At 60.4% G+C, this 111,731-nt stretch carries 116 protein-coding genes and 1 pseudogene (2 of these 117 cut by a window edge); 78 read left to right on the top strand and 39 right to left on the bottom strand.

The window, feature by feature from the left end:
* The 29 genes from rplC to bfr form a co-directional block, all read left to right on the top strand.
* A protein-coding gene (gene rplC, locus KSS91_RS25940) for a 50S ribosomal protein L3 (protein WP_003186059.1) crosses the window boundary here: on the top strand, positions 1 to 136 show its end. It extends 500 nt beyond the left edge of the window; only the last 136 of its 636 coding nucleotides appear in the window; its start codon lies off the left edge, out of view; its stop codon occupies positions 134 to 136.
* A gap of 12 nt (positions 137 to 148) precedes the next feature.
* A complete protein-coding gene (rplD, locus tag KSS91_RS25935) occupies positions 149 to 751 on the top strand; it encodes a 50S ribosomal protein L4 (protein ID WP_003228735.1) in 603 nt (200 codons plus the stop codon).
* Complete coding sequence (rplW, locus tag KSS91_RS25930; RefSeq protein ID WP_002555488.1) at positions 748 to 1,047, top strand: 50S ribosomal protein L23; 300 nt, start codon at positions 748 to 750, stop codon at positions 1,045 to 1,047. The genes rplD and rplW overlap by 4 nt, the downstream gene beginning before the upstream one ends.
* 14 nt (positions 1,048 to 1,061) lie before the next feature.
* Entirely contained in the window at positions 1,062 to 1,886 is an 825-nt protein-coding gene (gene rplB / locus KSS91_RS25925) for a 50S ribosomal protein L2 (protein WP_003228734.1), read from the top strand.
* Positions 1,887 to 1,902: 16 nt separating this feature from the next.
* The gene (gene rpsS, locus KSS91_RS25920; protein WP_002555486.1) at positions 1,903 to 2,178 is read left to right on the top strand and encodes a 30S ribosomal protein S19; all 276 of its coding nucleotides are present in this window, start codon (positions 1,903 to 1,905) and stop codon (positions 2,176 to 2,178) included.
* 11 nt (positions 2,179 to 2,189) lie between these two features.
* Positions 2,190 to 2,522, top strand: a complete 333-nt coding sequence (gene rplV, locus KSS91_RS25915) for a 50S ribosomal protein L22 (protein ID WP_003103908.1) — start codon at positions 2,190 to 2,192, stop codon at positions 2,520 to 2,522.
* 13 nt (positions 2,523 to 2,535) lie between these two features.
* A complete protein-coding gene (rpsC, locus tag KSS91_RS25910; protein WP_007970424.1) occupies positions 2,536 to 3,222 on the top strand; it encodes a 30S ribosomal protein S3 in 687 nt (228 codons plus the stop codon).
* A 12-nt stretch (positions 3,223 to 3,234) separates the two neighbouring features.
* Positions 3,235 to 3,648, top strand: a complete 414-nt coding sequence (rplP, locus tag KSS91_RS25905) for a 50S ribosomal protein L16 (protein WP_003228729.1) — start codon at positions 3,235 to 3,237, stop codon at positions 3,646 to 3,648.
* On the top strand, positions 3,648 to 3,839 hold the full coding sequence (gene rpmC / locus KSS91_RS25900; RefSeq protein ID WP_002555481.1) for a 50S ribosomal protein L29: 192 nt from the start codon (positions 3,648 to 3,650) through the stop codon (positions 3,837 to 3,839). Before rplP ends, rpmC begins: the two co-directional genes overlap by 1 nt.
* A 2-nt stretch (positions 3,840 to 3,841) precedes the next feature.
* On the top strand, positions 3,842 to 4,108 hold the full coding sequence (gene rpsQ / locus KSS91_RS25895) for a 30S ribosomal protein S17 (protein WP_003176419.1): 267 nt from the start codon (positions 3,842 to 3,844) through the stop codon (positions 4,106 to 4,108).
* Between the two features lie 23 nt (positions 4,109 to 4,131).
* Positions 4,132 to 4,500: a 50S ribosomal protein L14 gene (gene rplN / locus KSS91_RS25890; RefSeq protein WP_002555479.1), complete on the top strand. Its 369-nt coding sequence runs from the start codon at positions 4,132 to 4,134 to the stop codon at positions 4,498 to 4,500.
* 11 nt (positions 4,501 to 4,511) lie between these two features.
* Positions 4,512 to 4,826 carry a 50S ribosomal protein L24 gene (gene rplX / locus KSS91_RS25885; RefSeq protein WP_003186046.1) on the top strand — a complete coding sequence of 105 codons (315 nt, stop codon included), beginning with the start codon at positions 4,512 to 4,514 and terminating at the stop codon, positions 4,824 to 4,826.
* Between the two features lie 20 nt (positions 4,827 to 4,846).
* The gene (gene rplE / locus KSS91_RS25880) at positions 4,847 to 5,386 is read left to right on the top strand and encodes a 50S ribosomal protein L5 (protein ID WP_003210069.1); all 540 of its coding nucleotides are present in this window, start codon (positions 4,847 to 4,849) and stop codon (positions 5,384 to 5,386) included.
* A 13-nt stretch (positions 5,387 to 5,399) separates the two neighbouring features.
* Positions 5,400 to 5,705, top strand: coding sequence for a 30S ribosomal protein S14 (rpsN, locus tag KSS91_RS25875; RefSeq protein WP_003176414.1), 306 nt, complete (start codon positions 5,400 to 5,402; stop codon positions 5,703 to 5,705).
* A 209-nt stretch (positions 5,706 to 5,914) separates the two neighbouring features.
* Entirely contained in the window at positions 5,915 to 6,307 is a 393-nt protein-coding gene (gene rpsH, locus KSS91_RS25870) for a 30S ribosomal protein S8 (RefSeq protein ID WP_003186040.1), read from the top strand.
* A gap of 12 nt (positions 6,308 to 6,319) precedes the next feature.
* Positions 6,320 to 6,853 (top strand): 50S ribosomal protein L6, encoded by a 534-nt coding sequence (gene rplF / locus KSS91_RS25865; protein WP_003176412.1) that lies wholly within the window; start codon positions 6,320 to 6,322, stop codon positions 6,851 to 6,853.
* A gap of 10 nt (positions 6,854 to 6,863) precedes the next feature.
* Entirely contained in the window at positions 6,864 to 7,214 is a 351-nt protein-coding gene (gene rplR / locus KSS91_RS25860) for a 50S ribosomal protein L18 (RefSeq protein WP_003186037.1), read from the top strand.
* A 3-nt stretch (positions 7,215 to 7,217) separates the two neighbouring features.
* The gene (gene rpsE, locus KSS91_RS25855; protein WP_003186035.1) at positions 7,218 to 7,718 is read left to right on the top strand and encodes a 30S ribosomal protein S5; all 501 of its coding nucleotides are present in this window, start codon (positions 7,218 to 7,220) and stop codon (positions 7,716 to 7,718) included.
* A 2-nt stretch (positions 7,719 to 7,720) separates the two neighbouring features.
* Positions 7,721 to 7,897: a 50S ribosomal protein L30 gene (gene rpmD, locus KSS91_RS25850; RefSeq protein WP_003176408.1), complete on the top strand. Its 177-nt coding sequence runs from the start codon at positions 7,721 to 7,723 to the stop codon at positions 7,895 to 7,897.
* A gap of 3 nt (positions 7,898 to 7,900) precedes the next feature.
* Entirely contained in the window at positions 7,901 to 8,338 is a 438-nt protein-coding gene (gene rplO / locus KSS91_RS25845) for a 50S ribosomal protein L15 (protein WP_003228720.1), read from the top strand.
* Positions 8,339 to 9,667, top strand: a complete 1,329-nt coding sequence (gene secY, locus KSS91_RS25840; protein WP_015097035.1) for a preprotein translocase subunit SecY — start codon at positions 8,339 to 8,341, stop codon at positions 9,665 to 9,667.
* Between the two features lie 24 nt (positions 9,668 to 9,691).
* On the top strand, positions 9,692 to 9,808 hold the full coding sequence (rpmJ, locus tag KSS91_RS25835; RefSeq protein WP_002555468.1) for a 50S ribosomal protein L36: 117 nt from the start codon (positions 9,692 to 9,694) through the stop codon (positions 9,806 to 9,808).
* Between the two features lie 130 nt (positions 9,809 to 9,938).
* The gene (gene rpsM, locus KSS91_RS25830) at positions 9,939 to 10,295 is read left to right on the top strand and encodes a 30S ribosomal protein S13 (RefSeq protein ID WP_009045849.1); all 357 of its coding nucleotides are present in this window, start codon (positions 9,939 to 9,941) and stop codon (positions 10,293 to 10,295) included.
* Positions 10,296 to 10,325: 30 nt separating this feature from the next.
* Positions 10,326 to 10,715, top strand: a complete 390-nt coding sequence (rpsK, locus tag KSS91_RS25825) for a 30S ribosomal protein S11 (protein WP_002555466.1) — start codon at positions 10,326 to 10,328, stop codon at positions 10,713 to 10,715.
* Positions 10,716 to 10,733: 18 nt separating this feature from the next.
* Positions 10,734 to 11,354 (top strand): 30S ribosomal protein S4, encoded by a 621-nt coding sequence (gene rpsD, locus KSS91_RS25820; RefSeq protein ID WP_003176404.1) that lies wholly within the window; start codon positions 10,734 to 10,736, stop codon positions 11,352 to 11,354.
* Between the two features lie 22 nt (positions 11,355 to 11,376).
* Positions 11,377 to 12,378 (top strand): DNA-directed RNA polymerase subunit alpha, encoded by a 1,002-nt coding sequence (locus KSS91_RS25815; protein ID WP_007970428.1) that lies wholly within the window; start codon positions 11,377 to 11,379, stop codon positions 12,376 to 12,378.
* Between the two features lie 42 nt (positions 12,379 to 12,420).
* On the top strand, positions 12,421 to 12,807 hold the full coding sequence (gene rplQ / locus KSS91_RS25810) for a 50S ribosomal protein L17 (RefSeq protein ID WP_007970429.1): 387 nt from the start codon (positions 12,421 to 12,423) through the stop codon (positions 12,805 to 12,807).
* A 237-nt stretch (positions 12,808 to 13,044) separates the two neighbouring features.
* Positions 13,045 to 14,499, top strand: a complete 1,455-nt coding sequence (locus tag KSS91_RS25805; RefSeq protein ID WP_217836497.1) for a catalase — start codon at positions 13,045 to 13,047, stop codon at positions 14,497 to 14,499.
* 148 nt (positions 14,500 to 14,647) lie between these two features.
* Positions 14,648 to 15,112, top strand: a complete 465-nt coding sequence (gene bfr, locus KSS91_RS25800; RefSeq protein WP_007970123.1) for a bacterioferritin — start codon at positions 14,648 to 14,650, stop codon at positions 15,110 to 15,112.
* 64 nt (positions 15,113 to 15,176) lie between these two features.
* On the opposite strand, the gene uvrA is transcribed toward bfr, so the two are convergent.
* Positions 15,177 to 18,011: an excinuclease ABC subunit UvrA gene (gene uvrA, locus KSS91_RS25795; protein ID WP_217836496.1), complete on the bottom strand. Its 2,835-nt coding sequence runs from the start codon at positions 18,009 to 18,011 to the stop codon at positions 15,177 to 15,179.
* Between the two features lie 191 nt (positions 18,012 to 18,202).
* On the opposite strand from uvrA, the gene KSS91_RS25790 reads away from it, so the two are divergent.
* Together KSS91_RS25790 and KSS91_RS25785 are read left to right on the top strand one after the other, a co-directional pair.
* Complete coding sequence (locus tag KSS91_RS25790) at positions 18,203 to 19,600, top strand: MFS transporter (protein ID WP_217836495.1); 1,398 nt, start codon at positions 18,203 to 18,205, stop codon at positions 19,598 to 19,600.
* 9 nt (positions 19,601 to 19,609) lie between these two features.
* Positions 19,610 to 20,122, top strand: a complete 513-nt coding sequence (locus KSS91_RS25785; RefSeq protein ID WP_095965774.1) for a single-stranded DNA-binding protein — start codon at positions 19,610 to 19,612, stop codon at positions 20,120 to 20,122.
* 103 nt (positions 20,123 to 20,225) lie between these two features.
* On the opposite strand, the gene KSS91_RS25780 is transcribed toward KSS91_RS25785, so the two are convergent.
* Positions 20,226 to 20,774: a cysteine hydrolase family protein gene (locus KSS91_RS25780; protein ID WP_015097030.1), complete on the bottom strand. Its 549-nt coding sequence runs from the start codon at positions 20,772 to 20,774 to the stop codon at positions 20,226 to 20,228.
* 101 nt (positions 20,775 to 20,875) lie between these two features.
* On the opposite strand from KSS91_RS25780, the gene KSS91_RS25775 reads away from it, so the two are divergent.
* From KSS91_RS25775 to KSS91_RS25765, 3 genes are all read left to right on the top strand, one after another.
* Entirely contained in the window at positions 20,876 to 21,868 is a 993-nt protein-coding gene (locus tag KSS91_RS25775; RefSeq protein WP_217836494.1) for a GlxA family transcriptional regulator, read from the top strand.
* 301 nt (positions 21,869 to 22,169) lie between these two features.
* Positions 22,170 to 23,279, top strand: coding sequence for a DUF3182 family protein (locus KSS91_RS25770; protein ID WP_217836493.1), 1,110 nt, complete (start codon positions 22,170 to 22,172; stop codon positions 23,277 to 23,279).
* Positions 23,269 to 24,027 (top strand): alpha/beta hydrolase family protein, encoded by a 759-nt coding sequence (locus tag KSS91_RS25765; RefSeq protein WP_007970134.1) that lies wholly within the window; start codon positions 23,269 to 23,271, stop codon positions 24,025 to 24,027. The genes KSS91_RS25770 and KSS91_RS25765 overlap by 11 nt, the downstream gene beginning before the upstream one ends.
* 138 nt (positions 24,028 to 24,165) lie before the next feature.
* Here the strand turns inward: KSS91_RS25765 and KSS91_RS25760 are convergent, their stop codons facing one another.
* The 4 genes from KSS91_RS25760 to KSS91_RS25745 form a co-directional block, all read right to left on the bottom strand.
* On the bottom strand, positions 24,166 to 25,152 hold the full coding sequence (locus tag KSS91_RS25760; RefSeq protein ID WP_217836492.1) for a lysylphosphatidylglycerol synthase domain-containing protein: 987 nt from the start codon (positions 25,150 to 25,152) through the stop codon (positions 24,166 to 24,168).
* Positions 25,139 to 26,431 (bottom strand): cardiolipin synthase ClsB, encoded by a 1,293-nt coding sequence (gene clsB / locus KSS91_RS25755; RefSeq protein WP_217836491.1) that lies wholly within the window; start codon positions 26,429 to 26,431, stop codon positions 25,139 to 25,141. The genes KSS91_RS25760 and clsB overlap by 14 nt, the downstream gene beginning before the upstream one ends.
* On the bottom strand, positions 26,428 to 27,192 hold the full coding sequence (locus tag KSS91_RS25750; protein ID WP_225923777.1) for an endonuclease/exonuclease/phosphatase family protein: 765 nt from the start codon (positions 27,190 to 27,192) through the stop codon (positions 26,428 to 26,430). The genes clsB and KSS91_RS25750 overlap by 4 nt, the downstream gene beginning before the upstream one ends.
* Before the next feature lie 264 nt (positions 27,193 to 27,456).
* Entirely contained in the window at positions 27,457 to 28,668 is a 1,212-nt protein-coding gene (locus tag KSS91_RS25745) for an MFS transporter (protein WP_217836489.1), read from the bottom strand.
* A 353-nt stretch (positions 28,669 to 29,021) separates the two neighbouring features.
* Between KSS91_RS25745 and KSS91_RS25740 the strand changes: the two genes are divergently transcribed.
* The gene (locus tag KSS91_RS25740) at positions 29,022 to 31,145 is read left to right on the top strand and encodes a mechanosensitive ion channel family protein (protein ID WP_217836488.1); all 2,124 of its coding nucleotides are present in this window, start codon (positions 29,022 to 29,024) and stop codon (positions 31,143 to 31,145) included.
* A 166-nt stretch (positions 31,146 to 31,311) separates the two neighbouring features.
* On the opposite strand, the gene KSS91_RS25735 is transcribed toward KSS91_RS25740, so the two are convergent.
* Positions 31,312 to 35,628 (bottom strand): Lhr family helicase, encoded by a 4,317-nt coding sequence (locus KSS91_RS25735; protein ID WP_217836487.1) that lies wholly within the window; start codon positions 35,626 to 35,628, stop codon positions 31,312 to 31,314.
* Positions 35,629 to 35,953: 325 nt separating this feature from the next.
* Between KSS91_RS25735 and KSS91_RS25730 the strand changes: the two genes are divergently transcribed.
* Together KSS91_RS25730 and KSS91_RS25725 are read left to right on the top strand one after the other, a co-directional pair.
* Complete coding sequence (locus KSS91_RS25730) at positions 35,954 to 36,838, top strand: sugar nucleotide-binding protein (RefSeq protein WP_015097021.1); 885 nt, start codon at positions 35,954 to 35,956, stop codon at positions 36,836 to 36,838.
* Positions 36,831 to 37,760, top strand: a complete 930-nt coding sequence (locus KSS91_RS25725; protein WP_015097020.1) for an NAD-dependent epimerase/dehydratase family protein — start codon at positions 36,831 to 36,833, stop codon at positions 37,758 to 37,760. The genes KSS91_RS25730 and KSS91_RS25725 overlap by 8 nt, the downstream gene beginning before the upstream one ends.
* A 214-nt stretch (positions 37,761 to 37,974) precedes the next feature.
* On the opposite strand, the gene KSS91_RS25720 is transcribed toward KSS91_RS25725, so the two are convergent.
* The 5 genes from KSS91_RS25720 to KSS91_RS25700 form a co-directional block, all read right to left on the bottom strand.
* A complete protein-coding gene (locus tag KSS91_RS25720) occupies positions 37,975 to 38,673 on the bottom strand; it encodes an OmpW/AlkL family protein (RefSeq protein WP_217836486.1) in 699 nt (232 codons plus the stop codon).
* Between the two features lie 248 nt (positions 38,674 to 38,921).
* Positions 38,922 to 39,440: a DUF3299 domain-containing protein gene (locus KSS91_RS25715; protein ID WP_015097018.1), complete on the bottom strand. Its 519-nt coding sequence runs from the start codon at positions 39,438 to 39,440 to the stop codon at positions 38,922 to 38,924.
* 11 nt (positions 39,441 to 39,451) lie between these two features.
* Complete coding sequence (locus tag KSS91_RS25710; protein WP_015097017.1) at positions 39,452 to 40,717, bottom strand: ABC transporter permease; 1,266 nt, start codon at positions 40,715 to 40,717, stop codon at positions 39,452 to 39,454.
* Position 40,718: 1 nt separating this feature from the next.
* Positions 40,719 to 41,429 (bottom strand): ABC transporter ATP-binding protein, encoded by a 711-nt coding sequence (locus tag KSS91_RS25705; RefSeq protein WP_217836485.1) that lies wholly within the window; start codon positions 41,427 to 41,429, stop codon positions 40,719 to 40,721.
* 135 nt (positions 41,430 to 41,564) lie between these two features.
* Positions 41,565 to 42,143, bottom strand: a complete 579-nt coding sequence (locus tag KSS91_RS25700; RefSeq protein ID WP_217836484.1) for a DUF2796 domain-containing protein — start codon at positions 42,141 to 42,143, stop codon at positions 41,565 to 41,567.
* Positions 42,144 to 42,278: 135 nt separating this feature from the next.
* On the opposite strand from KSS91_RS25700, the gene KSS91_RS25695 reads away from it, so the two are divergent.
* Entirely contained in the window at positions 42,279 to 42,617 is a 339-nt protein-coding gene (locus KSS91_RS25695) for a hypothetical protein (RefSeq protein ID WP_217836483.1), read from the top strand.
* A 103-nt stretch (positions 42,618 to 42,720) separates the two neighbouring features.
* Here the strand turns inward: KSS91_RS25695 and trxA are convergent, their stop codons facing one another.
* The 3 genes from trxA to KSS91_RS25680 all read right to left on the bottom strand — a co-directional run bounded on the left by trxA (position 42,721) and on the right by KSS91_RS25680 (position 44,905).
* Positions 42,721 to 43,593, bottom strand: coding sequence for a thioredoxin (gene trxA / locus KSS91_RS25690; protein WP_007970158.1), 873 nt, complete (start codon positions 43,591 to 43,593; stop codon positions 42,721 to 42,723).
* 197 nt (positions 43,594 to 43,790) lie between these two features.
* Positions 43,791 to 44,444, bottom strand: coding sequence for a class I SAM-dependent methyltransferase (locus KSS91_RS25685; RefSeq protein WP_217836482.1), 654 nt, complete (start codon positions 44,442 to 44,444; stop codon positions 43,791 to 43,793).
* Positions 44,441 to 44,905 carry a YbaY family lipoprotein gene (locus KSS91_RS25680; protein ID WP_126047787.1) on the bottom strand — a complete coding sequence of 155 codons (465 nt, stop codon included), beginning with the start codon at positions 44,903 to 44,905 and terminating at the stop codon, positions 44,441 to 44,443. Before KSS91_RS25680 ends, KSS91_RS25685 begins: the two co-directional genes overlap by 4 nt.
* A 127-nt stretch (positions 44,906 to 45,032) precedes the next feature.
* On the opposite strand from KSS91_RS25680, the gene nrdR reads away from it, so the two are divergent.
* The 12 genes and pseudogenes from nrdR (at position 45,033) to KSS91_RS25620 (ending at position 53,451) form a co-directional block, all read left to right on the top strand.
* Positions 45,033 to 45,497: a transcriptional regulator NrdR gene (nrdR, locus tag KSS91_RS25675; protein ID WP_003228656.1), complete on the top strand. Its 465-nt coding sequence runs from the start codon at positions 45,033 to 45,035 to the stop codon at positions 45,495 to 45,497.
* A complete protein-coding gene (gene ribD, locus KSS91_RS25670; RefSeq protein ID WP_102673681.1) occupies positions 45,494 to 46,627 on the top strand; it encodes a bifunctional diaminohydroxyphosphoribosylaminopyrimidine deaminase/5-amino-6-(5-phosphoribosylamino)uracil reductase RibD in 1,134 nt (377 codons plus the stop codon). The genes nrdR and ribD overlap by 4 nt, the downstream gene beginning before the upstream one ends.
* A 47-nt stretch (positions 46,628 to 46,674) precedes the next feature.
* A complete protein-coding gene (locus KSS91_RS25665) occupies positions 46,675 to 47,340 on the top strand; it encodes a riboflavin synthase (RefSeq protein ID WP_008018158.1) in 666 nt (221 codons plus the stop codon).
* 16 nt (positions 47,341 to 47,356) lie between these two features.
* Positions 47,357 to 48,448, top strand: coding sequence for a bifunctional 3,4-dihydroxy-2-butanone-4-phosphate synthase/GTP cyclohydrolase II (gene ribBA / locus KSS91_RS25660; RefSeq protein ID WP_007970163.1), 1,092 nt, complete (start codon positions 47,357 to 47,359; stop codon positions 48,446 to 48,448).
* 91 nt (positions 48,449 to 48,539) lie between these two features.
* Positions 48,540 to 49,016 carry a 6,7-dimethyl-8-ribityllumazine synthase gene (ribH, locus tag KSS91_RS25655; protein ID WP_003228649.1) on the top strand — a complete coding sequence of 159 codons (477 nt, stop codon included), beginning with the start codon at positions 48,540 to 48,542 and terminating at the stop codon, positions 49,014 to 49,016.
* Positions 49,013 to 49,513 carry a transcription antitermination factor NusB gene (gene nusB, locus KSS91_RS25650; protein ID WP_007970164.1) on the top strand — a complete coding sequence of 167 codons (501 nt, stop codon included), beginning with the start codon at positions 49,013 to 49,015 and terminating at the stop codon, positions 49,511 to 49,513. Before ribH ends, nusB begins: the two co-directional genes overlap by 4 nt.
* A gap of 28 nt (positions 49,514 to 49,541) precedes the next feature.
* Positions 49,542 to 50,507: a thiamine-phosphate kinase gene (gene thiL, locus KSS91_RS25645; RefSeq protein WP_217836481.1), complete on the top strand. Its 966-nt coding sequence runs from the start codon at positions 49,542 to 49,544 to the stop codon at positions 50,505 to 50,507.
* On the top strand, positions 50,504 to 51,007 hold the full coding sequence (locus tag KSS91_RS25640) for a phosphatidylglycerophosphatase A family protein (RefSeq protein ID WP_007970166.1): 504 nt from the start codon (positions 50,504 to 50,506) through the stop codon (positions 51,005 to 51,007). Before thiL ends, KSS91_RS25640 begins: the two co-directional genes overlap by 4 nt.
* Positions 51,008 to 51,042: 35 nt before the next feature.
* Positions 51,043 to 51,475: pseudogene (locus KSS91_RS25635) on the top strand (hypothetical protein).
* A 142-nt stretch (positions 51,476 to 51,617) separates the two neighbouring features.
* The gene (gene ribA, locus KSS91_RS25630) at positions 51,618 to 52,235 is read left to right on the top strand and encodes a GTP cyclohydrolase II (RefSeq protein ID WP_007970170.1); all 618 of its coding nucleotides are present in this window, start codon (positions 51,618 to 51,620) and stop codon (positions 52,233 to 52,235) included.
* Positions 52,232 to 52,651 (top strand): hypothetical protein, encoded by a 420-nt coding sequence (locus KSS91_RS25625; RefSeq protein WP_015097009.1) that lies wholly within the window; start codon positions 52,232 to 52,234, stop codon positions 52,649 to 52,651. Before ribA ends, KSS91_RS25625 begins: the two co-directional genes overlap by 4 nt.
* Positions 52,651 to 53,451 (top strand): cobalamin-binding protein, encoded by an 801-nt coding sequence (locus tag KSS91_RS25620; protein WP_217836480.1) that lies wholly within the window; start codon positions 52,651 to 52,653, stop codon positions 53,449 to 53,451. Before KSS91_RS25625 ends, KSS91_RS25620 begins: the two co-directional genes overlap by 1 nt.
* A gap of 136 nt (positions 53,452 to 53,587) precedes the next feature.
* Here the strand turns inward: KSS91_RS25620 and KSS91_RS25615 are convergent, their stop codons facing one another.
* The 4 genes from KSS91_RS25615 to KSS91_RS25600 form a co-directional block, all read right to left on the bottom strand.
* Entirely contained in the window at positions 53,588 to 55,471 is a 1,884-nt protein-coding gene (locus KSS91_RS25615) for a TonB-dependent receptor domain-containing protein (protein WP_217836479.1), read from the bottom strand.
* Positions 55,472 to 55,611: 140 nt separating this feature from the next.
* The gene (dxs, locus tag KSS91_RS25610) at positions 55,612 to 57,510 is read right to left on the bottom strand and encodes a 1-deoxy-D-xylulose-5-phosphate synthase (RefSeq protein WP_217836478.1); all 1,899 of its coding nucleotides are present in this window, start codon (positions 57,508 to 57,510) and stop codon (positions 55,612 to 55,614) included.
* A 91-nt stretch (positions 57,511 to 57,601) separates the two neighbouring features.
* On the bottom strand, positions 57,602 to 58,489 hold the full coding sequence (ispA, locus tag KSS91_RS25605; protein WP_095965746.1) for a (2E,6E)-farnesyl diphosphate synthase: 888 nt from the start codon (positions 58,487 to 58,489) through the stop codon (positions 57,602 to 57,604).
* On the bottom strand, positions 58,486 to 58,728 hold the full coding sequence (locus KSS91_RS25600) for an exodeoxyribonuclease VII small subunit (RefSeq protein ID WP_007970180.1): 243 nt from the start codon (positions 58,726 to 58,728) through the stop codon (positions 58,486 to 58,488). Before KSS91_RS25600 ends, ispA begins: the two co-directional genes overlap by 4 nt.
* Before the next feature lie 282 nt (positions 58,729 to 59,010).
* On the opposite strand from KSS91_RS25600, the gene KSS91_RS25595 reads away from it, so the two are divergent.
* Genes KSS91_RS25595 through KSS91_RS25570 form a run of 6 tightly spaced genes read left to right on the top strand, consistent with a single transcriptional unit; the run spans position 59,011 to position 69,181 of the window.
* Positions 59,011 to 59,802 (top strand): YfaP family protein, encoded by a 792-nt coding sequence (locus KSS91_RS25595; RefSeq protein ID WP_217836477.1) that lies wholly within the window; start codon positions 59,011 to 59,013, stop codon positions 59,800 to 59,802.
* Between the two features lie 38 nt (positions 59,803 to 59,840).
* Positions 59,841 to 61,553: a DUF2138 domain-containing protein gene (locus KSS91_RS25590; RefSeq protein WP_217836476.1), complete on the top strand. Its 1,713-nt coding sequence runs from the start codon at positions 59,841 to 59,843 to the stop codon at positions 61,551 to 61,553.
* Entirely contained in the window at positions 61,550 to 62,188 is a 639-nt protein-coding gene (locus tag KSS91_RS25585) for a DUF1175 domain-containing protein (RefSeq protein ID WP_007970183.1), read from the top strand. The genes KSS91_RS25590 and KSS91_RS25585 overlap by 4 nt, the downstream gene beginning before the upstream one ends.
* Complete coding sequence (locus KSS91_RS25580) at positions 62,185 to 66,744, top strand: alpha-2-macroglobulin family protein (protein ID WP_217836475.1); 4,560 nt, start codon at positions 62,185 to 62,187, stop codon at positions 66,742 to 66,744. The genes KSS91_RS25585 and KSS91_RS25580 overlap by 4 nt, the downstream gene beginning before the upstream one ends.
* A 10-nt stretch (positions 66,745 to 66,754) precedes the next feature.
* Positions 66,755 to 68,365 carry a DUF2300 domain-containing protein gene (locus KSS91_RS25575; RefSeq protein ID WP_437179765.1) on the top strand — a complete coding sequence of 537 codons (1,611 nt, stop codon included), beginning with the start codon at positions 66,755 to 66,757 and terminating at the stop codon, positions 68,363 to 68,365.
* Between the two features lie 3 nt (positions 68,366 to 68,368).
* Positions 68,369 to 69,181, top strand: a complete 813-nt coding sequence (locus KSS91_RS25570) for a YfaP family protein (RefSeq protein WP_217836473.1) — start codon at positions 68,369 to 68,371, stop codon at positions 69,179 to 69,181.
* Here the strand turns inward: KSS91_RS25570 and KSS91_RS25565 are convergent.
* Entirely contained in the window at positions 69,168 to 69,446 is a 279-nt protein-coding gene (locus KSS91_RS25565) for a diguanylate cyclase (protein WP_225923715.1), read from the bottom strand. The genes KSS91_RS25570 and KSS91_RS25565 overlap by 14 nt on opposite strands.
* A 452-nt stretch (positions 69,447 to 69,898) precedes the next feature.
* Between KSS91_RS25565 and KSS91_RS28605 the strand changes: the two genes are divergently transcribed.
* A complete protein-coding gene (locus KSS91_RS28605) occupies positions 69,899 to 72,124 on the top strand; it encodes a calcium-binding protein (protein ID WP_217836471.1) in 2,226 nt (741 codons plus the stop codon).
* A 569-nt stretch (positions 72,125 to 72,693) separates the two neighbouring features.
* Here the strand turns inward: KSS91_RS28605 and KSS91_RS25555 are convergent.
* From KSS91_RS25555 to exaC, 9 genes are all read right to left on the bottom strand, one after another.
* Positions 72,694 to 73,440 carry a LexA family transcriptional regulator gene (locus tag KSS91_RS25555; RefSeq protein ID WP_217836470.1) on the bottom strand — a complete coding sequence of 249 codons (747 nt, stop codon included), beginning with the start codon at positions 73,438 to 73,440 and terminating at the stop codon, positions 72,694 to 72,696.
* A 230-nt stretch (positions 73,441 to 73,670) separates the two neighbouring features.
* Complete coding sequence (gene ppa, locus KSS91_RS25550) at positions 73,671 to 74,198, bottom strand: inorganic diphosphatase (RefSeq protein WP_007894323.1); 528 nt, start codon at positions 74,196 to 74,198, stop codon at positions 73,671 to 73,673.
* 113 nt (positions 74,199 to 74,311) lie between these two features.
* On the bottom strand, positions 74,312 to 75,124 hold the full coding sequence (locus tag KSS91_RS25545; protein WP_015096996.1) for a M90 family metallopeptidase: 813 nt from the start codon (positions 75,122 to 75,124) through the stop codon (positions 74,312 to 74,314).
* A 4-nt stretch (positions 75,125 to 75,128) separates the two neighbouring features.
* On the bottom strand, positions 75,129 to 75,785 hold the full coding sequence (locus tag KSS91_RS25540; RefSeq protein ID WP_095965734.1) for a DedA family protein: 657 nt from the start codon (positions 75,783 to 75,785) through the stop codon (positions 75,129 to 75,131).
* Positions 75,786 to 76,015: 230 nt separating this feature from the next.
* Positions 76,016 to 76,477: a GNAT family N-acetyltransferase gene (locus tag KSS91_RS25535; RefSeq protein WP_217836469.1), complete on the bottom strand. Its 462-nt coding sequence runs from the start codon at positions 76,475 to 76,477 to the stop codon at positions 76,016 to 76,018.
* Between the two features lie 114 nt (positions 76,478 to 76,591).
* Positions 76,592 to 77,428: an ethanolamine ammonia-lyase subunit EutC gene (eutC, locus tag KSS91_RS25530; protein ID WP_437179717.1), complete on the bottom strand. Its 837-nt coding sequence runs from the start codon at positions 77,426 to 77,428 to the stop codon at positions 76,592 to 76,594.
* Positions 77,425 to 78,819, bottom strand: coding sequence for an ethanolamine ammonia-lyase subunit EutB (locus KSS91_RS25525; RefSeq protein ID WP_217836467.1), 1,395 nt, complete (start codon positions 78,817 to 78,819; stop codon positions 77,425 to 77,427). Before KSS91_RS25525 ends, eutC begins: the two co-directional genes overlap by 4 nt.
* 102 nt (positions 78,820 to 78,921) lie before the next feature.
* Positions 78,922 to 80,295, bottom strand: coding sequence for an ethanolamine permease (gene eat / locus KSS91_RS25520; RefSeq protein WP_015096992.1), 1,374 nt, complete (start codon positions 80,293 to 80,295; stop codon positions 78,922 to 78,924).
* A gap of 272 nt (positions 80,296 to 80,567) precedes the next feature.
* Positions 80,568 to 82,088 (bottom strand): acetaldehyde dehydrogenase ExaC, encoded by a 1,521-nt coding sequence (exaC, locus tag KSS91_RS25515; RefSeq protein ID WP_034148108.1) that lies wholly within the window; start codon positions 82,086 to 82,088, stop codon positions 80,568 to 80,570.
* A 323-nt stretch (positions 82,089 to 82,411) separates the two neighbouring features.
* Here exaC and KSS91_RS25510 point away from each other — a divergent pair, with 323 nt between their 5' ends.
* From KSS91_RS25510 to KSS91_RS25495, 4 genes are all read left to right on the top strand, one after another.
* Complete coding sequence (locus tag KSS91_RS25510) at positions 82,412 to 84,328, top strand: sigma-54-dependent Fis family transcriptional regulator (protein WP_217836466.1); 1,917 nt, start codon at positions 82,412 to 82,414, stop codon at positions 84,326 to 84,328.
* A gap of 188 nt (positions 84,329 to 84,516) precedes the next feature.
* Positions 84,517 to 85,866 carry a UDP-N-acetylmuramate:L-alanyl-gamma-D-glutamyl-meso-diaminopimelate ligase gene (gene mpl, locus KSS91_RS25505; protein WP_015096989.1) on the top strand — a complete coding sequence of 450 codons (1,350 nt, stop codon included), beginning with the start codon at positions 84,517 to 84,519 and terminating at the stop codon, positions 85,864 to 85,866.
* Positions 85,863 to 86,495 (top strand): flavin prenyltransferase UbiX, encoded by a 633-nt coding sequence (gene ubiX, locus KSS91_RS25500; protein ID WP_217836465.1) that lies wholly within the window; start codon positions 85,863 to 85,865, stop codon positions 86,493 to 86,495. Before mpl ends, ubiX begins: the two co-directional genes overlap by 4 nt.
* Positions 86,488 to 86,772, top strand: coding sequence for a YceK/YidQ family lipoprotein (locus KSS91_RS25495; protein WP_217836464.1), 285 nt, complete (start codon positions 86,488 to 86,490; stop codon positions 86,770 to 86,772). The genes ubiX and KSS91_RS25495 overlap by 8 nt, the downstream gene beginning before the upstream one ends.
* 151 nt (positions 86,773 to 86,923) lie before the next feature.
* Here KSS91_RS25495 and KSS91_RS25490 read toward each other — a convergent pair whose 3' ends face one another.
* From KSS91_RS25490 to KSS91_RS25480, 3 genes are all read right to left on the bottom strand, one after another.
* Positions 86,924 to 87,565: an oxidoreductase gene (locus KSS91_RS25490; RefSeq protein WP_015096986.1), complete on the bottom strand. Its 642-nt coding sequence runs from the start codon at positions 87,563 to 87,565 to the stop codon at positions 86,924 to 86,926.
* A 27-nt stretch (positions 87,566 to 87,592) separates the two neighbouring features.
* Positions 87,593 to 89,311: a C13 family peptidase gene (locus KSS91_RS25485; RefSeq protein WP_217836463.1), complete on the bottom strand. Its 1,719-nt coding sequence runs from the start codon at positions 89,309 to 89,311 to the stop codon at positions 87,593 to 87,595.
* A gap of 114 nt (positions 89,312 to 89,425) precedes the next feature.
* Positions 89,426 to 89,881 (bottom strand): MaoC family dehydratase, encoded by a 456-nt coding sequence (locus KSS91_RS25480; RefSeq protein WP_008001099.1) that lies wholly within the window; start codon positions 89,879 to 89,881, stop codon positions 89,426 to 89,428.
* A gap of 193 nt (positions 89,882 to 90,074) precedes the next feature.
* Between KSS91_RS25480 and KSS91_RS25475 the strand changes: the two genes are divergently transcribed.
* The 4 genes from KSS91_RS25475 to KSS91_RS25460 all read left to right on the top strand — a co-directional run bounded on the left by KSS91_RS25475 (position 90,075) and on the right by KSS91_RS25460 (position 92,117).
* Complete coding sequence (locus KSS91_RS25475; RefSeq protein ID WP_126047748.1) at positions 90,075 to 90,437, top strand: CidA/LrgA family protein; 363 nt, start codon at positions 90,075 to 90,077, stop codon at positions 90,435 to 90,437.
* Positions 90,434 to 91,150: an LrgB family protein gene (locus tag KSS91_RS25470; RefSeq protein ID WP_126047746.1), complete on the top strand. Its 717-nt coding sequence runs from the start codon at positions 90,434 to 90,436 to the stop codon at positions 91,148 to 91,150. The genes KSS91_RS25475 and KSS91_RS25470 overlap by 4 nt, the downstream gene beginning before the upstream one ends.
* A gap of 10 nt (positions 91,151 to 91,160) precedes the next feature.
* The gene (locus KSS91_RS25465; protein ID WP_007998442.1) at positions 91,161 to 91,751 is read left to right on the top strand and encodes an LON peptidase substrate-binding domain-containing protein; all 591 of its coding nucleotides are present in this window, start codon (positions 91,161 to 91,163) and stop codon (positions 91,749 to 91,751) included.
* 111 nt (positions 91,752 to 91,862) lie between these two features.
* Positions 91,863 to 92,117 (top strand): hypothetical protein, encoded by a 255-nt coding sequence (locus KSS91_RS25460; protein ID WP_217836462.1) that lies wholly within the window; start codon positions 91,863 to 91,865, stop codon positions 92,115 to 92,117.
* 135 nt (positions 92,118 to 92,252) lie between these two features.
* On the opposite strand, the gene KSS91_RS25455 is transcribed toward KSS91_RS25460, so the two are convergent.
* Positions 92,253 to 93,569, bottom strand: a complete 1,317-nt coding sequence (locus KSS91_RS25455) for a bifunctional DedA family/phosphatase PAP2 family protein (protein WP_015096982.1) — start codon at positions 93,567 to 93,569, stop codon at positions 92,253 to 92,255.
* A gap of 194 nt (positions 93,570 to 93,763) precedes the next feature.
* Positions 93,764 to 94,474, bottom strand: a complete 711-nt coding sequence (locus KSS91_RS25450; RefSeq protein ID WP_217836461.1) for a DNA-3-methyladenine glycosylase — start codon at positions 94,472 to 94,474, stop codon at positions 93,764 to 93,766.
* 177 nt (positions 94,475 to 94,651) lie between these two features.
* On the opposite strand from KSS91_RS25450, the gene KSS91_RS25445 reads away from it, so the two are divergent.
* The 13 genes from KSS91_RS25445 to KSS91_RS25385 all read left to right on the top strand — a co-directional run bounded on the left by KSS91_RS25445 (position 94,652) and on the right by KSS91_RS25385 (position 107,239).
* Positions 94,652 to 95,923, top strand: a complete 1,272-nt coding sequence (locus KSS91_RS25445; protein WP_217836460.1) for a glutamate-5-semialdehyde dehydrogenase — start codon at positions 94,652 to 94,654, stop codon at positions 95,921 to 95,923.
* 1 nt (position 95,924) lies between these two features.
* On the top strand, positions 95,925 to 96,614 hold the full coding sequence (gene nadD / locus KSS91_RS25440; protein WP_095965721.1) for a nicotinate-nucleotide adenylyltransferase: 690 nt from the start codon (positions 95,925 to 95,927) through the stop codon (positions 96,612 to 96,614).
* 73 nt (positions 96,615 to 96,687) lie between these two features.
* Entirely contained in the window at positions 96,688 to 97,182 is a 495-nt protein-coding gene (gene rsfS, locus KSS91_RS25435) for a ribosome silencing factor (RefSeq protein WP_007975896.1), read from the top strand.
* A gap of 9 nt (positions 97,183 to 97,191) precedes the next feature.
* On the top strand, positions 97,192 to 97,659 hold the full coding sequence (rlmH, locus tag KSS91_RS25430) for a 23S rRNA (pseudouridine(1915)-N(3))-methyltransferase RlmH (RefSeq protein ID WP_007937439.1): 468 nt from the start codon (positions 97,192 to 97,194) through the stop codon (positions 97,657 to 97,659).
* 12 nt (positions 97,660 to 97,671) lie between these two features.
* Complete coding sequence (gene mrdA, locus KSS91_RS25425) at positions 97,672 to 99,567, top strand: penicillin-binding protein 2 (RefSeq protein WP_015096978.1); 1,896 nt, start codon at positions 97,672 to 97,674, stop codon at positions 99,565 to 99,567.
* 31 nt (positions 99,568 to 99,598) lie between these two features.
* Entirely contained in the window at positions 99,599 to 100,702 is a 1,104-nt protein-coding gene (gene rodA / locus KSS91_RS25420; protein WP_049810841.1) for a rod shape-determining protein RodA, read from the top strand.
* A gap of 17 nt (positions 100,703 to 100,719) precedes the next feature.
* Positions 100,720 to 101,730: a lytic murein transglycosylase B gene (mltB, locus tag KSS91_RS25415; RefSeq protein ID WP_095965719.1), complete on the top strand. Its 1,011-nt coding sequence runs from the start codon at positions 100,720 to 100,722 to the stop codon at positions 101,728 to 101,730.
* Positions 101,730 to 102,740 carry a septal ring lytic transglycosylase RlpA family protein gene (locus KSS91_RS25410; protein WP_015096975.1) on the top strand — a complete coding sequence of 337 codons (1,011 nt, stop codon included), beginning with the start codon at positions 101,730 to 101,732 and terminating at the stop codon, positions 102,738 to 102,740. Before mltB ends, KSS91_RS25410 begins: the two co-directional genes overlap by 1 nt.
* A 185-nt stretch (positions 102,741 to 102,925) precedes the next feature.
* Positions 102,926 to 104,083, top strand: a complete 1,158-nt coding sequence (locus KSS91_RS25405; RefSeq protein ID WP_046815843.1) for a D-alanyl-D-alanine carboxypeptidase family protein — start codon at positions 102,926 to 102,928, stop codon at positions 104,081 to 104,083.
* Positions 104,084 to 104,166: 83 nt separating this feature from the next.
* Positions 104,167 to 104,442: a DUF493 domain-containing protein gene (locus KSS91_RS25400; protein ID WP_007975882.1), complete on the top strand. Its 276-nt coding sequence runs from the start codon at positions 104,167 to 104,169 to the stop codon at positions 104,440 to 104,442.
* Complete coding sequence (gene lipB / locus KSS91_RS25395; RefSeq protein ID WP_007975880.1) at positions 104,442 to 105,089, top strand: lipoyl(octanoyl) transferase LipB; 648 nt, start codon at positions 104,442 to 104,444, stop codon at positions 105,087 to 105,089. Before KSS91_RS25400 ends, lipB begins: the two co-directional genes overlap by 1 nt.
* Positions 105,090 to 105,114: 25 nt before the next feature.
* Positions 105,115 to 106,113, top strand: a complete 999-nt coding sequence (lipA, locus tag KSS91_RS25390) for a lipoyl synthase (RefSeq protein ID WP_162130289.1) — start codon at positions 105,115 to 105,117, stop codon at positions 106,111 to 106,113.
* A 175-nt stretch (positions 106,114 to 106,288) separates the two neighbouring features.
* Entirely contained in the window at positions 106,289 to 107,239 is a 951-nt protein-coding gene (locus KSS91_RS25385) for a S66 peptidase family protein (RefSeq protein ID WP_217836459.1), read from the top strand.
* A gap of 103 nt (positions 107,240 to 107,342) precedes the next feature.
* On the opposite strand, the gene KSS91_RS25380 is transcribed toward KSS91_RS25385, so the two are convergent.
* The 5 genes from KSS91_RS25380 to leuS form a co-directional block, all read right to left on the bottom strand.
* On the bottom strand, positions 107,343 to 108,665 hold the full coding sequence (locus tag KSS91_RS25380; protein ID WP_217836458.1) for a lytic murein transglycosylase: 1,323 nt from the start codon (positions 108,663 to 108,665) through the stop codon (positions 107,343 to 107,345).
* Positions 108,666 to 108,726: 61 nt separating this feature from the next.
* Entirely contained in the window at positions 108,727 to 108,891 is a 165-nt protein-coding gene (gene arfA / locus KSS91_RS25375) for an alternative ribosome rescue factor ArfA (RefSeq protein WP_015096971.1), read from the bottom strand.
* Positions 108,892 to 109,099: 208 nt separating this feature from the next.
* The gene (gene holA, locus KSS91_RS25370) at positions 109,100 to 110,137 is read right to left on the bottom strand and encodes a DNA polymerase III subunit delta (RefSeq protein WP_217836457.1); all 1,038 of its coding nucleotides are present in this window, start codon (positions 110,135 to 110,137) and stop codon (positions 109,100 to 109,102) included.
* Between the two features lie 39 nt (positions 110,138 to 110,176).
* Positions 110,177 to 110,782: an LPS-assembly lipoprotein LptE gene (locus tag KSS91_RS25365; protein ID WP_217836456.1), complete on the bottom strand. Its 606-nt coding sequence runs from the start codon at positions 110,780 to 110,782 to the stop codon at positions 110,177 to 110,179.
* Positions 110,783 to 110,869: 87 nt separating this feature from the next.
* Positions 110,870 to 111,731: the 3' end of a leucine--tRNA ligase gene (gene leuS, locus KSS91_RS25360; RefSeq protein ID WP_217836455.1), read on the bottom strand. 1,745 nt of this gene lie beyond the right edge of the window; only the last 862 of its 2,607 coding nucleotides appear in the window; the start codon falls outside the window, past its right edge; it ends in the stop codon at positions 110,870 to 110,872.

The following is a 111,731-nucleotide window of genomic DNA, read 5'->3' as shown; positions in this document are numbered from 1 at the left end:
TGAGCGCGTGACCGTGCAGTCCCTCGAAGTAGTGCGCGTGGACGCTGAACGCAATCTGTTGTTGGTCAAGGGCGCTGTTCCTGGCGCTACTGGCGGCAACTTGGTTGTACGTCCAGCAGCCAAGGCTCGCGGTTAAGGGGAAGCTGACATGCAATTAAATGTAAATGACGCTCAAGCGATCGAAGTTTCCGAACTGACATTTGGCGGCGAATTCAACGAGACGCTGGTTCACCAAGCAGTCGTGGCCTACATGGCCGGCGGCCGTCAGGGTTCCAAGCAGCAAAAGACCCGTTCCGACGTTCGTGGTGGCGGCAAGCGCCCATGGCGTCAGAAAGGTACTGGCCGTGCTCGTGCCGGTACTATCCGTAGCCCAATCTGGCGTGGCGGCGGTACCACTTTCGCAGCTCGTCCACAGGATCACTCCCAGAAGCTGAACAAGAAGATGTATCGCGCAGCAATGCGCTCCATCCTTGCTGAGCTGGTGCGTACTGATCGTCTGGTCGTGGTTCAGGATTTCGCCGTTGAAACGCCGAAAACCAAAGACCTGCTGGGCAAGCTGAACAACATGAGCCTGACCGACGTTCTGATCGTGTCGGACGCTGTTGATCAGAACCTGTACCTGGCTGCTCGTAACCTGCCACACGTAGATGTACGTGATGTGCAAGGTTCCGATCCAGTTAGTCTGATCGCATACGACAAGGTGTTGATCACCGTGTCGGCCGTGAAGAAATTCGAGGAGCTGCTGGGATGAACCAGGAACGCGTATTTAAAGTTCTGCTTGGCCCGCACGTTTCCGAGAAGGCTACGGTTCTGGCAGACAAGAAAGGCCAGTTCGTTTTCAAGGTTGCTACTGACGCAACCAAGCTGGAAATCAAGAAGGCCGTCGAAAGCCTGTTCAGCGTGAAAGTAGAGCGTGTAACTACCCTGAATGTTCTGGGTAAGAGCAAGCGCACTGCTCGCGGTCTGGGCAAGCGTAATGACTGGAAGAAGGCAGTTATCTCCCTTCAGCCAGGCCAAGATCTCGATTTCAGCAGCAGTGCTGAGTAAGGAAGGGGTGCATCATGGCAATCGTTAAATGCAAACCGACTTCCCCTGGCCGCCGTTTTGTGGTCAAGGTGGTCAACCAGGAGCTGCATAAAGGCGCTCCTCACGCACCGCTGCTCGAGAAGAAATCGAAGACTGGTGGTCGTAACAACAATGGCCGTATTACCACTCGTCACATCGGTGGTGGTCATAAGCAGCATTACCGTATGGTCGATTTCCGTCGCAACGACAAAGATGGCATCGTCGCCACTGTCGAGCGTATCGAATACGATCCAAACCGTACTGCTCACATCGCACTGCTCTGCTACGCAGACGGCGAGCGCCGCTACATCATCGCCCCTAAAGGCGTGAGTGCTGGCGACCAGCTGATCGCAGGCGCTCTGGCTCCAATCAAGCCAGGCAACGCTCTGCAACTGCGCAACATTCCAGTCGGTTCTACCGTACACGGCATCGAACTGAAGCCAGGTAAAGGCGCACAGATCGCTCGTTCCGCTGGTGCTTCGGCTCAGCTGATCGCTCGTGAAGGCGTGTACGTTACCCTGCGTCTGCGTTCCGGTGAAATGCGTAAAGTCCTGGCTGAATGCCGTGCGACCCTGGGCGAAGTCTCGAACTCCGAGCACAGCCTGCGTTCGCTGGGTAAAGCCGGTGCCAAACGCTGGCGTGGCGTTCGCCCAACCGTTCGTGGTGTTGCCATGAACCCGGTTGACCACCCACATGGTGGTGGTGAAGGTCGTACCTCTGGTGGTCGTCATCCGGTATCGCCATGGGGCTTCCCGACTAAGGGCGCGAAGACTCGTGGTAATAAGCGTACCGACAAAATGATCGTCCGTCGTCGCAAGTAAATAGAGGGATACGACAGTGCCACGTTCTCTGAAAAAAGGTCCTTTTATCGATCTTCACCTACTGAAGAAGATCGAAGTGGCGGCGGAAAAGAACGATCGCAAACCGGTGAAAACCTGGTCGCGTCGTTCGATGATCCTGCCACAAATGGTCGGTCTGACCATCGCAGTACACAACGGTCGTCAGCACGTCCCAGTTCTCGTGAACGAAGACATGGTCGGCCACAAACTGGGCGAGTTCGCCGGTACCCGCACTTATCGCGGGCACGTGGCAGACAAGAAAGCCAAGCGTTAAGGGGTTAGGAAATGGAAGTAGCCGCTAAGTTGTCGGGCGCTCGAATCTCCGCCCAGAAAGCCCGCTTGGTCGCCGACCAGATCCGCGGGAAGAAGGTGGGCGAAGCGCTCAACCTGTTGGCTTTCAGCAGTAAGAAAGCCGCCGAGATCATGAAGAAAGTGCTGGAGTCGGCCGTAGCCAACGCCGAGCATAACGAAGGCGCAGACGTTGATGACCTGAAGGTCAGCACCGTTTTCGTCAACGAAGGGCGTTCGCTGAAGCGCATCATGCCACGTGCCAAAGGCCGTGCTGATCGCATCGTCAAGCGGTCTTGCCATATCACTGTCAAGGTTGCTGACAAGTAACGGAGTCGAAGAGATGGGTCAGAAAGTACATCCCATTGGCATTCGCCTGGGAATCGTCAAGGAGCACACCTCCGTCTGGTACGCAGACGGTCGGACTTATGCGGACTATTTGCTCGCAGATCTGAATGTGCGTGAGTACCTCCAAGACAAACTAAAAAGCGCGTCCGTAAGCCGTATCGATATCCATCGTCCGGCCCAAACTGCACGCATCACCATCCACACCGCTCGTCCAGGTATCGTTATCGGGAAGAAAGGTGAAGATGTTGAGAAACTGCGTCAGGACCTGACCAAGCAAATGGGTGTGCCTGTGCACATCAATATCGAAGAGATCCGCAAGCCGGAGCTCGACGGTATGCTGGTTGCGCAGAGCGTAGCTCAGCAGCTGGAGCGTCGCGTAATGTTCCGTCGTGCTATGAAGCGCGCCGTACAGAACGCCATGCGCATTGGTGCCAAAGGCATCAAAATCCAAGTGAGCGGTCGTCTCGGCGGTGCTGAAATCGCACGTACTGAATGGTATCGCGAAGGTCGTGTGCCATTGCACACCCTGCGTGCCGACATCGACTATGCCAACTACGAAGCTCACACCACTTACGGTGTGATCGGTGTAAAGGTTTGGATCTTCAAAGGCGAAGTAATTGGTGGTCGCCAAGAAGAACTGAAACCACAAGCACCAGCGCCTCGTAAAAAAGCTGCTAAGTAAGGGGTACGCCAAATGTTGCAACCAAAGCGTACGAAGTTCCGCAAGCAAATGACTGGTCACAACCGTGGCCTGGCATTGCGCGGTAGCAAAGTCAGCTTCGGCGAGTTCGCGCTGAAGTCTGTTGCTCGTGGTCGTCTCACCGCTCGTCAGATCGAGTCAGCGCGTCGTGCTCTGACCCGTCACGTAAAACGTGGCGGCAAGATCTGGATCCGTGTATTCCCGGACAAGCCGATCTCCAAAAAACCTCTCGAGGTTCGGATGGGTAAAGGTAAGGGTAACGTGGAATACTGGGTTGCCCAGATTCAGCCAGGCAAAGTCCTGTATGAAATCGAGGGTGTTTCTGAAGAGCTGGCGCGTGAGGCTTTCGCCCTGGCTGCTGCAAAGCTGCCGCTCGCCACCTCCTTTGTTAAACGGACGGTGATGTGATGAAAGCGAATGAACTTCGTGAAAAATCCGCACAGCAGCTGAACGAGCAACTGCTCGGCCTGCTGCGCGACCAGTTCAATCTGCGTATGCAGAAAGCAACTGGCCAGTTGGGGCAGTCTCATCTGCTCTCGCAAGTTAAGCGTGACATCGCTCGCGTGAAGACTGTGCTCAACCAGCAGGCAGGTAAGTAATCATGGCTGAAGCCGAAAAAACTGTCCGTACGCTGACTGGCCGTGTTGTCAGCGACAAGATGGACAAAACCATCACCGTTCTGATCGAGCGTCGCGTTAAGCACCCGATCTACGGTAAATACGTTAAGCGTTCGACTAAGCTGCACGCGCACGACGAAACCAATCAGTGCCACATCGGCGACAAAGTCACTATTCGTGAAACTCGTCCTTTGGCCAAGACCAAGTCTTGGGCGCTGGTTGATGTTCTCGAACGCGCTGTGGAAGTCTAAGGACTAGGGGTCGGAGAAATTATATGATTCAGACTCAATCCATGCTCGATGTGGCCGATAACAGCGGCGCTCGCCGCGTTATGTGCATCAAGGTGCTGGGTGGCTCCCATCGTCGTTACGCTGGTATCGGTGACATCATCAAAGTTACCGTCAAGGAAGCAATTCCTCGCGGTAAAGTGAAAAAAGGCCAAGTGATGACTGCTGTTGTAGTCCGCACTCGTCACGGCGTACGTCGTGCTGATGGCTCCATTATCCGCTTTGATGGCAACGCTGCTGTTCTGTTGAACAACAAGCAAGAGCCGATCGGCACCCGTATCTTTGGGCCAGTGACCCGTGAACTTCGTACTGAGAAGTTCATGAAGATCGTCTCGCTCGCCCCAGAAGTGCTGTAAGGAGATCCGACATGCAAAAGATTCGTCGTGACGACGAGATCATCGTGATCGCCGGCAAAGACAAAGGTAAGCGCGGTAAGGTGCTGAAGGTTCTTGCTGACAACCGTCTGGTTGTTGGTGGTCTGAACCTGGTCAAGCGTCATACCAAGCCTAACCCGATGTCGGGCGTACAGGGCGGTATCGTCGAGAAAGAAGCGCCACTGCACGCTTCCAACGTCGCCATCTTCAACGGCGAAACCAACAAGGCTGACCGCGTTGGTTTCAAAGTAGAAGACGGTAAGAAAATTCGTGTCTTCAAGTCGACCCAAAAAGCGGTTGATGCTTGAACACTGCTAGGTAGAAGACCATGGCACGACTAAAAGAGATTTACCGGAAGGAAATCGCTCCGAAACTTAAGGAAGAACTTAAGCTTTCGAACGTGATGGAAGTTCCGCGCGTTACCAAAATCACCCTGAACATGGGTCTGGGCGAAGCGATCGGCGACAAAAAAGTCATCGAACACGCTGTTGCTGACCTGGAAAAGATCACCGGCCAGAAAGTCGTTGTGACCTACGCTCGCAAATCCATCGCTGGCTTTAAAGTCCGTGAAGGTTGGCCGATCGGCGTCAAAGTGACCCTGCGCCGTGAGCGTATGTACGAGTTCCTGGATCGTCTACTGTCGATCTCCCTGCCTCGGGTTCGCGACTTCCGCGGCCTGAATGCCAAGTCCTTCGATGGTCGTGGCAACTACAGCATGGGCGTGAAAGAGCAGATCATCTTCCCGGAAATCGACTACGACAAGATCGATGCTCTCCGCGGTCTGGACATCACCCTGACCACCACTGCCAAGAACGATGATGAAGGCCGCGCTCTGCTGCGTGCGTTCAAATTCCCGTTCCGCAACTGATTGGAGTAGGACCATGGCCAAGATGAGCATGAAAAACCGCGAGCTGAAGCGTCAGCTCACGGTTGCCAAGTACGCCAAGAAGCGTGCAGCACTGAAAGCTATCATCGTTGATCTGAACGCAAGTCCAGAAGCGCGTTGGGAAGCTACAGTAGCCCTGCAGAAGCAGCCACGTGACGCAAGCGCTTCGCGCATGCGTAACCGCTGCCGCCTGACCGGTCGTCCACACGGCGTTTACCGCAAGTTCGGCCTCGGCCGTAACAAGCTGCGTGAAGCTGCCATGCGTGGTGACGTACCGGGTCTGGTTAAAGCCAGCTGGTAAGTACTGTCAAAGTCTCGGTGTCCAGGATCGCAAGATCCTGACCACCGGTGGCCTTGAATCTGGATCAAGCCCCTTTTGGGGCTTGATTCATTTCTGGGGTGTGTCTAGAATACCCGGCTCGCCTGAGCCCGTGTTTTTCATGCCCGGAGATTCTCGGCGACACGTAATAGCCGCAAGGCTAATTTTTTTGTATTAGGAGCGTCTAGCCCATGAGTATGCAGGACCCGTTAGCGGACATGCTAACTCGTATCCGTAATGCCCAGATGGCTGAAAAGTCCGTCGTAAGCATGCCATCTTCCACGTTGAAGGTAGCTGTTGCCAAAGTCCTGAAGGACGAAGGTTACATTGCGGGTTATCAGATCAGCAGCGAAATCAAACCACTGCTGTCCATCGAGCTGAAGTACTTCGAAGGCCGTCCGGTTATCGAAGAAGTGAAGCGCGTTAGCCGTCCAGGCCTGCGTCAGTACAAGTCCGTCGATGATCTGCCAAAAGTTCGTGGCGGTCTCGGTGTGTCTATCGTCTCCACCAACAAGGGTGTGATGACTGATCGTGCTGCGCGCGCTGCCGGTGTCGGCGGCGAAGTTCTTTGCACTGTGTTCTAAGGGGGGATAAGCATGTCTCGCGTCGCTAAGAACCCCGTTAAGCTGCCAGCCGGTGTCGAAGTAAAATTCGCAGGCCAACAGCTTTCGGTGAAGGGTGCCAAGGGCACTCTCGAACTGAACATCCATTCGTCCGTTGAGATCGTTGAAGAAGCTGGTGAGCTGCGTTTCGCTGCTCGCAATGGCGATCAACAGACTCGCGCAATGGCTGGTACCACTCGTGCGTTGGTAAACAACATGGTCCAAGGCGTAAGCCAAGGCTTCGAGCGCAAGCTCCAGCTGGTCGGTGTTGGTTACAAAGCGCAAGCAAAAGGCACAGTGCTGAACCTGGCTCTTGGCTTCTCGCACCCAGTGGATTACGAACTGCCGGAAGGCATCACCGCTGAGACTCCTAGCCAGACCGATATCCTGATCAAGGGCATCGACAAGCAGCTGGTAGGTCAAGTGGCCGCCGAGATCCGCGACTTCCGTCCACCAGAGCCGTACAAAGGCAAAGGTGTGCGCTACGCGGACGAAGTCGTCCGTCGTAAAGAAGCCAAGAAGAAGTAGGGCATAGCAAATGACCGACAAAAAAGTTACTCGACTGCGTCGCGCTCGCAAAGCACGCCTGAAAATGCACGAACTCGAAGTCGTGCGTCTCTGCGTGTTCCGCTCTTCGCAGCACATCTACGCCCAGGTCATTTCGGCCGACGGCAACAAAGTCCTGGCAAGCGCCTCGACTTTGGATAAAGAACTGCGTGATGGTGCCACCGGCAACATCGACGCGGCCACTAAGGTTGGCCAGCTGGTCGCTACGCGTGCTAAGGCCGCTGGCGTCTCGCAGGTGGCTTTCGACCGCTCTGGCTTCAAGTACCACGGCCGCGTTAAAGCGCTGGCTGATGCTGCTCGTGAAGCTGGGCTGGAGTTCTAAGTTATGTCAAATAACGACCAAAAGCGCGACGAAGGCTACATCGAGAAGCTGGTTCAAGTTAACCGCGTAGCCAAAACCGTTAAAGGCGGCCGTATCTTCACTTTCACTGCGTTGACCGTGGTTGGTGATGGTAAGGGCCGTGTTGGCTTCGGCCGTGGCAAGTCGCGTGAAGTGCCTGCTGCGATCCAGAAGGCAATGGAAGCTGCTCGCCGCAACATGATCCAGGTTGATCTGAACGGCACCACCCTGCAGTACGCAATGAAGTCCGCTCACGGCGCTTCGAAGGTGTACATGCAGCCTGCTTCTGAAGGTACCGGTATCATCGCTGGCGGCGCTATGCGTGCTGTCCTCGAAGTTGCTGGCGTTCAGAACGTTCTGGCCAAGTGCTACGGCTCGACTAACCCGGTAAACGTGGTTCACGCCACTTTCAAGGGTTTGAAAGCAATGCAGTCTCCTGAATCCATTGCCGCCAAGCGTGGCAAAAGCGTCAAGGAGATCTTCTGATCATGGCTACCGTTAAAGTTACGCTGATCAAAAGCATGACCGGCCGCATCCCTAACCACAAACTGTGCGTTAAGGGTCTGGGTCTGCGTCGCATCGGTCACACTGTAGAAGTCCAGGATACTCCCGAGAATCGCGGGATGATCAACAAGGCTTACTACATGCTGCGTGTCGAGGGTTAATCGATGAAACTCAATGATCTGAGTCCAGCGCCGGGTTCCCGTCGCGAAAAGCATCGTCCGGGCCGTGGTATCGGTAGCGGTTTGGGTAAGACTGGTGGCCGTGGTCACAAAGGTCAGACCTCTCGCTCCGGTGGCACCATTGCTCCAGGCTTTGAAGGCGGTCAACAGCCGCTGCATCGTCGCCTGCCGAAGTTCGGTTTCGTTTCCCTGAAAGCCATGGATCGCGCAGAAGTGCGTCTGTCCGAGCTGGCTAAAGTGGAAGGCGACATCGTCACCGTGCAGTCCCTGAAAGATGCCAACGTGATCAACGTCAACGTACAGCGTGTGAAAATCATGCTGTCCGGTGAAGTGACTCGCGCTGTCACTATCGGCAAGGGAATCGGCGCCACCAAAGGTGCGCGTGCGGCTATCGAAGCAGCTGGCGGCAAGTTCGAGGAATAAATGGCTAAGCAAGGTGCTCTCTCTGCGCTCGGCAAAGGCGGTATGTCTGAACTCTGGGCTCGTCTGCGTTTTCTGTTCCTGGCGATTATCGTCTACCGAATAGGCGCACACATCCCGGTTCCAGGTATCAACCCGGACCGACTCGCGGACCTGTTTCGACAGAATGAGGGGACCATTCTTAGCTTGTTCAACATGTTTTCCGGCGGCGCGCTGGAACGGATGAGCATCTTTGCACTGGGGATCATGCCGTACATCTCGGCATCGATCATCATGCAACTGATGACCGCCGTCAGTCCGCAACTGGAGCAGTTGAAGAAGGAAGGTGAAGCTGGCCGTCGCAAGATAAGCCAGTACACCCGCTACGGCACTGTCGTCCTCGCTCTCGTCCAGGCCATTGGCATGTCCATTGGTCTGGCGGGGCAGGGCGTTTCGTTCACTGCTGACTTCAGCTTTCATTTCGTTGCGGTAACCACATTTGTGGCAGGCGCGATGTTCATGATGTGGCTGGGTGAGCAGATCACTGAGCGTGGTGTAGGCAACGGTATCTCGATGTTGATCTTCGCAGGTATCGTCGCCGGTCTTCCGAGAGCGATCGGGCAGTCTTTCGAGTCTGCGCGTCAGGGTGATATCAACATCTTCGCCCTGGTTGCCATCGGTTTGCTGGCAGTAGCGATTATCGGTTTCGTGGTGTTCATTGAGCGTGGTCAGCGTCGTATTGCTGTTCACTACGCCAAGCGTCAGCAGGGCCGCAAGGTCTTCGCTGCGCAGACCAGCCACTTGCCGCTGAAGGTGAACATGGCCGGTGTTATTCCGGCTATTTTCGCGAGCAGCATTTTGCTGTTCCCGGCTTCGTTGGGTGCCTGGTTCGGTCAGTCTGAAGGTATGGGCTGGTTGCAGGACATCTCGCAGTCGATCGCTCCTGGTCAGCCGTTGAATATTCTGCTGTTTAGTGCAGGGATTATTTTCTTCTGCTTCTTCTATACGGCGTTGATGTTCAATCCGAAAGACGTAGCGGAAAACCTGAAGAAGTCCGGTGCCTTTATTCCGGGTATCCGTCCAGGTGAGCAGTCTGCGCGCTACATTGATGGCGTTCTGACTCGCTTGACCATGTTCGGTGCTCTTTACATGACGGCCGTCTGCCTGTTGCCCCAGTTCCTGGTGGTTGCAGCGAACGTACCGTTCTACCTTGGCGGGACCTCGTTGCTGATCGTCGTCGTGGTTGTGATGGACTTCATGTCCCAAGTACAATCGCACCTCGTTTCGCACCAGTACGAATCCCTGATGAAGAAAGCCAACCTGAAGGGTTACGGCAGCGGCATGCTGCGCTGACCCATAAGGTTCGAGGAGTTGGTGATGAAAGTTCGTGCATCGGTGAAAAAGCTGTGCCGTAACTGCAAGATTATTCGCCGCGAAGGTGTTGTTCGAGTAATTTGCAGCGCGGAACCGCGTCACAAACAGCGCCAAGGCTGAGTGTGATTGTGCTTCAAGCCCGGCAGCTAGTGCGCTGCCGGGTTGATTATTTGTTATTACAGCGATATTATCTCGCGCCCTATTTCTTGGCTTCCGGGGCGTAGGTAGCTGTCAATTGGAGTCCCACTGAATGGCCCGTATTGCAGGCGTTAACATTCCAGATAACAAGCATACTGTTATCTCGCTGACCTACATCTATGGTGTTGGTCGCACTACTGCACAGAAAATTTGTGCAGAGACTGGGGTAAACCCAGCAGCAAAGATCAAAGATCTGAGCGACGAGCAGATTGAACAGCTGCGTGGCGAAGTGGCGAAGTTCACCACTGAAGGTGACCTGCGTCGCGAAATCAACATGAAAATCAAGCGCTTGATGGACCTCGGTTGCTATCGCGGTCTGCGTCATCGTCGCGGTCTTCCAGTGCGCGGTCAGCGTACCAAGACCAACGCGCGTACCCGTAAAGGTCCGCGTAAGCCGATCCGCAAGTAATCGCCCCAGCGAATCGACAGGAATTTAATCATGGCAAAACCTGCTGCTCGTCCTCGTAAAAAAGTTAAAAAGACAGTGGTTGATGGCATCGCCCACATCCATGCATCTTTTAACAACACCATCGTGACCATCACCGACCGTCAAGGTAACGCTCTTTCCTGGGCTACCTCCGGTGGTTCGGGTTTCCGCGGTTCCCGCAAGTCCACCCCGTTTGCTGCTCAGGTAGCTGCTGAACGTGCTGGTCAAGCTGCGCTGGAATACGGCCTGAAAAACCTCGACGTCAACGTCAAAGGTCCAGGTCCGGGTCGTGAATCCGCAGTCCGCGCTTTGAACGGCTGTGGCTACAAGATCGCCAGCATCACCGACGTGACGCCAATCCCGCACAACGGGTGCCGTCCGCCGAAGAAGCGCCGCGTGTAATCCAGGAGATTGTAAAGAATGGCTCGTTACATTGGTCCAAAATGCAAACTCGCTCGTCGCGAAGGCACCGATCTCTTCCTGAAGAGCGGCGTGCGCGCGATCGAATCGAAGTGCAACATTGAAGCAGCACCTGGTATCCACGGCCAACGCCGCGGTCGCCAGTCCGACTACGGCACCCAACTGCGTGAAAAGCAGAAGGTCCGTCGTATCTACGGCGTTCTCGAGCGTCAATTCAGCGGCTACTACAAAGAAGCTGCTGGCAAGAAAGGTGCAACCGGTGAGAACCTGCTGCAACTGCTCGAATGCCGTCTGGACAACGTTGTATACCGTATGGGCTTTGGTTCGACTCGTGCCGAATCCCGTCAGCTGGTATCGCACAAGTCGATCAGCGTAAACGGTCAGACCGTTAACGTACCGTCCTACCAGGTTCGTGCTGGTGACGTGGTTGCTGTTCGCGAGAAAGCAAAAAATCAACTTCGCATTGTCCAAGCTCTCGATCTGTGTGCCCAACGTGGCCGCGTAGAATGGGTAGAAGTAGACACTGAGAAGAAGTCGGGCGTTTTCAAGAACGTTCCAGCTCGCAGTGATCTGTCCGCCGACATCAACGAAAGCCTGATTGTCGAGCTCTACTCCAAGTAAGGGCTAGAAAATAGGTGCATCCATGCAGATTTCGGTAAATGAGTTCCTGACACCCCGCCACATTGATGTGCAGGTTGTCAGTCCAACCCGCGCCAAGATCACTCTCGAGCCTCTCGAGCGTGGTTTCGGCCATACCCTGGGCAACGCGCTGCGCCGCATCCTGTTGTCCTCAATGCCCGGCTGTGCAGTAGTCGAGGCCGAGATTGACGGTGTGCTCCACGAGTACAGCGCCATCGAAGGTGTACAGGAAGACGTCATTGAAATCCTGTTGAACCTTAAAGGTCTGGCTATCAAGCTGCACGGTCGTGACGAAGTTACGCTGACCTTGTCGAAGAAGGGTTCGGGGGTGGTTACCGCTGCCGATATTCAGCTGGATCATGATGTCGAGATCGTTAATCCCGATCACGTAATCGCTAACCTGGCGTCTAACGGCGCCCTGAACATGAAGCTCGTAGTAGCTCGTGGTCGTGGTTATGAACCGGCAGACTCGCGTCAGAGCGATGAAGACGAAAGCCGCAGCATCGGTCGCTTGCAGCTTGACTCTTCGTTCAGCCCGGTTCGCCGTATCGCATACGTGGTGGAAAACGCCCGTGTCGAGCAGCGTACTAACCTGGACAAGCTGGTTATTGATCTGGAAACCAACGGTACTCTGGATCCTGAAGAGGCTATTCGCCGCGCTGCAACCATCCTGCAACAGCAGTTGGCTGCGTTCGTCGACCTCAAAGGTGACAGTGAGCCAGTGGTTGTCGAGCAGGAAGACGAGATCGATCCGATCCTGCTTCGCCCGGTTGACGATCTGGAACTGACTGTACGTTCGGCTAACTGCCTTAAGGCGGAAAACATTTACTACATCGGTGACCTGATTCAGCGTACCGAAGTGGAACTGTTGAAGACTCCGAACCTGGGCAAGAAATCCTTGACTGAAATCAAGGACGTTCTGGCCTCCCGCGGTCTGTCCCTCGGCATGCGCCTCGACAACTGGCCGCCTGCAAGTCTTAAGAAGGACGACAAGGCGACTGCCTGATCGTCGTAATCACCGAACGTAGTGTTTGGTAAGGAATGAACCATGCGTCATCGTAAAAGTGGTCGTCACCTGAGCCGCACCAGCTCGCACCGCAAGGCCATGTTCCAAAACATGGCGGTGTCGCTGTTCGAGCACGAGCTGATCAAAACGACTCTGCCAAAAGCCAAAGAACTGCGCCGCGTTGCCGAGCCGCTGATCACTCTGGCCAAGACAGACAGCGTTGCTAACCGTCGTCTGGCTTTCGACCGTACTCGTTCGAAAGCTATCGTTGGTAAGCTCTTCAACGACCTGGGCAAGCGTTACGCTACCCGTGAGGGTGGCTACCTGCGCATCCTCAAGTGCGGTTTCCGCGCTGGCGACAACGCGCCTATGGCGTACGTCGAGTTGGTTGATCGTGCTACTGCTGGCGAAGCTGTATCCGCCGAGTAAGACGTCAGTCTGAAACAAGGAACCGGGCCTAGTGCCCGGTTTTTTGTGCCTGTAAGAAACGCACCGTTTGTACAAGCCTCTCCTTCGTCCACATCGTCATTATGTGATGGGGATGGTCATTAGTTTTTCTCTATCGATGCCTGCAAGTTAATTAATTTGTAGCTGTCATATTGATGATTAATACTCCTTCTCAGCCGATAGCCGGCAGTTCAAGACCGACAGAGGAAGGAAGATCGCATGAGCCAAAACAAAACGCTTACCACCGCCAGTGGCGCTCCTGTTGCCGATAACCAGAATTCCCGTTCCGCCGGCCCTCGTGGCCCGCTGCTGCTCGACGACTTTCATCTGATCGAGAAGCTTGCCCATTTCAACCGTGAAAACATCCCTGAGCGCCGTGTGCACGCCAAAGGCTCGGGTGCTTACGGTACGTTCACCGTGACGCGCGATATCACTCAATACACCAGTGCGAAGCTGTTTGAGGCAGTCGGCAAGCAGACCCCGACTTTCCTGCGGTTTTCCACCGTGGGCGGTGAGCGCGGTTCGGCCGATACCGAGCGTGATCCACGCGGGTTTGCCTTGAAGTTCTACACCGAGGAAGGCAACTGGGACATTGTCGGCAATAACACGCCAGTGTTCTTCATTCGTGATCCATTGAAGTTTCCGGACTTTATCCACACCCAGAAGCGTTTGCCGCAAAGCAACCTGAAAAGTGCCCAGGCGATGTGGGACTTCTGGTCGCATTCGCCCGAGGCGTTGCACCAGGTCACCATCCTGTTCTCCGACCGGGGTATCCCTGACGGGTACCGCCACATGCACGGCTTTGGCAGCCACACGTACAGCCTCATCAACGCTCAAGGCGAGCACCACTGGGTGAAGTGGCACTACAAGACCCGGCAGGGGATCAAGAACCTTGCTCCAGCGGAGGCTGCGCGCCTGGCGGGTACAGATCCGGATTACGCCCAGCGCGACTTGTTCAATGCCATCGAGCAGGGTGATTTCCCGAAATGGCGTGTGTGCATTCAGATCATGAGCGAGTCTCAGGCGGCAGCGCACTACGAGAACCCGTTTGATGTCACCAAAACCTGGTCGCAAAAAGAGTTTCCACTGATTGAAGTCGGAGAGCTGGAGCTCAATCGCAATCCGCAGAACTACTTCGCGGAAGTCGAGCAGGCGGCGTTCGGTCCCAGCAACATGGTTCCAGGCGTTGGTTTGTCGCCGGATCGTATGCTGCAGGGGCGCGTGTTCGCCTACGCGGATGCTCACCGCTACCGCGTCGGCACCAACCACCAACAGTTGCCAGTCAACGCTCCGCGCAGTCCGGTCAACACCTATCAGCGCGATGGATCGATGGCCTTTGGCAGCAATGGCGGTGCGGCGCCGAACTACGAGCCAAACAGCTACGTAGAATCGCCGAAGCAGGCACCTCGTTACGCAGAGCCGGCATTGGCCCTCAGTGGTGCCGCCGATCGTTACGACCACCGCGAAGACACTGATTACTACAGTCACGCCGGCGCGTTGTTCCGCTTGATGTCTGAAGAGCAGAAATCACTGCTGGTCAGCAACATCGCCGGTGCGATGGCGGGGGTGACGAGTGATGTGGTTGATCGCCAGCTGCAACATTTCTACAAAGCTGACCCGGCGTATGGAGAAGCAATCGCAAAACTGCTCAACGTACAGCTTAACGAAGTCTAAATGAGAAGCAGAACCGCCCTTGTTTGGGCGGTTTTTGCGTTATTTCAGCTGGTTTTCTCAGAATATCTTCGCTTTTATTGCGTCTTGCGAGTGACGATAAGGGCATGTTGGTTCAAACTACAACTTTCAAGCAGGGAGATGTAGGGCGATGCAAGGCCACCCAGATGTGATCGATTACCTCAACACGTTGCTGACCGGCGAACTGGCCGCGCGTGATCAATATTTCGTCCATTCGCGGATGTATGAGGACTGGGGTTTCACCAAGCTCTACGAACGAATCAACCACGAGATGGAAGAGGAAGCAGGGCACGCTGATGCCCTGATGCGCCGGATCCTGATGCTCGAAGGTACTCCGCGCATGCGTCCGGACGATCTCGATGTCGGCACCACGGTGACCGAGATGCTCGAGGCGGATTTGCGCCTGGAATACAAGGTGCGGGCTGCGCTGTGCAAAGGCATCAAGCTCTGCGAGCAGCACAAGGACTACGTCAGCCGCGAAATGCTGCGGGTTCAATTGCATGACACCGAAGAAGATCACACTTACTGGCTCGAAAAGCAGCTGGGTCTGATCAAGTTGATCGGGCTTGAGAACTACCTGCAATCCCACGCCTGATTCAGCGAATACAAAAAAGCCCCTGCCACCGATGAAGTGACAGGGGCTTTTTCATGGCGCCCGGTTAAGCCCGGTCCCGCTCCAGCAGCGGCTTGAGGTAGTAGCCGGTATGGGATTGCTTCATCTCTGACACTTCCTCCGGTGTACCGACGGCGATGATCTGACCGCCCTTGGAACCACCTTCCGGACCGAGGTCCACCAGCCAGTCGGCGGTCTTGATCACGTCCAGGTTGTGCTCGATGACCACCACGGTGTTGCCGTGGTCGCGCAGGCGATGCAGCACGTCCAGCAGTTGCTGGATATCCGCGAAGTGCAGCCCGGTGGTCGGTTCATCGAGGATATACAGGGTCTTGCCTGTATCACGCTTGGACAATTCGCGAGACAGCTTCACCCGCTGGGCTTCACCTCCGGAGAGCGTGGTCGCCGATTGCCCCAGCTTGATGTACGAAAGGCCGACGTCCATCAACGTTTGCAGCTTGCGCGCCAGGGCCGGTACGGCATCGAAGAACACCCGCGCTTCCTCGATGGTCATCTCGAGGGTTTCGTGGATGCTCTTGCCCTTGTACTTGATCTCCAGGGTTTCACGGTTGTAGCGCTTGCTCTTGCACACGTCGCACGGCACGTAGATGTCCGGCAGGAAGTGCATTTCGACCTTGATCAGGCCGTCGCCCTGGCAGGCTTCGCAACGCCCGCCCTTGACGTTGAAGGAGAAGCGCCCCGGGCCGTAGCCCCGGGAGCGGGACTCCGGCACGCCGGCGAACAACTCGCGGATCGGCGTGAACAGTCCGGTATAGGTCGCCGGGTTGGAGCGCGGTGTGCGGCCGATCGGGCTCTGGTCGATGTCGACGACCTTGTCCAGGTGCTCCAGGCCCTTGATGCTGTCGTGGGCGGCCGCCTCAAGCGTCGTTGCGCCGTTCAGCGCGGTGGCGCTCAACGGGAACAGCGTGTTGTTGATCAGCGTCGATTTACCCGAGCCGGATACGCCGGTCACACAGGTCAGCAGGCCGATCGGAATCTCCAGGTCGACATTGCGCAGGTTGTTGCCGCGCGCGCCCTTGAGCGACAGCGTCAGCTTCTTGTTGCGCGGCGTACGTTTGGCCGGGACTTCGATTTTCACCCGGCCCGACAGGTATTTGCCCGTCAGCGAGTCCGGATGCGCCATGACCTCGGCCGGTGTGCCTTCGGCGACGATATGCCCGCCGTGCACGCCGGCGCCCGGGCCGATGTCGACCACGTAGTCGGCCAGGCGGATCGCGTCTTCGTCGTGCTCGACCACGATCACAGTGTTGCCGATATCGCGCAGATGCTTGAGGGTGCCCAGCAGCCGGTCGTTATCGCGTTGATGGAGGCCGATGGAAGGTTCGTCAAGGATGTACAGGACGCCCACCAGGCCGGCGCCAATCTGGCTGGCCAGGCGAATGCGCTGGGCCTCGCCACCGGACAAGGTGTCGGCACTGCGGTCCAGCGACAGATAGTCGAGGCCGACGTTGACCAGGAACTGCAGGCGTTCGCGGATTTCCTTGAGGATCTTGTCGGCAATTTCGCCACGCCGACCGGTGAGCTTGAGCCCGCCAAAATATTCGGACGCATCGCCGATCGGCAGGTTGGTCACCGCCGGCAGGGTTTTCTCGCCGACCCAGACGTGCCGCGCTTCACGCCGCAGACGGGTGCCACGGCAATCCGGGCACGACTGGGTGCTGAGGAATTTGGCCAGCTCCTCGCGCACCGATGCCGATTCGGTTTCGCGGTAACGGCGCTCCAGGTTCGGCACGATGCCTTCGAACGGGTGCGAGCGTTTGACGATGTCGCCGCGGTCGTTCAGGTATTTGAAATCGACGTTTTGCGAACCGCTGCCATGCAGGATGAATTTCTGCTGGTCGGCGGGCAGTTCGTTGAACGGTACTTCCAGGCTGAACTTGTAGTGCGCGGCCAGTGATCCGAGCATCTGGAAGTAATAGACGTTACGCCGGTCCCAGCCACGAATCGCCCCTTCGGCCAGGGTCAGTTCGCCGTTGACCAGGCGCTTGATGTCGAAGAACTGCTTTACCCCCAGACCATCACAGGTCGGGCAGGCGCCGGCCGGGTTGTTGAAGGAGAACAGCTTGGGTTCAAGCTCGCTGATGGCGTGACCGCAGATCGGGCAGGCGAAGCGTGCGGAGAAGATCATCTCTTCACCCGGTTCGTCGTCCATCGGCGCTACCAGGGCGATGCCGTCCGCCAGTTTCAGCGCGGTTTCGAAGGATTCGGCCAGGCGTTGTTGCAGGTCGGCGCGAACCTTGAAACGGTCCACCACGACATCGATGGTGTGTTTTTTCTGCTTGTCGAGCTTGGGGGCTTCGTCCAGCTCGTAAAGCTTGCCGTTGATTCGGGCGCGGACAAAACCCTGTGCGCGCAGTTCTTCGAAAACCGACAGGTGCTCGCCTTTGCGCTCGCGGATGACCGGGGCCAACAGCATCAGTTTGCTGCCCTCCGGTTCGGCGAGGACCAGGTCGACCATCTGGCTGACGGTCTGCGCTTCCAGCGGAATGTCGTGGTCCGGGCAACGGGGGATGCCCACGCGGGCATACAGCAGGCGCAGGTAATCGTAGATTTCGGTAATGGTGCCGACCGTCGAACGCGGGTTGTGCGAGGTGGACTTCTGTTCGATGGAGATCGCTGGCGACAGGCCTTCGATGGTGTCGACGTCAGGCTTTTCCATCATCGACAGGAACTGCCGGGCATAAGCCGACAGCGATTCGACGTAGCGGCGCTGGCCTTCGGCGTACAAGGTGTCGAAAGCCAGGGACGACTTGCCGGAGCCGGACAGGCCGGTGATGACGATCAGCTTGTCCCGTGGCAGGGTCAGGTCGATGTTCTTCAGGTTGTGGGTTCGAGCCCCACGAATCAGGATCTTGTCCAAGGTGGCCTCGCTCGGCGGGCGTCGAAAACGTAGGAGTATACGGCCAAACACTGGATGGATGCACACTATCAAACGAGAGGGTTACTGTCTTACATGAAGAGTGTGTCAGCAATGCGCGTCAAAGCGTCGCGATATACCCCGCCAATCGATCGGACTGGTAGAATCGCCGCCGGTTCACATGAGGTTTTTCCATGCACGATCCCCACAGCGAGCGCATGAGTGGTAGCGAGACCCGCGCGGCAAGCGGTCTGGCCCTGGTGTTCGCCTTCCGTATGCTTGGCATGTTCATGGTGTTGCCGGTACTGGCGACCTATGGGATGGATCTGGCCGGAGCCACGCCGGCCCTGATCGGTCTGGCGATTGGTGCTTATGGCCTGACCCAGGCAGTTTTCCAGATTCCGTTCGGTTTCATTTCCGACCGCATCGGCCGTCGCCCGGTGATTTACCTGGGCTTGATCGTCTTTGCCCTCGGCAGTCTGCTCGCCGCCAATGCCGATTCGATCTGGGGCGTGATCGCCGGGCGAATCCTGCAGGGTGCCGGGGCGATTTCCGCCGCGGTCATGGCCTTGCTGTCCGACCTGACCCGCGAACAGCACCGGACCAAGGCCATGGCCATGATCGGCATGACCATCGGCCTGTCGTTTGCGGTGGCCATGGTGGCCGGCCCGCTGTTGACCCGCGCCTTCGGGTTGTCCGGGCTGTTCCTCGCCACGGGCGGCATGGCGCTGTTCGGCATCGTGATCGTGATGTTCATGGTGCCGCGCTCCACCGGCCCGTTGCAGCACCGTGAGTCCGGTGTCGCGCGCCAGGCGTTGATGCCGACCCTCAAGCATCCGGACCTGCTGCGCCTGGACCTGGGCATTTTTGTCTTGCACGCGATGTTGATGTCCAGCTTCGTCGCCTTGCCCCTGGCACTGGTCGAGAAAGCCGGGTTGCCCAAAGAGCAGCACTGGTGGGTGTACCTGACCGCGCTGCTGATTTCTTTCTTCGCCATGATTCCGTTCATTATCTACGGCGAGAAGAAACGCAAAATGAAACGAGTTTTACTCGGCGCCGTCGTGACGTTGATGCTCACTGAGCTATTCTTCTGGCAGTTCGGTGACAGCTTGCGGTCTCTGGTGATCGGTACGGTGGTGTTCTTCACCGCGTTCAATCTGCTGGAGGCTTCATTGCCGTCGCTGATCAGCAAGGTTTCACCGGCAGGTGGCAAGGGCACGGCGATGGGGGTTTATTCCACCAGCCAGTTCCTCGGCTCGGCACTGGGGGGAATCCTCGGTGGCTGGCTGTTCCAGCATGGCGGTCTGTCGGTTGTATTCCTCGGATGCGCCGGTCTGGCTGCCCTCTGGCTGGCCTTTGCTGTTACCATGCGCGAACCTCCCTACGTCACAAGCCTGCGCTTGCCGTTGTCGCCCGAGGCGATCCGCGAAGCGGGTCTGGTCGAGCGCCTGAAGGCGGTCGTAGGGGTAACAGATGCAGTCATCGTCGCGGAAGAGGCGGCGATTTACATCAAACTGGACACCGAACTATTGGATCGCACCACCCTTGAGCGCCTGGTGAACAACCCGGCCGGGGCAGCGTGCGCAGCCTAGGAGAACGTTATGGCCCGTGGGGTTAACAAAGTCATATTGGTCGGCACTTGCGGCCAGGATCCCGAAGTTCGCTACTTGCCTAACGGTAACGCCGTGACCAACCTGAGTCTGGCGACCAGCGAACAGTGGACCGACAAGCAAACCGGCCAGAAAGTCGAAAAGACCGAATGGCACCGTGTATCGATGTTCGGCAAAGTGGCAGAAATCGCCGGCGAATACCTGCGTAAAGGTTCGCAGGTTTACATCGAAGGCAAGCTGCAGACCCGCGAGTGGGAAAAAGACGGTATCAAGCGTTACACCACCGAAATCGTGGTCGACATGCAAGGCACCATGCAACTGCTGGGTGGCCGTCCACAGGGCGACCAGCAGGGCCAGGGCGGCGGCAACTACCAGCAATCCGCTCCGCGCCAGCAGGCTCAACGTCCTGCTCCGCAACAGCAGCCACAGCGTCCGGCCCCTCAACAGGCCGCACCGCAACCGGCTCCGGATTTCGACAGCTTTGATGACGATATTCCGTTCTAAGGCAGCTGCAAGCCTCAAGCTACAAGCAGCAAGCTGATAAAACAAAACCCGCACTTCGGTCTGAAGTGCGGGTTTTTTATGGGCAGTGAAATTTGGTGCAGACTCAGGCCGCGAGAAACTCGTCGGTCGACACCACGCTGGCATAGGCAAACGCCAGGGCCGCCATGAACGCCGCATGAACCTGGGCCGCCGGAACCGACACGCCATTGAATTCCAGGTCACGGGTGGCGCAGGCGTCGTGGATCACGGTCACCGTGTAGCCGAAGTCCGCCGCCGCACGGGTGATGCCATCGACGCACATATGGCTCATGCTGCCCACAACCACCAGTTCCGTGATGCCTTGCTCGTCGAGGATCGATTTCAGCTCGGTTTCGCGGAACGAGTTGACGAAGTGCTTGAGCACCACCGGTTCGTCAGCGCGGTTGATCACTTTGGGGTGCAGCTTCGCGCCTTCGGAGTTCGGGGTGAAGAACGGTGCCTCTGCGGAGGTGAATTCGTGGCGGATATGCACCACCGGATCACCGGCATCACGGAAGGCCTTGATCAGGCGGACGGCGTTGTCGGCGGCGGCGTCGGCGCCGACCAGTGGCCACTTGCCTTGGGGGAAGTAGTCGTTCTGGATATCGACTACGATGAGCGCTTGCTTGGCCATGACTGTTTCCTCGAAGTGTGTGTGGGTGTGGAATGAAGTATTGGCGCTGGCAGGCGGTCCGGGGATTGGCCGCACCGACAATAAGAGGGGGAAAACTGACAATGGACGCAGAAAGGGCAATCGCCGAGCTCGGTGTGCTGATCTATCCTGGCGCGCAGATGGCGGCGGTGCATGGCTTGACGGACTTGTTCGGGGTGGCGAACCGGATCGCCGCCGAGCATCAGGCTGCGCAGCTGCCCCTGCTGCGGGTCAGCCATTGGCAGGTCGAGGGTGATCAGCCGCCGCTCCGGGTCTTCGACAGCCATCCCGGCCCGGAGCGTGCCCTGGTGGCCGTGTTGATCCCGCCATCGATTGCCGGCTTTTCCGAGGGCCAGGCGCCACAGGGTTTGATCCGCTGGTTGCGCGAGCAACATGCCAGCGGCGCGACACTGGGCGGGGTTTGCGTGGGCTCGATCCTGTTGGCTGAAAGCGGCCTGCTCGATGGTCGTAGCGCTACCACCCACTGGACCTCGGCCAAGACCTTTGCCGAACGTTATCCGGCGATACGGCTCAAGGCCGATACGCCGATTGTCGATGACGGCGATCTGATCACCACCGCGGGACTGATGGCGTGGTCTGAACTGGGTTTGCGCCTGGTCAACCGTCTGCTGGGACCGAGCATTGCCAGCAATACCGCGCGTTTTCTAGTGGTGGAACACAGCGATAGCGCCAGCGAGTGCGGCAGCAATTTTGCGCCGATCCTCAGTCATGGCGATGCGGCGATCCTCAAGGTGCAGCACTGGTTGCAAAGCACCGGGGCGACCGATGTGTCGCTGGCGGCGATGGCCGAAAAGGCAGGGCTGGAAGAGCGCACCTTCCTGCGACGCTTCCGCACGGCCACCGGGCTCAAACCTACCGAATACTGTCAGCATCTGCGAGTCGGCAAGGCCCGGGAAATGCTTGAGTTCACCAACGGCACCATCGATCACATCGCCTGGACGGTGGGTTATCAGGACCCCGGCGCGTTTCGCGCGACGTTCAAGAAAATTACCGGGCTGGCGCCGAGTGATTATCGGATGCGGTTTGGGGTGAGCCCTGGATCGGTTGCACGGTAGTCGCATCACCCCCGATCTCCTGTGGGAGCGGGCTTGCTCGCGATGAGGGCATGACATTCAACATTGATGTGTCTGGAACACCGCTATCGCGAGCAAGCTCGCTCCCACAGGGTCGGGTGTGTGGGCTGGAGTCGTGCAAAATGCCGGAGTATCAAAGGGCGTCGTGCAGAATAAAACAGGCCCCATGCCATCACTTTCTACGCAACGGGCTGATTTAAAACCCCTCTTTGCGTAACGGGCCTTGGCCTGATCCCTGCACCCCTTCAACTACATTCATCAAGCGTTGATTGAAGGGGGATGCATGACCCCAACAAACCGCAAGAAACTGGTGGTTGCCCATTCGGTACTCGCCGACGCGCCGCTGCACGAAGTCGAGACCAACCGTGCGCTGGCGCGCTGGCTGGCGCAGATAATGGGACTCAAGTACGGCGGCAGTTACGATCCGCAATTGCACGACGGTCGGGATCTCTACCTGTTGCCGACCCAGACGCTGGTGGGCGCTGAGGCTGCCCGGCAACTGGGGGTCAAGGGACCACAGGATTTGTGGGGTGGTTATGTCGACCATGATTTCATCTGCACCAAAGCCATCAGTCATGGGCTGCTCAACCACCATGCCCATGCGCCGCCAGGCTGGGCTCCTTTGTTTTCCCAGCGGGTACGCAGCGTCGTACTCGACGGTCTCAGCGTGTTCTGCCTGAAGGATGCTCGCCCGGCGGCGGAACATCTGTTGTACACCGGGCCGATCCGCCTGAAGCCGATACACGCTTGTGCCGGACGTGGTCAGGAAGTGATCCGGAGCCTCGACGAGTTCGATGAAATTCTGGCCAGGCCCGAGGCTGACGCGACCTTCACCGAAGGTGTGGTGCTGGAGCAGGATCTTGATCAGGTGATTACCCACAGCGTCGGCCAGAGCTTCATCGGCGACAAGGTGCTGAGTTACTGCGGTGATCAATACTTGACCAAAGACGCTGAGGGCGAGGAGGTGTATGGCGGCTCGAACCTGTTGGTGGTACAGGGCAGCTACGACGATTTGTTGAAGCTGGACATTGCCGATGACGTGCGGGTGGCTATCAAGCAGGCGCAGGTGTTCGACAGCGCCGCGGATGAAGCCTATCCGCGTTTCTATGCGTCACGGCGCAACTACGACATCGCTCAGGGCATCGATAGCGACGGCAAACAGCGCAGCGGCGTGCTCGAACAATCCTGGCGCATGGGCGGTGCCAGCAGTGCCGAGGTGGCGGCTTTGCAGAGTTTCGTCAACGATCCGGGGATGCGCGCGATTCGTGTGTCTTCGGTGGAAACCTACATTGATCAGCCGCTGCCGACAGATGCCATCGAGGTGTATCGCGGGCCGGCGCAAAGCAGTGAATTTCTCCTCAAGTACGTAACGGTTAAATCCTATGACGGCTAGAAGCGAATCCATTCAGATCGATATCGATAATGAACAGATGAGCGGGACTTTTCTGAGCCCCAAATCGAAAGTCCCCGGCGTACTTTTTGTGCACGGTTGGGGCGGCAGTCAGGAGCGGGACCTGGAACGCGCCAAAGGCATTGCCGGTTTGGGGTGTGTATGCCTGACCTTTGACCTGCGCGGGCACACCGGTGGCACCGGCATTCCATTGTCCCGGGTAACCCGGGAGGACAATCTGCGCGACCTGCTGGCAGCCTATGACCGCTTGCTCGCGCATCCGGCCCTCGATACCTCGGCGATTGCCGTGGTCGGCACCAGTTATGGCGGTTATCTGGCCTCGATTCTGACTTCGCTGCGGCCGGTGCGCTGGCTGGCGCTGCGGGTGCCGGCGCTGTACCGCGACGAGCAATGGCACACGCCGAAACGTGACCTGGACAAGCTGGATCTGCGTGATTACCGAGGCACCCTGGTGCGTGCCGACAGCAACCGGGCCTTGCATGCCTGCTCGCAATTTCGCGGGGATGTCCTGCTGGTGCAGTCCGAGACCGACGACTATGTGCCCCACGCGACGATCATGAGCTACCGGGCGGCCTGCCAACAGACTCACTCAATGACCCACCGCATCATCGACGGTGCCGACCACGCCTTGAGCGACCCGGTTTCCCAGCAGGCCTATACCTCGATCCTTGTCGACTGGATTACCGAGATGGTGGTCGGGGAGCGGTTGAGCATTATTCAATCCCAGTGATTTGCGGTGTGCCTGCGCACGCCTTCGCGGGCAAGCCCGCTCCCACAATGTCTGCAGGTGTTCACAAAGAATGTGTTCATAACCGATCAACTGTGGGAGCGGGCTTGCTCGCGAAGGCGTGCGCAAGCACACCCCAAATCATTTGGGTTTCCTGGCAATCCGCAACGACTTGGCCTTGGCCTCCACCAACAGGTACATCACCAGGGCAATCAACAACGGCAGGATGAAATAAATCGCCCGATAGGCCAGCAGCCCGGCCACCAGGCTACCCCGCGAAACCTCGTGTTGCAGCAGCGCCACGAACACCGCTTCGAGCACGCCGAGCCCGGCCGGGATGTGAGTGATGACCCCGGCGATGGCGCTGATCAACAGCACGCCCAGTACCAGTGGATAGTCCAGTTTGCTCGGCAGCAAGGTGAAGATCACCGCCGCCATCAGCGACCAGTTCAGCGCACCGAGGGTCAGTTGCAGCACCGCCATGCGCAAGGACGGGAGGTCGATTTCGATACCGCGAATCACCCACTCACGACGTTTGGCAAACTGGCACGCTACCAGGTAGCCGGCGCTCAACAGCAACAACAAGACCCCCACGCCTTGCAGCGCGCTGCTGCTGAGCTTCCAGCCCGGCGGCATGCGCACCAGCCCGCTGCTGAACACGGCGCCGGCAATGACCATGTAGCCGAACCAGTTGGTCGCCAGGCTCAGGCCAAGGATCTTCGCGATGTTGCTCTTGCTGACCCCGAGCCGCGAATACAACCGGTAACGCATGGCGATGCCGCCGACCCAGGCGCTCAGGTTCAGGTTGAAGGCGTAGCTGATGATCCCCACGGGCAGTATCTGTTTCCACGTCAGGTTCTGGCGGATGTAGGTGCGGCCGATCAGGTCGAAGCAGGCGTACACCAGAAAACTCACCAGGGTCAGCCCCGACGCAATGATCAGCGTGCGCACCTTGAAATCGGCCAGGTTATCGAACACTTCGTTCCACTCCAGGCGCTGGGCGAGCATCGTGAACAGCACGATCAGCATCAGGAAAAACAGCATCGTCAGCGGTCGTTTCCAGCGGCTCCAGTGCGACTTGCCCGGGCTTTTGGCGTCAGTTGCCATGTGAGGCTCAGCGCGGTTCATGGTCAGCGCTCCCGGTCGGAGGGGGGATGGGTTTCAGGCGAGGTTTATGCGCCGGCAACCAACCGGCCCAAGCCGGGAAATGCCGCAGGAAGTGAAACACCAGAAAACCTATGGTCATGTGCCAGACACGCCCGCGTGGCGTGATGGCGTGAGACATGGCCTTGCAATGGTTGTCGCTGAGGTCTTCCAGGCGATCGAACAGAACTCGATTGAAGCCACGGTCGCGGATCAGCACGTTGGCTTCCAGATTCATCGACAGGCTCAACGGGTCGAGGTTACTGGAGCCGACGGTGCTCCAGTCTTCATCCACCAATGCAACCTTGCCATGCAACGGGCGGTCGCAATATTCGTAGATCTTCACCCCGGACCTGAGCAGGTAATCGTAGGTCATGCGTGCGGCGAGTTTGGCCACCAGCATGTCCGGTTGCCCTTGCAGGATCAGCCGCACATCCACACCCCGGCGGGCCGCGTTGCGGATATCGCGCAGCAGGCGCAAGCCGGGAAAGAAGTAGGCATTGGCGATCACCACCCGGCGCTTGGCCTGGCGTAACACTTGGCGGTAAACCTCTTCAATGTCGGTCGGGTGCTCACCGTTGTCGCGGTACACCAGACGTACCTGGCCATCGTGATCGCTGAGGGCCAGCTCCGAACGCCGCTGCCGACGGCGTTGCCACCAGTATTTGGCGTGCGCCGGGCGACCGCATTGCAGCAGAGTGAAGTGATGAATGTCGGCCACCGCCGGGCCTTGCACCTCCACGGAATAGTCCTGCTTGGCCTCGGGCCCGAAGTCGGCAAGGTGATCGGCAGAAAAGTTGATCCCGCCGATGAAGGCAATGCTGCCGTCCACTACCACTATCTTGCGGTGCAGGCGTCGGAACCAGTTGGTGCGGATGCCCAGGCGTTTTGGTGCCGGATCGAACATTTGCAGGTGCACGCCGGCGGCGGTCAGGGCGGTAAGGAACTCGGTACTCAATTCGCCGCAGCCAAAGCCGTCGAGGCTGACGGTGGTGCGTACACCGCGCTGGGCAGCTTCGATCAGGATCTGTTGCAGCTCATTGCCAACCTTGTCCTCGAACACAATGAAGGTTTCCAGCAGGATTTCACTTTGCGCCCGGCGAAGGGCGTCAAATACCCGGGGAAAATACGCTTCACCGTTTTCCAGCAACTCGACGCGATTGCTGCCTTGCCAGCCGTATTCGACGTCGACCGCTGTCGGCTCACGGATCGGCGGAGCGGGGATGTTATCCAGTGTGGTTTTTTCCATCGACTGGCTGCTCATAACTCGATCTCCACCGACAGCGGGACGTGGTCGGAAAGGTGCGACCAGGGGCGGGTGGTCAGCACTTGCGGATGGCTGGCCTTGAGGTTGCGCAGGTAGATGCGGTCCAGACGCAATGCCGGCAGGCGCGCGGGGAAACTGCGCGCCGGTTTGCCGTGGTGCGCGGCGAAGGCTTCGCGCAGTCCGCAGGGTTTGAGCAACGCATCGGCGCGCTGACGCCAGTCGTTGAAGTCCCCGGCGACGATCACCGGGGCATCGGCGGGCAGGGCGTCCAGACGCTGGGCGAGCAGCTTCAATTGCGCCGTGCGGTGACTTTCGCGCAGCCCCAGATGCACGCAAATGGCATGCACTTCCTGGGCGTCGCCTGGCAGGCGCAACACACAATGCAGGATCCCGCGGTTCTCGTGACCGCTGATGGACACATCGAGATTGTCGTGGCGGATGATCTGGAATTTCGACAACAGCGCGTTGCCGTGATCACCCGCCGGGTACACCGCATTGCGGCCATAGGCGAACTGCGGCCACAGGGTGTCGGCGAGGAATTCGTATTGCGGCATCGCCGGCCAGTTGGTGTAGCGCTTGGGGTGGTGCTCGTGGGTGCCGTGGACTTCCTGCAAAAACACCACATCGGCAGACACGCTGCGCACCGCTTCACGCAGTTCCGGCAGGATGAAACGCCGGTTGAGCGCGGTGAAACCTTTATGGGTGTTGACCGTCAGCACCTTGAAGCGATAAGTCACGGACGGATCCTGTACCCGCATGTCGGTTGCATTTGAGTGTGCGGGAATATCGGTGTGATTCGCTGTCATGTCGCCTCCCGCCTGACGGCTCGTATTTTGGGATGACTCTGGGGCGACGGCGAAAGTTTCGATGGGGCTACGGACGGTACTCGACTTGAACTCACATCCATCCAATGTGGGAGCGGCGGTGCGGCGATCCGACTTGCTCGCGAAAGCGGTGTGTCAGTCACCTCATTGTTGAGTGTGCCGACGCCTTCGCGAGCAAGCCCGCTCCCACAGTGTTTATCAATGGCCGGCGATAATGCGGGCAGAACCGCCGGCCGGCTCGGCATAGGCCGGGCCAAGGCGATCAAGACGTCCGCTCCACGCAGTCAATGCCAGCGCCACCAGCACCACCAGGCCACCGATCCACGCGGTATGGATCAAACCCATGTGGGCGACGATCAGGCCACCGCCCCAGGCGCCACCGGCAATGCCGAGGTTGAACGCGGCGATGTTCAGGCCGGATGCCACGTCCACGGCATGGGGCGTGTGATGTTCGGCCTGGCGCACCACATACACCTGCAACCCCGGCACGTTGCCGAATGCCACGGCACCCCAGACCAGAACGGTAGCCAGTGCCAGCCAGGGATTGCCGGCCGTGAAGGTCAGCGCGAACAACACGGCGGCGAGCAGGGCAAAAATGATTTTCAGGGCGCTGATCGGACCGCGTTTGTCCGCCAGTTTGCCGCCCCAGATATTGCCGACGGCCACGGAGATGCCGTAGACCAGCAACACCAGGCTGACGGCGCTGGCGCTGAAGCCGGAGAGGTCCTGAAGTATTGGCGCGAGGAAGGTAAAGGCGGTGAACGTGCCGCCGTAGCCGACGGCCGTCATCGCATACACCAGCAACAGGCGAGGTTGCTTGAGCACCTGCAATTGCTGCAAGAACGACGCGGGTTTGCTGTGGGCGATATTTTTCGGCACGTAGATCAGGCTGCCGATGAAGGCGATGACGCCCAGTGTCGAAACGGCGAGGAAGGTTTCACGCCAGCCGAAATGCTGGCCGATGAATGTCCCCAGCGGCACGCCGGTGACCAGCGCCACGGTCAGGCCGGTGAACATGATGGCAATCGCGCTGGCGGCTTTTTCCTTCGGCACTAGACTGGTGGCGATGGTCGAACCGATCGAGAAAAACACCCCGTGGGCCAGGCCGGTGACGATCCGGGCGAGGATCAGCGACTCGTAGCCCGGTGCTTGCCAGGCCAGCAGGTTGCCGAGGGTAAACAGCACCATCAGCGACAACAGCAACAACTTGCGCGGAACCTTGCCGGTGAGGGCGGTGAGCACCGGGGCGCCGACGGCAACGCCAAGGGCATACAGGCTGACCAGCAGGCCGGCGGACGGCAGGCTGACGCCGAGGTCGGCGCCAATAGTGGGTAACAGGCCAACGATGACGAACTCTGTCGTCCCGATGGCAAAGGCGCTGAGGGTCAGCGCGAGCAAGGCAATGGGCATGGCTGCAACTCCGGAGGATGATTCGATGGAGCGCAGTGTCGGGGTTCGGGTTGTGCGGAAAAATACAGGGACGAGCATTTGATATTTGCGTACAGATCAAATATCGCGAAGGCGGGTGCATACTTGTGGCGAGGGGGCTTGCCCCCGTTCGGCTGCGCAGCAGTCGTAAATCCCTGGTATGCGGTGTGTCAGATGTATCCGAACGTTAGGTATTGGGGGCGCTTCGCACCCCAACGGGGGCAAGCCCCCTCGCCACAGATGGCGTCGCTGTCCTGCTATCCACTAGCAATGCCCGAACTTGCCCGGCATTTTTCGATCAGTTCCTTACCGACACAGCCAAAGGAGCGGGTGTTTTGATCAGGCTCAAGACCGCGATACTGCTGGGGGCGTTGCTGTTTGTGGGCAGCGAGCAACTGGAAGCCGCCGCGATACCGGGGCTGCCGGCCACCGCGACCGCTGCGACGCCGCCGGCCCACCCCGAACCGCTGGTGCAAGGCGGATTACTGGGGGCCATCAGTTCAAGCATCGACGAGGTCCAGACCAGGCTTGATCTCAATCAAAACCTGCTCGACGCCTGGCGCCTGCGTGCCGACCGCGCGGCCGATGAAGTGGATCATTTGGTCAATCAGCCTTCGGCCCGCTCGCCCTTGAGCGTCGTTGTCGATTTCATGATACTGACCTGCGTGTGGGCCGCCGTGTTTGCCTGTCTTTGGCTACTTGGGCGATTGTTGGCCAAACGCCTGTGCGCGCATCGCCTGCTGCTCAGTCGTGAACGGGGCCAGGCGTTGCTCGGTTACGTGCTGCCCTACACCTTTGCGGCGGTGATCAGCCTGCCGCTGACGATATATGCCAGCCAGTTCTTGCCGGTTTCGGTGGGCCGGGCGCTGGCGCTGTGCCTGGCTTATGCCACCAGCGCGGGGATCTTTGCCGCGTCATTGGTGATGTCGCTGATGGTGGTGTTCAGTGCCGGCCACAAGCGCCGGGCGGTGCAGATCATCCGCGAGAAGAGCCCCCGGCCGTTATTCGTTATCGGCTTTCTGGTGGCCTTGAGCGATGCCCTGACCAGCCAGCAGATCTCCCATCTATTGGGTAGCAATCTCACCAGCAGCATTGCGGTGTTCACCGGGATGGCGGCCTCGCTTTCCTTTGGCTTGCTGGTGATCCGCATGCGTCGCCCGGTCGCTCACGTGATCCGCATCCTGCCGCTGGCCCAGCGCCAAAGTCAGCCGGCATTGCGTGAAACCCTGCGGATTTTTTCCGGGCTCTGGTATTGGCCGATCCTGTTGATGGTGCTGGTCTCGATCATCAACCTGATCGGCGTTGGCGCGGACAACCAGATGGTGCTGCGCAGCGCCTTGTTCACCACGGTATTGCTGATTGCCACGGTGTTTCTCAGCACCACGCTGCACCATCTGTTCAAGGCGCGCAGCGAAGCGGACCTGCGCCGCAGCAGCGCCTACAAGGAGCGTTTTCTCAACTTATCCCACGCTTTGCTGCGCATCGGCATGGCCATCGTGTTCATCGATATCCTCGGGCGGATCTGGGGCGTGTCGCTGTTAGAATTCGCGGTGAGCAATGCCGTGGGCCGGGCGATCAGTGATTCCCTGAGCCACATCGGTTTGATCCTCCTGGTGACCTGGATGGTCTGGGTGGTGCTCGACACGGCGATCCAGGAGGCCCTGAAACCGCCGGCCAACAAGCGCTCGGCACGCCAGCCGAGTACGCGGGTGAAAACCATCCTGCCGCTGCTGCGCAATGCGATCAAAATCATCCTGGTGGTGATCTGCGCGATCACCACCATGGCCAACCTGGGCATCAACGTGGCGCCATTCCTGGCCGGTGCCGGGGTCATCGGCCTGGCAATCGGTTTCGGTTCCCAGCAATTGGTGCAGGATGTGATCACCGGGCTGTTCATCATCATCGAGGACACCCTGTCCATCGGTGATTGGGTGGTGCTTGATTCCGGGCATGCCGGCACGGTCGAAGGCCTGACCATCCGCACCTTGCGCCTGCGCGACGGCAAGGGCTTCGTGCACTCGGTACCGTTCGGGCAGATCAAGGCCGTGACCAATCAGTCGCGGCAATTCGCCTATGCGTTTTTCTCGGTGCAATTCACCTACGACACCGACGTCGACAAGGCCATCGAACTGATCCGCGAGGCCGGGCATTCCATCAGCAACGACCCGTTCCTGCGCTACAACCTGCAAGGGCCGCTGGATGTGTTTGGCGTCGACAGGATGGACCTCAACGGTGTGGTGCTGACGGCGCAATTTCGCACGGTGAGCGGTGGCCAATATGCGGTGAGCCGGGCCTTTAACCAGCGATTGAAAAAGCTTGTGGATAACTGCCCGTGGGTGAACTTCGCGCAAACTTATCCACAGCAGGCACTGGTGCCGCGGCATCCGGTCGAAGCGCCACCGGAGGCTGAGCCGGAACATGCTGCGGTGTTGATGCCGGATCGGCCGCGGTCTCAATAGCCGGTTTTGTACTTGAGGCTTTCAGTGGCTGGTCTGGCCCCATCGTCGGAACGCCGCCCGGAGCAAGCTCGCTCCCACAGTGATCTCTGTTGTGCCAAAAATTTGTATTCACAGAAAATCCCCTGTGGGAGCGAGCTTGCTCGCGATGGGGCCGGTCCAGACGACATTAATGCCGGATCAGTTTGTTGCGCACCTCGGCACTCGCCTGCTGATCCAGCTCCAACCAAAAAAGCGGCTTGCCGGCAATCTCGGCAGCAACCGGTAAACCATCGCGATACACCAGCCGATTGCTCGCCAGCGCCGGGACTTTCGCACCAGGTAATAGCGTGCCGGCGAGGTTCAGCGGATCGACCCCGCACACCGCGACCAAACTCCCGTCATGAGGCCGACGTCGCACCTCCCGCAGCAATGGAATCGCCTCGGGCAGGGCGAATTGCTCGCCCGCCAGGCCGCTGACAAACCGCCCCCCGCGAATCTCGCCGCGTGCTTCCAGGCGATGGAAGGTGCGCAGCAGTTCGCGCCAGCTCGGCAGCCAGTCCGCCTCACGTTCCAGCAAGCGCCAGAACACCACGCCGTAACGACGCAGCAAGGTCATGGCGATGTGCTCCAGGGTATCGCCCGGCGTCGATGCGGGACGCTGGTTTCCCGCCACAGGAGCAGTTGGCGCGCGTCGCAACAAGGCCCAGCGCCCGGCGTCGTCCATGCCGCCGATGAATGCGCCGCGTCCACGCCGACTGTTGCGCGACTGGCGCTTGCTCGCCGGGGTGATCAGCGCGCGTAAACCGGCAAAGCTGTCGGCGTTCACCAGCCCCGCGCCTACCAGTTCCTGCAGGGCGATTTCCAGCTCCGAACGCAGCAGGTGCGCCTCATGGATCAGCTCGTCGAAAAACAGCGCGCCATGTTGGCTGAGGGCGGCGTGGACCTTTTGCGTTTTCGGCGACAGTTCGCTCACCGGTGTCTGTTCGGTCAAGCCGCTCCAGAGGCCGACCCGGTTGCGCGGCAGCAACACAATCGGTGTGCTGCGCAGCGCGGTGCCGGTGCTTTTGTTGTGCGCCGAAAGGCGCGTCCACACCAGTCTGCCGCTGCGGCACAGTTCATCCAGCCAGGTCGCCGAGTAGTCCTTGATCCGTGCGGGCAGAATGTCGCTGTCCCAGGCGGAAGCGGCGGCGGGGTAGCCTTCGAATTGCCCGACGATGGCTGGCAACACCGCCGCGCCCTGGCCCTGGCTTGCAGTCGACACATGCTGCCAATCGAACAGGAATCGCATGAAATCCTGAAGCGCCACCGGTTCGATCTCCCGGCGCAGGCGCTTGACCGTATAGCGGTGAATCCGCGCCAGCAAATGCCGCTCGCACCATTCTTCTTCGGCGATGCCCGGGGTGAAGCGACCGCGCAGTACGTAGCCTTCGCGTTCCAGTTGCGCCAGGGCCAGGGTCACTTGTGCGGAGGGCAAGGCGAGTGGTTCGGCGATGCGCTCGAGCGCAAGCGGGCCGAAGGCGCTGAGCCGTGCGCGGATCAGTTCGAGGACGGCTTCGTCGGGTGTCCAGGTTTCATCGAAGTCCGGCAGCGCTTGCAGCGGTGGCGTTAATTGGGCCTGTGGATAAATGGCCCGCAGGCAGGTCAGGCGCTCCAGCGCCAGCCACAACGATTGCCCGGCGTTGATCTGTAAACGGCTCGCGCGTCCGCTGTCGGCCAGGGTCTTGAGCCAGCCGAGCCATTGCGGGTTGGCGCCGGCCTCGGCATCGGTGATGCACGCCAGGCTCATCAAGGCCTCGTGCATTTCATCGACACTGCAAGGCACCGGCCAGGCTTCGTCGCGCACGGCGGCAATTGCATCGGCGTCCAGCGCTCCGAGGTCGTCGGTGGATTGCGGATCGCTCCAGCGCCGATTGAGTACCGCTTGGGTGCGGCGCTCTTCAAGCGGTGCATCGTCGAGAAAGGTGTAGGGGCGGGCGCTGAGAATCTCCGCCGCCAGCGGCGAGGGCGCTGGCAAGTCGCGGCTGATCAGGCGAATGTCACCGCGTTCCATGCGCCGCAACAAGGCCAGCCAGCCTTCAGTGTCCATGGCTTCGTGCAGGCAATCGTCGAGGGTCTGTTCCACCAGCGGATGGTCGGGAATCTCCCGTTCGCCGGCGAGGTTTTCCAAGCAGGCAATCTGATCGGGAAACACGCTGGCGATCAGGTCTTCGCTTTTCATCCGCTGGATCTGCGGCGGGACTTTGCGCCCGCCGCTGTAGCGCGGCAGCGCCAGGGCCACACCGGCATTCCAGCGCCAGTGCACGCCGAACAGCGGCGCGTCGAGCACGGCCTGGATCAGGATGTGCTCGGCGTTGTTGCTGTGCAGGTAGCGCCAGACATCGTCCAGTTCAAAGCTGTGGCTGGTGGACAGCGACAGCACGATGGCGTCTTCGCTGGCGGCGGCTTGCAGTTCGAAGTTGAAGGTGTGACAGAAACGTTTGCGCAGGGCCAGGCCCCAGGCGCGGTTGATGCGGCTGCCGAACGGCGTATGAATGACCAGTTGGGTGCCGCCGGACTCGTCGAAAAAACGCTCCATCAGCAGCGTGTCTTGCGATGGCAGGGCACCCAGCGTCTGTCGTGCGCGGGCCAGGTAGTCCACCAGTTGTTCGGCGCTGGCGAGGTTCAGGCCCAGGGTCCCAGTCAGCCAGTCGAGCGCTGGCTGCAAGTTGCCAGGCTCGGTACCCAGCAGGTCGTCGAGTTTTGCCTGCAAGCGCGCCACCGCCGAGGACAATTCGGTGCTACGCCCCGGTGCTTCACCGAGCCAGAACGGAATGGTCGGCGGCTGACCCTGGGCATCCTCGACCCGCACCTTGCCGGTTTCCACGCGCAGGATTCGATAGGAGGTATTGCCCAGCTGGAAGATATCGCCAGCGATGCTTTCCACCGCGAAGTCTTCGTTGATGGTGCCTATATTCAGCCCTTGAGGCTCCAGCAGCACGGCGTAGTCGGCGTTGTCCGGAATGGTCCCGCCACTGGTCACTGCGGTCAGTTTTGCGCCACGGCGCCCGCGCAGCGTGCGGCTTACGGCGTCGCGGTGCAGGTAGGCGCTGCGCAGACCCTGACGCCCGTTGTAGCCCTCGGCGAGCATGTGCAGCAGCGCCTGGTAGTGTTTTTCGTCGAGTCCGGAGTAGGGCGAGGCGCGGCGCAGCATCTCCAGCAGCGCTTGCTCGGGCCACTCCTGGCAACTGACTTCAGCGATGATCTGCTGCGCCAGCACATCCAGCGGCGCCTGCGGTATCAACAAGGTATCGAGTTCGCCCCGGCGCACGCAGTCGAGCAGCGCGGCGCATTCGATCAGGTCGTCGCGGGTGGTGGCGAACAAGCGGCCCTTGGGCGTGCCGCCGACCTGGTGCCCGGAGCGACCGACCCGTTGCAGAAACCCGGCAATCGAACGCGGTGAGGCGATCTGGCACACCAGGTCGACGTCGCCGATGTCGATCCCCAGTTCCAGCGACGCCGTGGCGATCAGCACTTGCAGGTCGCCGCGCTTGAGCCGCTGCTCGGCGTCCAGGCGAAATTCCTTGGCCAGGCTGCCGTGGTGGGCCGCTACGGCGTCCTTGCCCAGGCGTTCGCTCAGGTGACGGCTAAGGCGTTCGGCCAAACGCCGGGTGTTGACGAAAATCAGCGTGGTCCGGTGTTCCCGGGCGAGGGCGGCGAGGCGGTCGTAGACCAACTCCCAGACATCGTTGGCCATCACGGCCGACAGCGGCACGGGCGGCACTTCGATGTCCAGGTCACGGGGGCGGGCGTGGCCGATGTCGACGATCTCGCACGGGCGGTCGCGACCGACCAGGAAACGCGATACTGCTTCGATGGGTTTTTGCGTGGCCGACAGACCGATGCGCAGCAGCGGTTCGGGGCAGAGGGCCTGCAGGCGTTCAAGGCTCAGGGCCAGATGGCTGCCGCGCTTGCTGGCGGCCATGGCATGGATTTCGTCGATGATCACCGTTTGTGTCGTACCGAGCATCTGCCGACCGGAGTCGGAGCCCAGCAGCACGTACAGGGATTCCGGTGTGGTCACCAGAATGTGCGGCGCCGTCTTGCGCATCGCCGAGCGGTCTTTTTGCGGTGTATCGCCGGTGCGCACGGCAGTGCTGATCTGCAGTTCGGGCAACCCCATCACACGCAATTGCTCGGTAATGCCGGCCAACGGGGTTTGCAGGTTGATCCGGATGTCGTTGGACAGCGCCTTGAGTGGCGAGACGTAGACCACCAGCGTGGCGTCGGGCAAGCCTTCGGGGCTTTCCAGGCCCCGGTGCACCAGGTCGTCGATGACCGCGAGAAACGCGGTGAGGGTTTTGCCGGAGCCGGTGGGCGCGGCGACCAGGGTCGAGCGCCGCTGGCGGATCAACGGCCACGCCCGGGCCTGGGCGGCGGTGACCGCTGCGAACGTGTGGCTGAACCAGGCACTGACGGCGGGGTGGAAGCCGCTCAGGGCACTGTCTGCGGGGATGGGCAGGTTCATGCAGCAAGTTATGCGGGTGGGGGGCGCAAGATGCAAGTACCACTTGGGGATCTCTATTGGCCTTCAGGGCCTCTTCGCGGGCAAGCCCGCTCCCACAGTGTCCGTGTCGTTCACAAATTACATATTCACAGAAATTCCCTGTGGGAGCGGGCTTGCCCGCGAAGGGGTCATCAAAGCTGACACTAATCCCGGACATCTACACTTTACGGATGACGGTTGCGCACTAAACCCGCAAAATGCAACGATTCCGGCAATTATCAACGACATCGCCTGGGGGTGATGTCGATATAGCCATCGTTCCAATCAGACTGGGCCTGCTGACTCTATGCGAATGCGCCTTATGTTACTGGGCGGCGGAAATGCCCTTGGGCAGGCGCTGATTCGCCTCGGTGCGGAGGAAGACATCGGTTTCCTCGCCCCCCGCCCACCGCAAGACGGCTGGGATGCCGCGAGCCTGACACAACTGCTCGACGACACCCGTCCCGATGCATTGATCAACCTTGCCTACTACTTCGACTGGTTTCAGGCCGAAGCGGTCAGCGAACAGCGTCTGGCCGGCCAGGAGCGCGCGATCGAGCGTCTGGCGGAGCTGTGCCAGCACCACAACATCGTCCTGCTGCAACCTTCCAGCTACCGCGTGTTCGACGGTTCCCGCGCAACGGCCTACAGCGAAAAAGACGAACCGGTGCCCTTGGGCTTGCGGGGGCAGGCGTTGTGGCGGATCGAGCAAAGCGTTCGCGCCACCTGCCCGCAACACGTGCTGCTGCGTTTCGGCTGGCTGCTGGACGACAGCCCGGATGGCGCCCTTGGCCGCTTCCTCGCCCGTGCCGAACAACCCGAGGAACTGCTGATGGCCGACGACCGGCGCGGCAATCCGACGCCGGTCGACGATGCCGCCCGCGTGATCATTTCAGTGCTCAAGCAACTCGATTGCGCAGCGCCACTGTGGGGCACCTACCACTACGCCGGGCATGAGGCGACCACACCGCTGGCGCTGGGGCAGGCGATTCTGGCCGAAGCCCGCAGCCTGCATCCGCTGGCCATCGAAGCTCCGACCGCACAGGCTCACGCCGCGCGTCCGGATGCTGCGGAAGAGCCGCAACACGCGGTATTGGCCTGCAAAAAAATTCTGCACACCTTCGGGATCAAACCACGCGCCTGGCGTGCGGCGCTTCCCGGTCTACTGGACAGGTTCTATCGCCATGGCTGACGGCCCCGTTTTGATCACCGGTGGTGCCGGTTTCATTGGTTCACACCTGACTGACGCGCTGCTCGCCAAGGGCCATGCGGTGCGGATTCTCGATGACCTGTCCACCGGCAAGCGCAGCAATCTGCCACTGGATAATCCCAAGGTCGAACTGATCGTCGGCGACGTGGCCGATGCGGCTGTGGTCGCCCAGGCGATGGCTGGTTGCAGCGCCGTGGCGCACCTGGCCGCCGTGGCGTCGGTGCAGGCCTCGGTGGACGATCCGGTGCGCACGCACCAGAGCAACTTCATCGGCACACTGAACGTCTGCGAAGCCATGCGCCAGGCCGGTGTCAAGCGCGTGCTGTTCGCCTCCAGCGCGGCGGTGTATGGCAACAATGGCGAGGGCGAGTCGATCGACGAAGACACGCCAAAGGCGCCGCTGACGCCGTATGCGGTGGACAAACTGGCCAGCGAGCAGTACTTCGATTTCTACCGTCGCCAGCATGCACTGGAGCCGGTGATTTTCCGCTTCTTCAACATATTCGGCCCGCGTCAGGATCCGTCCTCGCCGTATTCCGGGGTGATCAGCATTTTCAGCGAGCGCGCACTGAAGGGCTTGCCGATCACGGTGTTCGGCGATGGTGAGCAGACCCGGGATTTTGTCTACGTCGAAGACCTGGTCGACTTGCTGGTGCAGGCCATCGAGAAGCCCGGGGCCGAAGTCGGTGCGGTCAACGTTGGCTGGAACCAGGCGACAACCCTCAAGCAAATGCTCGAAGCGCTTGAAGCCGTGGTCGGCCAGCTGCCGCCGGTAAGTTATGGCCCGGCGCGCTCCGGTGACATTCGTCATTCCCGGGCGAACAACCGGCGTCTGCTGGAGCGCTTCACTACCACGGAGCAGACGCCGATGCGCGTGGGGCTGGCGCGGTTGCTGGGGCGATAGATCGCTTACCCGCGGACATGAAAAAGGCGCCTTTTTACAGGCGCCTTTTTCACGGCCGGAATTTACGTTAAAGCGTGTGCAATTCCTGTGGCGCAATCCAAGCAATGCGGTTTGTCTGAGTCACCGCTTCTGCCGAATCTGGGGCTGCTTCGCAACCCAACGGGGGCAAGCCCCCTCGCCACACAAGCCTCATTCACCACCACGTGAACGTTCTTCAGAACTTGTAACCCAGGCCAACCATGTAGATGAACGGGTCTACATCGACGTCCACACGTGCCCGGGTACCTGGGGCAATCGAGTTGTTCTCGACAGTGGCGCGGGTATCGATGTCGATGTAGCGCACCTGGGCATTGATCATGATGTTGTCGGTCAGCATGTAGTCCGCACCGACCTGCCACGCCAGGCCCCAGGAGTTTTCCGCCTTGAAGTTGCTGAAACCGGCAGACTGCGCTTGGCTGCCAACGTGTTCGTCGTAGATATAGGTGTAGTTGATGCCGCCGCCGACGTACGGCTGGAAGGCCGACTTCGGATCCAGCGGGTAGTACACCAGGCTCAAGGTCGGCGGCAGGTGCTTGAGGGTGCCGAGTTTGCCGTTGGCTGCGCTCAGGGCCGTGCCCTTGAGTTTCACGTCATGCTCGAACGGTGTGGCCGCCAGCAGCTCGATACCCAGGTGGTTGGTGAGCATGTAGGCGAAGTTCAAGCCCAGTTGCGTGTCGCTGCTCAGGGTCGCCTTGCCACCCAGGTCGGCACCTGCGAGCGGGCCTTGATCAACCTTGACGCTGGAGCTGTCAGCTTCCGGGTTGACGGTGATTGCGCCGGCGCGAATGAGGATGTCACCGGCTTCGAAAGCATTGGCGAGCGGGGCTGCGAGCGCGAGGGCAACCAGCGAAGCGCTGAGCAAGGACTTGTTCATGGGGGCTCCAGAGGACGTTAAAAATGTTCGATGTCCAATGGTAAGGCGCCTAACGATTCGGTCTTTTGATGCAGCTCAATGAAAGTGGGAAGGGCTTGATTTTTGTGGTGTTGCTGATGGCCTCATCGCGAGCAAGCTCGCTCCCACAAGGAGTTGCGCAATGCTGAAGATTTTTGTTTCAACATCGAATCTGTGGGAGCGGGCTTGCCCGCGATGGCGATTGTGTTGGCGACAAGGAAACTCCGGACTCACTCCGGCAATTCATACAGATAAATCTTGTCCGCCTCCATCTGATACCCGGCATCCGCCAGTTCGCTGGTGGACGCCTTGACCTGCAATGCGCCCTCGATCCAGTACGGCTGATACAACTCGTCGAGCTTCACGCCGACTTCGCTCTTGACGTGCACGATCTGGTTCGAAGGCGGTGGCGGTACGTGTATGCAAGCGCCGAAATAGGGCACCAGCAGAAACTCCGTGGTGCGTCCTTCCTCGCTCACTTCCAGCGGCACGATGTAGCCCGGCAGTCGAATGCTCTGGCCATCGAGGGTCTTGACCACCGGTGCGTTGGGCAAGTCTTGCCTGGCGGCGGGCGCGGACTCGGCTGACAGTGCGTTGCTCATCTGCGACAGATCGTGCAGCGGCGTCATGTTCGGCACTTCTTTCGGCGCATCCGGCGGAATCATCTCCGACCAGGTCAGGTCTCGCGGCTGAGCTGCCCACAGGGGCAGGGCGACCAGCATCAACAGCGCAAGTACAGCGCGGGGCATTTTCAGCGTCCTCATAAACGGATCGACAGGCCATCGGCCAGGGATTGGCGATAGGCGCGCCAGGCCGGCACGCTGCCCATCAGCAACGCGGCGATCAGGATGCCACCGAGCAGCGTCCATTCATACTCGCTCGGCCAGGACAGCGGCAGATACAGACCATAGTTGGCCTGCACATATCCCTGGGCCGCCGCGATGCACACATACAGCAACGCCACACCGGCGATCACGCCTGACAGCGCCAGGGCAAAGGCTTCGAGCACCAGCAGTGTCGCGATGTGCCAGGGTCGTGCGCCCACCGAACGCAGAATCGCCATTTCCCGGCGGCGTTCGTTGAGACTGGTGAGAATGGCCGTGAGCATGCCGATCAACCCGGTCAGCACCACAAACAGCGAGACCACGAACAAGGCTTTTTCCGCCGTGCCCATCAGGCTCCACAGCTCCTGCAGCGCCACGCCCGGCAGGATCGCCAGCATTGGCTCACCACGGAATTCATTGATTTCCCGTTGCAGGGCAAAGGTCGAAATCTTGTTGTTCAGACCGAGCATGAACGCGGTAATCGCTTGCGGCGTGAGGTCCATGTTGCGCGCCTGATCGGCCGTGATTCGGCCCTCGCCCCGGGCCGGCACGCCGTTATGCCAGTCGATGTGAATTGCTTCCATACCGCCAAGGCTGATGTGCAGCGTGCGGTCCACCGGCGTGCCGGTGCGTTTGAGAATGCCGACCACGGTGAACGGCTTGTCGTCGTGCTTGACCAGGCTGATCGCCGCCACGCCGTGGGCCAGCACCAGTTTGTCACCGAGTTTGTAGTGCAGTGCCTCGGCCACTTCGGCACCGAGCACCACTTCGAACGGGTCGCTCGCAAACGCCCGGCCATCGGCCAGCTCCAGGTGTTGCTGGCGGCCGTACTGGTAATGCTCGAAGTAGGCTTCGGTGGTACCCATCACCCGATAGCCGCGATGGGAATCGCCGAGGGACATCGGGATCGCCCACTTCACTTTCGGGTTGTTGGCGAAGTGCTCGAAGCTGTCCCAGCGGATGTTGTTGGTGGCGTTACCGATGCGGAATACCGAGTACAGCAACAGGTTCACCGAACCTGAGCGGGCGCCGACGATCAGGTCGGTGCCGCTGATGGTGCTGGCGAAACTGGCCTTGGCTTCGGTGCGCACGCGCTCCACCGCCAGCAGCAGGCACACCGACAGGGCGATGGCGAACGCCGTGAGGATCGCGGTGAAGCGACGGTTAGCCAGGCTGGCCATGGCTAGACGAAACAGATACATCTCAGACCTCGGACGGGGTGGCGGCTCGATTGAGTTCGGCCAGCGACAGGTTGTGGTCGAACAGCGGCGCCAGGCTCTGGTCGTGGCTGACGAACAGCAGGCTCGAACCGGCTTCGCGGCACTCGGCGAACAGCAGGCGAATGAAGTTCTCACGGGCGTCGTAATCGAGGGCCGAGGTCGGCTCGTCGGCGATCACCAGTTCCGGTTGACCGATCAGTGCGCGTGCGGCGGCGACCCGTTGCTGCTGGCCGATGGACAACGAATCGGCGCGGCGAGCGAGGATGTTTGCATCCTTCAGCCCCAGGTGGGCGAGCAGCGTCGCGGCCGCTTTGTCGACGCTGCCGTGACGCTGTTTCGCTCGTTCGGCACGCAGCTTCGAGAAGTGGCAGGGCAGCTCGACGTTTTCACGCACCGACAGAAACGGCAGCAGGTTGAACTGCTGGAAGATGTAGCCGGTGTGATCGACGCGGAAGTGGTCACGGGCGCCGGCCGACAGTTGCGTCAGCTCCTGGCCGAGCAGGCGAATGCTGCCGCGATCGGGCTTTTGCACGCCGCCGAGCAGGCCGAGCAGGGTGGTCTTGCCACTGCCGCTGGGACCTTTGAGAAACAGGGTTTCACCGCGCTCCAGGCGAAACGTCGGGATGTCCAGCAGCGGCGGGTGACCGGGCCAGCTGAAGCGCAGGTCGGACAGTTCGATGAGTGCTTGGGTCATGTGAAACCGGTCAGGTTGGTGGTGAACCCCTGTGGGAGCGGGCTTGCTCGCGAATGCGGTGTGTCAGAGACATTGATGCAAACTGATACGGCGCCTTCGCGAGCAAGCCCGCTCCCACATTTGATTTGCGGTGGATCAGAACTTCAGCGCAGCAGCCTTGGCCGTCAGATCAACGCCTTGCTGTCCGCTCGGGCCGATCAGTTGTACCTGAATCGTCCGAGTGGCCGGGAACGAATTGAAAATGTTCGCCAGGTCCAGGGTCTTCAATGCGTCCGGTGTGGCGCAGGTGAACTGATAGTGAGCGTGGATTTCGCTGTGGTCGTGATGATGTTCGTCCTTGGCGTCTTTGTCATGGTCATCGTCGGCATCGGGTGTGTCTGCGAACAACGGGCTTTCCAGTTCCTGGTTTTCCACCACGCAGCCGGCGGCTTTCGGCAGGTTGAACAGGGCCAGCGGTTGCTCAAGCAGAGCGCGGGCGGCGGCGACTTTGGCTTTGTCGGCATCGCTGGTGGCGGCGTGTTCGAAACCCACCAGGTTCATGGCCGGGCTTTGCAGTTCCAGCGCCAGGGTCTTGCCGTCCAGCGCTGCGTCCAGGCGTCCAACGCCATGTTCGTGGGCGCCCAGGCTGCCATGCTCATGATCGTGTTCGTCGCCGGCATGGGCGACAGCCAGCGGCAAGATGGCAAACGGCAGAGCGAGAAGCAGACGACGCATGGCGAGTCTCCGAAAAGTAAAATGAAGAAAATGTTATGTAATCTTATAACGTATTTGTGCAGAGTTTGACTGCCTGCTTGGCGTTGCACAAGTCCCATGGGAGCATGCTGGGAAGAAAAGTTCGGGAGCAGACTTATGTTGCGAATTCGCGGAAGCATTGGCGACTGGCCGGTGGATTTGACCCTGGAGATGGACGATGCGGACTGGGCGCGGCTAGGGGCGCAGTTGCAGGTGGAAAAATCCGAGGTCAGCGCGCCAGCGGCGAAACCGCTGAATCAGGATGATGCGCTGTGGCAGATCGCCCGGGATTTGCTGCGTAAGGCCGGACAGTTGAGTGGACCGGATTTGCTCGATCAATTGGAAGGCCTGACCGGCAGTGCGGCGGCGGGCAAGCGCCTGCTGGTGCGCTTGCGCCATTGTGCGGATGTGAAAGTGGAAAGCGGCGGCGATACACCGTTGTACCGCTGGTTGTAGGAGCGAGCTTGCTCGCGAAGAGCCTCAGGGCACCGCGGTCATACCGGTAGCCCTCATTATCGTTGACGCCCATCGCGAGCAAGCTCGCTCCTACAAGGGCAATTCAATACAGCGCGGCAAACAATTTGCGGCGGTACGTGCTCACCAGCGGATGATCATTACCCAGCAACTCGAACACCTGCAGCAAGGTCTTGTGCGGTAAGCCTTCGCTGTAGCTGCGGTTGCGGATGAACAACTTCAGCAATGCATCCAGCGCAGCGTCGTACTGCTGACGGGCCAGTTGCTGGATCGCCAGTTGATAGACCGCTTCATCGTCCAGCGGGTCTTTCGCCAGCCGTGCCTTCAGGTCGGCGGCGTCCGGCAGGTCCTTGGCCAAACCGAGAAACTTGATCTGCGCCTTGGCGCCGGCCAGCGCAGCCTTGTGCTCGTCGCTCTTGACCGCATCCAGCACGGCTTGCGCCTCGCCCAGTTCACCGCGCTCGGTCAGGCAGCGGGCGTACAGGATCAGCGCCTTGGCGTTGGTATTGTCTTCACCCAGGATCACCTTGAGCAGTGCTTCGGCGTCGGCAAAGCGGCTGTCGTCGAACAACGCCTGGGCCTGCTCGAACGGATCGGCGGCGGCCGGTGGCGGCATCTGCACATGGGGTTCGAGCAGGGCGCGCACGGCGGATTCGGGCTGGGCACCGGCAAAGCCGTCGACAGGCTGGCCGTCCTTGAACAGCACCACGGTCGGCAGGCTGCGGATGCCGAAGCGGGCGACAATGTCTTGCTCGAGGTCGCAGTTGACCTTGGCCAGCAGCAACTCACCCTGGTAGCTCTCGGCAATGCTCTGCAACATCGGCATCAGCACTTTGCAGGGCGCGCACCATTCGGCCCAGAAATCTACCAGCACCGGCTTGTGGAAAGAGTTCTCGATCACCGACTGGTCGAAGTCGGCAGTCGTGGCGTCGAAGATGTACGGCGTTTCCTGACTCATGGGCAATCTCTTGGAAGCGTGAATGGGGCAACTATACGGCTTGGTGGGGGGCGGCCGGAAGCGGTTGGCCGTGAGAGGTGTGTTGCCTGACCGGGCGCCTTCGCGGGCAAGCCCGCTCCCACAGGGATTGAAGTCGCCACAAGATGTGTGGTTCACACCAACCATTGTGGGAGCGGGCTTGCCCGCGAAGCTTTTAACTAGCGCTGCGCGTGGTAGAGGCTCACATGCCGAAACTCGTGGGGCTCGGCCAGATCTGGCAGGGTCATCGCCTCCAGCATCTCTATGCGCCGGTACAACGGATGGCGAAAATCCCGTACCCGGGAATCCGCCACCAGCGCCTCTCGGCCGCGACTGAGGAACTGGTCGAGCAGCGGCAGGTTCGCCCGGTCGTACAGCACGTCCGCCACCAGGATCAGATCGAAGCGATCAGCCTCGGCGAAAAAATCCGTCGAGTAGTTGAGCTGCACGTCGTTGAGCTCGGCATTCGCCTGACACGCGACAATCGCCAGTGGGTCGAGGTCGCAGGCCAGTACTTCCAGTGCGCCGGCCCTGGCGGCGGCGATCCCCGCCACTCCGGAGCCAGCGCCGAAATCCAGGACCCGCTTGCCTTCGACCCAGTGCGGATTTGCGTCCAGATAGCGGGCCACGGCCAGGCCGCTGGCCCAGCAGAAACTCCAGTACGGTGGCTCATGCAGGATGCGCCGGGTTTCTTCGGGGCTGAAGGCGCGGTCCATGTTGTCGCCGTCGATCAGCCACAGCTTCAAATCGGTTTCCGGCAACGGGCAGGCCACCAGTTGTGCATCACCCAGCAGTTCAACCAAGGCCCGTTGCAGCTCGAGCGGTGCACTCATGGGGCTTTGACGAATTGCAATTGGCCCAGGGCCTGGGTGGTCGGCTGGGTAATCAGTTGCGATGGCAAGTGCAGGATCAACTGGCCGGACTGGCTGGCGCGGCCTCGCAGTTCCACACGGGCGCCGGTCGGGAAGGACTCCGGATTGAAGCGCAGGTGAAACGGCAATACCTGGTTGTTGCCGATCAGGCTGGAACTGGCGAGCAATTGTTGCGGGCGGTCTTTTTCGTCGATCACCAGCAATGCCAGCTCGACTTCAGCACCGGCCGGCACGCCTTGCAGGGTGCCGCTCAGCTCACGCTGATAGGCAGGCAAGGGGCCGAGGGCGGCGGCCTCCCGGGCTTTCTTCTGCGCTTGCTGCGGCGCCGGGCCAGGTGTTGGCGGCTGGGGTTTGGGGGCATCGCTGCTGCAAGCCACCAGCAGGCTGAAAACACTGAGCAAAATGAGCGGACGTAACGACATTGGTGGCTCCATAAAGCTGAATTCCATGGATCAAGTGATCATCCCGTCTGTATACCGCAAACCCTATGGCTTGTCTTGCCACCGGGATGCGCTACCATGGCCCTCCCTTTTTTTGTTGCCTGCCACCATGCACTGTCCCTTCTGCGGTGCCAACGACACCAAGGTCATCGACTCGCGTCTGGTCGCCGAGGGCGAACAGGTGCGCCGCCGGCGTGAATGCCTGGCCTGCGGCGAGCGTTTCACGACGTTCGAGACGGCTGAACTGGTGTTGCCGCGCCTGATAAAAACCGACGGCAGCCGCCAGCCGTTCGACGAAGAAAAACTCCGCGCCGGCATGCAGCGCGCGCTGGAAAAGCGCCCGGTGAGCGTCGAGCGCCTCGAATCGTCGCTGGTGCACATCAAACACAAACTGCGTGCCACGGGCGAACGCGAGGTCAAATCCCTCGTGGTCGGCGAACTGGTGATGGCCGAGCTGCAGAAGCTCGATGAAGTCGCCTACATCCGCTTTGCCTCGGTGTATCGTCGCTTCCAGGACCTCAATGAGTTCCGCGAAGAGATCGATCGCCTGGCCCGTGAACCGGTGAAAGAATGACCACGCCCGCAGAGCTTGCCATCCTCGACGCCCATTTCATGGCCCGTGCCCTGGAACTGGCGCGCAAGGGGCATTACACAACGCACCCCAACCCACGTGTAGGTTGCGTGATCGTGCAGGGTGGGCAGATTGTCGGCGAAGGCTGGCACGAGCGCGCCGGCGAGCCTCACGCGGAGGTTCACGCCTTGCGCGCGGCCGGTGAGCAGGCGCGTGGCGCGACCGCTTATGTGACGCTTGAGCCTTGCAGCCACCACGGCCGCACGCCGCCCTGTGCCGATGCGCTGGTGAATGCCGGTGTGGCCCGCGTGGTCGCGGCGATGCAGGACCCGAACCCGGAAGTCGCCGGTCGCGGTTTGCAACGCCTGGCTCAGGCCGGTATCGCCACCGAAAGTGGTGTGCTGGAGGGCGAAGCGCGAAAGCTCAACCAAGGTTTCCTCAAGCGCATGGAGCACGGCTTGCCGTTCGTGCGGGTCAAGCTGGCCATGAGCCTCGACGGTCGCACGGCGATGGAAAGCGGCGAAAGCCAGTGGATTACCGGTCCGGCAGCACGCTCGGCGGTGCAACGCCTGCGCGCCCAGGCCAGCGTGGTGCTGACCGGCGCCGACACGGTGCTGGCGGACAACGCGCGGTTGACCGTGCGTGCCGATGAGCTCGGACTGGACGCCGAACAAACCGCACTGGCCATGAGCCGGCCGCCGCTGCGTGTGCTGGTCGATGGCCGCCTGCGCGTACCGCTGGATGCGCCGTTCTTCAAGGCCGGCCCGGCGCTGGTCGCCACCTGCGTGGCGGTGGAAGAGCAGTACGCCAACGGCCCGGAATGCCTGATCGTGCCCGGCTACGATGGCCAGGTCGACCTGCGTCAGCTGCTGGTCGAACTTGCCAACCGTGGCGTCAACGAGGTGCTGGTCGAGGCCGGTCCACGGCTGGCGGGTGCTTTCGCTCAGCTTGGGCTGGTGGACGAATTCCAGATATTCATCGCCGGCAAGTTCATGGGTTCTTCGGCGCGGCCGCTGCTGGACTGGCCGCTCGCGCAAATGAAGGATGCGCCGGCACTCAAAATCACCGAAATTCGTGCAGTTGGCGATGACTGGCGAGTCATCGCCATCCCAGTGCCAGCAGCGAGCGTATAATTTCCGGCCATCGCTATAGCGCTGGCTTTGTTCTCGAGGAGAACCTCATGTTTACCGGCATCATCGAATCCATCGGCAGTATTCGTGCATTGACCCCAAAGGGCGGTGATGTGCGGGTACACGTCGAAACCGGCAAGCTCGACCTGAGCGACGTCAAGCTGGGCGACAGCATCGCGGTCAACGGCGTGTGCCTGACTGCCGTTGAATTACCGGGCAATGGTTTTGCGGCGGACGTCAGTCGCGAAACCCTCGACTGCACCGCCATGAACGACCTGAAAAGCGGCAGCCCGGTCAATCTGGAAAAAGCCCTGACCCCGACCACTCGCCTCGGCGGGCATCTGGTCAGCGGTCACGTCGATGGCGTGGGTGAAGTGGTTGCCCGTACCGAAAACGCGCGCGCCGTGGAATTCCGCATTCGCGCGCCCAAGGACCTGGCCAAGTACATCGCCCATAAAGGCTCGATCACCGTCGACGGCACCAGCCTCACCGTGAACGCGGTCGATGGCGCCGAGTTCCTGCTGACCATCATTCCGCACACCCTGAGCGAAACCATCATGGCGTCGTATCAGCCTGGTCGCCGGGTGAACCTGGAAGTGGACTTGCTGGCCCGTTACCTGGAGCGTCTGCTTTTGGGCGACAAGGCCGCAGAGCCGACTGCCGGCAGCACCATTACCGAAAGCTTTCTGGCCGCCAACGGCTACCTCAAATCCTGACCCAAGGGGGTGCCTTGTGGCGCTCAATAGCATCGAAGAACTGGTTGAAGACATCCGCCAAGGCAAGATGGTCATCCTCATGGATGACGAAGACCGCGAGAACGAAGGCGACCTGATCATGGCCGCCGAGTGCTGCAAGCCCGAGCACATCAACTTCATGGCCAAGCACGCCCGAGGCCTGATCTGCATGCCGATGAGCCGCGAGCGCTGCGAACTGCTCAAGCTGCCGTTGATGGCTCCGCGCAACGGTTCCGGTTTCGGCACCAAGTTCACCGTCTCCATTGAAGCCGCCACCGGCGTGACCACCGGCATCTCCGCCGCCGACCGCGCGCGTACCGTGCAAGCGGCCGCCGCCCGTGATGCCAAGGCTGAAGACATCGTCAGCCCGGGCCACATCTTCCCGCTGATGGCCCAGGCCGGCGGCACCCTGGCCCGTGCCGGCCACACCGAAGCGGCCTGCGACCTGGCGCGCATGGCCGGTTTCGAGCCGAGTGGCGTGATCTGCGAAGTGATGAACGACGACGGCACCATGTCCCGTCGTGCCGAGCTGGAAGCTTTTGCTGCCGAACACGACATCAAGATCGGCACCATCGCCGACCTGATTCACTACCGGATGATCCACGAACGTACCGTTCAGCGGATTGCCGAGCAGCCGCTGGACAGCGAACTGGGCCAATTCAACCTGGTGACCTATCGTGATTCGGTGGAAGGCGACGTGCACATGGCGCTGACCCTGGGCAACGTGTGTGCCGAAGAGCCGACCCTGGTTCGGGTGCACAACATGGACCCGCTGCGCGACCTGTTGATGGTCAAGCAGCCGGGCCGCTGGAGCCTGCGCGCCGCCATGTCAGCGGTTGCCGAGGCCGGTAGCGGCGTGGTGCTGTTGCTCGGTCACCCGCTCGATGGCGACGTGTTGCTGGCGCATATCCGCGAAACCGCCGATCACGCCGCGGTGAAAAAACCGACCACCTACAGCACTGTCGGTGCCGGTTCGCAGATCCTGCGTGACCTGGGCGTACGCAAAATGCGCCTGATGTCGGCGCCAATGAAATTTAATGCGATATCCGGTTTCGATCTGGAAGTTGTAGAATACGTGCCCTCCGAATAATGACCGGTTGTTCCCGGCCTTGAATTCGCGGTTCAAATATCACTGAGGGACGCGTACGAGACGCGTCCCGGCTCTTTAAGAGATCTAACGAATGACCCTGAAGACCATCGAAGGTACCTTCATCGCCCCTAAAGGCCGCTACGCTCTGGTAGTGGGCCGTTTCAACAGCTTTGTCGTTGAAAGCCTGGTCAGCGGTGCCGTTGATGCCCTGGTTCGCCACGGCGTGAGCGAAAGCGACATCACCATCATCCGCGCACCTGGCGCCTTCGAAATTCCGCTGGTTGCACAGAAAGTCGCTCAAAAGGGCGAGTTCGCGGCAATCATCGCCCTGGGCGCAGTCATTCGTGGCGGCACTCCGCATTTCGAATACGTGGCTGGCGAATGCACCAAGGGCCTGGCCCAGGTGTCCATGGAGTTCGGCGTTCCGGTTGCATTCGGCGTGCTGACCGTTGACTCCATCGAGCAAGCCATCGAGCGTTCCGGCACCAAGGCCGGCAACAAAGGTGCTGAAGCTGCCCTGTCCGCTCTGGAAATGGTCAGCCTGCTGGCGCAGTTGGAGGCCAAGTGATTAGCGACGATAGCGATCGTTTCAACCCGCGCGATCCAAAGCCTGCGGATGCCGGCAAGCCATCGAAAAGCGCCAAGCGCCGCGAAGCCCGTCAGCTCGCGACTCAGGCGCTGTACCAATGGCACATGGCCAAGCAGTCGCTGAACGAGATCGAAGCGCAGTTCCGGGTCGATAACGATTTCAGCGATGTCGACGGCGCGTACTTCCGCGAAATCCTGCACGGGGTTCCGCAGTTCAAGACCGAAATCGACACCGCACTCAAGCCTTGTCTCGATCTGACCATCGAAGAGCTGGACCCGGTTGAACTGGCGGTTCTGCGCCTGTCCACCTGGGAACTGCTCAAGCGCGTCGACGTGCCGTACCGCGTTGTGATCAACGAAGGTATCGAACTGGCCAAGGTCTTCGGTTCCACCGACGGCCACAAGTTCGTCAACGGTGTGCTCGACAAGCTGGCCCCGCGTCTGCGTGAAGCTGAAGTGAAGGCGTTCAAGCGCTGATTGGCGCTTGGAATGTCGACACGAAGCCATGGGCGAGTTTGAGCTGATCCGCAATTTCTTCGCCGCCGCGCCTTGTGCGCAGGGCGGCGAAGGCGTTGCCCTCGGGATCGGCGATGACTGCGCCTTGCTGGCTGTTCCTCCCGGGGAGCAGTTGGCGATTTCTACCGATACGCTGGTGGCCGGCGTGCATTTCGCCGATCCCTGCGATCCCTTTCTGCTCGGTCAGCGCTCGCTGGCCGTAGCCGTCAGCGACCTGGCCGCCATGGGCGCCACACCAATCGCCTTTACCCTTGCCCTGACCTTGCCGACGGTGACCGCCGATTGGCTGCAAGCCTATGCCCGTGGGTTGAACGCCATGGCGCAAAGCTGCGGCGTGGCACTGGTGGGCGGTGACACCACCCGTGGGCCGCTCAGCCTGACCATGACCGTATTCGGTCGCGTGCCGAGTGGCCAGGCGCTGACCCGCAGCGGTGCGCAGCCGGGCGATCTGCTGTGTGTCGGCGGCGATCTGGGCAAAGCTGCCGGTGCCTTGCCATTGGTGCTCGGCCAACGCACGGCCGACGCGAGCGTTGCCGAGCCGTTGCTGGCCCACTACTGGTCGCCGCAACCGCAGCTTGGCCTGGGGCAGGCGCTGCGGGGCAAGGCCACTTCGGCGATGGACATCTCCGACGGCCTGCTCGCTGATTGCGGGCATATCGCGCTGGCCTCGAAGGTCGGTATCGAAGTCGAGCGGGAGCGTTTACCCCTGTCGCAGAGCCTGGTCGACTTTCTCGGCCGATCGGACGCCCAGGTGGCGGCCCTGAGCGGTGGCGACGACTACGTGCTGGTGTTCACCCTACCGTCCGTCGAGTTGCCGCTATTGCTGGCCGACGGCTGGCCGATCCATGTGATTGGACGGGTGGTGACGGGGCAAGGCGTGACGCTGCTGGACGCGGATGGCCAAGACATCACCCCGCAAACCCGGGGTTATCAACATTTTCGGGAGTCACCGTGACAGATCACCCCAAACAGGTCCCGGCGGAATTCGTACCGCCGTCGGTCTGGCGTAATCCATGGCATTTCCTGGCGTTCGGCTTCGGCTCGGGCACCTTGCCAAAGGCGCCCGGCACTTGGGGTTCGTTAGTTGCGCTCCCCTTTATTCCGTTGTGGCAGATGTTGCCCGACTGGGGTTACTGGCTGATGCTCGGCATCACCATGCTGTTCGGCTTCTGGCTGTGCGGCAAAGTGGCCGACGATTTGCGGGTACACGACCATGAAGGCATCGTCTGGGACGAAATGGTCGGGATGTGGATCACCCTGTGGCTGGTGCCGGAAGGTTGGCAGTGGTTGCTGGCAGGCTTCTTGATGTTCCGCTTCTTCGATATCCTCAAGCCATGGCCGATTCGCTGGATCGACCGGCACGTGCATGGCGGCGTTGGCATCATGCTCGATGATGTCCTGGCCGGGGTGTTCGCATGGTTGGCGATGCAGGGACTGGTGTGGTTTTTCGCCTGATCAAGGGGTGCCAGGCGTTAATCGGGGGAGCAGGGATGGTTCTACGCGGATTGATGGTGCTGCTCGCGATGTTTTGCTCTTTCGCCCAAGCGGGAGGAGGGGCTGCTACGCCGCCGTCGGTGATTCATCTGGCCAGCGAAGACTGGGAAGACTACACCGCCGCCGACGGTCATGGCCTGGGCTGGGACGTGCTGCGACAAGTGTTCGAGCCGGCAGGTGTCAAAGTGCACATCCGCACCGAGCCCTACCTGCGTTCGCTGGGCTTGGTCGAGCGTGGCCAAAGATCCCTCCCGGTTGCGCAATACCCATATCGCCGAGTTGCCGTTGTACCTTTGCTTTGCCAAGACCCCAAAGGCGCGTAGCCTGATGACCCTGTTCGATCACCGTATGGAGACGTTGGTAAAAAGCGGTGAGCTCAAACCGATCTTCGAGCGCTGGAAACAGCCTTATCCGTTTGATTCGAACTGAAGGGCTGACACAGAGCCCTGTGGGGCGCATATCAAACTTTTTGATGGTTATCGCCGATAATTCAGCCTAAGCGTCGCTCGGAACCTGCTGTTACAATGCCGGCTCTGCGAATCTTCAGAACTTTTAGATCAGGAGCACACCGGTGCCTGTCGTTTTTGTCGCCGCTTCCAAGCTGCCAACGCCTTTTGCGCAATTCACCATGCACGGCTTTCTCGATGAAGGCACTGGCCGCGAGCACGTTGTGCTGAGCCTGGGTGAGTTCGACGACGGTGCCCCTGTACTCGGCCGCTTGCACTCCGAATGCCTGACTGGCGATGCGCTGTTCAGCCAGCGTTGCGACTGCGGCTCGCAACTGGAGGCCGCTTTGCAGGCCATCGCCCGCGAAGGTCGTGGCGTGTTGCTGTACTTGCGCCAGGAAGGTCGTGGAATTGGCCTGCTGAACAAGATACGCGCCTATGAGCTGCAGGACGGTGGCGCCGATACCGTCGAAGCCAACGAGCGTCTGGGCTTTGCCGCCGACCAGCGTGACTACGCCATGTGCTTGCCGATGCTGGAGCACCTGGGCGTGAAGTCATTGCGCCTGATGACCAACAACCCGCGCAAGGTCAAGGCCTTGACCGACATGGGGATCGCGGTCGCCGAGCGCGTGCCGTTGCACACGGGCCACAACCCGCATAATCGACTCTACCTGGCGACCAAGGCCAGCAAGCTCGACCACATGATGGGCAATGAACATCAGGGCGAGGTAGACCGGGCGTGACCCGCGGTCAGGTTCGGCGGCGACTGTCCGTCAACTGGTGGCAATACCTGGCTCTGGCCCTGTTGCCGCTGTTTGTGATCAACGCGGTGTTCGGCCAGAGCGAAGCCATTCTGCCAATGCTGGCGATGCCGTTGTTCATCGCCGGTGTCGCCTCGATGTTTGTCAGCCTGAAGTTTTTCGGCGCCTACAAACACGCGCTGATCGCCACCCAGAAAGCCCTCGATACCCCTGAAGAACCTGGCGCGTGGATCAGTCTGGCGGCGAAGCGCCGTAAAGCGTTCCTTGCCGCCGGCCTGCCGGCGTGGATCGGTGCCCTGGCGGTGTTCGTCGGCCTCGAAGCGGTGCCGCTGATGCTGCTGGCGCTGTCGACCGCCGTGCTGTTCTACCTCTACCGTATTCCGCGTCAGCTCGGTTGATGCGCGCGCTCTGGCTGGCGGTTTTGCTGCTGGCCGCCAGCCGCTCGGCCATCGCGGTCGAGCGGGTCGTCAGTCTTGCACCGTCGCTCTCTGAAATCGTCGTTGAACTGGGTTCTGCCGACCTCCTGGTGGGTGTGCTGGACGCCGGTGAGCGACCTGCCGAACTCAAGAGCCTGCCCTCCGTTGGCCGCTATGGCCAGTTGGACATGGAGCGGCTGCTCAGCCTGAAGCCCGATCTGTTGCTGCTATGGCCCGGTAGCGTCGGCCCGGCCCAGCGCGACCAGCTCAAGCGCCTGAACATTCCCACCTACGTCGCCGAACCCCACAGCCTGGACCAGCTCGCCGCGCAAATCGAGGCCATTGCCGCTCGGCTCGATCGGCCTGAACGCGGCGTTTCATTGGCCAGCGATTTGCGCCGACGACTGGGCGAACTGCGCCAACGCTATCGACGGGACAAGCCGCTACAGGTGTTCTATCAGGTCTGGGATCGGCCGCTGTATACGGTTGGTGGCGAGCAGATCATCAGCGATGCGCTGGCGGTCTGCGGAGCCCAAAACGTGTTCGCCGACCTGAAACTGCCGGCACCGCAAGTCAGCGTGGAAGCCGTGTTGCAACGTAATCCCGAGGTGATTCTGGCCAGCGATCAGGCGCAGCTTGATGCGTGGAAAGCCTGGCCGCAGGTGGCGGCGGTAGCACAGGGGCAATTGCGCCTGGTGACGGACAAAGGCCTGGAGCGACCGAGTGGGCAGATGGTTGAGGCAACTGCAAAGCTTTGCCAGTTGATTGCGCCTGGCCGCTGAGAGCGAGGTGCCTGCTTCGCGAGCAAGCCCGCTCCCACAGGGTTCTGCTTTAATCACAAATCTGTAATCCAACCCGAAAACCTGTGGGAGCGGGCTTGCCCGCGAAGAGGCCGTTCCAGACAGTACAGATTCCGGATCAGATTCCAGGCGTCCACGTCACCCCGAACATCCACGCGCGACCTTCCTCGCGATACCCGTACTGGCTGCCTTGGTAGCTGTACAACGCCCGGCTGTAACCCTTGTCCAGCAGGTTGTCGACCTTCAGCTCCAGCCTGACTTCACGATTGAGCTCCCAACTGCTGCGCAGCCCCAGCAAGGCATAGCCGCCGAGGGGCTGTTGATTGTTCTGGTCGTCATAGCTGCTGCTGACCGCTTGCCAACTGGCGCCGAGGCCCAGGCGATCGAACTGACGGTCCAGATCCCAGCTCAAGGTACGCCGCGCGCGACGGGCCAGGGTGTGGCCCGTGTCACGGTCGCGCGGATCGATGATCGCCACGCCGAGATTGCTCTGCCAGTCGAACAGTTCCTGCTTCAGCGTTGCTTCGAAGCCGTTGATCCGCGCCGAGGCGACGTTCTCGGGGCGCGAGTTGCTGCCGAAGATGATCGCGTCTTCAAGGTCGGTGCGATACAGCGATGTTTCCAGACGACTGCTCTCGGTCAATTGGCTGCGCCATTGCAGCTCATAGCTTTTCGAGGTTTCAGGCTTGAGGTCCGGGTTGCTGAAGTCGGGGTAGTACAGATCGTTGAACGTCGGTGCGCGGAAGCCTTCGCTGTAGGTGAACAGCACTTCGTTGTTCGGGTTCAGCGGCAGGGTGAAGGTGCCGCTCCAGGTGTTCTGGCTGCCAAATTGCTGGTTGTCGTCGTGACGCAAACCCAGCTCCGTGGAGAAACGCTCGGCCCGATAGCGATGCTGGATGTACGCCGCACGGTTCCAGCGACTGTCTTCATCGAACGCGGTGCTGCTGTTGATCCGGTCTTCATACCAGTCACCTCCCAGCAGCAGACTGTTGCGCTCGTCGAGTGTCAGGTCGTTCTGCCAGTTCACCGAATCCCGGTAGGTGTTGAACACGCTGCGTTCGTCACTGAGTTTGTCGAGGGTCTTCTCGCGGTTTTCGCTATGGCCGAACTCGATGCGGGTTTGCCACAGATCATTGATGCGCGCGTCGATGTAGCTGCTGACACTGCTCACATCGAATTCGTTGGCGGGCTGCTGTTGGACCGACTCGAACGTATTCATGTCGAAGCGCCCGAACGGGTTGTCGAATTCGCTTTTGCCGCGATTATCCAGCGCGTTGGCGCCGATCTCGATGTCATCGCTGAGTGCGTGGCTAAAGCTCAGGCTAAACGACTGGTTTCGGTACTCGTCATGGTCGCCGTCGCTGGGGTATGACTCGTGGGTGCGATTGATCCCGGCGCTTTCGTCGAGGCTGGCGCCGAGATTGAAACGGGTTCGCTCGTCCCCGCCGAACAAGCCAAGGCTGCGCTCCCAGGTCTGGTTGCTGCCAAACGCCGTGTGCAGGCGCGGTCGCAGGCCCTGTTCGCCGCCACGGCGGGTGAAGATCTGGATTACCCCGCCAATCGCATCGCTGCCATAAATCACCGAACGGGAGCCGCGCAGCACTTCCACGCGCTCGACCTGATCGATGTTGATGTGCTGCAGGTTGCTGTCGCCGGAGGTCGAACTGCCGATGCGCTGACCGTCCACCAGTACCAGGCTCTGGGCTGATTGCGTGCCGCGGATGTAGACACCCGGCACACTGCCGCGCCCGCCGGCCTGCACGATTTGCACGCCCGGTACGCGGCGCAGCAGGTCGGTGACGCTATCGGGTTGCAGGCGATCGATGTCGTCGCGGGTGAACACGGTGTTGGCGGCGCTGCTGTCGTTGCGCGCTTCGACCTGGCGGTTGGCGCTGATCAGCACATCGGGCAGCTTCAGCGCTTGATCGCGTTCGAAGGTGTCGGCGAGGGCGTTTGCGGTTGGCAGAAGAAACAGGGGCAGGGCGAGGCGGGAGAACTTCATGGGTGGTCCGATGGTGTTTCGTGGTGCACACAAATCAAATGTGGGAGCGGGCTTGCTCGCGAAGGCGTCGGTACAGCCAACATTGATGTTGGATACACCGGGCTCTTCGCGGGCAAGCCCGCTCCCACAGGGTTTTGCGTTTAGATGTTGAGCAGTTGCAGGCGCTCGCGGATCGAAGCCTCGATCCCGGCTTCATCCAGCCCGCACTCGGCCAGCATTTGCGCAGGCTTGGCGTGCTCGACGTAGATGTCCGGCAAGCCCAGGTGCAGCATCGACTTGAGGATGTTTTCCCGGGCGAGGAATTCGCTGACCGCGCCACCGGCGCCGCCCATGATCGCGTTTTCTTCGACAGTGACCAGCAGCTCGTGGCTGCCGGCGATTTCGCGCACCAGCGCTTCATCCAGCGGCTTGACGAAACGCATGTCGACCACGGTCGCATCCAGCGTCTCGGCGACTTTCAGGGCTTCGGCCAGTTGCACGCCGAACACCAGCAGGGCGACTTTGCTGCCCTGGCGGCGGACGACGCCTTTGCCGATCTCGATCGGTTCGAGGTCTTTCTCGATGGTCGCGTTCGGGCCGTTGCCCCGTGGATAACGCACCGCCGCCGGGCCTTCGTACAGGTGGCCGGTGGTGAGCATCTTGCGCAGCTCGTTTTCATCACTCGGGGTCATCACCAGCATGCCGGGGATGCAGCGCAGGAACGACAAATCGAAGCTGCCGGCGTGGGTCGGACCGTCTTCGCCCACCAGGCCTGCACGGTCGATGGCGAACAGCACGTCGAGATTCTGCACGGCGACGTCATGCACCAGCTGGTCGTAGCCGCGCTGCAGGAAGGTTGAATAGATGGCCACTACGGGTTTGGCGCCTTCGCAGGCCATGCCGGCCGCGAGGGTCACGGCGTGTTGCTCGGCGATGGCCACGTCGAAGTAGCGCAGCGGGAAACGTTCGCTGAACGCGACCAGGTCAGAGCCTTCCTTCATTGCCGGGGTAATCCCGACCAGGCGCGGATCGGCAGCCGCCATGTCGCACAGCCATTCGCCGAACACACCTGAATATTTCGGCCCGCTGGCCTTTTTCGGCGCGGTGGCCGGGGCGTCCAGCGGTTCGAGTTTGGTGATGGCGTGGTAACCGATCGGGTCGACTTCCGCCGGGGCGAAACCTTTACCCTTCTTGGTGACGACGTGCAGGAACTGCGGACCTTTCAGGTCGCGCATGTTGCGCAGGGTGGCGATCAGGGTCGGCAGGTCGTGGCCATCGATCGGGCCGATGTAGTTCCAGCCCAGCTCTTCGAACAGCGTGCCGGGAACCAGCATGCCTTTGGCGTATTCTTCGGTGCGGCGAGCGATTTCCCAGGCACCGGGCAGGCGCGACAGCACTTTTTTGCTGCCTTCGCGCATGCTCGCGTAGGTGCGACTGGAAAGGATCTTTGCCAGATAGTTCGACAAGCCGCCGACGTTGCGCGAGATCGACATGTCGTTGTCGTTTAGGATCACCAACATGTTGGCGTCCACTTCCGGCGCGTGGTTCAGCGCTTCGAACGCCATGCCCGCGGTCAACGCGCCGTCGCCGATCACCGCGATGGCCTTGCGCTCGCTGTTCTGCAGACGGGCGGCAATCGCCATGCCCAGCGCGGCACTGATCGAGGTGCTGGAGTGGCCGACGCCAAAAGTATCGTATTCGCTCTCGGAACGGCGCGGGAAGGCAGCGACACCGTCCTTCTGGCGTAGGGTGCCCATGCGCTCGCGACGACCGGTGAGGATCTTGTGCGGATAAGCCTGATGCCCCACGTCCCACACCAGCCGGTCGTCCGGGGTGTCGAAGACGTAATGCAGCGCGATGGTCAGCTCGATCACGCCCAGGCCTGCACCGAAATGCCCACCGGTCTGGCCGACCGTGTAGAGCAATTCCAGGCGCAACTCATCGGCCAGGGTTTCCAGCTCGGCTTCGCCTAACCGGCGCAGGCCGTCCGGCGTGTTCGCGCGGTCGAGCAGGGGCGTGGTCGGGCGCTTGCGGGGAATCTCATGAAACGTCGTGGGCATCAGGCGAATCGTTATAGGTATAAAAGATGCGGCAGTTTACCTGATGCTTCGCCCCCTGCCCACGCGTTGGTCTTTTTTGGTGGATTCGCCTTCAACTGCGGCGATCGACGATATACCGGGCCAGATCCCGCAACGGCTCGGCCGCCGCGTCAAACGGTCGCAGGGCATGCAGGGCCTGGTCGCGCAACTCCAGGGCATAGGCCTTGGCGGCGTCGAGGCCGAGCAGGGCCGGGTAGGTCGGCTTGTCCCGGGCAATGTCCGCGCCCTGGCGTTTGCCGAGGGTGGCGGTATCGCTTTCGACGTCGAGAATGTCGTCCTGGACCTGGAATGCCAGGCCGATGGCCTGTGCATAAGTCTGCAGGGACTTGAGTTCGTCTTTCTCGGCACGACCGCTGGCCAGGGCGCCGAGTTTGACGCTGGCTTCGATCAGCGCACCGGTCTTGTGCCGGTGCATGTATTCCAGGGCTTTCTGGTCAAGCTTCAGGCCGACCGAACCGAGGTCGATGGCCTGACCGCCGACCATGCCTGCCGGGCCCGCCGCCAGTGCCAGGGCGCTGACCATTTGCAGGCGGATTTCGGCATCCGACGTGCTCAGGCGCGGGTCTAGCAGGGCGCTGAAGGCCAGGCTCTGCAAGCCGTCGCCGGCGAGAATCGCGCAGGCTTCATCGAATTTCTTGTGGGTGGTGGGCTGGCCGCGACGCAGATCGTCATCGTCCATGGCCGGCAAATCGTCATGCACCAGTGAATAGGCGTGGATCAGCTCCACCGCACAGGCGGCACCGTTGGCTTGCTCAGGCTTGCCGCCCAACGCTTCACACGCGGCGTAGGCCAGCAGGGGGCGCACGCGTTTGCCGCCATTCATCACGCTGTAGCGCATGGCTTCGTAAAGCCGCGCCAACTCGGGGCCTGGTGCCGTGAACAGGGTTTCCAGCGCCGCATTGACGCGGGCCTGGCTGGTGGCCGAGTACGCTGCAATCATTCTGGCTGATCCGCGTCGAAGGGTTCCTCGGCCAACTCGCCATCACGCTCGAGCAGTACCTGAACCTTTTGCTCGGCCTGGGCCAGCGCCGCCTGGCAATCGCGGGTCAGACCGATGCCTTGCTCGAAAGCGGCCAGCGAGTCCTCCAGCGACAATTCGCCATTCTCCAGACGCTCCACCAGCGTTTGCAGGTCGGCGAGGGACTGTTCGAAATCCAGTGCAGCTTTTTTGCGGGCCATGGCGGCGATTTCCGGTTGACGTTAAACCGGCGCGACACTAGCAGATAGGGGGTTTATGGGCAAACTCACAGACGACGCACGCCCCCGTAGGAGTTGCCGGGTTATCGTGATTCCCACCGCAATTTCGGAGCCATCCGATTGTTAAAAAACACCCGAATGGCTAACCTTCGAGCCCTATACGACCTGGCAGTCACGGGTCTTTCAGACGAAACGCAGTATTCCCATCTGTAACGCGCCCAGGATCAGGCGCAAGGTTTCGTCATGCATGGCAGGAGGCGTCGCATGCGTTCATTTTTTTTGCTGCTGATCGGGTTGGCTATCGGGCCCCCGGTTTTGGCTGCGCCGAATGCCGAGTTATCGGAACCGGTGGGCGGCTGGCACTACAACGGTTTGCTGGATCGTACGGAAAACCCGCAAGTCGCCTATCCCACGCCGCCCATCGACCGGGGCGTACAGCGTAATCGCACGATGATCGAAGGCCAACTCAAGGCCCTTGGCACTCAGCGTGGGCCGCACACGCTGGCGGTCAACGGCAATCCCTTGAATCTGTACACCGACGACCAGGGCCGTTTCGCCCGGCCCTATGCATTCGGCGCCGGTTCCAACAGCGTCGAAGTGCGTAGCGTTGAAGGCCAGTCGCTCAAGCGCGTTCAATTCTATGAAGCCAACAACCTGCGTACACCGGCGCGGATTCGTGTGGTGCTGGGCTGGGACGACCCGAAGGCCGAACTCGATTTGCACATCATTACCCCCGACGGCCAGCACGCTTTCTGGGCGCACTCGGCGCTGACCAATGGCGGCGGCCTCGACCCTGACGGCGTCGATGGCCCGGGTCCGGAGATGTTCACCATGACCGCGCCGCTGCACGGCACCTATCTGGTTTACGTGAACTATTGGGGCAACTTCGGCAGCGGCGGCTATAACTTCGATGAGACCGGCAATCAGAACGAGGTGATTACCTCGCAGATCAACCTGGTGCTCAACGAAAACACCGTCGATGAAAAACGCGAGACCTTCATCGTGCCCCTGCGTGCAATCGGCGACCTGTTGCTGGTCAAGACTTTCAACTATTAAGCATCCCGCTCCACGGATGAACATCGGGTTTTGTGAACATGAGTGATAGCACTGTTACTCCGGCCGCTGGCGCACCCGCGGCCAAACCTTCCCTGCATTGGCCGACGCTGCTGATCGGAATATGCCTGGTCGCTGGCGTGGCCGGTGGGTTGGGGTGGCTCATGCACAAACCCAAGGCGCCGGCGCCTGCGTTGGCCAGTGACAAACTGGGTATGGGTCGCCCGGATGGTTTGCTGGAAACCCATTCCTTGAGCCAATTGCCCAAAGACCTGCTCGCGGTGCCCTTCCTCAAGGAAACCCTGACCGAAGATTTCGTCTTCTACTACGAAACCCACGCCGATCGCCTCGGCCTGATCGGCAGTCTGCGGCGGATCATCTACGAGCATGACCTGAAGTTGCAGGACACCCTGATCGAGCAACTGTTCGATCAGCCTGCCGACGTAGCGTTGTGGCGCGGGGCGGACGGGCGGCTCAAGGATTTCCTGCTGGTGATGGATCGCGGCGGACTGGCCAAGGTGCTGGAACCGTTGGCCAAAGTCGCGCTGGACGACTCGCAGCTGAGCAAGGTCGCTGAGGTGAAGGTTGGCAGTGAAGACGTGCCGCTCTATCAGCTCAGTTACAACGCCAGCAAGGCGCTGTTGTTCGCATCCCATGGCGACAAACTGGTGGTGCTGTCCAATCCGGCGAAACTCTACGATCCGCAAAGCGGTGCAACGGAGGAACCGGGCAGCGTATCGACCACGGCGGTTGCCGCGTTGCTCAATGGTGAAAAACTGTTTCCCGAAGCCTTCGGTCTGACGCCTCGTGCGCCGCAGGTGAAACAACGCCTGTCGGTGAATGCCAGCGTGCTGGCCATGGGTTACCAGCGTTTCATTCCGAACTTCGCCGGCCTGCGTTTCGACATGGACGAAAAGGGCTGGCACAGCTTCCTGGCCATGGATGAACTGGAGAATCAGCCGGATTTCGATTTCAAACCGATCTGGCAAGCCATGCCCATGGGGGCCAGCGCTTGCGTGGCGTTGCCGCTGGCTGCCGAACAACAGCAACCGCTGCTGGTGAAACTCGGTGCCGAGGAGAAGGTTGCCCAGGCATTGACCGAGCACATGGCCGGCGCGGCGGGGCTGTGCTGGTATGCCGATTCGCGGTTGTACACGCCCCTGCTGGTGGCCAGCCTCAACGATGACGACGGCGGCAAGCTCGATGGGGATCTGGGCAAGCTGTTCGGCTCGATGGTCGGTGCGCACGAGAGCAATGTCGAGGACGGTGCCTTCCCGGTGGTGGAAAAACAGGAAGGCCAGAGCCATCAATGGCAACGTCAGGTCAGCTCCAGTTTCGGTCCCTATTCGGCCAAGGAAGCTCAAGATCCCGATGCCATCACTGGCAAGGCGTTCATGAAAGTCAGCCTGGCGCGCCATGGTTCTACGTTGCTGTTTTCCCTCGACGACAAGCTGGTGGACAAGGCTCTCGGCACCCTCGACAAACGCTTCCCGCCGATGGCTGACGTGGTGCCCAAGGACTTGCTGATGCCAGTCTATTTCGGCCCCGATTCCATGGCGCAACTGATGCAGCAGGAAACCCTCGACAGCCTGCCTCAGGACATGGAACCGGTGTTCTACAACGCCGCGCAAACCTTCCTGATTCCGAAACTGCGCACGCTTGGTGGCTATGGTAAATACGCTCTGACCTTACCTGAAGGCAGCGAGCCAGACGGCCACTGGCAGTGGCTGCCGCTGGAGTGGAAAGCGCTGTGACGGCATTGATCCGCAGTCTCGGTCTGCTGGCGTTGTTGCTGAGCGCAGGTGCCCGCGCTGTCGAGACACCATCGCTCGATCCGCAGCAATCCCAGGTGTTTCGTGCCTGGTTCGTGCGCATCGCCCAGGAGCAACTGAGCCAGGGCCCGAGCCCTCGCTGGTATCAGCAGGATTGCGCCGGGCTGGTGCGCTTCGCCGCCAATGAAGCGCTGAAAGTCCATGACGACAAATGGCTGCGCAGCAATGGCCTGTCCAATCGCTACCTGCCGCCGGAGCTGCAATTGAGCGACGCCCAGCGCGGTCTCGCCCAGCAATGGCAGCAGGGCGGCGGCAAGGTCGGGCCGTACGTCAACGCGATCAAATTGATCCAGTTCAACAGCCATCTGGTCAGCCGTGATGTGTCACAGGCACGCCCTGGCGACCTGATGTTTTTCGATCAGGGCGACGACCAGCACCTGATGATCTGGATGGGCCGCTACATCGCCTATCACACCGGCACCACCACACCCACCGACAACGGCATGCGATCGGCAAGCCTGCAGCAACTCATGACATGGAAGGACACCCGATGGATACCCGACGCAGCCAACCCCAACTTCATCGGCGTCTATCGACTGAATTTTCTCTCCCAATGACCGGTGCCCGCATGCTGCGTTTTCTGTCTCTGATGTTGGTGTGGATGCTGCCACTCTCGGTGGTTAACGCCGATGACTCGGTCCCGGCCAGCGGCTATGCGCCTGTAGCCGGCGAGAGTTTTTTCCTGCTGGCCGACAGCAGTTTCGCCAGCGATGAGCCGGCGATGGTGCGCCTTGAAGCGCCGGGTCGCGACTATCGCCGGTTTCGCATGGAACCCTATGGCGGCGCGGACATTCGGGTGTATCGCATCGACAAGCCGCTGGACGTCCTCAAGCGCCAGAAGAATCTGCATCGGGTGGTCAGCGATGGCCAGTTCAAGGGTGAAGGTCTGTCCAACACCCTCGCGTACCTGTGGGACAACTGGTATCGCAAATCCCGCCGGGTGATGCAGCGGGCGTTTTCCTACGAGTCGCGTAAACAAGTCACCGAGGAAGTGCCGGAACTGAAGATGGGCAATGCGATGGCCACGCCAACGCCCTACGATGCACAGCCGCAATTCGCGTTGATACCGGGCTTGCCGGTGGTCAGCCAGTTCCGTTACCCGTTGTGGCAGGCCAAGCCGATCCAGCCACCGGCGGGGGTGAACCTGGCCGGATCTTCCAGCGAGTTTGTCAGTGTCGCACCGGGCAATGTGTACATCCCGTTGGGCACTCTCAAACCGGGTCTTTATCTGGTGGAAGCGCTGATCGGCAAGTACCGCGCGACCACCATGGTGTTCGTCTCCAACACCGTGGCGGTGAGCAAGATTGCCGGTGACGAATTGCTGGTGTGGGCCGCGCGCAAACACGAAGGCAGCTCGGTGCCGAAGGTCAATGTGCTGTGGACCGACGGCCTGGGTGTGATGAGCAGCGGCGCCACGGATAGCGACGGCTTGCTGCGCTTGAAACACGTCAGCCCCGAGCGCTCCTTCGTGATCGGTGAAGACGAAGAGGGCGGGGTGTTCGTCTCCGAGAATTTCTACTACGACAGTGAAATCTACGACACCAAACTCTATGCCTTCACCGACCGGCCGCTGTATCGACCGGGGGATTGGGTGTCGCTGAAAATCGTCGGACGTGAATTCAAGAACGCGCGGGACTCGGTGCAGCCAAGCGCCGCCGACGTCAATGTGAGCGTGCTCGATGCCACCGGCACGGCGCTGCAATCCCTCGATCTGAAGCTCAATTCCAGGGCCGGCACCCAGGGCCGCTTCCAGTTGCCGGACAATGCCGTGGCCGGTGGTTATGAACTGCGTTTCACCTACAAGGACCAGACCTACAGCAGCGCCTTCCGCGTCGCTGAATACATCAAGCCGCACTTCGAGATTTCGCTCAATCTGGCCAAGCAGGATTACCGCACCGGCGAGCCGGTCAAGGGCAACCTGGTGCTGCTGTACCCGGACGGCAAACCGGTGGCCAATGCGAAATTGAGCCTGAGCCTGCGCGCCCAACAGCTGTTGATGGTCGACAACGAACTGCAATATCTCGGGCAATTTCCGGTGGAGCTGACCAGTACCGAACTGAGCACCGACGCCAAGGGTAATGCAACGCTCGACCTGCCCGCCGCCGACAAGCCGAGTCGCTACATGCTGACCGTATTCGCCAGCGACGGCGCGGCGTATCGGGTCAAGACCACCAAGGAAATCCTCATCGACCGTGGCGCGGCGAACTTCCGCTTGAGCGCGCCCCGACGCTTCAGCGCGGTGGGCGACAAGGTTGCGTTCAGCTACACCCGCGAAGGCGAGCAGGCGCAAGCCGTTACACCGGGCAGCTACGGCTGGGTACGTCTGGAAGACCAGAGCAGCGGCGAAGGCAAACTCACGGCAACCGACAAAGGTTTCACCCTGGCCTTTGACCGGCCAGGCACCTACAACCTGACACTCAAGGATGACCACGGTCGCGTGGTCGGCGCCACCGGGCATTCGGTCACCGGCGAAGGTGTCAAAGCCGTACCCGGTACCGTGGAAATCGTCCTCGACAAGCCCGAGTACATCACCGGCGATGAAGCGCTGGCGCTGATTACTTTCCCGGAACCGGTCAACGATGCCTTGTTGTCGCTGGAGCGGGACAAGGTCGAGGCGACCGCGCTGCTGTCCAGGGGCGGTGACTGGCTGAAGACGGAAAAACTCAGCGATACCCAATACCGTGCGCGCATCCCGGTGAAGGACGGCTTCGCGCCGAACCTGACCTTCTCGGTGCTGTACACCAAGGGCGGTCAGTACAGTTTCCAGAACGCCGGCATCAAGGTGGTAACACCTCAGATCGACGTGGTCATTGCCACCGATAAAGACACCTACCAGCCGGGCGAAACCGTCTCGGTAGACCTGACGACTCAATTTGCCGGTAAGCCGATCCCGGCGCACCTGACGGTCAGCGTGGTCGATGAAATGGTCTACGCGCTACAACCGGAAGTGGCGCCGAGCATCGACCAGTTCTTCTATCACCCGCGGCGCAACAACGTGCGCACCAGCGCCAGTTTGTCGTTCATCAGTTATGACGTCGCCTTGCCGGGCAGCCCCGGTGCACCGGGCAAAGCCAATCGCAGTGAGCGCGGCGTGAAGGTGCTGGAGCGGCCGCGTCGCGAGGATGTCGACACGGCGACGTGGCAGCCAGAATTGCTGACCGACGCCAACGGCAAAACCCGCTTCACCTTCAAGATGCCCGACTCACTGACCCGCTGGCGCATCACCGCCAGGGCCATCGCCGATGACGGTCAGGTCGGACAGAAGAAGCAATTCGTACGCTCGGAAAAACCGCTGTACCTGAAGTGGAGCGGGCCGAGCCGATTCCGTACCGGCGACAAACCGGACCTCGGTGTGTTCGCCTTCAGTCAGGCCGAGAAACCGCTCAAGGCCGAACTGGTGAGCCGTTACGCCGGCAACGAACAGCGCGTACCTGTCACCCTGAACAGCGGCATCAACTACATCCCGTTGCCGGCGTTTGAACTGGCCAATGGCGAGTGGAGCGCCGAACTGGTGCAGGACGGCAAAACCGCTGACGCGTTGACGGTGCACCTGAGCGCGACCGGTGAAGGCTGGCGGGTGACGCAATCCCAGAGTCTCGATGTGAGCAGCGGCGATACACCGCTGACTCTGCCGGCAGACGCGACCGATATTCGCCTGCGCCTGGATGACAGTCCGCAAGCGTTGTTCCGTTCTGCCCTCGACGATCTGTTGAGCTACCCCTACGGTGGCGTCGAGCAGACTGCCAGTCGCCTGCTACCATTGAGCATCGCCTACCCGACGCTGGCGGCGAATCCGCAGATCCGCGATCGCTTGCGCCTGATCATGCAAAACAGTCGCCTGCGCCTGGTACAAATGGCCGGTCCTTCGGCGAGCTTCACCTGGTGGGGCATGGACGGCGAGCCGGACGCGTTCCTCACCGCCTACGCCTATTACGCCGACTGGCACGCCAGTCGGGTGCTGGACCTGAGCCTGCCGCCGGAACACTGGCAGCGGGTGCTGGAGGTCTATGCCAAACAGGCGAACAACACACCGCTGCTGCAGCGGGCGCTGATCCTGTCGTTCGCCAGGCAGATGCAGTTGCCGGTCAACACCTTGCTCAGCGGTTTGATGGATGACCTGGCGAAAGCGGGCGAGGGCAGTGCCGCGAATCTGATGGAAGGCGGTGAAGACAGCCTCGTCATGAGCGACCCGGATTCAGCCCTGGGGCTGGCTTCCGCGCGAGTGCTGACGGCCTCGCTGGCCAGGCAGGCGAAGGTCGTTCTGCCGGATGCGTTCAACCGGCAACTGGCCGACGCGCAGCAACGTCTGGCGGCCAGTTCCCAGCCGTTTGCCGAAGCGCTGAACCTGTCGCTGCAACCCTTCGATCAGGCTCACGCACAGGCGTTGCTGCAACGCCTGTTGCCGCAGCAATCGACCCTGGAACGGGCATTGGCGCTCACCTGGCTGCAACGCAGCATCGAGCAGGCATCGCCCACCATTGCATTGGCCCCGGGTGAAGGCTGGAAGAAACAGTACGGGGTTTCTGGTGAGATGTATTGGACGTGGCAGGGGGGCGTGCCAGTGCCGGCGGTATTGACGCTCAACGGGGTTCAGGAGCGTCCGCTGCGCGCTGCATTGAGCTACCGGAGCCAGCAGCCGACGGTCGATCCGATGGCCGTGACCATCACCCGTCGCCTGTCGCGATTGGTGTCGGGGGATGAAGCGTTTACCTTCAAACTCGAAGCAGTCGGCAACGCGCCGCTGTCCAGCGACAGCCTCTATCTCGACGAAGTGATCGTCACTAGCAAAGCTACCAGACCGCTGCGCTACGGCCTGCTGGAAGTGCCGCTGCCACCGGGCGCTGATGTCGAGCGCACGACCTGGGGCATTAAGCTCATGGGCAAGGCTGGCAGCGAACCGACATCGCTGGAGAAGGCGCGTTTCGAGCCGGGGCAAATGGCTTACGCCGTTCCGGTCGATGCCTTGAGTGGCGAATTGCGCCTGCGGCATCTGGTGCGTTTCTCACAGAAGGGGCAGTTCAACTTGCCGCCGGTGCGATTCACTCAGGTGTATGCGCCGCAGCATCAGGCGATGGAACAAAAGGCAGCCCTTGGCCAGGTCACGGTTCACTGACGTGCACAGGATGCTGCTGGGGTGGCTGCTGTGTTTGATCCCTGTGCTGGCGACAGCACAGGACGAACCGCTGCGCCTGGCCTTCAAGGGCGATTTGCTGTCGTTGAGCCGAACTCAGGTGATCGCCCGCGAGCCACTGCCGCAGACCTTGCAGACACCACTGGGCAGTGTGTGGAAGTTGTTCGTCTACGCCTGGCTGGTCGATACCGGTGCGCGTGAGCCGGCTTACGAATGTCGCGGCCACTCGAAGGAAGAAGTCTATTGCTGCACGGCGGGCGGCAGGATCGAGCGCGATCAGGCGTTGGTGAAGTCATGCGGTCTGTATTTCGAACCCGCGCGACTGGGCATCCGCGAGGCCGACTGGCGAGCCTATTGGCAGGCACGGCAGGCACCGCCATGGTTGCTGGATTTGCCTTCGTTGCAACCGGCTACCCGGGTTTCGGTGGCACAGCTGCTGAAAGTGCTGTCGGTACTGCCGGCACAGGATCAAGCCCGACGTGTGTTGCTCGATGTGGTGCTCAATGCTGCTGATGGCCAAGTCGTCGGCGAACTCGGAAGCCGCCTGCGGGTGAAGACCTGGAGCTGGTTGGCGGATCAGGATGCCACGTCACGCCAGGGCGGATTTGCCGGTTGGACGGCGGATGGTGCACCAGTCTGGGCCGGGGGGCGGGGCACCAGTCAGCGGGTACTGCGTGATTACGCCCAGGCATTGTCCACGGTGATTCCTGTTGCCTGGCCTGCGGATGCAGGGAAGTGCGTAGAAGTTGATCTGTTCTCCCGCTATCCACTTCGGCGTGTGCTGTCACAGGGCAGTGTGGTGTCCTCCGGGGCGTTACAGGGTGACTACCGCGTCGAATTCGCCAACGGCAATGCGCTGGATATCCACAGCGATGGCGAACTCTTTCTGCTGAACGACAAGCTCGTCGCCCGGCTGGATCGCGAAGAGTACGTCGCCCGTGTGCTCCAGCGCGAAGCCACTGCCGAGCCGGTCGAGGCCGCCAAAGCCCTCGCGGTGGCCATCCGCACGTACCTGCTGCAAAACGCCACGCGCAGTGGTGATTGCCTGAGCATCGATGACAGCAGCAACCGTCAGCGGGTCGCGCCGCGTCCGGCATCGTCTGGGTCACGCGACATCGCCGCATGGACCAGCGACCTGGTCCTGGCCGGCAGCACCGTTACCTATCATTCCGATCAACCCGGCCCGGACAAACTGTCCTGGCAGCAAGCCGTCGAACAGGCCCGTGCCGGCCAGCGCTACGACGCCATTCTGCTGCACGCCTACCCACGCGCCAGTCTCAGTCGCTGGGACAACCCGGTCGCGTCCTGCGAAGCGTTGCCCGCCGCACAAGACTGGCTGCAGAAACAACGGCGCGGCTGGCGTGTGCGGTTGGAAGGCGAGGTCGGCTACAACGAAGTCAGCACCTTCGCCGTATGCCGCCTGGCCTTCGGACGCCCCTATGTCGACCGCGAACGCCAGCGTATCTACGTGCGTGGCGTGCTGACGCTGCAAGACCGCCTCGACCTGACCCACGAATACCTGCACCTGGCCTTCGAGGCACACCCCAACGGCCAGGATGAAACCTACATCGAAGGGCTCGCCCGCCACCTCTTGCTGGAATAGGCCATGAAACTCCGTTATCCACAGGTCTTGCTGTGTCTCTGCTCGCTGCTGGCGTTGCCATCAGTGATGGCGGCGGACAGCGTCAAACTCGACACCCCCGCAGGCGGCTGGCGCACCGGCGCGCCCGAGGGCGAGGGGGAAAGCTTCCGGCAGGTCGTCAACTACCCGGCTTCGTCGGTCAACACCCCGGCAGGGCAGGCCAACACCGCACGCATCAGCGGCCAGATCAAAGCCACAGCGAAATCCACAGAGCCCGGCCGGCTGATCGTCAACGGGGTGAGCATGCCGCTGAAAATCGACCCGGCCGGCCGCTTCGATCGCCCGTTCTCATTCCCCAACGGCAGCAACAGCGTCGAAGTTCGCAACCCCGATGGCCAACAACGTCACCGCACGCAATTTCTCAACAGCAGCGGCGGTGCGACCCCGGCCAAGTTACGTGTGTTACTGGCATGGGACAGCGACAACACCGACCTCGACCTGCACCTCATCACCCCCGACGGCGCGCACATCTGGTACGGCGACCGCATCGTCCCCAACGGCGCAGCGCTCGACGTCGACGTCACGACCGGCTACGGCCCGGAAATCTTCGCCATGCCCGCACCGATCAAGGGCCAGTATCTGGTGTATGTGAACTACTTCGGTGGCGGCTACAGCAGTGATGAACAGGGGCAGGAAGACGCGGTGCAAGCACTGACCACCGCGCAGGTGACGGTGATTACCGAGGAGGGGACGCCGAGTGAAAAGATGGAGACGTTCCTGGTACCGATGCGGGCGGTGGGGGAGTTGACGTTGGTGAAGTCGTTCAGCTATCCGTGAGGTTGAGGTACAACTTGCGCAGCGTTTGCACACGATTGCGCCCGTGATCCTTGGCGCCATACAGCGCTTCATTGGCCTGTGAAAGCAGGCTCGAAAGCTCGTAGCCCGACTCGCCGGTGGTGACGACGCCGGTACTGACACTGAGCATCCCCGGCTCCAGCAGCGACAGCCGGGAAAACGCTTGGCGGATGCGTTCAGCAATCTGAACCGCCTCCTGCTCATCCGCCCCTTTGAGCAGGCAGGCAGCCTTGAACTTATCCTCCATGTGTAATCCACTTGACAGAGTCCATGCTCTTAGTAATATCGTTTTGATATTATCTCGGCATAGGGACTGCATGAGAACAGCCGAAAAAATTGCTGCTGATCCATTCTGAACAATGAGGTCGGGGTAGTCAGGCGTACTGAAATGGAGTCAAAAAGCCTCTACGCCCCCCAACTTGCCATCAGCCATCTGTGAACGGGCGCAGTAAATCCCCTTGGTTTCGTAGATACATCTAATAGTCGACTATTGATCGAACCTGGCTAGTCGCCAATGTCGGCTTTGGACTGTAACCACGCAAGTTGAGCCGGATTGAGAATAGTATGCGCACCGATTTTTTAAACCAAGCAAGAGTTTGACATGAGCATGTACGAGGATTGGTTGCGCCTCGAGTTACTGCTTGAAGTTTAGCCTGTGGCAGAAGCCGCTTTTTTAGCAGTAAAGACAGGAGAGTCTAAATGGCAACAGTTAATGGAAAAACGGTAACCGGGTCCACCATCTATGGAACCACCGGCTATGATATAATTTATGGCGCCAACATCGCCGAAGTTATTTATGGCGGAACGGGTGACGATAGCATTTATGGCAATGATGGTAACGATACGATCTATGGTGGCAGTGGGTCGGACGCCCTGGATGGCGGCAACGGCAACGATATCCTGGACGCGGGCACTAGCAGTAATAGCGTCCTTACAGGCGGCGCAGGGGCAGATACTTTCGTCATAAATCGTGGAGCCAGTTATATAGGGCAAACCATCACGGATTTTGACGTATCCGCAGACCGGCTGGATCTTCGTCAGGTCGGTATCTCCGACATCGAGACACTTAATCGCCTGTTTGAAGTCAACTACGATGACAAGCTTTTATTCACAATCAATACTAACGGTTATTATTCGAAGACCACGCTGAACAATCTTTGGGCCACCGGGATCGGGGAGTTGGACGCGTCCAATGTGCTTCTCAATACGACCGTCAAAGACGATACGCTGACCGCAACCTCCAGGAGCGACCTGTTCGGAGGGTTGGGTAATGACAGGCTTACAGGTTCCTCGTCCAGCGACCGCCTTTTTGGCGAAAGCGGCAATGACACCCTCTTCGGCATGAATGGGAATGACCTTTTGGTCGGTGGTGCCGGCAACGATACCCTGAACGGTGGCGCCGATGAAGATGTGCTCGAAGGCGGTAGTGGCAACGATATCCTGAACGGTGGCACTGGGAGGGATGAGCTCATCGGCGGGGCTGGTAGCGACGTATTCATCGCTCAGCGGGCGAGCAATTACTACGACTCGACCCGAGTCATCGATTTCAGTCTCGCGGAGCAGGACAAGCTCGATGTCCGCAGTTTCGGGATCAGTGATATCGAAAGCCTCAAGCGCTTGGTTGAGGCGGTGAACGACAAAGGTGGCGACGTCATCACAAATAGGTACGGCGGCTACTCGGCTGAGCTGGTGCTCACGGGAGTATCGGTTGCCGACCTGACAACGACCAATCTGCTCCTCAATACGAGCACGGCCAACACAAATCAGTTCGCCACCGGCAGTAGCGATTTGTTCGGCGGCCTTGGCAACAACCGTCTCGTTGGCTCCTCGTCCCACGATCGCCTGTTCGGCGAAGGCGGCGCTGACACCCTGGAGGGGGGCGATAGTTACGACCTGCTTGTGGGTGGCAGCGGTAACGATAGTTTGTTCGGTGGCAATGGTAACGACACACTGGAGGGCGGCATTGGCGACGACAAGCTCGATGGTGGCGACAACAATGACATCCTCAAGGGCGGCGTCGGTAACGATACGCTGAATGGCGGCCTGGGCGACGACGTGTTATCGGGCGGCACCGGTAATGACTTGCTGATCAGCAGCCTTGGCGACGACTTCCTGGACGGCGGTGAGGGCATCGATACCCTGTCCTACGCAGCAGAGGGATTGACGCTCAACGTCGATCTCAACCTCACGGGCGAGCAGCGTGTCCAGGCATCCCGTTACGAGGATGATCGAATTCTCAATATCGAAAACGTTATTGGCGGTTACGCGAACGATCGCCTGGTGGGCAATGCCTATAACAACAGCCTCGATGGTGGCAATGGCGACGATACACTCAGTGGTGGACTTGGTAATGACGTCCTGCGTGGTGCGGCTGGCAATGACACCATAAACGGGGGTAGCGGCGTGGACACGGCCACCTACGAGGGGGCAGCTTCCGGGGTCAAGGTCGATCTGAACATTAAGACTGCCTCCCAGAATACACTCGGTGCAGGAGTCGATCGCCTCCTCTCCATCGAAAATCTCACCGGATCCAGCTACGCCGATACGCTCAAAGGCGATGCGGCAGCCAACGTGTTAACGGGCGGACTAGGCAAGGACACCCTCACCGGCGGCGCTGGCAGCGATATTTTCGACTTCAATTCGTTGTTGGAGACAGGGACGATCAGCTCCACCTGGGATGTCATCAGCGACTTCGTGCGCGGTAGCGACAAGATTGACCTGTCGACGCTGGATGCCAACACCGCCACGACCGCCAATGACGCCTTTTACGCGATCATTGGTAGCACGACCGCCTTTACTGCTGCCGGGCAATTGAAGGTTGCCAATGGCGTGCTCTACGGCAACACGGATGCGGACAACACCGCCGAGTTCGCCATTCAGATCACCGGCGTCACGAGCCTCTCGACTTCGGACTTCATACTTTGAATGTGGGGGGCAAATAGCCCCTCATCGAGCCAAGGTTCTAAACGACCCTGACCATTTCATCAAAGCTGTTCAGTTATGGAAGTTTGAATCCTTGATCAGCAGAAAAATCCGGAGCCTCCTAACCAGGTTCCGGATTTTTTATGTACAAGTACCCGCCAGATCAAGCCGAGGAAGCGACCCAATTGATGCTCAATCGGGCGGAGACGCTCTGTGAGGCTGCCTGGCTATAGGCGTGAGCCATGGACGGCACAGATCGTTGGTGCCACACACACACACCTACGTGGATCTCAGGCATTAAAAAGCCGGCTTGTGGCCGGCTTCTCGGGGACTGGCTTGGATCATTTTTGGTAAACCGCGCCAGCCTTCAAAACGTACACCCGGATCTTGCGTCCGGCTGTGGGACCTGGTGAGAAAGTCATCTGTCAGGTCAGCGCATCTGAGCCGCGGTGCGGGTGGATGCGCAAATGTGGTGCGCAGCATACGCAGGTTTGGCGCAAATTCCCAGCGGGAAGTGCCGTGCAGAGCTGTTCGGCCACCTGGGTGGATGGCCGATGGGCGTTGTGGCGCGTTTAAAGAAAGGGCACCGCCGGCCGCCGTTTGTTCAGGGTCGACCACCAGAATACCCAACCCAGTACCCTGATGTTCTGCTCATCGATTTGTGCCGCCCGGAAGATTTCATCCGGGTATTCGGCGCGGTTGTGGCTGCGCAGTCGCAGGGAGTTGCCCGGTAGTCGGTGCAGGTACTTGATGCGCAGCATGCCGTCATGTTCGATGGCGTAAATCTCGCCATCGACAATCTGGGTCAGGCCACGGTCAATCGCCAGGGTTGAACCGTCTTCAATTTTTTCCCCCATGCTGTTGCCGCTCATGAAGGCGCAGATGGCGTCGGCGTGGTTGATTTCCAGTGAATCGAGATGGCTGCGGGGCAGGCGGATGGATGTCTCGGGATCTTCTATGACGTGGGTTTTGTTGGATCCCGGGGCGATGACAGCTTCTTTGTAGAAAGGCAGTTCGACGTCGACTGGCTCGATGACCGTATAGATACCGCGGATGGTCTGGGCGTCGAAGGTATTGCCGGACTCCTCGATCAGACGCAGGTGCTGGGCGTCTTTCGAGCCTTCGCCGGTTTTCAGCCAGTCGCTGCTGACGGAGAGTTTTCGGGCGACTTCTTCCATGCAATGGGCGGGCACGCCGCGGGTGTACCAGTTATGTACATTTTGCGGAGCCGTACCCAGAAAGTCGGCAAATCCGGTGGTCGTGATGTTCGCTGCTTCGAGGAGCGCTTTAAAGCGTGGGCCGCTAGTGTTCTTTTTCATGAACGCGAGTCTACTGGCGGCTGGTAGGGGTTTGAATAAACGCCTCGTTCAAATTTTGTGGGTAATTTACGACCGGATGTAAGACGTTCTTGAGGAGTTTTAAACAGGCAAAAACCAAGGCCGGACAAGACTAAACGTCCTGTTTAAAACCCTTATCAAGTGCCCACAAAAAACCCCGGATATACCGGGGTTTTTTCTTGCAGCCTGTCGCTGGAAGCTCGCGGCTTCTCTTAACCTTTATAGGCTGCAACCGACTTGGTGATCGCGTCGCGGGCGGCGTCTGCACCGGCCCAGCCTTCGATCTTCACCCATTTGCCTTTTTCGAGATCTTTGTAGTTCGCGAAGAAGTGCTCGATCTGCTGGATCAGCAGTGCTGGCAGGTCGGTGTATTCCTTGACGTCGACGTACAGCTGGGACAGCTTGTCGTGCGGAACTGCGATGACTTTGGCATCGCCGCCGCCGTCGTCGGTCATGTTCAGGATGCCGACCGGGCGAGCGCGGATCACCGAACCAGGAGCAACCGGGTAAGGGGTCACGACCAGCACGTCGAGGGGATCACCGTCGTCAGCCAGGGTGTTCGGGATGTAACCGTAGTTGGCCGGGTAGAACATTGGGGTGGCCATGAAACGGTCAACGAACAGGCAATCGCTGTCTTTGTCGATTTCGTACTTGATCGGCGCGTGGTTGGCCGGAATCTCGATCGCGACGTAGATGTCGTTCGGCAGGTCTTTGCCAGCCGGAATCTTGCTGTAGCTCATTGGGCGTTGCCCCCGTTAGTTGACCAGAAACACTTGGCCGGATTGACCAAAAAGTGGCGGCGATTATAGGCATATTCCTGTGTCGACGCCATGTACCAGAAGTCGTATGGCGCTCACTGGTGTGCCTGATAGACAGGGTCATGCGCCTGAAGTTGCTTCAACCTCGCCAGCGGGTCCTGGCGATAGAACAGCTTCAGCTGCTGGTACACCCGTGGATAAGCCTCGTGCAGCAAATCCGGGGCGCTGAAAAAGTATTCGCTGGTGACGGCGAAGAACTCGGCAGGGTTTTCGGCGGCGTACGGGTCGATGGCGGTTTCAGCGTCGGGATTGCGTTCCAGTTGCCGATCAAGGTCGTCGTAGGCCTCTTGCATGACCTTGGCCCAGTCGCTGACCCGCATGTCGGGATGCAATGGCGGCAGGCCGTTGGCGTCACCGTTGAGCATGTCGAGTTTGTGCGCCAGTTCGTGGATCACCAGGTTGTAGCCTTCCCAGCCTCCGCTGGCCATGACGCCGGGCCAGGCGAGGATGATCGGGCCTTGCTGCCAGGCTTCACCGCTGTGCTCACCGTCCCATTCATGCTCGACGCCGCTGGCGTCGCGATGGCGTTGGGGGCTGAGGAAGTCATCGGGGTAGAGAATGATTTCGTGGAAGCCCTGATACCAGTTCAGGTCGCCGAGGTGAAGCAGCGGCAATTGCGCCTGGGCAGCGAGCAGCAAGCGTTGCTCCTGATGCAGTTCGACACCGGGCAGGGCGCTCAGGTGCTTGTCTTCGAGGAACAGCACGCAGGCTTCGCGCAGCCATTGGTCTTCGGCGGCACTGATGCCATCGAGAAAGCTCAGGTGATGGCGCACCCGTTGCCACATGTCATCGGCAATCGGGTGCCTGGCCAGGGTGCGTCGGCGACGCCAGGCGCTCAGGGACCACATCGTGTCAGCGCGATTCGGCTTTGGAGCTCGAGCCGGCAAGGCGGCTACGCACCATGCCGATGATCATCGGCACCAGCGACAACAGGATGATGCCCACAATCAGCAGCGACAGGTTCTTCTTGATGAACGGTACGTTGCCGAAGAAATAACCGAGTGTCACCAGGCCACCGACCCACAGGATGGTGCCCAGCACGCTGAAGGCGAAGAAGCGCGGATAGGGCATTTTCCCCACACCGGCGACGAAGGGGGCAAAGGTCCGGATGATGGGCAGGAAGCGCGCCAAAGTCACGGTTTTGCCGCCATGCTTGTCGTAGAAGTCGTGGGTTTGTTGCAGGTAGTCGCGGCGGAAAATCTTCGAGTTCGGATTGCTGAACAGTTTTTCACCCGCCGTTCGTCCGATGATGTAGTTGGTGCTGTCGCCCAGAATCGCCGCCAGCATCAGCAGGCCGCCGAGCAGTACCGGGTCCATGCCGCCACCGGCCGCCACGGCGCCGGCGATGAACAGCAGGGAGTCGCCCGGCAGGAAGGGCATGACCACCAGGCCGGTTTCACAAAAGATCACCATGAACAGAATGGCGTAGATCCATGCCCCGTAGTTGGCTACAAGCATGTCGAGGTAGACGTCGAGATGCAGGACAATGTCGATCGGGTTGAAATCCATGGATAGCACCTGTGGTATTGGCCCGACTCTACAGGCCTGTGCGGATGACTTCGCGTAAGACTACGGATAGGGGTAGTTTTTCTTACAAGCCGGGAATATCGGAATTATACGAGGCGACTGGTGAAAATCGCGTCGAGATTGTACCGGGGAATGTCATGACAGGGCTGATGTTTGATAACGAACGGGAGCGAGCCTGCTCGCGATGCCATCGCGAGCAGGATGCAGGTGATTCAGAGTTCGTCGCTGATCGGCAGCACATAGTTCTTGAATTCGGTGTCTACCTTGAATCCGATGGACTCGTAGGTTTTCTGCGCGATTTCGTTGTTGCTGCTGGTGGAAACGCGCATGCGTACGGCATTGGTTTCCTTGGCCATTTTTTTCGCGGTACGGATCAGGTTGTCGGCCACCAACTGGCGGCGGGCGTCCTCTGCGACATAAATATCGTTGAGGATCCACACGCGTTTGAGTGACAGCGAGGAGAAGCTCGGATAAAGCTGACAGAAGCCCATCAGCTTGTTGCTGTCGTCATCGGACAGCGCCAGGTAGATCACCGACTCCTTGCGACGCAGGCGTTTTTCGAGGAACGCCCGGGACGAGTCCGGATACGGCAGGGAGCCATAAAACTCGCGATATCTGACGAACAACGGGGTCAGCAGGTCCAGGTGTTCGAGGGTCGCTTGAATAATCCGCATGGTAGGTCTCGTCTTCAAGTGGCTGTCTTACGTCTCTGACGGCGATGGGAAACCCTTGGCGGCCGTGCCACGATCCTGCCTTAAACTGGTACGAATGTGCAATGCGGAAGCGGTTCAGGCATTCGGCGGCCCAAGCAGGAAATTATCTTTCATGTCGGCTCCCGCGTCCGACTCCAGGGTCTGAACCTGTGCTTCATCCTTCAGATTGACCCCTGACAACTGCCGTCGGCAGGCTTCGCGCATCAAATACAGCAAACGGTGTGCCGCCATGCCATAACTCAGGCCTTCGAGCCGCACGTTGGAGATGCAATTACGGTAGGCATCGGTAAGGCCGACCTTGGGATTGTAGGTGAAATATAATCCCAGGCTGTCCGGAGAGCTGAGGCCAGGGCGTTCGCCGATGAGGATGACGGTCATTTTCGCACCCAGTAACTCACCGATTTCGTCAGCGATCGCCACGCGCCCCTGTTCCACCAATATCACCGGCGCAACAGTCCAGCCTTCGGCTGTAATCTGTTCTTCGAGGCGTGCCAGAAAGGGCAGGGTGTGGCGATGAACGGCCAGTGCCGACAGGCCGTCGGCGATCACAATCACCAGATCGATCCCGCCAGGATGCGCCGCAGCGTAATCACGCAGGGTCTTTGCCGACTCGTCACTCAGCTTTCGTCCCAGGTCCGGGCGTTGCAGGTAACTGTTGCGGTCGATCGCTGCGCTGTGCAGCAAAAGGCTTTGGTGTCCGCGTTCGGCCAGTTGTGAGTTGAGTGCCGCGTGATCGAACGGCAAGTGCACCGCATCCCGTGCCTGGGCGTGAGCGTACTGGAAGTCCAGTTGCGCGCGGGTGGGAATGCTGGTGCCGGTTCGGCCCAGGGCAATTCGCGCCGGTGTCAGGCGTCGCAGTTCCAGCCATGGGTTGTGGGGATCGAAGGGTAGTTTATCCATGTCATTGCTCATCCCAATTGCGCCAAGGCCTGCCGAAAGGCCGGCGGCAGGCTGTCACCGAAGAGAATCCTGCCGTCCGATTGAGTGAAGATGCCCATTTTCGCCAGCCACTGCTCGAACTCCGGCGCGGGCTTCAACCCCAGGGTCTGCCTGGCGTAGAGCGCATCGTGGAACGAGGTGGTCTGGTAGTTGAGCATGATGTCGTCGGAACCCGGGATGCCCATGATGAAGTTGATCCCGGCGACACCCAGCAGGGTCAGCAGGGTGTCCATATCGTCCTGGTCAGCTTCGGCGTGGTTGGTGTAGCAGATGTCGCACCCCATGGGCACACCGAGCAATTTGCCGCAGAAGTGGTCCTCCAGGCCAGCGCGGATGATCTGTTTGCCGTTGTACAGGTATTCCGGACCGATAAAGCCGACAACGGTGTTGACCAGAAACGGGTTGAAGTGACGCGCGACGGCATAGGCGCGGGTTTCGCAGGTTTGTTGATCGACGCCATGGTGAGCATTGGCCGACAGCGCGCTGCCCTGGCCGGTTTCAAAGTACATCAGATTCTGGCCCAGGGTGCCGCGATTCAGGCTCAATCCGGCGTCATAGCCTTCCTTCAACACACTCAGGTTGATGCCAAAACTGGCATTGGCCGCTTCGGTGCCAGCGATCGACTGGAACACCAGGTCCAATGGGACGCCGCGATTGACCGCTTCGATCGACGTGGTGACATGGGTCAGCACACAAGCCTGAGTCGGGATTTCGTAGCGCTGGATGATTGCGTCGAGCATCTCCAGCATCGCGCAAATCGAGGCGATGCTGTCGGTGGCCGGGTTGATGCCGATCATCGCGTCGCCATTGCCGTGCAGCAGGCCGTCGAGAATGCTCGCGGCGATGCCGGCCGGTTCGTCGGTGGGGTGGTTCGGTTGCAGTCGCGTGGACAGGCGCCCGCGCAGACCCAGGGTGCCGCGAAACTGCGTGACCACGCGGATTTTTTGTGCCACCAGCACCAGATCCTGCACACGCATGATCTTTGATACGGCGGCGGCCATTTCCGGCGTCAGGCCGGGTGCCAGGGCGCGCAGGACCTGTTCATCGGCGGCATCACTGAGCAGCCAGTCGCGAAAACCGCCGACGGTGAGGTGGCTGACGACCGCGAAGGCCTTTTTGTCGTGGGTGTCGATGATCAGGCGCGTCACTTCATCGGATTCGTAGGGAATCAGTGCTTCCTGCAGAAAGTGGCTTAGCGGAGTGTCGGCCAAAGCCATCTGTGCGGCCACCCGCTCGCCATCGTTGAGCGCGGCGACGCCGGCCAGAAAGTCTCCGGAGCGGGCCGGGCTGGCCTTGGCCATCACGTCCTTGAGGCTGTCGAAGCGGTAAGTCTGGGCGCCGACGGTATGGGCGAATGTGGCCATGGGGCGGTGTCCTCCAATAATGACTGCAATCTGCTCTTTCTGTGGGAGCTGCGTGCACTTCAATCATGCAGGCGCCGGGCAGCGGGCCCGGCACCGGTGCATCTAGATACCTTCGAGCATAGCGTCCGCCGGTGCTTCGGAGCGCTGCCGGGCGGTCAACTGGAAGTACAGGTAACCGGCGATCATGAACCCGAGGAAGATCAGGCCGATCAAGGTGTTGAACCACGCCATCGCCACCAGGCACACCACTGCCAGGAACAGCGCGATCCCCGGTACGATCGGATAGCCTGGCGCACGGAAGGTGCGTTCCAGGTTCGGCTCGGTTTTACGCAGTCTGAACAGGCTCAGCATACTGATGATGTACATCACGATGGCGCCGAATACCGACATGGTGATCATCGCCGCCGTCAGGGTCATGCCTTGCAGATTGACCAGGCCATCGCTGTAGATGGCCGCAATGCCGATCACGCCACCGGCCAGAATGGCCCGGTGCGGCGTCTGGAAGCGCGAGAGTTTGGCCAGGCCTTTGGGCAAGTAGCCAGCGCGAGCCAGGGCGAAGAACTGGCGTGAATAGCCAAGAATGATCCCGTGGAAACTCGCCACCAGGCCGAACAGACCGATCCACACCAGCATGTGCATCCAGGTCGAATTATTGCCGACCACGGCCTTCATTGCCTGGGGCAGCGGATCGTTGATGTTCGACAGTTGGCGCCAGTCGCCGACGCCGCCCGCCATCACCATCACACCAATGGCCAGGAACACCAGGGTCAGAATGCCGCTGACGTAGGCCCTGGGGATGGTGCGTTTCGGGTCCTTGGCTTCCTCGGCGGCCATGGCTGCGCCTTCGATAGCGAGAAAGAACCAGATCGCGAAGGGAATGGCGGCGAAGATGCCAGGAATCGAGCCCATCGTGAACTCATTGGCACCCGACCAGCCGTTCAGTACGAAATTACTGAAACTGAATCCCGGGGCGACCACGCCCATGAACACCAGCAATTCAGCGACGGCCAGCACGGTGACCACAAGTTCGAAGGTGGCCGCGATGCTAACGCCGAGGATATTCAGGCCCATGAACACGAAATAGGCGCCAACGGCGGCGATCTTCGGGTCCAGTTCCGGGTATTGCACGTTGAGGTAGGCACCGATGGCCATGGCGATGGCCGGTGGGGCAAAGACGAACTCGATCAGGGTAGCGATGCCGGCGATCAACCCGCCTTTTTCACCAAAGGCCCGACGACTATAGGCAAATGGCCCGCCGGCGTGGGGAATCGCCGTCGTCAGTTCGGTGAAGCTGAAAATGAAGCAGGTGTACATCGTCGCCACCATCAATGCGGTGACGAGAAAACCCAGGGTACCTGCGGTGCCCCAGCCGTAGCTCCAGCCGAAGTACTCGCCGGAAATCACCAGGCCGACGGCAATGCCCCATAGATGCAGGGTGCCGAGTGTGGGTTTGAGCTGTGTGGAAGAAGTAGTCATAAGTCCTCTCTATTTTTTATTGTTCGATCTTTTGGACTTTCGGGTGTGACGGCTTGGGTGAAACGCTGAATGACGGGTACGCAAGGCCCGTGCCAGAGCGGCCAGGCTTTGTGTGTTGGGTCATCACGGACGCCTTCGCGAGCAAGCCCGCTCCCACATTGGACTTGTGTCGGTTACCTGATGCGGGTTTACACAAAACCCCTGTGGGAGCGGGCTTGCTCGCGAAAGCGGTGGAAAGGGCGCCACAAAAAACACCTGTAGCGCCCCGGTTTTTAGAAGAAGCCCAACGGATTGATGTCGTAGCTCACCAGCAGGTTTTTGGTCTGCTGATAGTGATCAAGCATCATCTTGTGGGTTTCACGGCCGACGCCGGACTTCTTGTAGCCGCCGAACGCGGCGTGCGCCGGGTACAGGTGGTAGCAGTTGGTCCATACACGACCGGCCTTGATGGCGCGGCCCATGCGGTAGGCGCGGTTGATGTCGCGGGTCCAGAGGCCGGCGCCGAGGCCGAACTCGGTATCGTTGGCGATGGCCAGGGCTTCGGCTTCGTCCTTGAAGGTGGTGATGCTCACCACCGGGCCGAAGATTTCTTCCTGGAACACACGCATTTTGTTGGTGCCCTTGAGCAGCGTTGGCTGGATGTAATAGCCGCTCGCCAGGTTGCCCTCGAGTTTTTCCACCTTGCCGCCGGTCAGCAACTCGGCACCTTCGCCCTTGGCGATTTCCAGGTACGAAAGGATCTTGTCGAATTGCTGCTCGGACGCCTGGGCGCCGACCATGGTGTCGGTGTCCAGCGGGTCGCCGCGTTTGATTTGCAGGACTTTCTTCATCACGACGGCCATGAACTCGTCGTAGATCGACTCCTGCACCAGAGCGCGGGAAGGGCAGGTGCAGACTTCGCCCTGGTTGAAGAATGCCAGCACCAGGCCTTCGGCGGCTTTCTCGATGAAGGACGGTTCGGCCTTCATGATGTCTTCGAAGAAGATGTTCGGCGACTTGCCGCCCAGCTCCACGGTGGACGGAATGATGTTTTCGGCGGCGCATTTCATGATGTGCGAGCCGACCGGGGTCGAGCCGGTGAAGGCGATCTTGGCGATGCGTTTGCTGGTGGCCAGGGCTTCGCCGGCTTCTTTGCCGAAGCCTTGCACGATGTTCAGCACGCCCGGTGGCAGCAGGTCGCCGATCAGTTCGACCAGCACGGTGATGCCCAGCGGGGTCTGCTCGGCGGGTTTGAGCACCACGCAGTTACCGGCAGCCAGGGCCGGAGCGAGTTTCCACGCGGCCATCAGGATCGGGAAGTTCCACGGGATGATCTGGCCGACCACGCCGAGGGGTTCATGGATGTGATAGGCCACGGTGTTGCCGTCGATTTCGGCGGCGCTGCCTTCCTGGGCGCGGATGCAGCCGGCGAAGTAGCGGAAATGGTCGGCGGCCAGCGGGATGTCGGCGTTGAGGGTTTCGCGCACGGCCTTGCCGTTGTCCCAGGATTCGGTGATTGCCAGCAGTTCGAGGTTCTGTTCGATGCGGTCGGCGATTTTCAGCAGCACCAGCGAGCGCGCCTGGGCGGACGTGGCGCCCCAGGCATCGGCGGCTGCGTGGGCAGCGTCCAGGGCCTTGTCGATGTCTTCGGCCGTGGAGCGGGGGAATTCGGCAATCGGTTGGCCATTCACTGGCGAGGTATTGGTGAAGTACTGACCTTTGACAGGCGCGACGAACTCGCCGCCGATGTAGTTACCGTATTTGGCTTTGAACGAAACGATAGCGCCTTCAGTACCGGGGTGAGCGTAACGCATGGTGGTCTCTCCTTGCTTTTGTGCTTATAGGGAGTCGCGCATGTGCGCTTGCTATAAGCGTAGAGCAAGGGGCGGGCCAGTGCGTTGCAGCTCAGGCAAATCAAGGCCTTGCGCATTTTTTGTCGGACGGATGGAGTGCGCCTGTGACGCTTTCGGTACAGCTGGCGTGACACTTTGTACCGCATCTGGCACAGCTTGTGACCGGGTGGTCTTGCAGGCATTGCAATGCAGGCCCGGCTGGAGGATGCTCGGGCAATCACAAGGACTGACGCGGCAGCTCCTACAGGGAGCGTGTAAACCTTTCGGGGGGAGAATAATAAGAAATGCACGACAACCATTTGAGTCGCCATGCCCAGCAGGTTCTGACCGTCACTCAGGGCAAGGCCCACCTGCATGGCCCTGGCAGTGATCCGTCCATCGCCCGCTCCTGGCTGCGCTGCCTTGAGGACTATCACCTCGACCCGGCCCTGAGCATCGCACCGACGGTGCTGGAACACGGTCGTGTCCTTGAAAGTCGCGAACGCTTGCAGCAAGTGCTGCACATCGCTGGCAATGAAATGACCAGCCTGCACCAGCAACTCTCCGGTGCCGGCCATGCAGTGCTGCTGACCGACGCCCGCGGCGTGATCCTCAATTGCGTGACCGCGCCTGCCGAACGACAGATTTTCGAGCGTGCCGGGCTCTGGCTCGGCGCCGACTGGAGCGAGGCCTGCGAAGGCACAAACGGTATCGGCACCTGCCTGGTGGAGCGTCAGTCGCTGACCATCCATCAGGACGAACACTTTCGCGGTCGCCACACCGGCCTGACCTGCTCGGCGAGCCCGGTCTTCGATCCCCATGGCGAATTGCTGGCGGTGCTCGACGTGTCGTCGGCGCGCCGCGATGTGTCGCGGCAAAGTCAGTTCCACACCATGGCGCTGGTCAATCTGTCGGCGAAGATGATCGAGAGCTGTTACTTCCTGCGCTGCTTCGACAACCAATGGCTGCTGCGTTTTCACTTGCAGGCCGAGTCCGTCGGTTTGTTCAGCGAAGGGTTGCTGGCGTTCGACGGGGAAGGGCGTATCTGCGCGGTCAATCAGAGTGCGCTGAACCTGCTGGGACATATTCGCGGCGGCTTGCTGGGTAAACCGGTGGAAGCGTTTTTCGATTGCTCGCTCGATGAGTTGCTGGGGCGGGCGAGTATCAATGCCGCAGCCAGTTGGCCATTGCGTACCCGTGATGGTCGCAAGCTGTTCGCGGTATTGCGCGGCGAGGCGCGGCGGTCGCTGCCGATTCCAATGGAGCCTGCTCCCAAGGCTGCACCGGCGCCGCGCCTGTCGGGCATTTGCCTGGATGATGTGACCTTGCAGGCCGACTTTCGCAAGGCCTTGCGCGTGTACGAGCGCGACGTGCCGCTGCTGATCAACGGCGAAACCGGGTCCGGCAAAGAGGCCTTCGCCAAAGCGGTGCACCACGCCAGCCAGCGGGCGGAAAAAGCCTTCGTCGCCCTCAATTGCGCGGCCATTCCCGAGAGTCTGATCGAAAGCGAGCTGTTCGGTTACCGTGGCGGCAGCTTCACCGGCGCACGCAAGGAAGGCATGCGCGGCAAGTTGCAACAGGCCGACGGAGGGACCTTGTTCCTCGATGAAATCGGTGACATGCCACTGGCCCTGCAGACGCGATTGCTCAGGGTGCTGGAGGACCGGCAGGTGGTGCCGATCGGTGGCGAGCCGGAAGCGGTAAACGTGCGGATCATCAGTGCCACCCACCGTAATTTGCTGGATCGCGTGCAGGACGGCAGCTTCCGCGAGGATTTGTATTACCGCCTCAACGGACTGGAAGTCGCGCTGCCGGCTTTGCGTGATCGCAGTGATAAATCGCAGTTGCTCGACTTTTTACTGGCCGAAGAGGCGCACGCAGAATCGGTGTTGATTGACGGGCCGGCACGCGAGGCTTTGTTGGGATTTGCCTGGCCGGGCAACGTACGCCAGCTGAGAAATGTGCTGCGTACGCTGGCAGCCCTGTGTGAGGACGGACGGATCGGTCTGGAAGATTTGCCGGCCATGATTCGTTCGGCCAGGCCGGCGATGGCGCAGGCTGTCGAGGAGCCATCGGAGCATCCGCTGGAGGATGCCGAGCGGCTGGCGTTACTCAGTGCGCTGGAGCAGACGCGCTGGCATATGACGCATACGGCGCAGCAGTTGGGGGTCAGTCGAAATACCCTTTATCGCAAGCTGCGTAAGCACGGTATCGCCCGGTAAACCGTGTCGCGGCCATTCGCGAGCAAGCCCGCTCCCACCTTGGTTCTATAGTGAACACAACTGTGTGAACACCTCCGAGCAAAATGTGGGAGCGGGCTTGCTCGCGAAGGCGTCTTCAGATCTGAAACATCAGGTGCGATTTTCCCTACCCTACGCTAACCTGCGGCCATGTTTTAAGAGGTCGACTAATGCACATTCATATTCTGGGTATCTGCGGGACTTTTATGGGCTCGATGGCGGTTCTGGCCAAAGAACTGGGCCATCACGTGACGGGCTCCGATGCCAACGTCTATCCGCCGATGAGCACTCAGCTGCAAGCCCAGGGCATCGAGTTGACACAAGGCTATGACCCGGCGCAACTCGATCCGGCCCCCGATCTGGTGGTGATCGGCAACGCCATGTCCCGGGGCAACCCGGCGGTGGAGTACGTGCTGAACAAAGGCCTGCCGTACGTTTCCGGCCCGCAATGGCTGGCGGATCACGTGCTGCAAGGTCGTTGGGTGCTGGCCGTTGCCGGTACGCACGGCAAGACCACCACCAGCAGCATGCTGGCCTGGGTGCTGGAGCATGCAGGCATGGCCCCGGGCTTCCTGATCGGCGGCGTACCGCAAAACTTCTCGGTGTCGGCACGCCTGGGTGATACACCCTTCTTCGTCATCGAAGCCGACGAATACGACAGTGCGTTCTTCGACAAGCGCTCCAAGTTCGTACATTACCGCCCGCGCACGGCAATCCTGAACAACCTTGAGTTCGATCACGCGGACATCTTCCCGGACCTGCCGGCCATCGAGCGGCAGTTCCATCACCTGGTGCGGACCATCCCGAGCGAAGGCCTGGTGATTCATCCGACTACTGAACCGGCGTTGCAGCGCGTTATCGAGATGGGCTGCTGGACTCCGGTGCAAACCACGGGTGCTGGCGGTCAGTGGCAGGTCAGGTTGCTCAGTGAAGATGGCTCCAGGTTCGAAGTGATGTTCGAAGGCATTGTCCAGGGCGTGGTCGAATGGGACATGACTGGCCAGCACAACGTCGCCAATGCATTGGCCACTTTGGCCGCCGCGCGCCACGTCGGCGTGGTGCCATCCATGGGCATTGCCGCATTGAGCGCGTTCAAAAGCGTGAAGCGCCGGATGGAGAAAGTCGCGGAAGTCCGTGGCATCACCATCTATGATGACTTCGCTCACCACCCGACCGCCATCGCCACCACGCTGGACGGTCTGCGCAAGCGTATCGCCGATGCACCGTTGATCGCGATCATCGAGCCACGTTCCAACTCCATGAAACTTGGCGCGCACCGTGACGGACTGCCGGAAAGCGTGGTCGATGCCGATCAGGTGATCTGGTACGCACCCGCCAACCTCGGCTGGGACCTGGCGGGCACTGCGGCGCTGTGCACTGTGCCGTCGATTGTCAGCGATTCCCTTGAGGGCATCATCGATCGTGTGAAGAGCCAGGCCCAACCCGGCACTCACGTGGTCATCATGAGCAACGGCGGCTTCGGCGGCCTTCACGGCAAGTTGGCCGAGGCACTCAAATGAACAACGGCCCGGACCGCATCACCCTGGCGATGACCGGTGCTTCAGGCGCCCAGTACGGTTTACGCCTGCTCGACTGCCTGGTGCGGGAAGATCGTGAAGTGCACTTCCTGATTTCCAGGGCGGCGCAGTTGGTGATGGCGACCGAAACCGACGTCACGCTGCCGTCCAAACCGCAGATGATGCAGGCATTCCTCACCGAATACACGGGGGCCGTCGCCGGGCAGATTCGGGTGTACGGCAGGGAAGACTGGATGTCGCCGGTGGCCTCGGGTTCCGGCGCGCCAGCGGCGATGGTGGTGGTGCCGTGCTCCACTGGCACGTTGTCGGCGATCGCTAGCGGCGCCTGCAACAACCTGATCGAGCGTGCCGCCGATGTGACGCTCAAAGAGCGTCGCCAACTGATTCTTGTGCCTCGCGAGGCGCCGTATTCGAGCATTCACCTGGAGCACATGCTCAAGTTGTCGAACATGGGCGTGACAATCCTGCCGGCATCACCGGGCTTTTATCATCAGCCGCAAACCATCGACGACCTGATCGATTTCGTCGTGGCGCGGATCCTTAATCTGTTGAATATTCCTCAGGACATGCTGCCGCGTTGGGGCGAGCATCATCTGGCCAGCGATGAATAAGCTGCTGGTGATGGTGCTGGCGCTGCAATTGGCCGGGTGCGCCACAGTGCGCACCCTCGATGCGGCCAAGCCGGGGGCGCCGGTGGTATACGCCGGGACGCGTCTGGATTTGTATGCGATGAATGGCGGTTGTTGCGCGATGGATCGTTTCGGCGCGCAAGCGCCGAGCTATCCGGGCGTTGATCTGCCGGCCAGTGCGTTGCTCGACACACTGCTGTTGCCGCTGTCGTTGCTGACGGTGATCGGGGTGAGTTTTCAGGCAACGGGTGGGTTGTAAGGGCGCGTTGTGGCGAGGGGGCTTGCCCCCGTTGGGCTGCGGAGCAGCCCCAAAACCGGCCATCTCCTTTTTTCTGATAAGCCGCGAGTTCCATACTTACGACTGCTACGCAGTCGAACGGGGGCAAGCCCCCTCGCCACAGGTCCGCGGATTATTTGCCGAGTTTGCGCAACTCATCCGACTCGACAATCCGCACGCCGTCCTGTTCTTCGAGTGCAAGACGCCACATGGCGCGGGCCAGTTGGCAGGCTTCGATGCCGTGGTATTTGCCGGGAATCAGGCGTGACAAGGGGCCGGCGACTTTCTCGGCCAGGCGCGGCTCAGCGCGATCACCCAGTAACAGCGAAGGGCGGCAAATAGTCAGCTGCGGCCAGTCCTGCGCGCGCAATGCGTACTCCATTTCGCCTTTGACCCGGTTGTAGAAAATCGAGGATCTGCGATCGGCTCCCAGAGCACTGATTACGATCAGGTGTCGTGCGCCCATCTCCCGTGCGCGTTTGGCGAATGCCACCACCATGTCCAGATCCACTGCGCGAAACGCCTGCTCCGAGCCTGCCTGCTTGATCGTGGTACCCAGGCAGCAATAGGCTATATCGACCCGCCCGTTCAGTTGCGGCAGGAACGCCGTCGGGTCGCCGACCGGGTTTTCCAGGTGCGGGTGTTCGGCCAGTGGCCGGCGTGAGGGGGCCAATACCCGGGTGATCGTTGGCTCGCTGAGCAAGCGATCGAGCAGATGTTCACCCGTCAAACCGGTGGCTCCGGCGAGCAGCACGTGCTGAGGCGTCAAGTACATAGTGTTTCTCCCTTGATACTGTTCAGCTTAGTTGCTGTTTGCATCCTTGCTTTGCATGGATGCACTTTGCAGTGCTTTTCGTGCCTGTTGTTTGCGTAATAGTTGCCAGTGCGAGAGGACGGTTTTCGGTGCCCAGATCTGTGGTTCGGATGCTTCGAAGCCGTCCGCCAGCTCACGCTCGGCGACAGTGGCCCTGGCCCGTTTGAAGGCTTGTTCCAGATCATCGGTCTGGTTCAGGGCCTGGACGAACAGGGCATCGCCGAAGTAGGTGAAGTTGGCTTCCTCCGAGCAGCCGAAGGAGACTCGGTCGGCCCGCGAGGCCGTTATGATCAGGGTCCGTTCATCCTTGAGGGCGGGGATGAAACCGCCGGAGTAGCAGGACGAAATCACGATGATCTTGTCGCGGTTTTTCAGCGGGGCGAGAACAGCGGCCAATTCGTCGGCTGGCAGATCGGCCAGTTCCATGCGCGGCTGGTCCAGTACCAGTTCGTGTTCGCTGGTGCCATGGCTGGTCAGGTAGATGAAAATCAGGTCTTCCGGACCGCTGCGTTCAGCCAGCGCCAGGGCGGCGCGACGCAGGTTCTCCCGGGTAGCCATCGGGCGGTCGGCGAGGTGGTCACGATGGTTCACCAGGCGGATCTGGCCGAAGGCGCCGAAACGGGTGGAGAGCATATTGGCGACGTAGTCGGACTCGCGCAGAAACACGCTTTGCTTGCCATCACCGCCCAGGGTCAACGAATACAGCTCCACCGCCGGGGTCGAGGGCGGAATGTTGGCCAGCGCTGCGTCGAGCAAGCGCCCCTGTGCCAGCAGGCCGAGCTCGAGTGTATCCGGCAACAGTTTGCCCTCGGCGTCGCGCACGCGCTGGCCATTGATCCAGGTGCCGCTGAGCACAGTGCCATCGGTCAGCACCAGCGTGCCACGGCCCTGGTAACTGTCGTTGTCGAACTGGCCGGTGTAAAAGCTGCCGTCGGCGAGGTTCAGCCGGCCCTGGCCGGAAAAGCGCCAGTCGTTGAAGTGGCCGATGTAGTGGCTGCCGTCAGTGCCGATCAACTCGCCCTTGCCGTTCAGCGAACCTTCCTTGAACTGGCCCAGCCACACATCGCCGTCGGCGTTTTCGTAGCGGCCTTTGCCGTGCAGTTGATTGTTCTTGAAACCGCCGACATAGATGTCGCCATCGGCGCTGTTGAACGTGCCGTTGCCTTCCAGTTGGCCGTCGACAAAGTGCCCGGTGAACTGATTGCCGTTGCCGTCACTGCGCTGGCCTTCGCCGTTGGGTTTGCCGTGGGCGAACTGGCCCTGATAGGAGCTGCCGTCTTCGAGTTCGAGGCGACCCAGGCCGGCGTATTGATCGGCCTTGAATTCACCGCGGTAACTCATGCCGTTTTCTTTGAGCGTGCCTTCGCCGTCACGGCGGCCAGCCTTGAAGCCGCCGCTGTAGCTGTTGGCGTTGGTGGTCAGTGCTCCCTGGCCGTCGAACAGTCCCTGATTGAACTGCCCGCGATAGACTTCGCCATTGCTGCCATGCCATTCGCCCTGGCCCTGCCACTGGCCTTTGTCGAACTCGCCGGCGTACCAGCTGCCGTTCGGGTAGTCGATGCGACCCTTGCCTTGCAGCAAGCCATTGACCAGGTCACCGCGATAGCGTCCGCCGTCCGGCAGGCGTGCGTCGGGGGGCAAAGGAGATTCGCCGTCGCCGCAAGCGGTGAGCATCAGGGTCAAGGCAAGGAGTGCAAGTGGGCGCATAGCGGATTCCGGGCAATTAGGCGAAGGAGTATGCCGCAGCCATGGGTCCTTATATAGGGCGAGGTACCGCAAGAGGGCGCGAAACAGCAGGCGCTGCTTCGCATCCCGGAAGGTTTACACGAAGCACAGGGACAGGGGTTCGGCGATATACGCCGGCTTGTCCGAACCTTCGATTTCCAGGGTGGTGGTGGCCTTGAGCAGCCATTGGCCGGGTTTCTTCTCGATGACTTCGGTCAGGTCGACCTTCAGCCGTACCCGCGAATTGACCTTGACCGGCTGGATGAAGCGCACGCTGTCGAGGCCGTAGTTGACCACCATCTTCAAGCCTTCGGGCATGACGAGGATGTCTTCCATCAATTTCGGAATCAGCGACAACGACAGAAAGCCGTGAGCGATAGTGCTGCCAAATGGCGTTTGCGCGGCCTTGACCGGGTCGACGTGGATGAACTGAAAATCCCCTGTGGCTTCGGCGAACAGGTTGATGCGGTCCTGATCGATGGTGAGCCATTCGGAACGTCCAAGTTCCTTGCCGACATAATCTTTGAGCTCTGCAACTGGAACATAGGGCATTGAGACTCTCCTTGGGTTCATCGGTTTTATAGTTTTGAGTTGGGGGGATTTGACCTCCCGGCTTACCACTTTAGATCAACATGGCTGAACGCTGCGGTCAACTGGCCATGCTTTTGGCGAATGCCGGTCCATAGCGCGAGCATGCTTATAATGCCAAGCCAATGCGGGTGATGGATTTTGCGGGAGATCTTTGATGCTGTTACGGGGCCTGACGTGGCTGGTGCTGTTCCAATTGCTCGGCACGGCGATCAATCATTTGTTTCTGCCTGTGCTGCCGGGGCCGATTGTGGGGTTGCTGCTGTTGCTGGTGTACCTCATCTGCCGCGGACAGGTCGGCGAGCCACTGAACCTGGCGGCCGGCAGCCTGCTGCGCTACCTGCCGCTGTTGCTGGTGCCGCCGGCAGTGGGCGTGATGGTGTATGCCGCTGACATCGCGGCGGACTTCTGGGCCATCGTCGGTGCGCTGGTGTTGTCGCTGTTGCTTTCGATGGCCTTCGCCGGGGTGCTGATGCAGCGCATGGTCAAGCGTCACGCTCACACCGAGGACAACCAATGATCTTCGACTGGCACGGCGCCTGGGCCTCGGTGATTCACCATCCATTATTCGGCATCGGTATCACCCTGGGTGCCTATCAACTCGTCCTTGCGGCATTCGAGAAAACCCGCTGGATCTTTTTGCAGCCGGTGCTGGTCTCCATGTTGCTGGTGATCGGCGTGCTGGTGGGTTGCGGCCTGACTTACGTCGAGTACCGCAAGAGCACCGAGATCCTGAGCATCCTGCTCGGTCCGGCCACTGTCGCGCTGGCGGTGCCGCTTTATCTAAACCTGCGACGGATTCGGCAGTTGTTCTGGCCGATATTTACTACGCTGGTGATAGGCGGGGTGGTGGCCACGGGGATGGGCGTGTTGCTGGGCTGGTGGTTCGGTGCCGAGCACATGATCCTGATGACCATGGCGCCGAAGTCGGTGACGTCGCCGATTGCGATGCTGGTGGCTGAACAGATCGGTGGGGTCGCGGCGCTGGCAGCGGTGTTCGTCCTGATTACCGGTGTGATAGGGGCGATTTTCGGCCCGGCCCTGTTGACTCGTCTCGGCGTGCACAGCCCGGAAGCCAGGGGCATGGCACTGGGTATGACGGCCCATGCGGTCGGCACGTCGGTGGCGTTGCAGGAAAGTGAAGAGTGCGGCGCCTTCGCGGCGCTGGCGATGAGCCTGATGGGTGTGGCCACGGCGGTTTTCCTGCCGCTGGCGGTGTCGATGGTCGTGTAAGGAAATGTCTATGAGTCTGCCGCTTTTTCCGTTGAACACAGTGCTGTTCCCAGGTTGCATCCTCGACTTGCAGATCTTCGAGGCGCGCTATCTGGACATGATCGGCCGCTGCATGAAGCAGGGTGGCGGGTTCGGCGTGGTGTGCATCCTCGACGGCGAAGAAGTCGGAATCGCCCCGGCCGGCTACGCGCTGGTGGGTTGTGAAGCGCTGATCACAGATTTCAAACAGCAGGACAACGGCCTGCTGGGGATTCGGGTGCAGGGCGGGCGGCGCTTTCACGTTTTGCGTACCGAAGTGCAACGGGATCAGTTGACTGTCGCCGAGGTCGAGTGGCTGGAAGACGAGCCGGAGCAACCGCTGCAGGACGAGGATGCCGATCTGGTGGCGTTGCTCAAGGCCCTGGCTGAACACCCGATGGTCGAAGCCTTGAACATGGGCACGGAGGCGACCGGGCAGCAATCGCTGGCTAATCAGTTGGCGTACCTGCTGCCTTTCGCCGAACTGGACAAGATCGACCTGCTGCAACTCGATGATCCACAGCAGCGACTGGATGCGATTCAGGCGTTGCTGGATGAATTGCAAGGTGAGTTGTTTGCTTAATTGTTTTGTTCTAATTTTAAAGGTTGGAGGTCTTGTAGTTGGGAGTTGTTCTATTTAAGTTCTCCGTGTGCCCCAGGTTTGGGGTTGCTAATAACAAGGAGAGTTTAAATTATGAACAATGATGTTGATGAGTTGGCTATGGTTCATCCCTCGCAGGAGAAAGAATCTTATTTGATTCGGTTCATTGTCTGGAGTCAAATGGCCGATGAGTTGCTTGAGGTCAATCCGGATGCCAGATATGTTGACGTCAAGGATAAGGTGGGAAAAGAGCTTGGTACGATATTTCGACAATATTATGGGCGTCTGGATAAGTATCTTGAGATCCGCGCTGAGAGCGTTATGAATGAGCTCCCACCTTTGAGTTAAATGTTTGTTGTTGCAGGTCGGTGGGTCGCTTCAAAGGTTAAAATCAAATGCCTGCTTGTAAAATAATCCCGGTCAGTGCGATCGGGATTGTTTTTTTTGGAGGGGGTAAGTTGCTGTGCCGCGTAAGTAACGCGCTTAATAAGCATATCTCAACATCGTATGCGGCAAATGCCGCAACACGAAGAACCCGAACAATGCCACCAAGGCTGGGAGCACCAGCCACCAGACCTTGGGCGGCAAGGCGTTGAGCGGTTCCTTGCGCTGGATCAGCCACAGGCTGGCCCCGCAGACACACGCCGCCAGCATTGCGCCGGCCAATACATCCGTCGGCCAATGCGCACCGAGGTAGACGCGCGAAAGTGAAATCGCCAGTGCGGGCAGGCATCCCACCAATAACCAGGTCAGGCGCATCCGGGGTGGTTGCCCGCGGCCGGCCAGAACGGCGAGGGTGAGGAACAGCGCGAAAGACCCTGAAGCATGGCCGCTGGGCATGCTGTAGCTGGTGAGCGGATCGCTCAACACTTCGGGGCGCAAGCGGGCGAAAAAGTACTTGGTCGCGGTATTGGCTAGTGCCGTGAAGAGCAGTGTGCTGCCCGCGAAAATCGCGTGCCGCCATTGCCGCATCAGCAGTAGCAAACCGGTCAGCAGCGCACTGAACAACAACATGTTGCGGAATTCGCCGATCAGCGTGAAGACTACCGCCACTTCATCCAGCAACGGTTTACGATGTTCCTGCACCAGTGTCATCACGCCTTGATCGAGTGCGGACAGGTGCGAATATCCGATAAACAGCCCCGTCAGAATCAGAAGACTCATCCCTGTAATGAACAGCGTCGCGCGGCGATGTCGGCGCAGGCTGCTGGTCGCGCTCAAGCCAACCATCAGAGCAATGCTGCCGGCAACAACCCCGGCCTGGAGCCAGAAGCCTTCGGGCAACGGCAAGCGGATTGCCGCGCCCGTGGCCCAGCCAGGCATCAGATAAGCCACCGACCAGCCTGCGCCGGCCAACAGGCTGACGGCGAAGAAGCGCGGGAAAGGCATGTCGCACATTCCGGCCACCATCGGCAGCATTGGCCGCAGGGGGCCGATAAAGCGCCCAACCAGCAGGCTGGCGATGCCGTAGCGCTGGAAATATGACTCTGCCCCGGCGATCCATTCCGGATGATGGCGCAAGCCCGGCAGGCGCCGGATGTTCTGGTGGAAGTGCCGCCCCAGAAAATACGAAACGACGTCCCCCAGCACCCCGGCGACGAAACCCAGCAAGAGCGTCTCACTGAGCGTCAGCGCGCCACTGCCTGCCAGTACCGCCACGGCGAACAACAACACCGTGCCGGGAACGATCAGCCCGGCAATCGCCAGGCATTCCACAAAGGCTACGATGAATACCGCTGCTGCCAGCCATTGCGGGTTGAGCGCCAACCATCCGGTCACGCTATCGAGCCATGGGCCCATAAAAACCACTCCATCAAATGTTCAATTGCTTCCAGGGGATAAGTGCAACGTTGAATACGCCACTGACCCCCTGTGGGAGCGGGCTTGCTCGCGAATGGGACCCTCCAGGCAATATCATTGTCGCCTGACACACCGCCTTCGCGGGCAAGCCCGCTCCCACATGAGGTTCTGTTTGCATCAAGTTTGAGTCAATTTCAGGACAGCACAAAATAATCGCGACCTTCGACTTGCCCTCGACGCAGCGGGTTCCGCGTGCAGTAAGCCGCGTAGGTTCCGTCGACGAAGCGGTACATCAAGTGTTCATCGCGTCCGTGGGGGATGCCCAGGCGCGTGGTCTGGATGATGTGGGAGGGCGTCTGGCCGACGTGCTCCACCAGCAGCACTTCATGGTCGAAGCGTTTGGCGTCCCACACCGGCACTTTCAGACCCAGCGCCTTGCAGAGCAGGGTTTGCCCGGCGCAGAGCTTTTGTGACGGGCGAGGGTGACCCTGGGCGTCGGGATTGTTCAACAGCATCTGTGCCAGGCTGGCCGGCCCGCTCAATTCATCGACCCACGGATAGGCGGACTTGATCAGCACGGCGTTGCCGGGCCCCTGGGCGCTGAAATTAAGGGAATCTCCGCCCCGGGCGTAATACATATAGATGTGGCCGCCATCCAGAAACAAAGCCTTACGCTTTTCTGTGTAGCCGAGGGACGCGTGGCTGCCTTTTTCCGCGTAGTAATAGGCTTCGGTCTCGATGATCCGGGCGCTGAGCCACAGGTCGCCGACTCGATGGCGAATGATTTTGCCCAGTAAGTCCCGGGCCAGAGTTTGCGCGTCACGGTCGAAAAACGCGTCCGGGAGGCCCGTGGGCAGGCTCACGGCGGACGCTCGAACAGTCAGGTTGGACATGATGACCGGCATTTGTCAGGGCTGAATGAGTCGTGATGATAACAATTTGAAGCTTAATCCCGGCTGAACGTCGGCAAATACCCCTCCATTTCGACCATCCGCCCGTCACCGCTGTTAGTCCCGGGACGCGACAGCTATAATCTGCCGCTTTACTCTTTACCAAGACCTTATCAAAGACCACGCCAGACCATGACTGAGTCCGTTCTTGATTACATGACCCGCCTGGGTTGCGCTGCCCGCGAAGCTTCCCGCGTGATCGGCCGTGCCAGCACCGCGCAGAAAAACCGCGCCCTGCTGGCCGCTGCCAATGCGCTGGACGCTGCCCGCACCGAGCTGACGGCGGCCAATGAGCTGGATCTGGCCGCCGGTCGCGCCAATGGTCTGGAACCGGCCCTCCTTGAACGTCTGGCGCTGACACCTGCGCGTATTGACGGCATGATCGTCGGCCTGCGCCAGGTGGCGGCCCTGCCGGACCCGGTCGGCGCGATCCGCGACATGAGTTTCCGTCCGTCGGGTATTCAGGTCGGCAAGATGCGCGTGCCACTGGGCGTGATCGGGATCATCTACGAGTCGCGGCCGAACGTGACCATCGATGCCGCCAGTCTGTGCCTGAAGTCCGGCAACGCGACCATCCTGCGTGGCGGTTCAGAGGCCATTCATTCCAATCGGGCCATTGCCGCCTGCATCCAGCGCGGCCTGGCCGAAGCCGATCTGCCCGCCGCTGTGGTGCAAGTGGTCGAAACCACGGACCGCGCTGCCGTCGGTGCGTTGATCTCCATGCCTGAATACGTTGATGTCATCGTGCCCCGTGGTGGCCGAGGCCTGATCGAGCGCGTAAGTCGTGATGCCCGCGTGCCGGTGATCAAGCACCTGGACGGCATTTGCCACGTTTACGTGAGTGAGCACGCCGACCTGGCCAAGGCCCAGCGCATCGCGTTCAACGCCAAGACGTATCGTTATGGCATCTGCGGTGCCATGGAAACGCTGCTGGTGGATCAAACCGTCGCCAAGGATTTCCTGCCCGCGATGGCCGCCCAGTTCCGCGAAAAAGGCGTCGAGCTGCGCGGTTGCGAGCGTACCCGGGCGATCATCGATGCCGTGCCGGCCACCGAGGAAGACTGGAGCACCGAGTACCTGGCGCCGATTCTGTCGATCCGCGTGGTCGACGGTCTGGAACAGGCCATCGAGCACATCAACCGTTACGGCTCTCACCACACCGATTCGATTGTCAGCGAACACCAGGGCGACACCCGGCGTTTCGTGGCTGAAGTCGACTCGTCGTCGGTGATGATCAACACCCCGACATGCTTCGCCGATGGCTTCGAATACGGATTGGGTGCCGAGATCGGCATTTCTACTGATAAGCTGCACGCCCGTGGCCCGGTGGGCCTCGAAGGACTGACCTGCGAGAAGTACGTCGTGGTCGGCGACGGGCAACTGCGCGGACAGGAGCCGGTCTGACTTGGGCGACTTCGACCCGTCAGCCCCGGTCATCGTCAGCGAGCCAGCCCCTCGCCGCATTGGCGTGCTGGGCGGAACGTTCGATCCGGTGCACATCGGCCATTTGCGCGGTGCACTGGAAGTCGCCGAAACCCTGGCGCTCGATGAGCTGCGTCTGACACCCAGTGCCAGGCCGCCCCATCGGGACAAGCCGCAGGTGTCGGCAAAAGACCGTCTGGCGATGGTCGAGTGCGCGGTGGCCGGTGTGGCGCCGTTGGTGGTGGACGCCCGCGAATTGCAGCGGGACAAACCGTCCTACACCATTGATACCCTGGAACTGATGCGCGCCGAACTGGCCGTATCCGACCAGGTTTTTCTGCTTTTGGGCTGGGACGCTTTTTGCGGCCTGCCCACTTGGCACCGCTGGGAAGAGTTGCTCCAGCATTGCCATATCCTGGTGTTGCAACGCCCGGATGCCGACAGCGAACCGCCGGATGCCTTGCGCAACCTGCTGGCAGCGCGCTCGGTGAGCGACCCGCTGGCCCTCAAAGGGCCGAGCGGACAGATTGCATTCGTCTGGCAGACACCGCTCGCGGTATCCGCCACCCAGATCCGTCAACTGCTGGCCAGCGGTAAGTCGGTACGTTTCCTGGTGCCCGACGCGGTCCTGGCCTACATCGATGCGCACGGGCTCTACCGTGCGTCGAACTGAATAGGAGTGCCTCAAGGCACGTGGCAACAACGTGTATTGAAGCGCCCGAACAAACGAGCAAAACGAGTTTTATATGACGAGCAACAACGAAAGCAAAGTAAAACGCAAAGGCACATTCAAGAGCGCCCCGCTGCCGGAAAAGGTCCTCGCCGCCGAGCCGCCTAAGGGCGACGAGCTGGTCAAGATTGCCGTAGCCGCCCTGGAAGACGTCAAGGCCCAGGACGTGCTGGTGATCGATGTTCGCGACAAGCAGAGCATCACTGACTACATGATCATCGCCACCGGTACCTCCAACCGCCAGATCGGCGCGATGCTGGACAAGGTTCGCGAGGCCGTCAAAGCCCTGGGCATCAAGCCGCTGGGTGAAGAAGGCAAGGGCGACAGCGACTGGGTGCTGTTGGACATGGACGACGTGATCGTTCACATGATGACTTCCAACGCCCGTCAGTTCTACGACCTGGAGCGCCTCTGGAAAGGTGCCGAGCAGAGCCGTGCGGCCGATGGCAAGCACCACAGCCCTGAAGTTGGTCACGAGCACTTCAACAAGCTCAACAAAGACCAGGAATAAGGGACCGCTGTGCGACTGCGACTGATCGCCGTCGGTTCACGCATGCCCAAGTGGGTGGAAGAAGGCTGGCATGAATATGCCAAGCGTCTTCCGTCCGAACTGGCGCTGGAACTGGTGGAAATACCGCTCAATACCCGTGGCAAGAATGCCGACGTGGCCCGCTTCATCCGTCAGGAAGGCGAAGCCATGCTGGCCAAGGTCGGGCCGAACGAGCGCGTTGTCACCCTCGAAGTCCATGGCAAGCCCTGGAGCACCGAGCAACTGGCGGTCGAGCTCGATCGCTGGCGGCTGGACTCGCGCACCGTCAACTTCATGGTCGGCGGCCCCGAAGGGCTGGCGCCGGAAGTCTGTGCCCGGGCTGACCAGCGCTGGTCGTTGTCGCCGCTGACCTTGCCGCACCCGCTGGTGCGGATTCTGATCGGCGAACAGTTGTACCGTGCCTGGACCGTGCTGTCCGGTCACCCTTACCACAAGTAGTTCTGCCCTCTCATGACCCAGCCGATCCGCATCAAGGACCACGAAAAAGACGCCCGTCTGGTGCGTGGCCGCGTCGTGTTCGGGGCCATTGCAGTGGTGGCGCTGATTGGCGTGTTGATTGCGCGCCTGTATTTTCTGCAGGTGATCCAGTACGAGTACCACTCGACCCTGTCGGAAAACAACCGCGTCCATGTGCAGCCGATTCCGCCGACCCGCGGCTTGATCTTCGACCGCAATGGCGTGGTGATCGCCGATAACCGGCCCAGCTTCAGCCTGAGCATGACCCGCGAGCGGTCCGGCGACTGGCGGCAAGTGCTCGACGTGATCGTCGAAGTGCTGGAGCTGACGCCCGAGGATCGGGTGATCTTCGAGAAGCGCATGCGTCAGGGGCGCCGACCGTTCGAGCCAGTGCCGATCCTGTTCGAGCTGACCGAAGAGCAGATCGCCCGGATTGCCGTGAACCAGTTCCGCCTGCCTGGTGTGGAAGTAGTCGCGCAACTGGTTCGTCACTACCCGCAGGGCGCGCACTTTGCGCACTCGGTGGGTTACATGGGGCGGATCAACGAGAAAGAACTCAAGTCGCTGGACCCGGTCAACTACAGCGGCACCCACCACATCGGCAAAACCGGCATTGAGCGCTTCTACGAGCCCGAGCTGCACGGCCAGGTGGGTTACGAGGAAGTCGAGACCAACGCCCGGGGCCGCGTGCTGCGCGTGCTCAAGCGTACCGATCCGATTCCCGGCAAAGACATCGTCCTGAGCCTGGACATCAAATTGCAGGAGGCCGCCGAGGCTGCGCTGGGTGGTCGCCGTGGCGCGGTGGTCGCGTTGGACCCGAAAACCGGCGAAGTGCTGGCGATGGTCAGCCAACCGAGTTTCGACCCGAACCTGTTCGTCACCGGCATCAGTTTCAAGGCCTATTCCGAGCTGCGCGATTCCATCGATCGGCCGCTGTTCAACCGCGTGCTGCGTGGCCTGTACCCGCCGGGTTCCACCATCAAGCCCGCGGTGGCGATTGCCGGTCTGGATGCTGGCGTGGTGACAGCGTCGAGCCGAGTGTTCGACCCTGGTTACTACATGCTGCCCAACTACGATCACAAATACCGTAACTGGAACCGTACCGGCGACGGCTTTGTCGACCTCGACACAGCGATCATGCGTTCCAACGACACCTACTTCTATGATCTGGCGCACAAGCTGGGGATCGACCGGTTGTCGGCGTACATGACCAAGTTCGGCATTGGCCAGAAAGTCTCCCTGGACATGTTCGAAGAGTCGCCGGGGTTGATGCCGTCCCGCGAATGGAAACGTGCGACCCGTCGCCAGGCATGGTTCCCGGGCGAGACGCTGATTCTGGGGATCGGCCAGGGCTATATGCAGTCGACTCCGTTGCAGTTGGCCCAGGCCACCGCACTGGTGGCCAACAAAGGCATCTGGAATCGTCCGCACCTGGCCAAGACCATCGAGGGTGTGAAACCGGTGGATGAGAATCCGATGCCGGACATCATCCTGCGCGACCCGTCGGACTGGACCAAGGTCAACCACGGCATGCAGCAGGTTATGCATGGTGCCCGTGGTACGGCGCGCAAAGCCTCGATCGGCGCGCAATACCGAATCGCCGGCAAGTCGGGTACGGCCCAGGTGGTCGCGATCAAACAGGGTGAGAAGTATGACCGTTCCAAGGTTCAGGAGCGCCATCGCGACCACGCCTTGTTCGTCGGCTTCGCGCCGGCCGACGATCCGAAAATCGTGGTGTCGGTGATGGTCGAGAACGGCGAGTCCGGTTCCGGTGTCGCTGCGCCAGTGGTGCGTCAAGTCATGGATGCCTGGCTCCTGGACCAGGACGGTCGGTTGAAGCCCGAATACGCCAGCCCTATCAGTGCAGAGGCCACCGCCCGTGATGAATAACTTCGATCGCATGCTCTCCAGTGAGGATGTGATGCGTCGCCGTGCGACGCTGCTGCAACGCCTGCACATCGACGGCCCGCTGCTGATCCTGCTGCTGACCCTCGCCGCCGGCAGCCTGTTCGTGCTGTATTCGGCCAGCGGCAAGAGCTGGGATCTGCTGGGCAAGCAGGCCACTTCGTTCGGCATCGGCCTGGTGTCGATGATCGTCATCGCCCAGTTCGAGCCGCGCTTCATGGCGCGCTGGGTGCCGCTGGGCTACGTGGTCGGGGTGATGCTGTTGCTGGTGGTGGACATCATGGGGCACAACGCCATGGGCGCTACCCGCTGGATCAACATTCCCGGGGTGATCCGCTTCCAGCCCTCGGAGTTCATGAAGATCCTGATGCCGGCGACTATTGCCTGGTATTTGTCCAAGCGCACCTTGCCGCCCCAGCTCAAGCACGTGGGCGTCAGTCTGATGCTGATCGGCGTGCCGTTCATTCTGATCGTGCGGCAACCGGACCTTGGCACCTCGCTGCTGATCCTGGCCGGCGGCGCTTTCGTGCTGTTCATGGGTGGCTTGCGCTGGCGCTGGATCCTCACCGTGCTGGCTGCCGCCGTTCCCGTGGCGATTGCCATGTGGTTCTTCATCATGCACGACTACCAGAAGCAGCGAATCCTGACATTCCTCGACCCGGAGAGCGATCCGCTCGGTACGGGCTGGAACATCATCCAGTCCAAGGCAGCCATCGGCTCCGGTGGTGTGTTCGGCAAGGGGTGGTTGCTGGGCACCCAGTCGCACCTGGACTTCCTGCCGGAAAGCCATACCGACTTCATCATTGCCGTACTGGGTGAAGAGTTCGGCCTGGTGGGGATCTGTGCGTTGCTGCTGATCTACCTGCTGTTGATTGGCCGCGGTCTGGTGATTACCGCCCAGGCGCAGACATTGTTCGGCAAGTTGCTTGCGGGCAGCCTGACCATGACGTTTTTTGTTTATGTTTTCGTCAACATCGGTATGGTCAGTGGCCTGTTGCCGGTGGTGGGGGTGCCGTTGCCGTTCATTAGCTACGGAGGAACTTCGCTGGTGACGCTGCTGTCAGCGTTTGGGGTTTTGATGTCGATCCATACCCATCGCAAGTGGATCGCGCAGGTTTGAATAAGGTGAAATTTTCAATGCAAGTAATGCGTGGCTGGGCGACTCGATATGCGCCATGGGTCAGCCTGGTAAGCATCCTTGGCAGCGGGCAGGAAGCGTTGGCCGGCGACTACGAAGGTTCACCCCAGGTGGCCGAATTCGTCGGTGAAATGACCCGTGACTACGGTTTCGCCGGTGAACAATTGATGGGCGTGTTCCGCGAAGCCGAGCGCAAGCAGTCGATTCTGGACGCCATCTCGAAACCTGCCGAACGGGTCAAGCAGTGGAGCGAGTATCGCCCGATGTTCATCACCGATGCGCGCATAGCCCGCGGGGTGGACTTCTGGCGTCAGCACGAAGCGGTGCTGGCGCGTGCCGAGCAGGAGTACGGCGTGCCGGCCCAGGTAATTGTCTCGATCATCGGTGTTGAAACCTTTTTCGGCCGTAATACCGGAAATTTCCGGGTGATCGATGCCTTGTCGACACTGGGTTTCGACTATCCTCCCCGTGCCGAGTTTTTCCGCAAGGAATTGCGTGAGTTCCTTCTGCTGGCCCGCGAAGAGCAGGTCGATCCGTTGACGCTCAAAGGCTCCTACGCTGGCGCAATGGGGTTGCCGCAATTCATGCCGAGCAGTTTCCGCGCCTATGCGGTGGATTTCGACGGTGATGGCCATATCAATATCTGGACCAACCCGGACGATGCCATTGGCAGTGTCGCCAGTTACTTCAAGCGTCATGGCTGGGTCGCCGGCGAACCGGTGGTCAGCCGCGCCGATGTCCGTGGCGATCAGGTTGACGAAGGTTTGACCGCAGGAATCGAACCGACGAAAACCGTCGGGGAGTTGCGAGCCCTGGGGTGGTCAAGTCATGATGCGCTGCGCGATGATATGCCGGTTACTGCTTTCCGCCTGGAAGGCGACAATGGCCCCGAGTACTGGATGGGCCTGAAGAATTTTTACGCGATCACGCGTTATAACCGCAGCGTGATGTACGCCATGGCCGTACATCAACTGTCTGAACAGCTGGTCCAAGCACGGGGCGTCAAGTAATGCGGGCATTGCCTATCAATAAACCCCTGAAGCTGATGGCATGCGCCGCGTTGGCAGTGCTGGTCGCCAGTTGTTCGACCAGCCGCGCGCCGGCCCCGAAGTCCACCACCGCCGTACGCGCGACGCCGGGGCTGGACATCAACCGTGCCCACAAGGATGGCGCGCCGTGGTGGGACGTCGATGTGTCGCGTATCCCGGACGCCACGCCGACCCTGCACACCGGCCCGTACAAGGCCGCCCCGTACTCGGTACTGGGCAAAACCTACTTTCCGCTGCAAGAGTCCAAGACCTACGTGCAGTCGGGTACGGCGTCCTGGTACGGCACCAAATTCCATGGCCAGAACACCGCCAATGGCGAAGTCTATGACCTGTACGGCATGAGTGCCGCTCACAAGACTTTGCCGCTGCCAAGTTACGTTCGGGTGACCAATCTGGACAACAACAAGACCGTGATCCTGCGGGTCAACGACCGTGGGCCGTTCTACTCCGACCGGATCATCGACTTGTCGTACGCGGCTGCCAAGAAGCTCGGCTACGCTGAAACCGGCACGGCGCGGGTCAAGGTCGAAGGCATCGATCCGCAGCAATGGTGGGCTGCCAAGGGCCGTCCGGCACCATTAATGCTCAACGAACCGAAAGTCGCGCAGAATAGCGCCCCGGTCATTACGGCTTCGGCCGGCACCGTCGAGCAATGGACACCTCCGCCGCAGCAACACGCCGCCGCCGTCGTCCCTGTTCAACTTGCCGATGCAAAAAAAAACGCTTCTGCACCAGCCTCTGGCCAGTATCTGCAGGTGGGCGCGTTCGCCAACCCGGACGCTGCAGAACTGCTGAGGTCGAAGCTCAGCGGGATGGTGAGCGCTCCGGTGTTCATCAGCTCGATCGTGCGCAATCAGCAGACCCTGCATCGGGTGCGCATGGGACCGATCGGTTCGCCGGGTGAAATTGCCCAGGTACAGAACAGCGTGCGCCTGGCCAACCTTGGTTCGCCAAGTGTGGTCACGGAGTAAGCAACACGTAGAACTTGATTGACGATTCACCAGCGATTGGGGGGTGAATCAGGTTGTTGGCTCGTTGAAGAACAAAAGCCCGGCAAGGGTTACAGAGTGAGCAACTGAACACGCGATGACTCGTTAGAAAGTCATCTGATTAGTTTTGCCTTCGGGCAGTTTCCATTAGCGATTTCGAGAGACGGATGAACATCACCACCTTTGCCAAACGCCTGTGCCTTCTAGTCCCGCTGCTTCTCTCACCTGCCGCGTTCGCGGTCGAGATGATGCCGTCGCCACCGCAACTGGCCGCCAAGGCCTACGTGCTCATGGACGCCAGCAGCGGCAACGTGCTGGTCGAAAACAATGGTGACCAGCGTCTGCCGCCAGCCAGCCTGACCAAGCTGATGACCGCGTACATTGCGACCCTGGAAATCCGTCGTGGCCAGATCGGCGAAAACGATCCGGTGACCGTCAGCGAGAACGCCTGGCGCACTGGTGGTTCGCGGATGTTCATCAAGGTCGGCTCGCAGGTGACTGTCAGCGACCTGCTGCACGGCATCATCATCCAGTCGGGCAACGACGCCAGCGTCGCGCTCTCCGAGCACATCGCCGGCAGCGAAGACGCCTTCGCCGACATGATGAACAAGACCGTGGCTGACCTGGGCATGACCAACAGCCACTTCATGAACCCGACCGGTCTGCCGAATCCTGAGCACTATTCGTCGGCTCACGACATGGCTGTTCTGGCCCGCGCGATCATTCACGAAGACCCGGCTCACTACGCGATCTACTCGCAGAAAGAGTTCTTCTGGAACGGCATCAAGCAACCCAACCGTAACCTGCTGCTGTGGCGCGACAAGACTGTCGACGGCCTGAAGACCGGTCACACCGACGAAGCCGGCTACTGCATGGTGTCTTCGGCCGTACGTGACGGCATGCGCCTGATCGCCGTGGTGTTCGGCACCAACAGCGAAGTGGCCCGTGCCGCCGAAACCCAGAAGCTGCTGACCTACGGTTTCCGTTTCTTCGAAACCCAGACTTTCTACCAGAAGGGTACCGAGCTGGCCCAGGCACCTGTCTGGAAAGGCGCAACCAACCAGGTCAAGGCCGGTCTGGCTGAAGACCTGACCATGACCCTGCCAAAAGGCCAGCTGAAAAAACTCGCCGCCAGCATGACCATGAACCCGCAACTGATTGCGCCAATCGCCAAGGGCGACGTGATCGGTAAAGTCGAAGTCAAACTGGAAGACAAGGTGGTGCACAGCGCCGACCTGATCGCTCTGGATGGCGTCGAAGAGGGTGGTATCTTCCGTCGCATGTGGGATAGCATCCGTCTATTCTTCTACGGCTTGTTCAACTGATAGTGTGCTCCTGCAAAACCCCGTGCTGATCCGGCGCGGGGCTTTGCCGTCGCCACGGCTTACGCTTACGAGGCCGTTACGCCATGACCGATACCGAAGTAAAGGCGCCAAAGATCGAATTCCCTGCCACTGATTATCCAGTCAAGGTGATCAGCGACACCGGCGTGGGCAACAAGGACAGAATCATCGACATCGTCAGCAAGCACGCCAAGATCAACGACGAGCGTATTGACGAGCGCCAGAGCAGCAACGGCAAATACACCACCATTCAGTTGCACATCGTCGCGACCGACCAGGACCAGCTGTACAACATCAACAGCGAACTGCGGGCCACCGGTTTCGTGCACATGGTGTTGTGATGTCCGGCACGCTGGGCTTTCGCGAGCTCGGCCAGATGGCTTACGAGCCGGTCTGGCATGCCATGCAACGCTTTACCAACGAACGCGGCACCGATGTGGCCGACGAGGTCTGGCTGGTGGAGCACCCGGCGGTGTTCACCCAGGGCCAGGCCGGCAAGGCCGAACACCTGCTGCTTCCCGGTGACATTCCGGTGGTGCAGGTCGACCGTGGGGGGCAGGTGACCTACCACGGCCCCGGCCAGTTGGTGGCTTATCTGCTGCTGGACGTACGCAGGCTCGGGTTTGGCGTGCGCGATCTGGTCAGCCGGATGGAGCAATGCCTGATCGAGCTGCTGGCCAGTTACGGTGTCACCGCCGCGGCCAAGCCCGATGCACCGGGTGTCTATGTCGACGGGGCGAAAATCGCCTCCCTGGGTCTGCGGATCCGCCACGGTTGTTCCTTTCATGGCCTGGCCTTGAACGTGGACATGAACCTGGAACCGTTTCGACGGATTAATCCCTGCGGCTACGCCGGGCTGGCGATGACCCAGCTGAGCGATCACGCAGGATCGATTGAATTTGCCGAGGTAAGTGCCCGGCTGCGCGCGCAGCTCGTCAAACACCTCGACTATGCTGAGCAGACGACCCTCACGGGCGGAATCGACTGATATGACTACTGATGCAGTGCAAACCATGATCCCGACGCTCGATGTCACCGAGCGCCCGGCCCCGCGTCCCAAGGTTGAAGCCGGCGTCAAGCTGCGCGGCGCCGAAAAGGTTGCACGCATCCCGGTGAAGATCATTCCGACCACCGAACTGCCGAAGAAGCCGGACTGGATTCGTGTGCGCATCCCGGTTTCGCCGGAAGTCGACCGCATCAAGGCCTTGCTGCGCAAGCACAAGCTGCACAGCGTGTGCGAAGAGGCTTCCTGCCCGAACCTGGGCGAGTGCTTCTCGGGCGGCACTGCGACCTTCATGATCATGGGTGACATCTGCACCCGTCGTTGCCCGTTCTGCGACGTCGGCCACGGCCGTCCGAAGCCACTGGACGTCAACGAACCGGAAAGCCTGGCCATCGCCATTGCCGACCTGCGCCTGAAGTACGTGGTGATCACCTCGGTGGACCGCGACGACCTGCGCGACGGTGGCGCCCAGCACTTTGCCGACTGCATCCGGGAAATCCGCAAGCTGTCGCCGAACGTGCAGCTCGAAACTCTGGTTCCGGACTACCGTGGCCGCATGGACATCGCCCTGGAAATCACTGCCGCCGAGCCTCCGGATGTGTTCAACCACAACCTGGAAACCGTGCCGCGCCTGTACAAGGCTGCGCGTCCGGGTTCGGACTACCAGTGGTCGTTGACCCTGCTGCAACGCTTCAAGCAGATGATGCCGCACATTCCGACCAAGTCCGGGCTGATGCTGGGCCTGGGTGAGACCGACGAAGAAGTCATCGAAGTCATGAAGCGCATGCGCGAGCACGACATCGACATGCTGACCCTGGGTCAGTACCTGCAACCGTCCCGCAGCCACTTGCCGGTGCAACGCTTCGTGCACCCGGACACCTTCGCCTGGTTCGCCGAGGAAGGCTACAAGATGGGCTTCAAGAACGTTGCCTCGGGTCCGTTGGTACGCTCCTCGTATCACGCCGACGAGCAGGCCAAGCTGGTCAAGGCCGAGCTGATGTCGTCCTGATCTGCGCACGCAAATGAAAAACGCCCGCAACGGTATTCAGCCTTGCGGGCGTTTTTTTGCCTGGACTACGGCGCTGGTCGCTTATTCCTGCAACCTGCGGGGCGATTGACCCTCTTCAGTTTGTCCCCGTTCCTGACTACTGTGTGCTGACGTGTTCACACAGGGAGATTCACGAATGACCGCTCGACCGATCCACACCCTTTGCCCTCATGCTCCCGTCCCGGCACTGCCGTCGGAAGGCATGATCGGCGTTATCGCACCCGCCGGTCCCGCGACGCTGGACACCGACAAGGCGGTGCAATGGATGTGTGCCCGAGGTTACTCACTGAAAGTGTTTCCCGGGGTCTACGAGAAAGACGGCTACCTGGCCGGCAGCGACGACGTGCGGCTCAATGACCTGCACGCTGCGTTCGCGGATCGTGAAGTCGATGCCATCATCTGCCTGCGCGGAGGTTACGGCACGCCCCGGTTGCTTGATCGCATCGATTTCCAATTGCTGCGCGACAATGCCAAGCCATTCATCGGTTACAGCGACATCACTGCCGTGCATTTGGCGATCAGTCGTTATGCCGGTTTCGTGACATTTCATGGTCCATTGCTCAATGCCGACCTGCTGGGTGGCAAGCAAATACCAACGGAGTCTTCCTTTTTCAACATGCTGCGCGGGCAGGTGAGGGCGGGCTCGGTGCTGGCGCATCCGGTGGCCTACCCGCTGACCACGATCGAACCGGGCGTGGCTCATGGGCGCTTGCTCGGAGGCAATCTGGCCATGATCGCCGCGACCATGGGCACGCCCTACGAGATTGATGCCGAGGGCGTCATTCTGTTGATCGAGGACATCAACGAGCCGCTGTATCGCATCGACCGGTTGCTGACCCAACTGCGCCTGGCGGGTACGTTGCACAAACTGCGCGGTGTGTTGGTCGCAGATGTGGCGGGAGTGGAGGTGGCCGCGCTGGACAGGTTGCTCAAGCAGACCTTCGCGCCATTGAAGATTCCGGTGTTGTCCGGGTGGCGAAGCGGACATTGCGACCCGAATCTGACGCTGCCCATGGGGGCGTTGGTCAGGCTGGATGCGGGGAATAAGGAATTGATGCTGGAGCAGGACGTAGTTATCAGGCGGTAGATTTACTTCGCCTGTTAGTCAGTCTTCGCGAGCAAGCCCGCTCCCACACTGATTTTGTGTCGTTCACAGATCCAGTGTGGGAGCGGGCTTGCTCGCGAAGCTTTTAGCGGTTACGCAACCCTTCCAGCAACTTGTGCGTCGGATAGCCATCCGCTGGCCAGCCAAACGACTGCTGGGCGCTGCGAATCGCCTTGCGGGTGTTGGCGCCAATGATCCCGTCGGCGGTGCCAGCGTCGTAGTTTTGCGCGCTCAGCAGGTTTTGCAGCTCGATCCGCTCGGTACGGCTCAGCGGCAGGTCATCCTTCGGCCATGTGCCACTGATCAAGCCCGCACCATTGAAGCGTTCGGACAACAGGCTCACCCCCAGGGCGTAGGATGACGAGTTGTTGTACTTGAGGATCGCCCGGAAGTTATCGAGCACCAGGAACGCCGGGCCACGGTAACCGGCCGGCAGCAGCAGGGCTGCGGACAATTGCTCGGAGCCGGCCGGGACCTGGCCACCGTTGGGCAGGGTAATGCCAAGTTGCCGCCATTCGGCGACGCTCTTGCGAATCGTGCCGTCGGCCAGCAGGTAGTTGAACCCGCTCGGCAGCTGGACTTCAAAGCCCCATGGCTGGCCTCTCTGCCAGCCAGAACTCTGCAGGTAGTGCGCGGTAGAAGCCAGGGCGTCGGCCGAACTGCTCCAGATATCGCGCCGCCCGTCACCATCGAAGTCCACGGCATGGGTGTTGTAGGTGGTCGGGATGAACTGGGTCTGGCCCATGGCGCCGGCCCAGGATCCCAGCATCTTCTCGGGCTCGATATCGCCTTGTTGCAGGATTTGCAGGGCGGCGATCAATTGCGCGTGGGCGAAACCTGGGCGACGGCCCTCATAGGCCAGGGTCGCCAGTGAGTTGATCACCGACTTGCTGCCCTGGAACTGGCCAAAGTTGCTTTCCATGCCCCACACAGCCACCAGCGCCTGACGATCAACGCCATAACGCTGCTCGATGCTTTGCAGGATGTCCGCGTACTGGTTGACCAGCGACTGGCCTTTACGTACCCGCAGCGGCGACAGGGCGCCATCGAGGTATTCCCACACCGGCTTTGCGAATTCCGGTTGGCTGCGGTCGGCACGAATCACACTGGGGTCGAAGCTGACATTGGCGAAAGCGCGATCAAACAGATCGGCGCGGATACCCGCGGCCAGGGCATCCTTGCGGAAACCCGCCTGCCATTCGGCGAAGGTCTGGGATGGCTGGATGTCGAGGTTCTCACCCGTCGGAACCACAGGCGGAACAACCGCCGGGGCGGTGGCGACAGGAAGCGTCTGAAGCGGCTGAGCGTCGGCTGCGGTCGGTTTTTCCGCACAGGCGACAAGCAAAACAAGGCTGGAGGCAGCGATCAGTTGGCGTAGGTGCCAACGACGGGGAAGACAAAAGGGCATGCACGGGTCCAGGGAGTACGAATCAGGTACAGACCTTAACATGTTGAGGGGGTGTTCTGCTTTACGCAGCCAGAAAGTAAGAAGCCTCCCAGTTGTCAGACTGGAAGGCTTCGCGGCGATAACTGCCTTTGCCCTTGGCGGGACGTTCCTGGCGGCTGCGGAACAATGGCTGGGCGATGATGGATTTGGCCTTGTTGGGGCCGTGCGTTGATGGCTTTTTGCTCATGATGATTTCTCGCAAGTGAGTGGATTTTGCGGGGCAAATCATCGGCCGAAGTCGGGGTTCTGTCTATAGGGCGAGTCGTCAGAAAATACGCCGCACCCTGTAGGAGCGAGCTTGATCGCGAAGCGTCTAAGGGCGCAACGCCAAATCAGACAGTCTGCGTTATCGTTAACGACCATCGCGAGCAAGCTCGCTCCTACAAAGGGCGGTGTTACTCGGCAGGCAGGGTTAGACGCTGACCGGCCATCAACAACGTCAACCGGCTCAAGCTCATCCACGGCGAACCCGCCGCCTGGCCCTTGATCTGCGCGTCGATGCGTTGCGCTTCCAGCAGCAGTTGCGCCCAGCGTTGTGCCGAGTAGCGTTGCAGGGCTTTGCTCATCAGCGGTTTACGTTTGTCCCAGACTGGCGGTTTGGCCTGGCTGAAGGCCTTGTCCAGCGGCGTCCCCTGGCTGTATTGCAGGGAAATATTGGCCAGCAGGCGAAGCTCCCGGGCCAGGGCCCAGAGAATCACCGGCGGCTCGACGCCTTCGCCGCGCAAGCCTTCGAGCATGCGCAACGCATGGGCCGCTTCACCATTGAGCACCGCATCGGTCAGGCCAAAGACGTCGAAGCGCGCACTGTCGGCCACCGCCGCCTGCACCGTTTCAACGGTGATCTGACCCCCTTCGGCCATCAGTTTGAGCTTTTCGATTTCCTGCGCAGCGGCCAGCAGGTTGCCCTCGACCCGTGCTGCAATCAGCTCAACCGCGTCCTGGCTGGCGGATAGCCCGGCCTGGGACAGGCGTTGGCGGATCCAGCTGGGCAACTGGGCGACATCGACTGGCCAGATCTGCACGAACTGGGTCTGCTGTCCTTCGACCAGCGCTTTGCCCCACTTGGTTTTCTGTGCGCTGCCATCGAGTTTCGGCAAGCTGATCAGCAGCACGGTGTCGTCCGCCGGGCGCGAGCAATACTCGATAAGCGCGGCGGCACCTTTGTCGCCAGGTTTGCCGGAAGGCAGGCGCAGTTCCAGCAGGCGCTTTTCGGCGAATAACGACATGCTGGCACCGGCTTGCAGCAAGGTCCCCCAGTCGAAATTGGCGTCGGCGGCAAACACCTGGCGCTCATCGAATCCCTGCTGACGGGCAGCAGTGCGGATGGCGTCGGCCGCTTCCTGGCACAGCAGCGGGTCATCGCCGCTGATGATGTAGACGGGCGCAAGGGTGCCTTGCAGGTGTTTGGCGAGTTGGGCGGGGGCGAGCTTCATAGGAGAGGGCGAACGGGGCGCCAGAGCGCCCCGTAAGTCTTACTGCTGCGGCAGTTCGACAGGCGACTGGCGCGGGGTGTCCGCTTCAGCCTTTTGTGCCGCTTCCAGTGCCGCGGCGTCAGCCTTGGCCTTGGCTTCGGCAGTCTGCTGCAACTGATCCAGTTGGCCCGGGGTCAGTTGCTCCAGGCGCAGCATCATGCGTTGAACCATCTCTCGACGGCCTTCTGCACGGGCTGTTTGGGCTTCCTGGTCGGACCCCACCAGGTTGCTGCCGTCGTGCATAAAGACTTTCTGCACTTCAAGCTTGTCGCTCAACAATGGCAGATCACCGCTACCACGGATGTCGTAGCTCAGCACGGTGGTGAGCTGGTACTCGCCCGTACTGCTGGCGCCTGCGTAGCTGAGGATGCGCTGGCTTTCCTGCTCATTGGTCAGCACCAGTTTGTACGGTGCGCCGGTATAGACCTTGACGCCGCTACCTTCCAGTACTCGACGCAACTGGGTCACGGTTTCGCCATAAGCGTTACGGGCGCTCAGGTCGAGTTCCTTGATCGCCAGTTGGTTGGTGCCGGTGCCGCGCAGCTGGAAACCGCAGGCGCTCAGCAGAACCGCGAGGCCCATCACCAGCAGATTGCGTTTGATCATCTTGTTGCTCCCCTTGAAACCATGTGGGCCGATCAAGCGGCCCGAAAGGTTTTACTCGGCGCCAGGCTCACCTGGCGCCTGATCCAATTAGCTGGCGACGATATTGACCAGTTTCCCGGGCACTACGATCACTTTACGAATGGTCAGACCGTCGACGAAACGCAGTACGTTCTCGTTGGCACGGGCGGCGGCTTCGACTTCTTCACGGCTGGCGCTGGCCGGCATTTCGATGTGACCACGCAGCTTGCCATTGACCTGAATTACCAGTTGCAGACTGTCCTGTACCAAGGCGCTGTCATCCACCACCGGCCAACCGGCGTCGATCACAGGATCAGCGTGGCCCAGTCGATGCCACAGCTCGTGGCTGATGTGCGGCGTGATCGGGGCGAGCAGCAGGGTCACGGTTTCCAGGCCTTCCTGAACCAGCGCGCGATCCTGTTCTGTGCCTTGTGCGGCTTTCTCCAGCACGTTCATCAGCGTCATCACCTGGGCGATGGCGGTGTTGAATTTGTGGTTCTGGCCGACGTCCTGGCTGGCCTGCTTGATGGCCAGGTGGATCGAGCGACGAACGGCTTTCTGCTCGTCATTCAGGCTGGCGACGTCCAGCTTGCCCGGCAGTCCCTGAGTGACGTGCGCTTGAGCCAGACGCCAGACGCGCTTGAGGAATCGGTGCGAGCCCTCTACGCCTGAGTCGGACCATTCCGCGCTCATGTCGGGTGGCGAGGCGAACATCATGAACAGGCGGCAGGTGTCTGCACCGAACTGGTCAATCATCGACTGTGGGTCGACGCCGTTGTTCTTCGACTTGGCCATCTTCTCAGTGCCGCCGATTTCCACTGGCAGGCCGTCAGCTTTCAATTTGGCGCTGATAACCTTGGCCTTGCTGTCACGCTCGAGCTCGACGTCCGCCGGGTTGAACCAGGTGTAGGCACCATTGGCTTCACGGCGA

The organism is Pseudomonas azerbaijanorientalis, from assembly GCF_019139795.1.
GTDB lineage: Bacteria > Pseudomonadota > Gammaproteobacteria > Pseudomonadales > Pseudomonadaceae > Aquipseudomonas > Aquipseudomonas laurylsulfatiphila.
Note: the sequence above shows the minus strand (reverse complement) of the source record. Positions and strands in the feature narration are given on the sequence as shown.

Bases quoted from the DNA above. Each gene is read 5' to 3' on its own strand.
- rplD (WP_003228735.1), top strand. From the start codon at position 149: ATGCAATTAAATGTAAATGACGCTCAAGCGATCGAAGTTTCCGAACTG.
- rplW (WP_002555488.1), top strand. From the start codon at position 748: ATGAACCAGGAACGCGTATTTAAAGTTCTGCTTGGCCCGCACGTTTCC.
- rplB (WP_003228734.1), top strand. From the start codon at position 1,062: ATGGCAATCGTTAAATGCAAACCGACTTCCCCTGGCCGCCGTTTTGTG.
- rplV (WP_003103908.1), top strand. From the start codon at position 2,190: ATGGAAGTAGCCGCTAAGTTGTCGGGCGCTCGAATCTCCGCCCAGAAA.
- rpsC (WP_007970424.1), top strand. From the start codon at position 2,536: ATGGGTCAGAAAGTACATCCCATTGGCATTCGCCTGGGAATCGTCAAG.
- rplP (WP_003228729.1), top strand. From the start codon at position 3,235: ATGTTGCAACCAAAGCGTACGAAGTTCCGCAAGCAAATGACTGGTCAC.
- rpmC (WP_002555481.1), top strand. From the start codon at position 3,648: ATGAAAGCGAATGAACTTCGTGAAAAATCCGCACAGCAGCTGAACGAG.
- rpsQ (WP_003176419.1), top strand. From the start codon at position 3,842: ATGGCTGAAGCCGAAAAAACTGTCCGTACGCTGACTGGCCGTGTTGTC.
- rplN (WP_002555479.1), top strand. From the start codon at position 4,132: ATGATTCAGACTCAATCCATGCTCGATGTGGCCGATAACAGCGGCGCT.
- rplX (WP_003186046.1), top strand. From the start codon at position 4,512: ATGCAAAAGATTCGTCGTGACGACGAGATCATCGTGATCGCCGGCAAA.
- rplE (WP_003210069.1), top strand. From the start codon at position 4,847: ATGGCACGACTAAAAGAGATTTACCGGAAGGAAATCGCTCCGAAACTT.
- rpsN (WP_003176414.1), top strand. From the start codon at position 5,400: ATGGCCAAGATGAGCATGAAAAACCGCGAGCTGAAGCGTCAGCTCACG.
- rpsH (WP_003186040.1), top strand. From the start codon at position 5,915: ATGAGTATGCAGGACCCGTTAGCGGACATGCTAACTCGTATCCGTAAT.
- rplF (WP_003176412.1), top strand. From the start codon at position 6,320: ATGTCTCGCGTCGCTAAGAACCCCGTTAAGCTGCCAGCCGGTGTCGAA.
- rplR (WP_003186037.1), top strand. From the start codon at position 6,864: ATGACCGACAAAAAAGTTACTCGACTGCGTCGCGCTCGCAAAGCACGC.
- rpsE (WP_003186035.1), top strand. From the start codon at position 7,218: ATGTCAAATAACGACCAAAAGCGCGACGAAGGCTACATCGAGAAGCTG.
- rpmD (WP_003176408.1), top strand. From the start codon at position 7,721: ATGGCTACCGTTAAAGTTACGCTGATCAAAAGCATGACCGGCCGCATC.
- rplO (WP_003228720.1), top strand. From the start codon at position 7,901: ATGAAACTCAATGATCTGAGTCCAGCGCCGGGTTCCCGTCGCGAAAAG.
- secY (WP_015097035.1), top strand. From the start codon at position 8,339: ATGGCTAAGCAAGGTGCTCTCTCTGCGCTCGGCAAAGGCGGTATGTCT.
- rpmJ (WP_002555468.1), top strand. From the start codon at position 9,692: ATGAAAGTTCGTGCATCGGTGAAAAAGCTGTGCCGTAACTGCAAGATT.
- rpsM (WP_009045849.1), top strand. From the start codon at position 9,939: ATGGCCCGTATTGCAGGCGTTAACATTCCAGATAACAAGCATACTGTT.
- rpsK (WP_002555466.1), top strand. From the start codon at position 10,326: ATGGCAAAACCTGCTGCTCGTCCTCGTAAAAAAGTTAAAAAGACAGTG.
- rpsD (WP_003176404.1), top strand. From the start codon at position 10,734: ATGGCTCGTTACATTGGTCCAAAATGCAAACTCGCTCGTCGCGAAGGC.
- KSS91_RS25815 (WP_007970428.1), top strand. From the start codon at position 11,377: ATGCAGATTTCGGTAAATGAGTTCCTGACACCCCGCCACATTGATGTG.
- rplQ (WP_007970429.1), top strand. From the start codon at position 12,421: ATGCGTCATCGTAAAAGTGGTCGTCACCTGAGCCGCACCAGCTCGCAC.
- KSS91_RS25805 (WP_217836497.1), top strand. From the start codon at position 13,045: ATGAGCCAAAACAAAACGCTTACCACCGCCAGTGGCGCTCCTGTTGCC.
- bfr (WP_007970123.1), top strand. From the start codon at position 14,648: ATGCAAGGCCACCCAGATGTGATCGATTACCTCAACACGTTGCTGACC.
- KSS91_RS25790 (WP_217836495.1), top strand. From the start codon at position 18,203: ATGCACGATCCCCACAGCGAGCGCATGAGTGGTAGCGAGACCCGCGCG.
- KSS91_RS25785 (WP_095965774.1), top strand. From the start codon at position 19,610: ATGGCCCGTGGGGTTAACAAAGTCATATTGGTCGGCACTTGCGGCCAG.
- KSS91_RS25780 (WP_015097030.1), bottom strand. From the start codon at position 20,774: ATGGCCAAGCAAGCGCTCATCGTAGTCGATATCCAGAACGACTACTTC.
- KSS91_RS25775 (WP_217836494.1), top strand. From the start codon at position 20,876: ATGGACGCAGAAAGGGCAATCGCCGAGCTCGGTGTGCTGATCTATCCT.
- KSS91_RS25770 (WP_217836493.1), top strand. From the start codon at position 22,170: ATGACCCCAACAAACCGCAAGAAACTGGTGGTTGCCCATTCGGTACTC.
- KSS91_RS25765 (WP_007970134.1), top strand. From the start codon at position 23,269: ATGACGGCTAGAAGCGAATCCATTCAGATCGATATCGATAATGAACAG.
- KSS91_RS25760 (WP_217836492.1), bottom strand. From the start codon at position 25,152: ATGAACCGCGCTGAGCCTCACATGGCAACTGACGCCAAAAGCCCGGGC.
- clsB (WP_217836491.1), bottom strand. From the start codon at position 26,431: ATGAGCAGCCAGTCGATGGAAAAAACCACACTGGATAACATCCCCGCT.
- KSS91_RS25750 (WP_225923777.1), bottom strand. From the start codon at position 27,192: ATGCGGGTACAGGATCCGTCCGTGACTTATCGCTTCAAGGTGCTGACG.
- KSS91_RS25745 (WP_217836489.1), bottom strand. From the start codon at position 28,668: ATGCCCATTGCCTTGCTCGCGCTGACCCTCAGCGCCTTTGCCATCGGG.
- KSS91_RS25735 (WP_217836487.1), bottom strand. From the start codon at position 35,628: ATGAACCTGCCCATCCCCGCAGACAGTGCCCTGAGCGGCTTCCACCCC.
- KSS91_RS25730 (WP_015097021.1), top strand. From the start codon at position 35,954: ATGCGAATGCGCCTTATGTTACTGGGCGGCGGAAATGCCCTTGGGCAG.
- KSS91_RS25725 (WP_015097020.1), top strand. From the start codon at position 36,831: ATGGCTGACGGCCCCGTTTTGATCACCGGTGGTGCCGGTTTCATTGGT.
- KSS91_RS25720 (WP_217836486.1), bottom strand. From the start codon at position 38,673: ATGAACAAGTCCTTGCTCAGCGCTTCGCTGGTTGCCCTCGCGCTCGCA.
- KSS91_RS25715 (WP_015097018.1), bottom strand. From the start codon at position 39,440: ATGCCCCGCGCTGTACTTGCGCTGTTGATGCTGGTCGCCCTGCCCCTG.
- KSS91_RS25710 (WP_015097017.1), bottom strand. From the start codon at position 40,717: ATGTATCTGTTTCGTCTAGCCATGGCCAGCCTGGCTAACCGTCGCTTC.
- KSS91_RS25705 (WP_217836485.1), bottom strand. From the start codon at position 41,429: ATGACCCAAGCACTCATCGAACTGTCCGACCTGCGCTTCAGCTGGCCC.
- KSS91_RS25700 (WP_217836484.1), bottom strand. From the start codon at position 42,143: ATGCGTCGTCTGCTTCTCGCTCTGCCGTTTGCCATCTTGCCGCTGGCT.
- KSS91_RS25695 (WP_217836483.1), top strand. From the start codon at position 42,279: ATGTTGCGAATTCGCGGAAGCATTGGCGACTGGCCGGTGGATTTGACC.
- trxA (WP_007970158.1), bottom strand. From the start codon at position 43,593: ATGAGTCAGGAAACGCCGTACATCTTCGACGCCACGACTGCCGACTTC.
- KSS91_RS25685 (WP_217836482.1), bottom strand. From the start codon at position 44,444: ATGAGTGCACCGCTCGAGCTGCAACGGGCCTTGGTTGAACTGCTGGGT.
- KSS91_RS25680 (WP_126047787.1), bottom strand. From the start codon at position 44,905: ATGTCGTTACGTCCGCTCATTTTGCTCAGTGTTTTCAGCCTGCTGGTG.
- nrdR (WP_003228656.1), top strand. From the start codon at position 45,033: ATGCACTGTCCCTTCTGCGGTGCCAACGACACCAAGGTCATCGACTCG.
- ribD (WP_102673681.1), top strand. From the start codon at position 45,494: ATGACCACGCCCGCAGAGCTTGCCATCCTCGACGCCCATTTCATGGCC.
- KSS91_RS25665 (WP_008018158.1), top strand. From the start codon at position 46,675: ATGTTTACCGGCATCATCGAATCCATCGGCAGTATTCGTGCATTGACC.
- ribH (WP_003228649.1), top strand. From the start codon at position 48,540: ATGACCCTGAAGACCATCGAAGGTACCTTCATCGCCCCTAAAGGCCGC.
- thiL (WP_217836481.1), top strand. From the start codon at position 49,542: ATGGGCGAGTTTGAGCTGATCCGCAATTTCTTCGCCGCCGCGCCTTGT.
- KSS91_RS25620 (WP_217836480.1), top strand. From the start codon at position 52,651: ATGCGCGCGCTCTGGCTGGCGGTTTTGCTGCTGGCCGCCAGCCGCTCG.
- KSS91_RS25615 (WP_217836479.1), bottom strand. From the start codon at position 55,471: ATGAAGTTCTCCCGCCTCGCCCTGCCCCTGTTTCTTCTGCCAACCGCA.
- dxs (WP_217836478.1), bottom strand. From the start codon at position 57,510: ATGCCCACGACGTTTCATGAGATTCCCCGCAAGCGCCCGACCACGCCC.
- ispA (WP_095965746.1), bottom strand. From the start codon at position 58,489: ATGATTGCAGCGTACTCGGCCACCAGCCAGGCCCGCGTCAATGCGGCG.
- KSS91_RS25600 (WP_007970180.1), bottom strand. From the start codon at position 58,728: ATGGCCCGCAAAAAAGCTGCACTGGATTTCGAACAGTCCCTCGCCGAC.
- KSS91_RS25595 (WP_217836477.1), top strand. From the start codon at position 59,011: ATGCGTTCATTTTTTTTGCTGCTGATCGGGTTGGCTATCGGGCCCCCG.
- KSS91_RS25590 (WP_217836476.1), top strand. From the start codon at position 59,841: ATGAGTGATAGCACTGTTACTCCGGCCGCTGGCGCACCCGCGGCCAAA.
- KSS91_RS25580 (WP_217836475.1), top strand. From the start codon at position 62,185: ATGACCGGTGCCCGCATGCTGCGTTTTCTGTCTCTGATGTTGGTGTGG.
- KSS91_RS25575 (WP_437179765.1), top strand. From the start codon at position 66,755: ATGCTGCTGGGGTGGCTGCTGTGTTTGATCCCTGTGCTGGCGACAGCA.
- KSS91_RS25570 (WP_217836473.1), top strand. From the start codon at position 68,369: ATGAAACTCCGTTATCCACAGGTCTTGCTGTGTCTCTGCTCGCTGCTG.
- KSS91_RS25565 (WP_225923715.1), bottom strand. From the start codon at position 69,446: ATGGAGGATAAGTTCAAGGCTGCCTGCCTGCTCAAAGGGGCGGATGAG.
- KSS91_RS28605 (WP_217836471.1), top strand. From the start codon at position 69,899: ATGGCAACAGTTAATGGAAAAACGGTAACCGGGTCCACCATCTATGGA.
- KSS91_RS25555 (WP_217836470.1), bottom strand. From the start codon at position 73,440: ATGAAAAAGAACACTAGCGGCCCACGCTTTAAAGCGCTCCTCGAAGCA.
- ppa (WP_007894323.1), bottom strand. From the start codon at position 74,198: ATGAGCTACAGCAAGATTCCGGCTGGCAAAGACCTGCCGAACGACATC.
- KSS91_RS25545 (WP_015096996.1), bottom strand. From the start codon at position 75,124: ATGTGGTCCCTGAGCGCCTGGCGTCGCCGACGCACCCTGGCCAGGCAC.
- KSS91_RS25540 (WP_095965734.1), bottom strand. From the start codon at position 75,785: ATGGATTTCAACCCGATCGACATTGTCCTGCATCTCGACGTCTACCTC.
- KSS91_RS25535 (WP_217836469.1), bottom strand. From the start codon at position 76,477: ATGCGGATTATTCAAGCGACCCTCGAACACCTGGACCTGCTGACCCCG.
- eutC (WP_437179717.1), bottom strand. From the start codon at position 77,428: ATGAGCAATGACATGGATAAACTACCCTTCGATCCCCACAACCCATGG.
- KSS91_RS25525 (WP_217836467.1), bottom strand. From the start codon at position 78,819: ATGGCCACATTCGCCCATACCGTCGGCGCCCAGACTTACCGCTTCGAC.
- eat (WP_015096992.1), bottom strand. From the start codon at position 80,295: ATGACTACTTCTTCCACACAGCTCAAACCCACACTCGGCACCCTGCAT.
- exaC (WP_034148108.1), bottom strand. From the start codon at position 82,088: ATGCGTTACGCTCACCCCGGTACTGAAGGCGCTATCGTTTCGTTCAAA.
- KSS91_RS25510 (WP_217836466.1), top strand. From the start codon at position 82,412: ATGCACGACAACCATTTGAGTCGCCATGCCCAGCAGGTTCTGACCGTC.
- mpl (WP_015096989.1), top strand. From the start codon at position 84,517: ATGCACATTCATATTCTGGGTATCTGCGGGACTTTTATGGGCTCGATG.
- ubiX (WP_217836465.1), top strand. From the start codon at position 85,863: ATGAACAACGGCCCGGACCGCATCACCCTGGCGATGACCGGTGCTTCA.
- KSS91_RS25495 (WP_217836464.1), top strand. From the start codon at position 86,488: ATGAATAAGCTGCTGGTGATGGTGCTGGCGCTGCAATTGGCCGGGTGC.
- KSS91_RS25490 (WP_015096986.1), bottom strand. From the start codon at position 87,565: ATGTACTTGACGCCTCAGCACGTGCTGCTCGCCGGAGCCACCGGTTTG.
- KSS91_RS25485 (WP_217836463.1), bottom strand. From the start codon at position 89,311: ATGCGCCCACTTGCACTCCTTGCCTTGACCCTGATGCTCACCGCTTGC.
- KSS91_RS25480 (WP_008001099.1), bottom strand. From the start codon at position 89,881: ATGCCCTATGTTCCAGTTGCAGAGCTCAAAGATTATGTCGGCAAGGAA.
- KSS91_RS25475 (WP_126047748.1), top strand. From the start codon at position 90,075: ATGCTGTTACGGGGCCTGACGTGGCTGGTGCTGTTCCAATTGCTCGGC.
- KSS91_RS25470 (WP_126047746.1), top strand. From the start codon at position 90,434: ATGATCTTCGACTGGCACGGCGCCTGGGCCTCGGTGATTCACCATCCA.
- KSS91_RS25465 (WP_007998442.1), top strand. From the start codon at position 91,161: ATGAGTCTGCCGCTTTTTCCGTTGAACACAGTGCTGTTCCCAGGTTGC.
- KSS91_RS25460 (WP_217836462.1), top strand. From the start codon at position 91,863: ATGAACAATGATGTTGATGAGTTGGCTATGGTTCATCCCTCGCAGGAG.
- KSS91_RS25455 (WP_015096982.1), bottom strand. From the start codon at position 93,569: ATGGGCCCATGGCTCGATAGCGTGACCGGATGGTTGGCGCTCAACCCG.
- KSS91_RS25450 (WP_217836461.1), bottom strand. From the start codon at position 94,474: ATGCCGGTCATCATGTCCAACCTGACTGTTCGAGCGTCCGCCGTGAGC.
- KSS91_RS25445 (WP_217836460.1), top strand. From the start codon at position 94,652: ATGACTGAGTCCGTTCTTGATTACATGACCCGCCTGGGTTGCGCTGCC.
- rsfS (WP_007975896.1), top strand. From the start codon at position 96,688: ATGACGAGCAACAACGAAAGCAAAGTAAAACGCAAAGGCACATTCAAG.
- mrdA (WP_015096978.1), top strand. From the start codon at position 97,672: ATGACCCAGCCGATCCGCATCAAGGACCACGAAAAAGACGCCCGTCTG.
- rodA (WP_049810841.1), top strand. From the start codon at position 99,599: ATGCGTCGCCGTGCGACGCTGCTGCAACGCCTGCACATCGACGGCCCG.
- mltB (WP_095965719.1), top strand. From the start codon at position 100,720: ATGCAAGTAATGCGTGGCTGGGCGACTCGATATGCGCCATGGGTCAGC.
- KSS91_RS25410 (WP_015096975.1), top strand. From the start codon at position 101,730: ATGCGGGCATTGCCTATCAATAAACCCCTGAAGCTGATGGCATGCGCC.
- KSS91_RS25405 (WP_046815843.1), top strand. From the start codon at position 102,926: ATGAACATCACCACCTTTGCCAAACGCCTGTGCCTTCTAGTCCCGCTG.
- KSS91_RS25400 (WP_007975882.1), top strand. From the start codon at position 104,167: ATGACCGATACCGAAGTAAAGGCGCCAAAGATCGAATTCCCTGCCACT.
- lipB (WP_007975880.1), top strand. From the start codon at position 104,442: ATGTCCGGCACGCTGGGCTTTCGCGAGCTCGGCCAGATGGCTTACGAG.
- lipA (WP_162130289.1), top strand. From the start codon at position 105,115: ATGATCCCGACGCTCGATGTCACCGAGCGCCCGGCCCCGCGTCCCAAG.
- KSS91_RS25385 (WP_217836459.1), top strand. From the start codon at position 106,289: ATGACCGCTCGACCGATCCACACCCTTTGCCCTCATGCTCCCGTCCCG.
- KSS91_RS25380 (WP_217836458.1), bottom strand. From the start codon at position 108,665: ATGCCCTTTTGTCTTCCCCGTCGTTGGCACCTACGCCAACTGATCGCT.
- arfA (WP_015096971.1), bottom strand. From the start codon at position 108,891: ATGAGCAAAAAGCCATCAACGCACGGCCCCAACAAGGCCAAATCCATC.
- holA (WP_217836457.1), bottom strand. From the start codon at position 110,137: ATGAAGCTCGCCCCCGCCCAACTCGCCAAACACCTGCAAGGCACCCTT.
- KSS91_RS25365 (WP_217836456.1), bottom strand. From the start codon at position 110,782: ATGATCAAACGCAATCTGCTGGTGATGGGCCTCGCGGTTCTGCTGAGC.